Origin of the sequence: Pseudomonas sp. RV120224-01b (genome assembly GCF_003208145.1) — a bacterium.
Classification (GTDB): domain Bacteria; phylum Pseudomonadota; class Gammaproteobacteria; order Pseudomonadales; family Pseudomonadaceae; genus Aquipseudomonas; species Aquipseudomonas monteilii.
The window spans coordinates 57,672-139,797 of sequence record NZ_QKMQ01000020.1 but is presented as its reverse complement, the minus strand read 5'-3'; the positions used below and the strand labels follow the sequence as shown (position 1 = coordinate 139,797).

The 82,126-nt window shown below is 63.2% G+C and carries 80 protein-coding genes (1 of these 80 running past the window's edge); 50 read left to right on the top strand and 30 right to left on the bottom strand.

Annotated elements, in window-relative coordinates:
- Positions 1-429: 429 nt before the first annotated feature.
- From N436_RS24835 to N436_RS24760, 15 genes are all read left to right on the top strand, one after another.
- The gene (locus N436_RS24835) at positions 430-690 is read left to right on the top strand and encodes a DUF3077 domain-containing protein (RefSeq protein ID WP_177410896.1); all 261 of its coding nucleotides are present in this window, start codon (positions 430-432) and stop codon (positions 688-690) included.
- A gap of 201 nt (positions 691-891) precedes the next feature.
- Positions 892-1,980 carry an efflux RND transporter periplasmic adaptor subunit gene (locus N436_RS24825; protein ID WP_110742193.1) on the top strand — a complete coding sequence of 363 codons (1,089 nt, stop codon included), beginning with the start codon at positions 892-894 and terminating at the stop codon, positions 1,978-1,980.
- Positions 1,977-3,044, top strand: coding sequence for an efflux RND transporter periplasmic adaptor subunit (locus N436_RS24820; RefSeq protein WP_105947232.1), 1,068 nt, complete (start codon positions 1,977-1,979; stop codon positions 3,042-3,044). Before N436_RS24825 ends, N436_RS24820 begins: the two co-directional genes overlap by 4 nt.
- Positions 3,041-6,103, top strand: coding sequence for an efflux RND transporter permease subunit (locus N436_RS24815; RefSeq protein WP_110742192.1), 3,063 nt, complete (start codon positions 3,041-3,043; stop codon positions 6,101-6,103). Before N436_RS24820 ends, N436_RS24815 begins: the two co-directional genes overlap by 4 nt.
- Positions 6,104-6,339: 236 nt before the next feature.
- Complete coding sequence (gene oscA, locus N436_RS24810; RefSeq protein WP_016712582.1) at positions 6,340-6,522, top strand: sulfur starvation response protein OscA; 183 nt, start codon at positions 6,340-6,342, stop codon at positions 6,520-6,522.
- Between the two features lie 48 nt (positions 6,523-6,570).
- Positions 6,571-7,578 carry a sulfate ABC transporter substrate-binding protein gene (locus tag N436_RS24805; RefSeq protein ID WP_105947234.1) on the top strand — a complete coding sequence of 336 codons (1,008 nt, stop codon included), beginning with the start codon at positions 6,571-6,573 and terminating at the stop codon, positions 7,576-7,578.
- A gap of 198 nt (positions 7,579-7,776) precedes the next feature.
- On the top strand, positions 7,777-8,595 hold the full coding sequence (cysT, locus tag N436_RS24800) for a sulfate ABC transporter permease subunit CysT (protein WP_012274724.1): 819 nt from the start codon (positions 7,777-7,779) through the stop codon (positions 8,593-8,595).
- Positions 8,596-8,606: 11 nt separating this feature from the next.
- Positions 8,607-9,479: a sulfate ABC transporter permease subunit CysW gene (gene cysW, locus N436_RS24795; RefSeq protein WP_060498120.1), complete on the top strand. Its 873-nt coding sequence runs from the start codon at positions 8,607-8,609 to the stop codon at positions 9,477-9,479.
- Positions 9,480-9,482: 3 nt separating this feature from the next.
- Complete coding sequence (locus N436_RS24790) at positions 9,483-10,472, top strand: sulfate/molybdate ABC transporter ATP-binding protein (protein WP_019098644.1); 990 nt, start codon at positions 9,483-9,485, stop codon at positions 10,470-10,472.
- Between the two features lie 526 nt (positions 10,473-10,998).
- A complete protein-coding gene (locus N436_RS24785; RefSeq protein WP_110742191.1) occupies positions 10,999-11,799 on the top strand; it encodes an energy transducer TonB in 801 nt (266 codons plus the stop codon).
- 30 nt (positions 11,800-11,829) lie between these two features.
- Positions 11,830-12,549, top strand: coding sequence for a MotA/TolQ/ExbB proton channel family protein (locus N436_RS24780; RefSeq protein ID WP_016712577.1), 720 nt, complete (start codon positions 11,830-11,832; stop codon positions 12,547-12,549).
- A gap of 1 nt (position 12,550) precedes the next feature.
- Positions 12,551-12,952: a biopolymer transporter ExbD gene (locus N436_RS24775; protein WP_016712576.1), complete on the top strand. Its 402-nt coding sequence runs from the start codon at positions 12,551-12,553 to the stop codon at positions 12,950-12,952.
- 205 nt (positions 12,953-13,157) lie between these two features.
- Positions 13,158-13,739, top strand: coding sequence for an alpha/beta hydrolase (locus N436_RS24770; protein ID WP_105947236.1), 582 nt, complete (start codon positions 13,158-13,160; stop codon positions 13,737-13,739).
- A 64-nt stretch (positions 13,740-13,803) separates the two neighbouring features.
- Positions 13,804-14,634, top strand: coding sequence for a sigma 54-interacting transcriptional regulator (locus tag N436_RS24765; protein WP_105947237.1), 831 nt, complete (start codon positions 13,804-13,806; stop codon positions 14,632-14,634).
- 174 nt (positions 14,635-14,808) lie between these two features.
- Complete coding sequence (locus N436_RS24760) at positions 14,809-15,594, top strand: MetQ/NlpA family ABC transporter substrate-binding protein (protein WP_003248974.1); 786 nt, start codon at positions 14,809-14,811, stop codon at positions 15,592-15,594.
- Positions 15,595-15,706: 112 nt separating this feature from the next.
- Here N436_RS24760 and N436_RS24750 read toward each other — a convergent pair whose 3' ends face one another.
- Complete coding sequence (locus N436_RS24750; RefSeq protein WP_256589695.1) at positions 15,707-18,133, bottom strand: penicillin acylase family protein; 2,427 nt, start codon at positions 18,131-18,133, stop codon at positions 15,707-15,709.
- An 86-nt stretch (positions 18,134-18,219) separates the two neighbouring features.
- Between N436_RS24750 and N436_RS24745 the strand changes: the two genes are divergently transcribed.
- Entirely contained in the window at positions 18,220-18,771 is a 552-nt protein-coding gene (locus N436_RS24745; protein WP_110742190.1) for a sugar O-acetyltransferase, read from the top strand.
- A 38-nt stretch (positions 18,772-18,809) separates the two neighbouring features.
- On the opposite strand, the gene N436_RS24740 is transcribed toward N436_RS24745, so the two are convergent.
- From N436_RS24740 to N436_RS24730, 3 genes are all read right to left on the bottom strand, one after another.
- Positions 18,810-19,085, bottom strand: a complete 276-nt coding sequence (locus N436_RS24740; protein WP_105947239.1) for a bacteriocin immunity protein — start codon at positions 19,083-19,085, stop codon at positions 18,810-18,812.
- Positions 19,082-21,259 (bottom strand): S-type pyocin domain-containing protein, encoded by a 2,178-nt coding sequence (locus N436_RS24735; RefSeq protein WP_110742189.1) that lies wholly within the window; start codon positions 21,257-21,259, stop codon positions 19,082-19,084. Before N436_RS24735 ends, N436_RS24740 begins: the two co-directional genes overlap by 4 nt.
- Before the next feature lie 85 nt (positions 21,260-21,344).
- Positions 21,345-21,908, bottom strand: a complete 564-nt coding sequence (locus N436_RS24730) for a DUF6436 domain-containing protein (protein WP_105947241.1) — start codon at positions 21,906-21,908, stop codon at positions 21,345-21,347.
- 235 nt (positions 21,909-22,143) lie between these two features.
- Between N436_RS24730 and N436_RS24720 the strand changes: the two genes are divergently transcribed.
- The gene (locus N436_RS24720; RefSeq protein ID WP_110742188.1) at positions 22,144-23,070 is read left to right on the top strand and encodes an alpha/beta hydrolase; all 927 of its coding nucleotides are present in this window, start codon (positions 22,144-22,146) and stop codon (positions 23,068-23,070) included.
- On the opposite strand, the gene N436_RS24715 is transcribed toward N436_RS24720, so the two are convergent.
- On the bottom strand, positions 23,071-23,823 hold the full coding sequence (locus N436_RS24715; RefSeq protein ID WP_110742187.1) for a DUF2059 domain-containing protein: 753 nt from the start codon (positions 23,821-23,823) through the stop codon (positions 23,071-23,073).
- Between the two features lie 113 nt (positions 23,824-23,936).
- Here N436_RS24715 and N436_RS24710 point away from each other — a divergent pair, with 113 nt between their 5' ends.
- Together N436_RS24710 and N436_RS24705 are read left to right on the top strand one after the other, a co-directional pair.
- Positions 23,937-24,569, top strand: a complete 633-nt coding sequence (locus N436_RS24710) for a 2OG-Fe(II) oxygenase (protein ID WP_105947263.1) — start codon at positions 23,937-23,939, stop codon at positions 24,567-24,569.
- A complete protein-coding gene (locus tag N436_RS24705) occupies positions 24,556-25,059 on the top strand; it encodes a DUF523 domain-containing protein (protein ID WP_110742186.1) in 504 nt (167 codons plus the stop codon). Before N436_RS24710 ends, N436_RS24705 begins: the two co-directional genes overlap by 14 nt.
- Positions 25,060-25,182: 123 nt before the next feature.
- Here the strand turns inward: N436_RS24705 and N436_RS24700 are convergent, their stop codons facing one another.
- Positions 25,183-25,671 carry a transporter substrate-binding domain-containing protein gene (locus N436_RS24700; RefSeq protein WP_110742185.1) on the bottom strand — a complete coding sequence of 163 codons (489 nt, stop codon included), beginning with the start codon at positions 25,669-25,671 and terminating at the stop codon, positions 25,183-25,185.
- 223 nt (positions 25,672-25,894) lie between these two features.
- Between N436_RS24700 and N436_RS24695 the strand changes: the two genes are divergently transcribed.
- Positions 25,895-26,371 (top strand): DUF4399 domain-containing protein, encoded by a 477-nt coding sequence (locus N436_RS24695; protein WP_016712565.1) that lies wholly within the window; start codon positions 25,895-25,897, stop codon positions 26,369-26,371.
- A gap of 46 nt (positions 26,372-26,417) precedes the next feature.
- Here N436_RS24695 and serA read toward each other — a convergent pair whose 3' ends face one another.
- Positions 26,418-27,647, bottom strand: coding sequence for a phosphoglycerate dehydrogenase (serA, locus tag N436_RS24690; protein ID WP_016712564.1), 1,230 nt, complete (start codon positions 27,645-27,647; stop codon positions 26,418-26,420).
- Between the two features lie 171 nt (positions 27,648-27,818).
- On the opposite strand from serA, the gene N436_RS24685 reads away from it, so the two are divergent.
- From N436_RS24685 to N436_RS24670, 4 genes are all read left to right on the top strand, one after another.
- Complete coding sequence (locus tag N436_RS24685) at positions 27,819-29,216, top strand: FAD-binding oxidoreductase (protein WP_110742184.1); 1,398 nt, start codon at positions 27,819-27,821, stop codon at positions 29,214-29,216.
- Positions 29,217-29,241: 25 nt separating this feature from the next.
- Positions 29,242-29,907, top strand: a complete 666-nt coding sequence (locus tag N436_RS24680) for a fumarylacetoacetate hydrolase family protein (protein WP_110742183.1) — start codon at positions 29,242-29,244, stop codon at positions 29,905-29,907.
- Positions 29,908-30,027: 120 nt separating this feature from the next.
- Positions 30,028-30,945 carry an SdiA-regulated domain-containing protein gene (locus N436_RS24675; protein WP_110742182.1) on the top strand — a complete coding sequence of 306 codons (918 nt, stop codon included), beginning with the start codon at positions 30,028-30,030 and terminating at the stop codon, positions 30,943-30,945.
- A gap of 89 nt (positions 30,946-31,034) precedes the next feature.
- Complete coding sequence (locus tag N436_RS24670; protein ID WP_110742181.1) at positions 31,035-31,937, top strand: SdiA-regulated domain-containing protein; 903 nt, start codon at positions 31,035-31,037, stop codon at positions 31,935-31,937.
- Between the two features lie 104 nt (positions 31,938-32,041).
- Here the strand turns inward: N436_RS24670 and rpiA are convergent, their stop codons facing one another.
- Complete coding sequence (gene rpiA, locus N436_RS24660) at positions 32,042-32,716, bottom strand: ribose-5-phosphate isomerase RpiA (RefSeq protein ID WP_016502110.1); 675 nt, start codon at positions 32,714-32,716, stop codon at positions 32,042-32,044.
- 135 nt (positions 32,717-32,851) lie between these two features.
- Between rpiA and ilvA the strand changes: the two genes are divergently transcribed.
- Positions 32,852-34,366, top strand: coding sequence for a threonine ammonia-lyase, biosynthetic (gene ilvA, locus N436_RS24655; protein ID WP_105947251.1), 1,515 nt, complete (start codon positions 32,852-32,854; stop codon positions 34,364-34,366).
- Positions 34,367-34,404: 38 nt separating this feature from the next.
- Positions 34,405-34,830 (top strand): DUF2269 domain-containing protein, encoded by a 426-nt coding sequence (locus N436_RS24650; protein WP_110742180.1) that lies wholly within the window; start codon positions 34,405-34,407, stop codon positions 34,828-34,830.
- Between the two features lie 121 nt (positions 34,831-34,951).
- Here N436_RS24650 and N436_RS24645 read toward each other — a convergent pair whose 3' ends face one another.
- On the bottom strand, positions 34,952-35,608 hold the full coding sequence (locus N436_RS24645; protein WP_110742179.1) for an HAD family phosphatase: 657 nt from the start codon (positions 35,606-35,608) through the stop codon (positions 34,952-34,954).
- A 141-nt stretch (positions 35,609-35,749) separates the two neighbouring features.
- Here N436_RS24645 and N436_RS24640 point away from each other — a divergent pair, with 141 nt between their 5' ends.
- Together N436_RS24640 and ptsP are read left to right on the top strand one after the other, a co-directional pair.
- Positions 35,750-36,229: an RNA pyrophosphohydrolase gene (locus N436_RS24640; RefSeq protein WP_003249017.1), complete on the top strand. Its 480-nt coding sequence runs from the start codon at positions 35,750-35,752 to the stop codon at positions 36,227-36,229.
- A 22-nt stretch (positions 36,230-36,251) separates the two neighbouring features.
- On the top strand, positions 36,252-38,531 hold the full coding sequence (gene ptsP / locus N436_RS24635) for a phosphoenolpyruvate--protein phosphotransferase (protein WP_110742178.1): 2,280 nt from the start codon (positions 36,252-36,254) through the stop codon (positions 38,529-38,531).
- 116 nt (positions 38,532-38,647) lie between these two features.
- Here the strand turns inward: ptsP and N436_RS24630 are convergent, their stop codons facing one another.
- Entirely contained in the window at positions 38,648-39,394 is a 747-nt protein-coding gene (locus tag N436_RS24630) for an NRDE family protein (protein ID WP_110742177.1), read from the bottom strand.
- A 129-nt stretch (positions 39,395-39,523) separates the two neighbouring features.
- Between N436_RS24630 and N436_RS24625 the strand changes: the two genes are divergently transcribed.
- Genes N436_RS24625 through N436_RS24615 form a run of 3 tightly spaced genes read left to right on the top strand, consistent with a single transcriptional unit; the run spans position 39,524 to position 42,152 of the window.
- Entirely contained in the window at positions 39,524-40,306 is a 783-nt protein-coding gene (locus N436_RS24625; protein WP_104833779.1) for a sulfite exporter TauE/SafE family protein, read from the top strand.
- A gap of 16 nt (positions 40,307-40,322) precedes the next feature.
- The gene (gene lgt / locus N436_RS24620; RefSeq protein WP_060498094.1) at positions 40,323-41,129 is read left to right on the top strand and encodes a prolipoprotein diacylglyceryl transferase; all 807 of its coding nucleotides are present in this window, start codon (positions 40,323-40,325) and stop codon (positions 41,127-41,129) included.
- Positions 41,130-41,180: 51 nt separating this feature from the next.
- On the top strand, positions 41,181-42,152 hold the full coding sequence (locus N436_RS24615; protein ID WP_110742176.1) for a thymidylate synthase: 972 nt from the start codon (positions 41,181-41,183) through the stop codon (positions 42,150-42,152).
- A gap of 130 nt (positions 42,153-42,282) precedes the next feature.
- Here N436_RS24615 and cadR read toward each other — a convergent pair whose 3' ends face one another.
- Positions 42,283-42,726 carry a cadmium resistance transcriptional regulator CadR gene (gene cadR, locus N436_RS24610; protein WP_016489679.1) on the bottom strand — a complete coding sequence of 148 codons (444 nt, stop codon included), beginning with the start codon at positions 42,724-42,726 and terminating at the stop codon, positions 42,283-42,285.
- 83 nt (positions 42,727-42,809) lie between these two features.
- Between cadR and N436_RS24605 the strand changes: the two genes are divergently transcribed.
- The 5 genes from N436_RS24605 to N436_RS24580 all read left to right on the top strand — a co-directional run bounded on the left by N436_RS24605 (position 42,810) and on the right by N436_RS24580 (position 49,988).
- The gene (locus N436_RS24605) at positions 42,810-45,062 is read left to right on the top strand and encodes a heavy metal translocating P-type ATPase (RefSeq protein WP_110742175.1); all 2,253 of its coding nucleotides are present in this window, start codon (positions 42,810-42,812) and stop codon (positions 45,060-45,062) included.
- Positions 45,063-45,071: 9 nt separating this feature from the next.
- Positions 45,072-45,941 carry a LysR family transcriptional regulator gene (locus N436_RS24600; RefSeq protein ID WP_105946474.1) on the top strand — a complete coding sequence of 290 codons (870 nt, stop codon included), beginning with the start codon at positions 45,072-45,074 and terminating at the stop codon, positions 45,939-45,941.
- Between the two features lie 218 nt (positions 45,942-46,159).
- Entirely contained in the window at positions 46,160-47,218 is a 1,059-nt protein-coding gene (locus tag N436_RS24590; RefSeq protein ID WP_110742174.1) for a putative 2-aminoethylphosphonate ABC transporter ATP-binding protein, read from the top strand.
- Between the two features lies 1 nt (position 47,219).
- Positions 47,220-48,944, top strand: coding sequence for a putative 2-aminoethylphosphonate ABC transporter permease subunit (locus tag N436_RS24585; protein ID WP_110742173.1), 1,725 nt, complete (start codon positions 47,220-47,222; stop codon positions 48,942-48,944).
- A gap of 18 nt (positions 48,945-48,962) precedes the next feature.
- The gene (locus tag N436_RS24580) at positions 48,963-49,988 is read left to right on the top strand and encodes a putative 2-aminoethylphosphonate ABC transporter substrate-binding protein (RefSeq protein WP_105946471.1); all 1,026 of its coding nucleotides are present in this window, start codon (positions 48,963-48,965) and stop codon (positions 49,986-49,988) included.
- Positions 49,989-50,111: 123 nt separating this feature from the next.
- On the opposite strand, the gene N436_RS24575 is transcribed toward N436_RS24580, so the two are convergent.
- Both N436_RS24575 and N436_RS24570 read right to left on the bottom strand, forming a co-directional pair.
- Positions 50,112-51,476, bottom strand: a complete 1,365-nt coding sequence (locus N436_RS24575) for a GTPase/DUF3482 domain-containing protein (RefSeq protein ID WP_110742172.1) — start codon at positions 51,474-51,476, stop codon at positions 50,112-50,114.
- Complete coding sequence (locus tag N436_RS24570) at positions 51,469-52,860, bottom strand: DUF2868 domain-containing protein (RefSeq protein WP_110742171.1); 1,392 nt, start codon at positions 52,858-52,860, stop codon at positions 51,469-51,471. The genes N436_RS24575 and N436_RS24570 overlap by 8 nt, the downstream gene beginning before the upstream one ends.
- A 54-nt stretch (positions 52,861-52,914) precedes the next feature.
- On the opposite strand from N436_RS24570, the gene N436_RS24565 reads away from it, so the two are divergent.
- Positions 52,915-53,430, top strand: a complete 516-nt coding sequence (locus N436_RS24565) for a dihydrofolate reductase (protein WP_105946468.1) — start codon at positions 52,915-52,917, stop codon at positions 53,428-53,430.
- Positions 53,431-53,490: 60 nt separating this feature from the next.
- On the opposite strand, the gene N436_RS24560 is transcribed toward N436_RS24565, so the two are convergent.
- Together N436_RS24560 and N436_RS24555 are read right to left on the bottom strand one after the other, a co-directional pair.
- On the bottom strand, positions 53,491-53,712 hold the full coding sequence (locus N436_RS24560) for a hypothetical protein (protein ID WP_105946467.1): 222 nt from the start codon (positions 53,710-53,712) through the stop codon (positions 53,491-53,493).
- Positions 53,713-53,846: 134 nt separating this feature from the next.
- Positions 53,847-55,238, bottom strand: coding sequence for an L-cystine transporter (locus N436_RS24555; RefSeq protein WP_110742170.1), 1,392 nt, complete (start codon positions 55,236-55,238; stop codon positions 53,847-53,849).
- A 244-nt stretch (positions 55,239-55,482) separates the two neighbouring features.
- On the opposite strand from N436_RS24555, the gene N436_RS24550 reads away from it, so the two are divergent.
- The gene (locus N436_RS24550) at positions 55,483-56,538 is read left to right on the top strand and encodes a haloacid dehalogenase-like hydrolase (protein WP_110742169.1); all 1,056 of its coding nucleotides are present in this window, start codon (positions 55,483-55,485) and stop codon (positions 56,536-56,538) included.
- A gap of 2 nt (positions 56,539-56,540) precedes the next feature.
- Here N436_RS24550 and N436_RS28440 read toward each other — a convergent pair whose 3' ends face one another.
- From N436_RS28440 to N436_RS24540, 3 genes are all read right to left on the bottom strand, one after another.
- Positions 56,541-56,819 (bottom strand): hypothetical protein, encoded by a 279-nt coding sequence (locus N436_RS28440; RefSeq protein WP_146232451.1) that lies wholly within the window; start codon positions 56,817-56,819, stop codon positions 56,541-56,543.
- Positions 56,820-57,003: 184 nt separating this feature from the next.
- Entirely contained in the window at positions 57,004-58,845 is a 1,842-nt protein-coding gene (ilvD, locus tag N436_RS24545) for a dihydroxy-acid dehydratase (protein WP_060544907.1), read from the bottom strand.
- Positions 58,846-59,116: 271 nt separating this feature from the next.
- On the bottom strand, positions 59,117-60,313 hold the full coding sequence (locus N436_RS24540) for a class I SAM-dependent rRNA methyltransferase (RefSeq protein ID WP_060498080.1): 1,197 nt from the start codon (positions 60,311-60,313) through the stop codon (positions 59,117-59,119).
- Positions 60,314-60,491: 178 nt separating this feature from the next.
- Here N436_RS24540 and N436_RS24535 point away from each other — a divergent pair, with 178 nt between their 5' ends.
- Positions 60,492-61,310, top strand: coding sequence for an HDOD domain-containing protein (locus N436_RS24535; RefSeq protein WP_174244685.1), 819 nt, complete (start codon positions 60,492-60,494; stop codon positions 61,308-61,310).
- Between the two features lie 3 nt (positions 61,311-61,313).
- Positions 61,314-62,126, top strand: a complete 813-nt coding sequence (gene mutM / locus N436_RS24530) for a bifunctional DNA-formamidopyrimidine glycosylase/DNA-(apurinic or apyrimidinic site) lyase (protein ID WP_016712536.1) — start codon at positions 61,314-61,316, stop codon at positions 62,124-62,126.
- A 30-nt stretch (positions 62,127-62,156) separates the two neighbouring features.
- Here the strand turns inward: mutM and N436_RS24525 are convergent, their stop codons facing one another.
- The 5 genes from N436_RS24525 to N436_RS24505 all read right to left on the bottom strand — a co-directional run bounded on the left by N436_RS24525 (position 62,157) and on the right by N436_RS24505 (position 66,654).
- Entirely contained in the window at positions 62,157-62,408 is a 252-nt protein-coding gene (locus N436_RS24525; protein ID WP_016489663.1) for a YfhL family 4Fe-4S dicluster ferredoxin, read from the bottom strand.
- Between the two features lie 108 nt (positions 62,409-62,516).
- The gene (gene coaD / locus N436_RS24520; RefSeq protein ID WP_014861498.1) at positions 62,517-62,996 is read right to left on the bottom strand and encodes a pantetheine-phosphate adenylyltransferase; all 480 of its coding nucleotides are present in this window, start codon (positions 62,994-62,996) and stop codon (positions 62,517-62,519) included.
- Positions 62,997-63,108: 112 nt separating this feature from the next.
- Positions 63,109-64,707 carry a GMC family oxidoreductase gene (locus N436_RS24515; RefSeq protein WP_110742168.1) on the bottom strand — a complete coding sequence of 533 codons (1,599 nt, stop codon included), beginning with the start codon at positions 64,705-64,707 and terminating at the stop codon, positions 63,109-63,111.
- 20 nt (positions 64,708-64,727) lie between these two features.
- Positions 64,728-65,213 (bottom strand): twin-arginine translocation pathway signal protein, encoded by a 486-nt coding sequence (locus N436_RS24510; RefSeq protein ID WP_105946463.1) that lies wholly within the window; start codon positions 65,211-65,213, stop codon positions 64,728-64,730.
- Positions 65,214-65,223: 10 nt separating this feature from the next.
- Positions 65,224-66,654, bottom strand: coding sequence for a coniferyl aldehyde dehydrogenase (locus N436_RS24505; protein ID WP_110742167.1), 1,431 nt, complete (start codon positions 66,652-66,654; stop codon positions 65,224-65,226).
- A 151-nt stretch (positions 66,655-66,805) separates the two neighbouring features.
- Between N436_RS24505 and N436_RS24500 the strand changes: the two genes are divergently transcribed.
- Entirely contained in the window at positions 66,806-67,471 is a 666-nt protein-coding gene (locus N436_RS24500; RefSeq protein WP_019097917.1) for a TetR/AcrR family transcriptional regulator, read from the top strand.
- 35 nt (positions 67,472-67,506) lie between these two features.
- On the top strand, positions 67,507-68,361 hold the full coding sequence (locus N436_RS24495; RefSeq protein WP_110742166.1) for a sulfurtransferase: 855 nt from the start codon (positions 67,507-67,509) through the stop codon (positions 68,359-68,361).
- Between the two features lie 12 nt (positions 68,362-68,373).
- Here N436_RS24495 and N436_RS24490 read toward each other — a convergent pair whose 3' ends face one another.
- Genes N436_RS24490 through N436_RS24475 form a run of 4 tightly spaced genes read right to left on the bottom strand, consistent with a single transcriptional unit; the run spans position 68,374 to position 72,879 of the window.
- Positions 68,374-69,366 carry a hydrolase gene (locus tag N436_RS24490; protein WP_110742165.1) on the bottom strand — a complete coding sequence of 331 codons (993 nt, stop codon included), beginning with the start codon at positions 69,364-69,366 and terminating at the stop codon, positions 68,374-68,376.
- Positions 69,367-69,426: 60 nt separating this feature from the next.
- Positions 69,427-70,041 (bottom strand): 16S rRNA (guanine(966)-N(2))-methyltransferase RsmD, encoded by a 615-nt coding sequence (rsmD, locus tag N436_RS24485; RefSeq protein ID WP_060498072.1) that lies wholly within the window; start codon positions 70,039-70,041, stop codon positions 69,427-69,429.
- Positions 70,041-71,531 (bottom strand): pitrilysin family protein, encoded by a 1,491-nt coding sequence (locus N436_RS24480; protein WP_110742164.1) that lies wholly within the window; start codon positions 71,529-71,531, stop codon positions 70,041-70,043. The genes rsmD and N436_RS24480 overlap by 1 nt, the downstream gene beginning before the upstream one ends.
- The gene (locus N436_RS24475; RefSeq protein ID WP_105946458.1) at positions 71,524-72,879 is read right to left on the bottom strand and encodes a pitrilysin family protein; all 1,356 of its coding nucleotides are present in this window, start codon (positions 72,877-72,879) and stop codon (positions 71,524-71,526) included. Before N436_RS24475 ends, N436_RS24480 begins: the two co-directional genes overlap by 8 nt.
- Positions 72,880-73,110: 231 nt before the next feature.
- On the opposite strand from N436_RS24475, the gene ftsY reads away from it, so the two are divergent.
- From ftsY to rpoH, 4 genes are all read left to right on the top strand, one after another.
- A complete protein-coding gene (ftsY, locus tag N436_RS24465) occupies positions 73,111-74,637 on the top strand; it encodes a signal recognition particle-docking protein FtsY (protein WP_110742163.1) in 1,527 nt (508 codons plus the stop codon).
- A gap of 2 nt (positions 74,638-74,639) precedes the next feature.
- On the top strand, positions 74,640-75,311 hold the full coding sequence (gene ftsE / locus N436_RS24460) for a cell division ATP-binding protein FtsE (RefSeq protein ID WP_012274659.1): 672 nt from the start codon (positions 74,640-74,642) through the stop codon (positions 75,309-75,311).
- Positions 75,308-76,333 (top strand): permease-like cell division protein FtsX, encoded by a 1,026-nt coding sequence (gene ftsX, locus N436_RS24455; protein WP_016712522.1) that lies wholly within the window; start codon positions 75,308-75,310, stop codon positions 76,331-76,333. The genes ftsE and ftsX overlap by 4 nt, the downstream gene beginning before the upstream one ends.
- 111 nt (positions 76,334-76,444) lie before the next feature.
- A complete protein-coding gene (gene rpoH, locus N436_RS24450; RefSeq protein WP_015272155.1) occupies positions 76,445-77,299 on the top strand; it encodes an RNA polymerase sigma factor RpoH in 855 nt (284 codons plus the stop codon).
- Between the two features lie 167 nt (positions 77,300-77,466).
- Here the strand turns inward: rpoH and mtgA are convergent, their stop codons facing one another.
- Positions 77,467-78,177 (bottom strand): monofunctional biosynthetic peptidoglycan transglycosylase, encoded by a 711-nt coding sequence (gene mtgA / locus N436_RS24440; protein WP_110742162.1) that lies wholly within the window; start codon positions 78,175-78,177, stop codon positions 77,467-77,469.
- A 64-nt stretch (positions 78,178-78,241) separates the two neighbouring features.
- Between mtgA and N436_RS24435 the strand changes: the two genes are divergently transcribed.
- The 4 genes from N436_RS24435 to trmB all read left to right on the top strand — a co-directional run bounded on the left by N436_RS24435 (position 78,242) and on the right by trmB (position 80,514).
- Positions 78,242-78,613, top strand: a complete 372-nt coding sequence (locus tag N436_RS24435) for a DUF423 domain-containing protein (RefSeq protein WP_060498067.1) — start codon at positions 78,242-78,244, stop codon at positions 78,611-78,613.
- 102 nt (positions 78,614-78,715) lie between these two features.
- Entirely contained in the window at positions 78,716-78,916 is a 201-nt protein-coding gene (gene thiS, locus N436_RS24430) for a sulfur carrier protein ThiS (RefSeq protein ID WP_012274654.1), read from the top strand.
- 53 nt (positions 78,917-78,969) lie between these two features.
- Entirely contained in the window at positions 78,970-79,782 is an 813-nt protein-coding gene (locus tag N436_RS24425; protein WP_105946455.1) for a thiazole synthase, read from the top strand.
- A 9-nt stretch (positions 79,783-79,791) separates the two neighbouring features.
- Entirely contained in the window at positions 79,792-80,514 is a 723-nt protein-coding gene (trmB, locus tag N436_RS24420; protein ID WP_110742161.1) for a tRNA (guanosine(46)-N7)-methyltransferase TrmB, read from the top strand.
- 632 nt (positions 80,515-81,146) lie between these two features.
- On the opposite strand, the gene N436_RS24415 is transcribed toward trmB, so the two are convergent.
- Both N436_RS24415 and hemW read right to left on the bottom strand, forming a co-directional pair.
- A complete protein-coding gene (locus N436_RS24415; RefSeq protein ID WP_105946454.1) occupies positions 81,147-81,473 on the bottom strand; it encodes a DUF3392 domain-containing protein in 327 nt (108 codons plus the stop codon).
- A gap of 9 nt (positions 81,474-81,482) precedes the next feature.
- Positions 81,483-82,126, bottom strand: the 3' portion of a protein-coding gene (gene hemW / locus N436_RS24410; protein WP_110742160.1) for a radical SAM family heme chaperone HemW. Its footprint extends 532 nt past the window's final position; only the last 644 of its 1,176 coding nucleotides appear in the window; the start codon falls outside the window, past its right edge; it ends in the stop codon at positions 81,483-81,485.

Below are 82,126 nucleotides of genomic sequence, written 5' to 3'. Positions count from 1 at the left end.
GAAACTCAATGGCCTGAGCCCTGTGAGCTACAGGACTCAGACCACTGGCTAAAACTGTCCAACTTTTGGGGGGCAGTCCATCCCTGTGGGAGCGGGCAAGCCCGCGAAAGGGCCCTCAAGCCGTACGACTTTTCATCAAATCAAACCCAATGCTTCAGTCAGAGCAGCTTGGGAATTATCCTACGAGCCGTGTGGAAGCTGCTCTGTTGTAGGGGAAATGCCCCAGGGATAACGTCGTTGGGTCGCCACTTCGGTGACTGGGTGTGAGAACCCAACGATATAGTGCTTCGTCATGGCAGCCGTGCGCGGGCAGGCTTACGTCTGGCTGCGTTCCTATATCCGCGGTTTCTCACCTCGCGTACGGCTGCCGCCCTGATCCGTGAGAAAGATGAAGGTGGCAGCTCCTTGACCAGATATAGGAGATCCATCATGACTAACCATCCAACTAGCACCACCACCGTCGGCCAAGAAACCTGCATGGACCTCTTCCGCGTCCAGGCCAATATCCCCTTCAACCATGCCTTCTCCGAACTGTCAGTGATGCTCGGATGCATCAACCACCTTACGACCGAAGCCGAGATGGAAAATGACCGGTTGGCCGGTAGCGCAGCGCGAATCCTGAGTGGCTTTGCCAAAGCACTGATCGATGACATTGAGTTGGGGCTGAACAGGGCTTCAGTTCAGGTCTGACCTGTTCCGGCCTCTTCGCGGGCATGCCCGCTCCCACAAGTACAGCACAGGGCTTTCCCTGTGGGAGCGGGCGAGCCCGCGAAAGGGCCCGCACAGGCGCCGAAAATGCCCGGTTGTTCGCCGCCAGTGATGTTTATCGAACCCTGAACTACGCTGACAGTCGCATCCCACAAATCATTTGTGCGCAAGCAAGGAGCCAGCATGGCGTTGATGCGTCCGCTGTCGGTCGTTTGCCTGGGGCTGCTGTACATGCTCACCGGCTGTAGCAAGGAAGAGGTCCCCGAGACGCTGCCTCGGGTCGGTGTGCAACAGGTTCAACCCACCGATTTCGCTGCCAGGGTCACCCTGACGGGCGATGTGCAAGCGCGGGTGCAGACTGACCTGTCGTTCCGCGTAGGCGGCAAGATCATTTCGCGCAGCGTGGATGTGGGTGATCACGTAAAAGCCAATCAGGTGCTGGCGCGGCTGGACCCGAAAGACCTGCAAAACAACGTCGACTCCGCCAAGGCCGAGGTGTTCGCCGCCCAGGCACGGGTCACCCAGACCAGCGCCGCCTTTGTACGCCAGCAAAAACTGCTGCCCAAGGGCTATACCAGCCAAAGTGAATACGATTCTGCCGAAGCCGCGTTGCGCAGCAACCAGAGCGCGCTCAAGGCCGCCCAGGCGCAACTGGCCAACGCCAACGAACAGCTCAGCTACACCGCACTGGTCTCCGAGGCCGCCGGGGTCATCACCGAGCGCCAGGCCGAAGTCGGCCAGGTGGTGCAGGCCACCATGCCCATCTTCAGCCTGGCCACCGATGGCGACCGTGATGCCGTGTTCAACGTGTACGAATCGCTGCTGGTGGCGCCGCCCAGCGATGCCGGGGTGATTGTCAGCCTGTTGGATAACCCCAAAGTCCAGGCGCATGGCTTCGTGCGTGAAATTACCCCCACGGTATCGGCGCAAAGCGGCACGGTGCAGGTCAAGGTAGGCCTGAAAGATGTGCCCGCGGGCATGCAGTTGGGCGCACCGGTCACCGCCACCACCAATGCCCAGGGCCGGCCCAGCATCGAGCTACCGTGGTCGGCTCTGACAAAAGCCCTGCATGAGCCTGCCGTGTGGGTGGTGGGCGAGGGTGACAAGGTTGAGCTGCGCAAGGTCGAGGTCAGCCGTTACCTCACCGGCAAGATCGTGGTCGCCAGCGGCCTGAAAGGCGGCGAGACCGTGGTGGTCAATGGCGGCCAGTTGCTGCACCCCGGCATGCAGGTGCAGAAGGTCGACGCCAAGGCCCAAGGGGGTGAGCTATGAAGCGCCTGCTGCTGATGCTGTCGGCTGGCGTGCTGCTGGTGGGTTGCAGCAGCGAGGACGAGGCGCCAGAGCCGATTCGGCCTGTGCTGTCGGTGAAGGTAGAACCCCAGGTGCAGTCGCAACTGGGGCGTTTTGCTGGCAGCATTCAGGCGCGCTTTGAAAGCACACTGGGCTTCCGGGTTTCCGGGCGAATCGCCCGCCGCTGGCTGGATGTGGGCGCCCAGGTGAAACCGGGCGACACATTGGCCACGCTCGACCCGACCGACCAGCAGAATCAGCTGCGCGCCGCCGAAGGCGACCTGGCCAAGGTGCAGGCCCAGTGGATCAACGCCCAGGCTGATGCCCGCCGCCAGCAGCAGCTGTACGACCGCGGCGTGGGTGCCCAGGCCCAGCTGGATATCGCCCAGACCAACCTGAAAACCACCAGTGCTGCGCTGGAACAGGCGCGCTCTGCGCTCAGCCAGGCCCGTGACCAGCTCGACTACAGCACCTTGCGCACCGACCACGCTGCCGTGATCACCGCCTGGCAGGCCGAAGCCGGGCAAACCGTCACCGCAGGCCAGGCCGTGGTAACCCTGGCCCGGCCGGATGTGAAAGAGGCGGTGATCGACCTGCCGATCGGCCTGGCCGAGCAGTTGAGCCAGGGCCTGACCTTTACCGTTGCCTCGCAACTGGACCCGACCATCAACACAACGGCCAGCCTGCGCGAGCTGGAACCCCAGGCCGACGCCACCACCCGCACCCGGCGCGCCCGCCTGACCCTGGCCAGCACACCGGCGGCGTTCCACCTGGGCACCGCCATCAGCGTGACCTTGAGCTCGGAAGTGACGCCACGCAGCGAGTTGCCCGCGAGTGCCTTGCTGGAACGTGACGGCAAAACCCAGGTATGGGTGATCGACACGCAGCAGAAGACAGTGGCCACCCGTGACGTGGCGTTGATCGACCGCACCGCCGACAGCATCGTACTGACCTCGGGCGTGCAACCCGGCGAGCGCGTCGTGACCGCAGGTGTGAACAGTCTCAAGCCTGGCCAGAAGGTCACCTTCGACGAGGATGCGCAATGAAAGGAAGCTTCAACCTGTCCGACTGGGCACTCAAGCATCAATCCTTCGTCTGGTACCTGATGTTCGTTGGCCTGCTGATGGGGATTTTTTCCTATTTCAACCTGGGCCGTGAGGAAGACCCGTCGTTCACCATCAAGACCATGGTGATCCAGACCCGTTGGCCAGGCGCAACCCAGGACGAGACGCTGTACCAGGTCACCGACCGCATCGAAAAGAAGCTCGAAGAACTCGATTCCCTCGATTACACCAAAAGCTATACCCGGCCGGGTGAATCCACGGTCTACGTGTACCTGCGCGACACCACCAAGGCCAAGGACATCCCGGACATCTGGTACCAGGTGCGCAAGAAGATCCAGGACATTCGCGGCCAGTTCCCTCAGGGCATCCAGGGGCCTGCGTTCAACGACGAATTCGGTGATGTATTCGGCTCGATCTACGCGTTTACCTCCGATGGACTCACCCTGCGCCAGTTGCGCGATTACGTGGAGCAAGCCAGGGCTGAGGTCCGCGATGTGCCCAACATCGGCAAGATCGAGTTGGTCGGTACCCAGGATGAAGTGCTGTACCTGAACTTCTCCACCCGCAAGCTGGCCGCGCTGGGCATCGACCAGCGTCAGGTCATGCAGGCCTTGCAATCGCAGAACGCCGTAACCCCGGCCGGCGTGATCGAGGCGGGCCCCGAGCGCATTTCGGTGCGCACCACCGGGCAGTTCGCCTCGGAAAAAGACCTGGAAACGGTCAACCTGCGCATCAATGACCGCTTCTTCCGCCTGGCGGATATTGCGGATATCGAACGCGGGTATGTCGACCCGCCGTCACCCATGTTCCGCTACAACGGCCAGACTGCGCTTGGGCTGGCCATCGGCATGAAGGCCGGGGGCAATATCCAGGTGTTCGGTGCGGCGCTGAAAAAGCGCATGGACAAAGTGGTCGAGGACTTGCCGGTAGGCGTTGGGGTACACACCGTGTCGGACCAGGCGGTGGTGGTGAAGCAGGCCGTCGGCGGCTTCACCAGCGCGCTGTTCGAGGCGGTAGTGATCGTACTGGGGGTGAGTTTCATCAGCCTGGGCGTGCGCGCAGGCCTGGTGGTGGCGTGTTCGATCCCGCTGGTGCTGGCCATGGTGTTCGTGTTCATGGAGTACAGCGGCATCACCATGCAGCGGATTTCGCTGGGGGCGCTGATCATTGCGCTTGGCCTGCTGGTGGACGATGCGATGATCACCGTGGAGGTGATGGTCACGCGGCTGGAGATGGGTGAAAGCAAGGAGCAGGCGGCGACGTTTGCCTACACCTCCACAGCGTTCCCTATGCTGACCGGCACCCTGGTAACCGTGGCCGGCTTTGTGCCGATCGGCCTGAACGCCAGTTCGGCCGGTGAATATACCTACACCCTGTTTGCCGTAATTGCCGTGGCGCTGATCGTGTCGTGGGTGGTGGCGGTGTTCTTCGCGCCCGTGCTGGGCGTACACATCCTTAGCAGCAAGGTCAAACCCCATGAAGCCGAGCCTGGCCGCCTGGGCAAGGCTTTCGAACATGGCCTGCTGTGGTGCATGCGCAACCGCTGGTTGACCATCATCGGCACCGTGCTGTTGTTTGTGTTGGCCATTTTCTGCGAGCGCTTTGTGCAGAACCAGTTCTTCCCGTCCTCGGACCGCCCGGAAATCCTGGTCGACCTCAACCTGCCGCAGAACGCTTCGATCGAGGAGACGCGCAAGGTGGTCGACCGCTTCGAGGCGCGGATCAAGGATGACCCGGACCTGGTGCACTGGAGCACCTACATCGGCCAGGGCGCCATTCGTTTCTACCTGCCCCTCGACCAGCAATTGCAGAACCCGTACTACGCGCAGTTGGTGATCGTCAGCAAAGGCTTCGAAGAGCGTCAGGCCATGATGGATCGCTTGCAGAAGATCCTGCACGAAGAGTTCGTCGGCATCGGTACCAACGTGCAGTCGCTGGAAATGGGCCCGCCGGTAGGGCGGCCGATCCAGTATCGGGTCAGTGGCGCCAACATCGACGAGGTGCGCAAGCACGCCATCGAACTGGCCACTTTGCTCGACCAGAACGAGCACATCGGCGAGATGATCTACGACTGGAACGAGCCGGGTAAGGTACTGCGGGTGGAAATCGCCCAGGACAAGGCACGCCAGCTGGGGCTGTCGTCGGAAGACGTGGCCAATGTGATGAACAGCATCGTCAGCGGCGTGCAGATCACGCAGGTCAATGACAACATCTACCTGGTCAACGTGGTGGCCCGTGCCGAAGACAGCGAGCGCGGCTCGCCTGATACCCTGCAGAACCTGCAGATCCTCACGCCCAACGGCACCTCGATCCCGTTGCTGTCGTTCGCCACGGTGCGTTATGAGCTGGAGCAGCCGCTGGTGTGGCGCCGGGACCGCAAACCGACCATCACCATCAAGGCGTCGGTCAATGGCGACATCCAGCCCACCGACCTGGTGGCCCAGCTGAAGCCGAAGATCGACGAATTCGCCGGCAAGTTGCCGGTGGGCTTCGAGGTGGCGACCGGCGGTACGGTGGAGGAGAGCGCCAAGGCGCAAGGGCCGATCCGCAAGGTGATCCCGCTGATGCTGTTCCTCATGGCCACGTTCCTGATGATCCAGCTGCACAGCGTGCAGAAGCTGTTCCTGGTGGTGAGTGTGGCGCCGCTGGGGCTGATTGGCGTGATCATTGCGCTGGTGCCGACGGGCACGCCCATGGGCTTTGTGGCGATTCTCGGCATTCTGGCGCTGGCGGGCATCATCATTCGCAACTCGGTGATCCTGGTGACCCAGATCGACGAGTTCGAGGCCCAGGGCTTCTCGCCGTGGGACGCAGTGGTGGAGGCTACCAACCACCGGCGCCGGCCGATTCTGCTGACGGCGGCGGCGGCGAGCCTGGGCATGATCCCGATTGCCCGCGAAGTGTTCTGGGGGCCGATGGCGTACGCCATGATTGGCGGGATCATCGTAGCCACCTTGCTGACGCTGCTGTTCCTGCCGGCGTTGTATGTGGCCTGGTACAAGATCCGCGAGCCTGAAAACAGCACTAAAACCCGACACTGAACCCTGTGGGAGCGGGCGTGCCCGCGAATGCGATGGTGGATTCACTGCCGCATTCGCGGGCACGCCCGCTCCCACAGAGGTTTTTGTCGCCTGTAAAATCGTGATTTGAATTTGGTTATATAAACATTCTTAAACAGTATTTTTAAGAATAACTCCGCCTCACTACTATTGCCCTCAAGCCAGGCGCAAATCCCCTTCAAACCTCTGCCCGGCACCTCACTCCAAGGAGAACGAGCATGAGTGCATCTCTGCGTAGCATCGACGGTCAGGACGAAGCCACCATTCTGCGTGAAATCCAGAGCGCCTTGCGCGACCTGCGCTTCGGTGCGGTGGAGATCACTGTGCACAACGCTCAGGTCGTACAGATCGAGCGCAAGGAGAAGTTCCGCCTGCAACAGCCCGGCAACAAGGCCGGCTGATCGCGCCTCACATTCAAAACTAGAAAAATGCCAATCGGGAGCTTCACCATGTCCATCCGCCGTTATGCGCTTGCCGCTTTGGCCAGTGCTGTTTTTGCCGGTTCCGCCATCGCCAAGGACTACGAACTGCTGAACGTGTCCTACGACCCGACCCGTGAGCTGTACCAGCAGTACAACGCCGAGTTCATCAAGCACTGGCAGCAGGCCCACCCGGGCGACAAGGTGAAGATCCAGCAGTCTCACGGTGGCTCGGGCAAGCAGGCCCGTGCGGTGATCGACGGCCTGCGCGCCGACGTGGTGACCCTGGCCCTGGCCGGTGACATCGACGAAGTCGCCAAGCTCGGCAAGACCCTGCCGGACAACTGGCAGACCCGCCTGCCGGACGCCAGCACCCCGTACACCTCGACCATCGTGTTCCTGGTGCGCAAGGGCAACCCGAAAGGCATCAAGGACTGGGGCGACCTGATCAAGAAAGACGTGTCGGTCATCACCCCCAACCCGAAAACCTCCGGCGGTGCGCGCTGGAATTTCCTGGCCGCCTGGGCCTACGGCCTGAAGGCCGGCGGTAGCGAAGAGAAGGCCAAGGAATACGTGCAGGAGCTGTTCAAGCACGTACCGGTGCTGGATACCGGCGCCCGTGGCTCGACCATCACCTTCGTGAACAACGGCCAGGGCGACGTGTTGCTGGCCTGGGAAAACGAAGCCTTCCTGGCGCTGAAGGAAGACGGTGGTGCCGACAAATTCGACATCGTCGTGCCGTCGCTGTCGATCCTGGCCGAACCGCCAGTGGCCGTGGTGGACAAGAACGCCGAGAAAAAGGGCAATACCGACATTGCAACCGAATACCTGAAGCACCTGTACAGCCCGGCCGGGCAGAAGATTGCTGCAGAGAACTTCTACCGCCCGCGTGACGAGAAAGTTGCTGCCGAATTCGGCAAGCAATTCCCGAAACTGGACCTGGTAACCATCGACAAGGACTTCGGTGGCTGGAAAACTGCACAACCGAAATTCTTCAATGATGGCGGTGTGTTCGACCAGATCTATCAGGCACAGTAATCGCCAAGGAAAAGCGGGGCCGCTTTGCGGCCCATCGCAGGCAAGCCAGCTCCCACAGGATTATCACAGGCCCCAAGGTCACGCGATTCCTGTGGGAGCTGGCTTGCCTGCGATGGGCTGCGCAGCAACCCCGGGATTCAGAGTCTTGCACCAGCCCGGGATTGATTCCGGGCTTCGTGCGTTCAACCAGGGATATTTATGTCACGCCGCATTTCTCCCGTCATACCCGGCTTCGGGCTGACACTGGGCTACACCTTGGTGTACCTCAGCCTGATCGTGCTGATACCGCTGGCAGCCATGTTCATTCATGCCTCGCAGCTGACCTGGGAGCAGTTCTGGAACATCATCAGTGCGCCGCGGGTAATCGCCGCGCTCAAGCTGAGTTTCGGTACCGCCCTGTTCGCCGCCATCATCAACGGGGTGATCGGCACCCTGCTCGCGTGGGTGCTGGTGCGCTACACCTTCCCCGGGCGCAAGATCATCGACGCGATGATCGACCTGCCGTTCGCCCTGCCTACCGCCGTTGCCGGTATCGCCCTGACCGCCCTGTACGCGCCTGCGGGCTGGGTCGGCCAGTTCGCCACCGACCTTGGTTTCAAGATCGCCTACACCCCGCTGGGCATCACCCTGGCGCTGACCTTCGTCACCTTGCCGTTCGTGGTGCGCACGGTGCAGCCGGTACTGGCCGACATCCCGCGTGAAGTGGAAGAGGCCGCCGCCTGCCTGGGCGCCAAGCCGCTGCAGGTGTTCCGTCATATTCTGGCGCCGGCCCTGCTACCGGCCTGGCTCACCGGTTTTGCCCTGGCCTTCGCCCGTGGCGTGGGTGAGTATGGTTCGGTGATCTTCATTGCCGGCAACATGCCGATGAAGACCGAGATTTTGCCGTTGCTGATCATGGTCAAGCTCGACCAGTACGACTACACCGGCGCGACCGCCATCGGCGTGCTGATGCTGGTGGTTTCCTTCATCCTGCTGCTGCTGATCAACTTGCTGCAGCGCCGCATCGAAACCCCTTGAAGGAGGCCGGCATGTCCAGTTCATCCCTGAGTGCAAGCGCGGCCGCCAACGCCGCCCGCCGTGGCAATGCCACTTCGCGGCGTATCCTGATCGGCCTTGGCTGGCTGGTGTTCGCCCTGTTCCTGCTGCTGCCGCTGGTGATCGTGGTGTCGCAGGCGCTGAAGAACGGTTTTGGCACCTTCTTCGAGGCGATCTTCGAACCTGACGCCTTGTCGGCACTGAAGCTCACCTTGCTCGCCGTGGTCATCTCGGTGCCGCTGAATCTGGTGTTCGGCGTTAGCGCCGCCTGGTGCGTCAGCAAGTACACCTTCCGTGGCAAGAGCATCCTGGTCACCCTGATCGACCTGCCGTTCTCGGTGTCGCCGGTGATCGCCGGCCTGGTCTACGTGCTGATGTTCGGTGCGCAAGGCCTGTTTGGGCCGTGGCTGCAAGACCACGACATCCAGATCGTCTTCGCCCTGCCGGGCATCGTCCTGGCGACCATTTTCGTCACCGTGCCGTTCGTGGCCCGTGAACTGATCCCGCTGATGCAGGAGCAGGGCACGCAAGAAGAGGAGGCCGCGCGCCTGCTCGGCGCCAATGGCTGGCAGATGTTCTGGCACGTGACCTTGCCCAACATCAAGTGGGGCCTGATCTATGGCGTGGTGCTGTGTACCGCGCGGGCCATGGGCGAGTTTGGTGCGGTGTCGGTGGTGTCGGGCCACATTCGTGGCGTGACCAACACCTTGCCGCTGCACGTGGAGATCCTCTACAACGAGTACAACCACGTCGCGGCCTTCAGCGTGGCCAGCCTGTTGCTGATCCTGGCGCTCTTCATCCTGCTGCTCAAGCAGTGGAGCGAGAACCGTATTAACCGCCTGCGCCACAGCGCCGCGGAGGAATGATTCATGTCGATCGAAGTTCGTAACGTCAGCAAGCGCTTCAACAGCTTCCAGGCCCTGGACAACATCAACCTAGACATCAACAGCGGCGAGCTGGTGGCTTTGCTCGGCCCGTCCGGCTGCGGCAAGACCACGCTGCTGCGCATCATCGCCGGCCTGGAAACCCCGGACCAGGGCAATATCGTGTTCCACGGCGAAGATGTGTCCGGCCATGACGTGCGTGACCGCAACGTCGGTTTCGTGTTCCAGCACTACGCGCTGTTCCGCCACATGAGTGTGTTCGACAACGTCGCCTTCGGCCTGCGTATGAAGCCCAAGGGCGAGCGCCCGAGCGAGAGCAAGATCGCCGAGAAGGTGCATGAGCTGCTGAACATGGTGCAGCTGGACTGGTTGTCCGACCGCTACCCCGAGCAGCTGTCTGGCGGCCAGCGCCAGCGTATCGCCCTGGCCCGTGCTCTGGCGGTGGAGCCCAAGGTGCTGCTGCTGGACGAGCCGTTCGGTGCACTGGATGCCAAGGTGCGCAAGGAACTGCGTCGCTGGCTGGCGCGGTTGCACGAGGACATCAACCTGACCTCGGTGTTCGTGACCCACGACCAGGAAGAAGCCATGGAAGTGGCCGACCGTATCGTGGTGATGAACAAGGGTGTGATCGAGCAGATCGGTTCGCCGGGCGAGGTGTACGAGCAGCCGGCCAACGACTTTGTCTACCACTTCCTGGGTGACTCCAACCGCCTGGCCCTGAGCGAAGGGCACCATGTGCTGTTCCGCCCGCATGAAGTGTCGCTGTCGCGGCATGAGACCGAAGGGCACCATGCGGCCGAGGTGCGGGACATTCGGCCGTTGGGGGCTACCACGCGGGTGACCTTGAAAGTCGAGGGGCAGAGCGAGCTGATCGAGGCCGAGGTGGTGAAAGACCATGACAGCCTGACGGGGCTGGCGCGGGGGGAGACGTTGTTCTTCCGGCCGAAGGTTTGGCAGAAGGTGGCGGATATCTGAGCCGCCCTTGATGATGAAAAGCCCGGGCTTGGTCCCGGGTTTTTTATGCCTGACAGATTGTCGGGGCTGCTTCGCAGCCCATCGCCGGCAAGCCAGCTCCCACATTGACCGAGTTGGCACAGTGATTTATTGAGGCTGGCAAGCCTGCCCCTATCGATCAGGTCGACACAGAACCTTGTGGGAGCCAGCTCCCACATTGACCGAGTTGGCACAGCGATTTATTGAGGCTGGTAAGCCAGCCCCTATCGATCAGGCCGACACAGAACCTTGTGGGAGCTGGCTTGCCGGCGATCGAGGGCGTAGCCCTCGCGGCAATCTCATGCCTTGCGCGAATATTTTGCATGCCCGCAGTGCATCGTGTTTGCGCCGACCACCCACAGCCCACGTAATCCGCGGCTTTCACGCTACCCTTCAAAAACAATATGCACTTAAGTTCTAACCATAATTTTAAACATTACTTTAAGAGATAAGCCTCTGGCCCCGATGATTCAGCCATACCTGAATCGAGACCCCAGGAGTTTGATCAATGGGTAATGTCCAGTCGGCCGTCAGGGCCTACGACCAGCCATGGCGCCCGGCCCCGGGCGACCTGGTCGAGTTTGGACGCACGCTTCGCCTCCCGCTGGGCCAGCTGCGCCTGCAACGCACGCCCGTCAGCGGGCTCAAGCGCCGCGACAAGCTGGTGTTGGGCCTGCTGGTGCTGGCCCTGCACGGCGCTGCGGCGTACTGGGTAAGCCAGGCACCCACGCCAGAGCTGCCCGTGGTGCCCCCGCAAGTGCCGCCCATGACCATCGAGTTCGCAGCGCCAGCGCCGCCTGTGGTCGAACCGCCACCGCCAGCCCCCGCGCCGCCCGTGGTCGAGCCTCCGCCACCGCCGCCGGTCGTCGACGAACTGGCCGCCAAGCCCAAACCCAAGCCAAAGCCCGTGCCCAAGCCTGTGGTCAAGCAAGCGCCCAAACCACAGCCAAAACCGGTCGAGGCACCGCCGCCAGCCCCGGTGGCCGCCCCGGCACCGCCTGCACCCGCACCACCCGCGCCGGCCCCGATAACCCCGGCATCTGCCAACGCCGCGTACCTGAAGAACCCGGCGCCGGAATACCCGCAGATGGCCCAGCGGCGGGGTTGGGAAGGCACCGTGCTGTTGCGCGTAGAGGTGCTGCCCAGTGGCAAGCCCGGGCAGATCCAGGTCCAGAAGAGCAGTGGCCGTGATGCCCTCGACGCCGCCGCGCTGGCCGCGGTGAAGCGCTGGAGCTTCGTGCCTGCCAAGCAGGGCGACGTGGCCCAGACCGGCTGGGTCAGCGTGCCGATCGATTTCAAGCTTCGCTAACTTTTTCGCAGAACACAGGAAGACATCATCATGAGCCTGCTGGCATCCCCCCTCGAATCCGTTGAAAGCGCAGTCATCTGGCTGCTGGTTGGTTTCTCTGTCGTCACCTGGGGCCTGGCCCTGGTCAAGGTCGCGCAGTTCGTGCGGCTGAAGAACCAGGACAAGCGCTTCCACCAGCAGTTCTGGGCGGCCTCCAGCCTGGACTCGGCCGCCGAGCTCAGCCACGAGCTGCCCGGCCCGGCTGCCCGCGTCGCTCAGTCTGGCTATGCCGCCATTGCCGTCGGCGACACCCAGGCCAACGACCTGAGCCACGCCATCAACCACCAGGACCGCCTGGAGCGCGCCTTGCGTCAGCAGATCGTGCGTGAGCGCCGCTCGCTGGAAACCGGCCTGGCGGTGGTCGCCAGTATCGGCAGCACCTCGCCCTTCATCGGCCTGTTCGGCACTGTGTGGGGCATCATGGAAGCGCTCAAAGGCATCAGCGCGGCCGGCTCTGCCAGCCTGGAAACCGTGGCGGGCCCAATCGGTGCGGCCTTGGTGGCAACCGGTGTCGGTATTGCCGTCGCCGTACCGGCGGTGCTGGTTTACAACTACTTCCTGCGCCGCCTCAAGCTCACCGCTGCCGACCTCGACGACTTTGCCCACGACTTCTACAGCCTGGCGCAGAAGAGTGCCTTCCGCGTGCTGGTGCACCCCGCCGTGCACAAGCCACAGGCCGGTTTCACCCAGCCCGTGAAGGAGGCGTCCTGACATGGCTTTTTCGACCCAGGACAGCGACGAAGTCCTCAGTGAAATCAACGTCACGCCGCTGGTGGACGTCATGCTGGTGCTGCTGGTGGTGTTCATCGTCACCGCGCCGCTGCTGACCAACGCCATCCCCATCAACCTGCCCAAGACCGAGGCCGTGGCCCCGGTAGAGCAGAAGGACCCGCTGGTGGTCAGCATCGACGGTGAAGGCAAGTTGTTCATCAACAAGGACCAGATCCAGCCCGACCTGCTGGAAACCAGCCTCAAGGCCGCCAAGGACAAGGACGCAGACGTGCGCGTGCAGTTGCAGGCCGATGACGGCGTGAACTACGGCGAAGTGGCGCGGGCCATGGCAGCCATCGAACGTGCGGGGATCAGCAAGCTGGCGGTGATTACTGCGCGCTGACCCTCATCAAACCTCTTCAGGCAAGTGCTTATGGGCCATATCTCTTGGCAGGGGTTGGCCCTTTTTTTTTCCGGGCATTTCTCCTACAGGGATCGCGCATAGCCAAATATTTTTGGTTATTAATAAATAGCTTCTTATTCCTTTACGAATATAACTCCCTCCCTATACTGGTCTCCAAGCACGCAAACTTACTGGAGGCGTCCCCATGCGCAATGAGTCGATTCGTTACCTGATTGTGCCGGGCTGGCAAGGATCGCCAGACAACCATTGGCAAAGTCACTGGCAGCGCACCCTGCCCAACAGTGCACGGGTGGAGCAGCACGACTGGCTGACCCCGCAACGAGAGGACTGGGTACAAGCGCTGGAACAGGCGATCGTCGCCGAAGACTCGCCAGTGATCCTGATTGCCCACAGCCTGGGCTGCATCACCGTCGCCCATTGGGCTGCGCAGGCCAGCCCGGCCTTGCTGCGGCGCGTGCGTGGCGCCCTGTTGGTGGCCCCAGCGGACGTCGAGCGGCCCACCTGCGCGCCAGCCTTGCGCAACTTTGCGCCGATCCCGACCGAAGCGCTGCCGTTCCCCAGCCAGGTGGTCAGTTCGGACAACGATCCGGCCGTGAACGTGCCTCGGGCGCTGTACCTGGCCCAGGCCTGGGGCGCAGAGGCGGGTTTGCTGAGCAACGCCGGGCACATCAACGTCAAGTCCGGCCACGAGCGCTGGGAACAAGGCTTCGCCTACTTGTACCGCTTGCAGAGCCGGGTTGAGCAGCGCGCACTGCGCCGCGCCTGATCGCCTTTACTGTTTACCGCTTACCTGACGCCCGGCCAATGAAGGCCAGGGGCGGGAGTTCGTCATGACGTTTCAAAACCCGTTTGGCCAGCCGCTGCTGACCTTCCCCGAGCTGGACAAGAGCCCGCTGAGCATCCGCGCCAAGGCCCTGGTGTTCATCGACCCGCGTTCGCAGCAACTGCGCGAAGACCTTGAGCGCCTGGCGCCGCAACCCTTGCCCGTGCTGATCCGTGGCGAGACCGGCACCGGCAAGGAGTTGCTGGCCCGGCAAATCCACCGTGCCAGTGACCGTGGCGGGCTGTTCGTGTCGGTCAACTGCGCGGCCATCAGCCCCACCTACGCCGATGCCGAACTGTTCGGCTACAGCGCCGGCAGCCAGGGTGGCACGGCCAGCAGCCGCGCCGGCTGGTTCGGCTCGGCCAATGGCGGCACGTTGTACCTGGACGAGATTGCCGACTTGCCGCTGGCCATCCAGGGCAAGCTGCTGGCTGCCCTGGAAAACCGCGAAGTCACCCGAGTGGGCGCGCAGCAGCCGCAGCCGGTGGATGTGCGGCTGGTGGCCGCGACCAGCATCGACCTGGCGCGGGTGGTACGGGCAGGGCGCTTTAACGAGCGCTTGTACCAGTACCTGCGCGAAGGCGCGCTGGAGCTGCCACCGCTGCGTGAGCGGCCCGGCGATATCCTGCCGCTGGCCGAGTACTTCGTGGGCATCTACAGCGTGCGCTTGCAACGGCCTGTACCGCTGGTGAGCGAGGCGGCGCAGCAGGTGCTGGAAGCCCATCCATGGCCCGGAAATACCCGTGAACTGGAGAATGTCATCCACTTCGCCTTGCTGGTGAATGACGGCGAAGAGCTGCAGCCAGAGGACCTGGACCTGGCCAACCCCGCGCGCTAGACATCGCTCATAAGCAAAGTGACTGATAGCAGTTTGTTTTTGGAATAAGCAGCTAAGTAAAAGATATTGTTACGGAATAAAAATTCTAGGTATTGTCCGCCTACGCCCGCTGGTGAACCGGTTGGGCACCCGATTCGCCATCGCTGATGGCCCAGATTCAGAATAAGGACCACCATGAAGAAGACCCTGCTGACCACTGCCCTGGCCGCTGCCCTGTCGTTCTCCGGCCTGGCCGCCGCTGCCGAGAAACTGGTGGTTGCCGCTACTCCGGTACCGCACGCCGAAATCCTTGAGCTGATCAAGCCGACCCTGGCCAAAGAAGGTGTGGACCTGCAGATCAAGGTCTTCACCGATTATGTGCAGCCAAACGTGCAAGTTGACCAGAAGCGCCTGGACGCCAACTACTTCCAGACCCTGCCGTACCTGAAGAGCTTCAACGAAGGCAAGGGCACCCACCTGGAAACCGTGATTGGCGTGCACGTCGAACCCTTCGGTGGTTACTCGAAGAAGATCAAGAACCTGTCGGAGCTGAAGGAAGGCGCCACCGTTGCCATCCCTAACGAAGGCAGCAACAGCGGTCGCGCCCTGATCCTGCTGCAGAAGGCTGGCCTGATCACCCTGAAAGACCCGAAAAACGCCCTGGCCACACCGAAAGACATCGCCGAGAACCCGAAGAAGCTGAAGTTCCGCGAGCTTGAGTCGGCCATGCTGCCGCGTGTGCTGGACCAGGTCGACCTGGACATGATCAACACCAACTACGCCCTGGAAGCCGGCCTGAATCCGGCCAAGGATGCGCTGGTGATCGAAGGCGCCGACTCGCCGTACGTGAACTTCCTGGTTGCCCGCCCGGACAACAAGGACAGCGAGGCCATCCAGAAACTGGCCAAGGCCCTGACCAGCCCTGAGGTGAAGGCATTCATCGCCAAGAAGTATCAAGGTGCTGTGCTGCCGGCGTTCTGATGCACTCGTAGTGATAGAAAATGCCGACGCACTTGCGTCGGCATTTTTGTTTCTGGGCACGGTTACCTGTGGGAGCGGGCGTGCCCGCGAACACCGGCGTAGCCGGTGCCATCTACCGTGTCGCCTGCTTCGCGGGCACGCCCGCTCCCACATGTGGCTGTGCAGCTGCGCCACTTGAGTCTCCGGGCACTAATCGCAAGGTGCTCTGCGCCGGGATTACCCCCATCTGTGCCTTTTGGTACTGCCCCTCCACATAACCTTTAGCCTGGTCCGCATAGTGTTGGTCAAACGGCACTCCACTCTGCCCGACCGGGTTGCTGGTCAGCGCCTGCCCGGCATCGGCAAAGTCGATCAGCCGCCGCGTCGAAGGCCCGTAGGTCACCGGCCATGGCGCCGGGCCGATTTTCGCAGAAAGGTTGTTCGGTACCTCATGGGTACCCGGCGCGGCGAACGGCCCAACGTTGAACAGCAGGTTCAGCGGCTTTTTCACGCCAAGCGGGTGGCTGTGGGTCAGGGTATGGGCCTTGCCCCATTGCCAGCTGGCTGGGTCGCTACCCAAGGTATCGCGCAGGTGCTTCAGGCTGTGCTGCCAGGCCAGGCGTACGATGGCGGTACGGTCGGTACGCTGGTTGCCACCTCGGGTGTTCCACCAAGGGGAGTCGGCGTCCGCCGCCAGGCGTGGCAAGGCAGCGTCGATGGCGCGGGTGCTGATCAGTACCGGGAACCAGGTGTCGCCCAGTTCGTCGTGCAGGGCCGCGAAGGCCAGTTCGTAGAGGAACTGGTTGAACAGCGTGGCGCTGGTCGAATCCAGCGGGTAGTCGCCACGCCAGGCGGCCAGCTGTTCGACCAGTTCCTTCTCCTCGTCACCTTCGGCCACTGCGCGCAGGGTTGCCAGCAGCGGTGCAAGGGTGCGCGGGCCGTGGTCGCTTGCGGTGTCCAGTTGCAGGGCCTGGCTGTTCTGGGTGTCCCATTTCACCTCAGGGTTGGCCAGGTGGCGGTCGAGCTGGCGGCCCCGGTCGGGCAGGTTGTAGTAACCCGGTATCGGCACCCCTGCTGGCGGCTGGTAGTTGGCCGAGACGATATAGCCGCGCGCCGGGTTCTCTTGCTGCGGGTTGACGCTAAAGGGGTAGAACCCGAGCTTGTCGGCCTGCGCGCTGGCGCCATCGAGGATGAACGCCGGGTCGACGCCATTGGGGCGGATGGGTAGCTGCGCAGCGGCCCACCAGCCGATATCGCCACGGGCATTGGCCCAGATAAAGTTCAGCCCTGGCGCATGAACCTTGGCCGCAGCTTCGCGCATCTTGCCCAGCGTGTCGGCACGGTTGAGCTGGTAGAAACCTTCGAGGATCGGGTTTTCGGTTTCCAGAAACGCCCACCACATGGCGATGGGCGTAGGCCCGGCAGTAGCGCCCAGCACGTCGTTGACGATCGGGCCATGGGGCGAGCGGCGCAGGCTGAGTGTGACCGGAGCTTCGCCTTTGACCGCGATCTGCTGCTCGGTCTTTTCCAGCGCCTGCCATTTGCCATCGACCATCACCTGGTTGGCGTCGGCCGGGTTGGTGCGCTCCGCGATCAGGTCGACGTCATCGTTCTGGAACATGGTCAGGCTCCAGCCGAAGTCGCGGTTGTGGCCAAGCAGGGCAAAGGGGTTGAGCGCCTGGAAGTAGCCATACAGGTTGAAACCGGGTGCCGACAGTTCGGCCTCGTACCACACCGCCGGCACTGCAAAACCGATGTGCGGGTCGCCTGCCAGCAGCGGCTTGCCGCTGCGGGTATGGCTGCCGGCCACCGCCCAGGCGTTGCTGCCTTCAAACTGCGGGATGCCCGCGTCACCCAGCGCCTGGTGGCTGAGGCGGGCGAGGGCTTCCAGGCTTTGCCAGTCCGCCGCGGCCAGTGGCGTGCCCAGCGCCCCCTCGGGTTTCCAGCCGAGGTCGAAGATGTTCAGGTAATCGGGGCCAAGCTGGTCGCGGATGTAGGTCAGTGCGGGCTCGGTGCGAAACGCAGCGGCGAAGCTGTAAGCGAGGTAACCGGCAATGCTCAGGGTATCTTCGGCGGTAAACGGGCGAGGGGTGATACCCAGCAGGTCGAACTCCACGGGCTTGGGATGGCTGGCTTGCCAGCCGTTGACCCCGTCGAGGTAGGCTTGCAGGGCCTGCCAGGCAGGTGACTGGCGGTCCTGACGCTTGGCCATCCGTGCGGCTTGTTCGCGAATGCGCAGGCTGCGGAACAAGGTATCGGTGGGCAGCAGCTTGTCGCCCAGCACCTCGGCCAGTTCGCCTCGGGCCAGGCGACGCAGGATTTCCATCTGGAACAGCCGGTCCTGGGCATGCACGTAGCCCAGGGCGCGGTACAGGTCTGCCTCGTTTTGCGCCTGCAGGTGCGGCACGCCGCGGGCGTCGTAGCGCACGCTGACCGGCGCCTGCAAGCCAGCCAGGGCCAACTCGCCCTCGCGCTGCGGCAGCTTGCCCTGCACGTACCAGTAACCGGTGCCGGCGGCCACGGCAACCACCACGGCCAACAGGGTCAGGCTGCGCTTCATGCAAGCTCCTTGTGCGTCAAAGCAGAAAGTGTGGTCCGATCATCGGCGGATTCGCGAACAGAGCATAGCCCCGGGAAGGAGATTCCATGTCACTCAGCGAAAAACAGAAGATGCTTACAGGCCAGCTCTACCACGCTGGCTGCCCCGAACTGCAGGCCGAGCAGATCGCCAACAAGCACTGGATGCACCGCTACAACAGCAGTGTCGAATTGCTCAATGACGCACGCCACAGCCTGTTGGTCGAGCACTTTGGCCAGGTCGGCGAAGACGCGGTGATCCGCCCGCCGTTCTATTGCGACTACGGCTACAACATCAGCGTTGGCCGCAATACCTTCATGAACTTCAACTGCGTGATCCTCGACGTGATGCCGGTGCGCATCGGTGACGACTGCCAGATCGGCCCCAACGTGCAGATCTACACCGCCGACCACCCGCTCGACCCTGACCTGCGGCGCAGCGGGCTGGAGAGTGGGCGGGCGGTGACCATCGGCAACAACGTGTGGATTGGTGGCGCGGCGATCATCCTGCCGGGGGTGAGCATTGGCGATAACGCCGTGGTGGGTGCCGGCAGTGTGGTGACCCGGGATGTGCCGGCGGGGGCCACGGTGGTGGGTAACCCGGCGCGGGTGCGTGGGTGATATGAAAAGCCCTGCGGTGTTGGCCGCAGGGCTTTGGGTCAGGCGGGTTTGAAACCGGGTTTGCCGTTGGCGGCGCGCCAGGCTTTTACGCGGTTGACGACGCCTTGAGGACTGGCATCCGCTCCTTGAGGAGGGTAATAAATTACGTCGGACCCGTCAGGATGCTCGGTGAGCTTCTCGAAAAGGAGGACGGATTCAATTCGGTGGTTTTCCAGAGCTACGCCACTGAGGCCCGTTCGGTCTTCATACAAATCCGACACCAATTCGAGAAATTCAAGCTCTGTGTAGTCTGACAAACTCTGTTTCAACTTCATTGCTTGTTCCCTCTATGGTGGTTTATGTGGACCTTCGGTGTCATGAGGACCAGGTTATCCAGGTCATAAACGGCACCTCCTTTCGAGATTTCGTGCTTGTGATGAATCTCCAGCTTGACTCGCTTCCCTACGCGCTGGTCACGGTTGGCGAATGGCGCTAGGCCTTTCCTCATATCGTCGAGCATGGCTGGCGCGATCTGTTGGCTAAAGACCTCGTCCGTAGCAATTTCTATCCATATTGCCTCTTTTAGTCTATCGAACCGGCTAAACCTCCGCCCGCTCAGCCTTTCCGCAATGCGTGTAGGAATCGGCGCCCCCACCGCAGTGGTGGCTGCATCCAGCACCCTATCCGGTGTGATAACGCCGTTGCCGCTGGCAACCCCCGGCAAATTCCGTGGGTTGCGCAGCATCACATAGATCGGCGCCAGCCCTGAGTCTGCGGGGAAGATGATGACGTAGTCATCGATATGCAGGTCGGGCAGTTCAGGAAAGGTACGAATATCAGGCTGCGGGGGAACGATGATGTTGCCCGGCAAGTGCTTTTGCAGGTCCTCTACGATGGGAACGCCCGGGGTGAAGCTAGCGTCATCGGGGTTGAAGGTGCTCAGTGTCGATGGCGGCGTTGCCGGATGCCACAGCAGTGTTGCGCCGCCCGGCCCTTCGGCGGTGAAGCGATAGGCCCCCTGAGTCGTATCCCACTGTGCTTGGCGCACCCGTACGTCCCGCAGGATGCCGCTGCCGTCCGTGGCGGCCAGGTACACCTCGGTCTGAGTCCCCTCGGGTACTGCATTCATCCGTAGCGGCAACTCAAGGGTCTGACCAACCTTGCGGTTCGCCTCTTGGGTGAGGTCTGCACCGGGTGTCATCAGGGCAAGCGGAACAGTGACCCCCATGCGTTCGCCATCGCCCAGTCGGGCGGCATAGAGCATCAGCGGCAGGTGTCCGGCCGCACGGGCCAGCAGCCGAGCAGCAGCGCTGTTGATGGCCGTGCCCAGCGCACGCCAGATTGGCTCGAAATGCGCCGTGCCGCCGCGTGAAGTAGCCAAAATCAGCGGGTGTAGGGTGCTGGCGACCCAGGCGTTGAAGGTGACGGGGGTGTTGCTTGGCGTACGGCCTGACAGAGCGCTGAGCAGACACTGCTCATCGAAGGCTGCTTCGACGGCACGGTTTGCCTGTAGATGCAGTTGTTCCCCTGCGGCCTCTTCAAGTGCCGAAGTGCTTGCATGCTCGGCGGCGTGGGCAGATGCCTGAGCTTTCAAGTCAGCGGCTTGCGCCCTGTGAGCTTCAGTGGCTGTGGGGCCATGAAACTTCCGGTCGAAGTCGAGCAAGCCAATCTCCGATGCCAATCGGCGATACTGCACGCGCTTGTTGGAGACTGTGGCGCGCAGATGTTCGCGCATCTTGAGCAGGTCGGATGTTTCTCGCTCAAGCTCGTGGCTATGCTCCAGCGCCGTTTCTTCGGCAATGTCCTCATGCTGGTGCCGTTCGAAGGCCGTGAGCACGCGCTGTATCGTGCTGGTGGCCATTTGTAGCTCGTGATGGGCGGTGAGTGTGCGGACTACCGCTTGCTCTACCTTGTCCAGCGCTCTGGCAATCGCTTCGTTACTCTTTTCCCTGGTTTTGGCACTGGACAACTGGCTGCGCAGAAGATGCTGGCGCTTGATCAGCAGGCTGTGTTGCTGTTCAAGGTACTTGACCTCGAACGCTGCCCGGTAGGACTCAAGCCAGGCCTGGCGGGGATCAGCCTGGGTGCGTGAAGCGTTCAGGAACTCGTGAAAGGAGCGATGCTCCGGGTCTGTGCCAAAGAAACGGTTGGCTTGCTGGCGCACAGCGTCCAGGCGTGGGCCAAGCTGTGCCTGAAGCTGGTTGACCGCTGCAATTGTCAGTTCGAGCGCCTGGACTTCTCCAAGGCCGGCCAGTGAGCCCACCTCACTGGCAATAGCGTGTTCGAGGTCTTGATCAAGTGTGGCCTCGCGCTGAGCATGTGCCTGCTTGACCTGGCGCTTGTCGTTTTCGATTTGCGGTATCAGTTCGATGACCAGGCTGCCTGGCCGAAAGGTCGATGCCAGTTGATACGGTATGCGGTTGTGGCCCCAGAAAACGCCAGGGATAAAGATAGGGCGAGTGCCGTGTACATAGCTGTGGGGAAGCTCGGTGAATCCGTGCTGCGACATACAGTTTCTCCATTGGTCTGTATGTCGTGACGGTAAAAATCTTCCTTTGGGCCGAAGCTGTAGATAAGTATCGGGTGTTCGCTAACTACCAGGGGCAATAGCACCCTACGGCTAACGTATTGCTGGCCTGCACGGGCCGATCAGCAAGCAAGGCCTGGGTGATGGGTTCGATGAAACTGTTGCTGGCATTGCACACCGCGCCTTCGCTGTACGGGCCGAAGTAGGCCAGGTGGCCTTGTCGGTCCCAGATGGCCACGGCCGGGGAGGCGGGCAGGTGTTCGCTGCCGGGCAGGTTGGCGATGGGTTTGAGGGCGGTGAGGTTGGCGGGTAGTTGGCCGTGGCTGCCGGGCTTTTGCAGCACGTGGAAGGTCACGCCCTGGGCTGCGAACTGGCTGACCAGGTCGCCCAGGTGTTGCTGGTTGCCGACGTTGCAGGGGCAGGCCGGGTCCCAGAAGTGCACCACGCGGATCGGGCCAGGGCCGGCCAGCTCGGCAGGTAGTTGCAGTTGGCTGCCGTCGAACAGCGTGGTCTGGTTGTCGAACGGGCGCAGGTAGCGGGCCTGGAAGGTGGTGTAGGCCTGCCAGAGGATGGCGGCGCCAGCTAACAAGGCGACTACCATGCACAGCGGTTTTATGATTTGGCTATTCATGAAGAGTAGGTGGCCCTTTGTGGGAGCGGCCTTGTGTCGCGAAAGGACCGCGCAGCGGTCCCGGCAACTTCTGCCGTAGCGCTGGAAACCGGGGGCCGCTTTGCGGCCCTTTCGCGACACAAGGCCGCTCCCACAATTAGATCGGTGCTGGTTGTTCGAGGTGAGCAAGCTTGCCACGACGCCGGCCAGAGCTGAATATCCCAGATCAATACTTGCTTCGCCGTGGATGTACCCGATGCCTGTTGCTTTTCACCCCGATCACTTGCGCTCCAGCCTTGCGCCGTTGAGCGCTCGCCAGCCGTTGTCCGTGCAGGCCCAGGACTACCAGCGCTTCTATGGCCTGAACTTGTCAGCCCAGAGCTGGCTGGGCGGCTTTCAGGCGGCGGGGTTCGACCTGGTCGGGCAGGTGTGGCTACCCGAACAGCCGACCGCGACACTGTTCCTGCTGCACGGCTATTACGACCACATGGGCCTCTATCGGCATGTGATCGGCTGGGCGCTCAAGCAGGGTTTCGCCGTGGTCAGCTGCGACCTGCCCGGCCACGGCCTGTCCAGTGGCGAGCGGGCCAGCATCAGTGATTTCGCGGTGTATCAACAGGTGCTGGAAGCCTTGTTCGATCAGGCGCGCACGCTGCAACTGCCGCGCCCTTGGCATTTGTGCGGGCAGAGCACGGGCGGCGCTATCGCCGTGGATCATCTGCTGCATCAGGGCGCTAACAGCCCCATCGATGGCCAGGTGATCCTGTTGGCACCGCTGGTGCGGCCTTGTTCCTGGCGCTGGTCGAAGTTGAGCTATCGCGTGCTGCGTCACTTCGTGAACGGCATCGAACGGCGCTTCAGCGAAAACACCAACGACCCGAGCTTCCTGCCATTCCTGGAGGCCGACCCGCTGCAACCGCGGCGCCTGCCTACCGCGTGGGTGGGTGCACTGATCGCCTGGGTGAAACGCATCGAGGCTGCGCCGCACAGTTCGCGGCGGCCGTTGATCGTGCAGGGAGAGGCCGATGGCACGGTGGATTGGCCCTACAACCTCGAAGTGCTCAAGGCCAAGTTTGCCGACCCACAGATATTGATGCTGCCCGAGGCCCGTCACCACCTGGCCAACGAGTTGCCAGGGATTCGCCAGCGCTACTTCGACTTCATCGACCAGCGCCTGGGCTGATCACTTCAGGTTGTTGGTGTTCTGGCCAACTGCCAGGCCGGCGCGCACGGCGGCCAGGGCAGCCTGGTAGTAGGCTTTGCCGTCGGGTGATTCGGCAAAGGTGGCGAACTCTTCCAGCTCGGCGTCGGACAGGTCGCGGTACACATACAGCAGGGTGTTGTTGAGGTCTTCGCCGATCTGGTTCATCAGGCGCTGGCGCTGGCCGTCGAGCAGGCCCTGGGCCTGGCCACCACCAAACAGGCCGGGGATCATCGAGCTGAGGCTGTCGGCCGCCACGCCAGCAATGGCCAGGCTGACTTCGGCACCGGCCTCACGCGCTGGCAGGGCTTGCGCCAAGTGGCCGATGACCAGCAGGCGGTCGTCGCTGGCCTGGATCTTGGGCAGGCCTTTGGCATTCTTGGCCAGTTCGTCCTTGCGGGTGGCCTTCAGCTCGGCGGCCACCACCTTGCGCCCCAGCGGCGACTGGAAGAAGGCCAGGGCCGGTGCCGGATTGGCCAGGGTGGCGCGCAGCTGCGCCTGGGCGCGACGGTCCACCGCCTGGGCCTGGAAGCGCTGGTTGCTGTTGTTGACCAGCGCCTGGTACACGGCGGGGGGCAAACTGTTGCGGTAGCGCGCCTGGGCGGCGGTGAGGGCATCGTTGAAGTGGGCGCGCTGGTCGGGCCAGCCGGCGGCCTTGTACAGTTGATCCAGGTTGTCTGCCCAGACAGGCATGGTGCAGATCATCAGCAGAATCAGGGAAAACAGACGGCGCATTCAGGACTCCTGTCGGCAGGTGGCTATTGTCCTTGGCCCGGCGGCGGTTTGTCGAGATATCCGCGTGTTTCTCGGCCAAGTGGCGCTGTGCGCCGGCATGGCGAATGGATATGATGCGCGCCATGCACAACTCCCCCGAACACCCGATGCTTGCGGCCGTCGTCGACGATCTGGCCACCCATGGCTGGTCCCAGCAGGCGCTGTTTTTGCCTGCCGACCTGGTGCGCGCGCTGGCGGCCGAATGCCGGCGCCGTGATGCCGAAGGCGAGCTTAACCCCGCAGGGGTTGGACGCGGGGTTGCCCAGGAGGTGCGCGAGGCCATCCGTGGCGACCAGATCCAGTGGATCGACCCTGGGCAGGCCGAGGCCTGCGACCAGTACCTGGCGGCCATGGACCAGTTGCGCCTGGTCATCAACCAGGGCCTGTTCCTGGGCCTGGAGGATTTCGAGTGCCATTTTGCCTTGTATCCGCCGGGGGCCTTCTATCGCCGGCACCTGGACCGCTTCCGCGACGATGACCGGCGCATGGTGTCGGCCGTGCTGTACCTGAATGAAGGCTGGCAGCCTGAGGACGGCGGCCAGTTGCGCATGTTCCTGACCGATGGCGTCGAGCACGACGTTGAGCCGGTTGCGGGTTGCCTGGTGGTGTTCCTGTCGGGCGAGGTGCCCCACGAAGTGCTGCCGGCCGGGCGCGAGCGGCTGTCGTTGACCGGTTGGTTCCGGCGCCGTGGCAATGACCCGTTCTGATTTGCCCAAGGTGCTGGTCAGCGCTTGCCTGCTGGGGCAACCGGTGCGCTATGACGGCCGGGCCAGTGGGCATCCCGACGTGTTGCAGCAATGGCAGGCAGAAGGGCGCGTAGTGCCGCTGTGCCCGGAGGTGGCAGGTGGATTGCCGACGCCGCGTCCGCCTGCGGAGATTCCGGGCGGGCAGGGTGGCGACGTGCTCGATGGTGGCGCGCAGGTGCTGACGGTGACGGGCGAGGATGTCAGTGCCGCGTTTCTGGCCGGGGCGCAGTTGGCGCTGGAGTTGGTGCGGCGACATGGCATTCGTGTGGCAGTGCTGAAGGCGGGTAGCCCTTCGTGTGGTAACCGGTTGACCTATGACGGCACGTTCAGTGGTGTGAAGGTGGCGGGGGAAGGGGTGACCACGGCATTGCTGCGGCGGGCGGGGGTGCTGGTGTTCAGTGAGCTGGAGCTGGAACAGGCACAGCAGGCGCTGGCTGGGCTTTCAGTTTAAGCCTGTCCCGGCCCTTTCGCGGGTAAACCCGCTCCCACAGGTACTGCACAGGTCTTGAGTCATGTGGTGATCCTGTGGGAGCGGGCTTGCCCGCGAAGAGGCCGGTACTGGCTGTAAAAAATCTTACTGCCCGGCCGCCGTCTCCTGCACACCCTTGAACCACTTCTGCTCAAGCTCGGCAGTGCGGCCACTGTCCTTCAAGCGTTGCAGTGCATTGTTTACGGCACTTTCGAAAGCCGGGTTGTCCTTCTGGAACGGAATCACCAGCTTCTTTTCGCCAATCGGCAGGCTCACATCGAGTGGGCCGTCGCCCTTTGGCGCATCGGTCGATGGGGTGAGTGCAATGTCATATTTGCCACTCTCGACACCGCTCAGCACTTCGGCGGCCGGAGCCTCGACGAACTCGGCGCGCAAGTCCAGCTCCCGGGCCAGGTCCTGGCCAAATTCGATGTCGAACCCCGTCAGGTGGTCGTCTTGCTTGAAGGCGTACGGTGAGTTGTCGGCCTGTACCGCAATGCGCAGTTCGCCCCGGTCGGCGACTTCGTCTATCAGCTCCGCCTGGGCCAATGGACTGATCAGTACTGCCAGCAGTACCCCTATGGTCGAACGCATGAATGCCCCTTTTCTTTTAGCAGATGAATAACTTTCGCCACGGCTTTCTTCCTCGCCGTGATCGAGCGCAGCCTATGACCTTGAAGCCTCGGCATTGTTTAACCCTGACGGAAATATTTCTGTCAGGCAATGTGAACACCTTGGCGAATATTTCAACTAAGGTGAACTACCGCTGCCGTTGGATCCCAGGCTGCGGTCAATAAGTGAATCACAGGAGAAGTGAATGAACAGCCTATTTTCGCGTGCTGCCGTTGCCGGTCTGCTGATGGGAGCGTCGGTGTTCGCCAGTGCCGCAGACGCCCTGAAGAGCCAGGAGCCGCCCAAGGAGGCCAAGGTCTTCATCGTTTCCCCCGCCGATGGCGCCACGGTCGACAAGACCTTCACCGTCAAGTTCGGCATCGAGGGCATGGCACTCAAGCCAGCGGGTGACCAGACCCCGCACACCGGGCACCACCACTTGCTGGTGGATGTGGATAAAGAACCCGTGGCCGACATGCCGCTGCCAACCAGCCTGATGCCGGAAGCCGGCACCGCGCTGCCGGCGGGCCCGCAGGTGCTGCACTTCGGCAAGGCGCAGACCGAGACCAGCATTACCCTGACGCCGGGCAAGCACACCCTGCAATTGATTCTGGGTGACCAGTATCACGTGCCGTTCAAGCCGAGCGTCGAGTCGAAGAAGATCACGGTTGAAGTGAAATAAAAAAAGGGAGGCCGCCAGGCCTCCCTTTTTCATGCAGCAAGCAAACTTAGAACAGGACGCGGGAGCGGATGGTGCCCTTGACCTGTTGCAGTTTCTCTTGCGCCAGGTCGGAGTACTCGGCGTCAACGTCGATTACCACGTAACCGACTTTCTCGTTGGTCTGCAGGAACTGACCGGAGATGTTGATACCGTTCTCGGCGAACACCTTGTTGATCTCGCTGAGCACGCCCGGGATGTTTTCGTGGATGTGCAGCAGGCGGTGCTTGCCTGGGTGCGCCGGCAGGGCCACTTCCGGGAAGTTGACCGAGGACACCGAGGTACCGTTGTCGCTGTACTTGACCAGCTTCTCGGCCACTTCCAGGCCGATGTTGGCCTGGGCTTCGGCGGTGGAACCGCCGATGTGCGGGGTCAGGATCACGTTGTCCAGGCCGCGCAGCGGGCTTTCGAACTCTTCGTCGTTGGAGCGTGGCTCGACCGGGAACACGTCGATGGCGGCGCCGATCAGGTGCTTGTCCTTGATGGCGGCGGCCAGATGGTCCAGTTCAACCACGGTGCCACGCGCGGCGTTGATCAGGATCGCGCCCTTCTTCATCGAGCGGATTTCCTTCTCGCCGATCATCCACTGGGTGGACGGCAGCTCAGGCACGTGCAGCGAAACGATGTCGGCCAGGCCCAGCAGCTCGTTCAGGCTGGTGACCTGCACGGCGTTGCCCAGTGGCAGCTTGGTCAGCGGGTCGAAGAAGTACACCTGCATGCCCAGGTTCTCGGCCAGGACCGACAGTTGGGTACCGATCGAGCCGTAGCCGACGATGCCCAGCTTCTTGCCACGGATTTCGAACGAGTTGGCTGCGCTCTTGATCCAGCCGCCACGGTGGCAGGAGGCGTTTTTCTCAGGGATGCCGCGCAGCAGCAGGATGGCTTCGGCCAGTACCAGTTCGGCCACCGAACGGGTGTTGGAGTACGGCGCGTTGAACACGGCGATACCGCGCTCGCGGGCCGCTTCCAGGTCTACCTGGTTGGTGCCGATGCAGAAGCAGCCAACAGCGACCAGTTTCTTGGCGCAGTCGAAGATCTCTTCGGTGAGCTGGGTGCGCGAACGGATGCCGATGAAGTGGGCGTCGGCGATCTTTTCCTTCAGCTCGGCTTCCGGCAACGAACCAGTGAGATATTCGATGTTGGTGTAGCCGGCAGCCTTGAGGGTATCGACTGCGTTCTGGTGCACACCTTCAAGAAGAAGGAACCGGATCTTGCTCTTGTCGAGAGAAGTCTTGCTCATCTGCGTAAACCTGTATCCCGGAGAAAAAATGGCGAGGGGTGATGCCAGGCGCGAGGGCAGCCTTAGCATGAACAGCGGGAGGGCTATGCTAGCATACGCGACACAATCTGAGCTTATCCCGACAGGTGAAGAGTGCTCAGGGTGACTATGAATAAGTCGAGAGTTCCAGCGATGACCCACCCCGCTGTAATTGAAGAACTGATGACCCTTGTCGACCCTGGCAAGGTCCTGACCGACGCGGCTTCCCTCGAAGCCTATGGCAAGGACTGGACCAAGCATTACCCGCCGGCGCCCAGCGCCATTGTCTTCCCCAAGACGGTCGAGCAGGTGCAGGCGATTGTACGCTGGGCCAATGCGCACAAGGTGGCCCTGGTGCCCTCTGGCGGGCGTACCGGGCTTTCGGCCGGCGCCGTGGCGGCCAATGGCGAGGTTGTCGTTTCTTTCGACTACATGAACCAGATTCTCGACTTCAATGCCTTCGACCGCACCGTGGTCTGCCAGCCGGGCGTGATCACGCGTCAGTTGCAGGCCTACGCCGAAGAACAGGGCCTTTATTACCCAGTGGACTTCGCTTCCAGCGGATCCAGCCAGGTTGGCGGCAATATCGGTACCAATGCCGGCGGGATCAAGGTGATTCGCTATGGCATGACCCGCAACTGGGTGGCCGGGTTGAAAGTGGTCACCGGCAAGGGCGAGCTGCTGGAGTTGAACAAGGACCTTATCAAGAACGCCACCGGCTACGATCTGCGCCAGTTGTTCATTGGTGCCGAAGGCACGCTGGGCTTCGTGGTCGAGGCCACCATGCGGCTGGACCGGGCACCGCGCAACCTCACGGCGATGGTACTGGGCACGCGGGGCTTCGACTCGATCATGCCGGTGCTGCATGCCTTCCAGGGCAAGCTGGACCTGACCGCCTTCGAGTTCTTCTCTGACAAGGGCCTGGCGAAGATCCTGGCGCGCGGTGACGTACCGGCGCCGTTTGAGACCGATTGCCCGTTCTATGCGTTGCTGGAGTTCGAGGCCAGCACCGAGGAGGTGGCCAACGAGGCCCTGGCCACCTTTGAGCACTGCGTGGAGCAGGGCTGGGTGCTGGACGGGGTGATGAGCCAGAGTGAAACCCAGCTTAAAAACCTGTGGAAGCTGCGTGAGTACCTGTCGGAAACCATCTCGCACTGGACCCCGTACAAAAACGACATTTCCGTCACTGTGTCGAAAGTGCCGGCGTTCCTGCGTGATATCGACGCTATCGTCGCAGAGCATTACCCCGACTACGAAGTGGTGTGGTACGGCCACATCGGCGATGGCAACCTGCACCTGAACATCCTCAAGCCCGAGCACATGAGCAAGGATGACTTCTTTGCCTCCTGCACCAAGGTCAACAAGTGGGTGTTCGACATCGTCAAGCGCTACAACGGCTCGATCTCGGCCGAGCACGGCGTGGGCATGACCAAGCGCGACTACCTGGGCTACAGCCGCTCGCCCGAAGAAATCGCCTGCATGAAGGCAATAAAGGCCGTATTCGACCCTAACGGCATCATGAATCCGGGTAAGATCTTCGCCATTGAATAAAAAGCAGTATCCAGAGGAGTCGGCCATGAGTTACCAGCACCAGTACGTAGACGGCACGCGCATTCACTTCCCGCTGGGCAAGGTGGTGTGCATCGGCCGTAACTATGCCGAGCATGCCAAGGAACTGGACAACCCGATCCCTACCGAGCCGCTGCTGTTCATCAAGCCAGGCAGCTGCGTGGTGCCGGCCGAGGGTGGCTTCAAGATCCCGGCCGAGCGTGGCTCGGTGCACTATGAGGCGGAGATTGCCGTGCTGCTGGGCAAGCCACTGTCGACTCACCCGAGCGAGGAAGAGGTGCTGGACGCCATTTCCGGTTACGCCCCGGCGCTGGACCTGACCCTGCGCGATGTACAGGCCAAGCTGAAAGAGAAAGGCCTACCGTGGGAGCTGGCCAAGTGCTTCGACGGCGCCTGTGTGCTGCCGCCGTTCGTCTCGACTGGCAGCTTCGAGGACGTGACCGACATCCCGGTACGCCTGACCGTCAACGGCGAAGTACGCCAGGACGGCAACAGCGCGATGATGCTGAACCCGATCGTGCCGATGATCCAGTACATGGCGGCGCATTTTTCGTTGCAGGCGGGGGATGTGATTCTCACCGGCACCCCGGCGGGCGTGGGGCCGTTCAATGTGGGTGATGAGCTGGTGCTTGAACTGCCGGGTGTAAGCCGCTTCGAAAGCCGGGTGCTCTGAGCGAGAACCGCGTCGCCTTCTTCGCGGGTTTACCCGCGAAAAGGCCGGTCCTGTTTACTGATTTTTCACACCCTATCCGGATAATGCGTGGATCTACGCCCATTTCCCCAGGACCCGCGCATGCCATCCTCCTCCGCCCCGGCAACCCCCAAGCGTCGCTTCTACCTGCGCTGGCCCTTCGGCCTGGCCGTGGCAGCGGTGATCGGTTATGGCGTAGCCGTGGCCATGCACTGGGATGACCGCGGTGCGTTGTGGGTAAAAGAGAGCTTCGAAAGCACCGCCGAGCGCAGCGAAAGCGTGTGGTTGCCGGACTACCAGGTAGACATCGATGCCAAGCCGCTGCCAGGCATGGACGATGACGAAGCCTCGGACCTGGCCTTCAACCCACATACCCGCACCTTGTTCGCGGTCATGGGCAAGAACCCGATCCTGGTCGAGCTGAGCCTGGAGGGTGATGTACTGCGCAAGATCCCGCTCAATGGCTGGAACAACCCGGAAGGCGTTGCCGTGCTGGAAGACGGCTACCTGGCCATCACCGACGAGCGCCTGCATGACCTGACCGTGGTCAAGGTGGATGCACAGACCACGGCGTTGAACCATGACGACTTCCAGAGCCACGACCTGGGCCCGTCGGTGAAAAGCAACAAGGGCTTCGAGGCCGTGGCCTGGGACCCGATGCGCCAGCGCCTGATCATCGGCGAAGAGCGCCCGCCCAAGCTGTACACCTGGAACACCGATGGCCGCAGCCCGCTCAAGGGTGAGAAGCAGCCTTTGCCCAGCGATGAACTCGACCTGCGCAACCTCTCGGCGCTGGGTGTCGACCCGCGTACCGGCCACCTGCTGGTGCTCTCGGCCGACTCCAACATGCTGCTGGAGCTGGACGAACAGGGCCAGCAGGTCAGTTTCATGACCTTGCTTGGCGGCTTCAACGGGCTTGAAGACACCATCCCGCGTGCTGAAGGCGTGGCCATGGACGACAAGGGCAACCTGTATATGGTCAGTGAGCCAGCGCTGTTCTATCGCTTCAAGAAAAACTGACAGCATCTTCGGACTTGCCTGACGCTGGCATTAAGCTTTGCTTCAGCCGTTAATGGTTAGATTCGCCACCCCTGTGTCGAGTCTGCCCTATGCGCCGTTTTGTTCGCCTGTTTCTGATTCTTGTCGCCCTCGGCCTGCTCCTGCTTGGCTGGGCCGGGCAGGAGTTTCGCCTGTTCGAGCGTGGCTGGTTCAACCTGAAAACCTGGTGGCAGCCCGCCGAGCAGAGCATTGGCCTGGACCGCTACCGGGTGGTGGTGGAGGCCAAGCCGGTCGAAGGCCTGGATGACGACATCTCGGCGCTGACCTACGACCCAGACCGCAAGACCCTGTTCACCGTCACCAATGCCCGTTCGGAGCTGATCGAGCTGTCGCTGGATGGCCGCATCCTGCGCCGCGTGCCATTGACCGGGTTTGGCGACCCGGAAGCCGTGGAGTACGTGGGGCCCAACAGCTATGTAATCACCGACGAGCGCCAGCAGCGGCTGATTCGCGTACGGCTGGAAGACGACACGATGTTCCTCGATGCCGGTGACGCCGAGCAGCTTAGCCTGGGCATTGGCCTGAACGGCAACAAGGGTTTCGAGGGGCTGGCCTACGATTCGGCGGGTAAGCGCCTGTTCGTGGCCAAGGAGCGTGACCCGATGCTGATCTACGAGGTGCACGGCTTCCCGCATGACAACCCGGAAAAGCCTTACGCGGTGCATGTGGTGCAAGACCGCAAACGCGATGCGCGGCTATTTGTGCGGGATTTGTCGAGCTTGCAGTTCGATGAGCGCAGCGGGCATTTGCTGGCGCTTTCGGACGAGTCGCGGCTGGTGCTGGAGCTGGATGTAGAAGGCAGGCCGCTGAGCACCTTGTCGTTGCGCAAGGGCTTCCAGGGGTTGCAGGCGACGGTGCCGCAGGCGGAGGGGATTGCAATGGATGAGGCGGGGACCATTTATCTGGTCAGTGAGCCGAACCTGTTCTATGTGTTCAAGCAGCCGGCTGATTGATCGCCTGTGAGGGCCTATTCGCGGGCTCGCCCGCTCCCACAGGTATGTCGCAGGTTTCAGACCCTGTGCAGTACCTGTGGGAGCGGGCGAGCCCGCGAAGACGATTACTCGGCTTTCAGGCTCTTCACACCTTCAGCTGTACCCAGCAGCAACAAATCCGCCGGCCGCGCCGCGAACAGGCCGTTGGTCACCACGCCAACGATGGCGTTGATCTGCGCTTCAAGCTCCACCGGGTTGGTGATCTGCAGGTTGTGCACGTCGAGGATCACGTTGCCGTTGTCGGTCACCACACCCTCGCGGTACACCGGGTCGCCGCCCAGTTTCACCAGCTGGCGTGCCACGTGGCTGCGGGCCATCGGGATTACTTCGACCGGCAGCGGGAAGGCGCCCAGCACCGGTACCAGCTTGCTGCCGTCGGCGATGCAGATGAAGGTCTTGGCCACGGCCGCGACGATCTTCTCACGGGTCAGGGCCGCGCCACCGCCTTTGATCAGATTCAGGTGTGCGTCGCTTTCGTCGGCGCCGTCCACGTAGAACTCCAGCTCGCTGACGCTGTTCAGCTCGTAGACCGGGATGCCATGGCCTTTCAGGCGCTGCGCGGTGGCTTCGGAGCTGGCGACTGCGCCGTCGAAGGCGGTCTTGTGCTGAGCCAGGGCGTCGATGAAGAAGTTGGCGGTCGAACCGGTACCGACGCCGACAACGCTCTTTTCATCCAGCTTCGGCAGAATGAAGTCGACAGCGGCCTGGGCGACGGCCTGTTTGAGTTGGTCCTGGGTCATGCGGGCTCCGAAAAGGGGCAGGGCGGTTTTCAAAGTTGCCTAGTATAACGGCTTGGGCGGCTTTGCTGTGGTCGCCCGACGTAGCGCTGGGGTAGACTCCCAGCCCTTGTCCCGCGGCCCAGTGATGCTTTCCCGATGCTCGAACAGTACGTCAAGAAGATCCTCACCTCGCGCGTCTATGACGTTGCCGTCGAAACCCCGTTGCAGAGCGCCGGGCAGCTGAGCAAGCGCCTGGGCAACCAGATTCTGCTCAAGCGTGAAGACCTGCAGCCGGTGTTCTCGTTCAAGATCCGTGGGGCGTACAACAAGCTGGCCCAGCTGAGCCAGGAAGAGCTGGCCCGTGGCGTGGTTACCGCCTCGGCGGGCAACCACGCCCAAGGCCTGGCCCTGGCCGCGCGCGAGATGGGCATCAAGGCCACCATCGTGATGCCCAAGACCACGCCCGAGATCAAGGTCGAAGGTGTGCGGTCGCGCGGTGGCAAGGTAGTGCTGCATGGCGACTCGTTCCCCGAGGCGCTGGCCTATTCGCTGAAGCTGGTGGATGAAAAGGGCTTTGTCTACGTCCACCCCTACGATGACCCGCACACCATTGCTGGCCAAGGCACCGTGGCCATGGAAATCCTGCGCCAGCACCCTGGCCAGCTGGACGCGATCTTCGTGCCTGTGGGGGGCGGGGGCTTGATCGCCGGCATTGCTGCCTACGTGAAGTACCTGCGCCCCGAAATCAAGGTGATCGGCGTGGAGCCGGACGACTCCAACTGCCTGCAGGCGGCCATGGCGGCCGGCGAGCGCGTGGTGTTGCCACAGGTCGGGTTGTTCGCTGACGGCGTGGCGGTGGCCCAGATCGGCCAGCACACCTTCGATATCTGCCGTCACCATGTGGATGAGGTGGTGACGGTCAGCACTGATGAAATCTGTGCTGCAATCAAGGATATCTACGACGATACCCGCTCGATCACCGAACCTGCCGGCGCTCTGGGCGTGGCGGGCATCAAGAAGTATGTCGAGCTGTATGGCGTGACCGGGCAGACCCTGGTGGCTATCGATTCCGGCGCCAACGTCAACTTCGACCGCCTGCGCCATGTGGCCGAGCGTGCCGAGCTGGGTGAAAAGCGCGAGGCGATCATCGCCGTGACCATCCCCGAGCGCCCGGGCAGCTTCAAGGCGTTCTGTGAGGCCATCGGCAAGCGCCAGATCACCGAGTTCAACTACCGCAAGCACACCTCTGACGAGGCGCACATCTTCGTCGGTGTGCAGACCCACCCGGAAAACGACCCGCGAGCGGCGCTGGTGCAGCACCTGACCGAGCAGGGCTTCCCGGTTACCGACTTGACCGACAACGAACTGGCCAAGCTGCACATTCGCCACATGGTCGGCGGCCATTCGGCCGGTGCCAGCGATGAAATGGTGCTGCGCTTCGAGTTCCCCGAGCGCCCGGGGGCGCTGTTCAACTTCCTCAACAAGCTGGGCGGGCGCTGGAACATCTCGATGTTCCATTACCGCAACCATGGTGCGGCTGACGGGCGTGTGGTGGCGGGGTTGCAGGTGCCGGAGGACGAGCGCCACCTGGTGCCGGCGGCGTTGGCCAAGATCGGTTATCCCTACTGGGATGAGACCGAGAACCCGGCGTACAAGCTGTTCCTGGGTTGAGCGGCTAAGCTTGGCTTATTGCTCAAGGATGTGAAGACATGGAACACCTGACCACCCTCAAGACCTTGCACATGATTGCCACCGCCCTGCTGCTTCTGGGGGCTCTGGGCCTGGCAATCTGGACCGTGCGTGCCCGCAGGCAAGGCGATGCCGAGGCCTATGCCAAGCTGCTGCGTCGACCGCTGGTGTTCGTGTGGCTGGTCATGGGCCTGTGCCTGGTGAGCATGCCATTTACCGGCTGGTGGCTGGTGCACCTCGTGGGCTGGCCGCTGGGGCAGACCTGGGTGCTGGCGTCCAGCATCATCTATACCGTTGGCGCGTTTGCCGTATGGTGGCTGCTGGTGCGGCTGAACCGGCTGCGCAAGGCTGAGGTGGTGGGGTTGCGGTTTACCTTGGCGCTGGCGGTGTTCAGCGGGGTTTGCTTCCTGTCCATTGCCGGGCTGATGGGTGCCAAGCCGGTCTGATTGAATTTGGGGCTGCTTTGCAGCCCATCGCCGGCAAGCCAGCTCCCACAAAGAGCGGGCTTGCGCTGTTCCTGTGGGAGCTGGCTTGCCGGCGATGGGCCGCAGAGCGGCCCCGGCAATCTCAAGCCCTGAGCGAAACCACCGGCCACCCACGCTTCTCGGCCTCGGCCCGCAGGTTCGGGTCCGGGTCCACCGCAACTGCATGCGTCACCCGCTGCAGTAACGGCAAATCATTCATTGAGTCGCTATAGAAACAGCTGTCCTCAAGATCAAAGCCGTTCTCCAGCATCCAGCGCTCCATCCGCGTCACCTTCCCTTCACGGAAACACGGTATATCGGTACTGCGCCCGGTATAGCGACCGTCACGCATTTCGCATTCAGTCGCCAACAACACCTTCACCCCAAGGCGCCGGGCAATCGGTGCGGTGACGAAGCGGTTGGTAGCGGTAATGATCACCAACTGGTCGCCGGCTTCACGGTGTTGCTGCAGCAAGGCCAGGGCCTTGGGCAGGATGATCGGCTCGATGCAGTCGCGCATGAAGTCGCGGTGCCATTCGTCCAGCTGGGCTTTGGGCGTTGCCGCCAGTATCTCCATGGAGAAGGCCAGGTAGGCCTGCAGGTCCAGGGTGCCGTTGAGGTAGTCCTGGTAGAAGCCATCGTTGCGCTGCTTGTAGGCAACCGGGTCAAGGATGCCGCGCTGGCACAGGTAGTCACCCCAGGCATGGTCGCTGTCGCCACCGAGGAGGGTATTGTCCAGGTCGAATAAAGCCAGGCGCATTGCGGTCACTCGTATCAGCCTCAGGGTAGGCCCGCAGAATACGGAGTTTTCACGCTGCTGCACATAAGCTTGGCGGGCGCGTTGCTGCGCTCGCAAGCTTTGTGGAACAATGCGGTGACATGCGTTTGCGAGGTTGCTGCCGTGATCGACCCGGATGGTTTTCGCCCCAATGTCGGGATCATTCTCACGAATGATGCCGGGCAGGTGCTATGGGCTCGACGGATCAACCAGGATGCCTGGCAGTTCCCCCAGGGTGGTATAAACCCTGACGAGACGCCGGAAGATGCCCTGTACCGCGAGCTGAACGAAGAAGTTGGCCTTGAACGCGATGATGTGGAAATTCTTGCCTGCACCCGCGGCTGGTTGCGTTATCGTTTACCCCAGCGACTGGTCCGTACCCACAGCCAGCCGCTGTGCATCGGCCAGAAGCAGAAGTGGTTCCTGCTGCGTCTGGTCAGCAACGAACAGCGGGTGCGGATGGACCTGACCGGCAAGCCGGAATTCGACGGCTGGCGCTGGGTGAGCTATTGGTACCCGCTGGGCCAGGTTGTGACATTCAAGCGCGAGGTGTACCGGCGCGCCCTGAAAGAGCTAGCACCGCGTCTGCTGACGCGCGACTGACGACGGAGTTCGACCCCGAGCCATGCTCAATACGCTGCGCAAGATCGTCCAGGAAGTAAACTCCGCCAAAGATCTCAAGTCGGCGTTGGGGATCATTGTCTTGCGCGTCAAGGAGGCCATGGGCAGCCAGGTCTGCTCGGTCTACCTGCTCGACCCGGAAACCAACCGTTTCGTGCTGATGGCCACCGAAGGCCTGAACAAGCGCTCTATCGGCAAGGTCAGCATGGCCCCCAACGAAGGCCTGGTCGGCCTGGTCGGTACCCGGGAAGAGCCGCTGAACCTGGAAAACGCCGCCGACCACCCGCGTTACCGCTACTTTGCCGAAACCGGTGAAGAAAAATTCGCCTCCTTCCTTGGTGCGCCGATCATCCACCACCGCCGCGTGGTCGGGGTGTTGGTCATCCAGCAGAAGGAGCGCCGCCAGTTCGACGAGGGCGAAGAAGCCTTCCTGGTCACCATGAGTGCCCAGCTTGCCGGGGTTATCGCCCACGCCGAGGCCACCGGTTCGATCCGTGGCCTGGGCCGCCAGGGTAAAGGCATCCAGGAAGCCCGCTTCGTCGGTGTGCCAGGCTCGCCTGGTGCCGCCGTGGGCCGTGCGGTGGTGATGCTGCCACCTGCCGACCTGGAAGTGGTGCCGGACAAGACCGTCGATGACATCGACGCCGAACTCAAGCTGTTCCAGAACGCCCTTGAAGGCGTGCGCGATGACATGCGCAAGCTGTCGGCCAAGCTGGCCACCCAGCTGCGCCCGGAAGAACGCGCATTGTTCGATGTGTACCTGATGATGCTCGAAGACGCGGCCCTGGGCGGTGAGGTGACCGAAGTCATCAAGACCGGCCAGTGGGCCCAGGGCGCGCTACGCCAGGTGGTCGGCGAGCACGTCAACCGCTTCGAGCTGATGGACGATGACTACCTGCGCGAGCGCGCTTCCGACGTCAAGGACTTGGGCCGGCGCCTGTTGGCCTACCTGCAGGAAGCCCGTTCGCAGTCGCTGGTGTACGCCGACAACACCATCCTGGTCAGTGAAGAGCTGACCCCGGCCATGCTCGGCGAAGTGCCGGAAGGCAAGCTGGCTGGCCTGGTCTCGGTGCTGGGCTCGGGCAACTCCCACGTTGCTATCCTGGCTCGCGCCATGGGCATCCCCACGGTGATGGGCCTGGTCGACCTGCCGTATTCCAAGGTCGACGGCATCGAGCTGATCGTCGATGGCTACAAGGGTGAAGTCTTTACCAACCCGAGCGAAGTGCTGCGTAAGCAGTACAGCGACGTGGTCGAGGAAGAACGCCAGCTGGCCCAGGGCCTGGACGCCCTGCGCGAACTGCCCTGCGTCACCCCGGACGGCCACCGCATGCCGCTGTGGGTCAACACCGGCTTGCTGGCCGACGTGGCCCGTGCCCAGCAGCGTGGCGCCGAAGGGGTTGGTTTGTACCGCACCGAAGTGCCGTTCATGATCAACCAGCGCTTCCCCAGCGAGAAGGAGCAGCTGGCCATCTACCGCGAGCAACTGGCGGCCTTTCACCCGCTGCCGGTGACCATGCGCACCCTGGACATCGGCGGTGACAAGGCGCTCTCGTACTTCCCGATCAAGGAAGAAAACCCCTTCCTCGGCTGGCGCGGCATCCGCGTCACCCTCGACCACCCGGAAATCTTCCTGGTGCAGACCCGCGCCATGCTCAAGGCCAGCGAGGGCCTGAACAACCTGCGCATCCTGCTGCCGATGATTTCCGGCATCCACGAGTTGGAAGAAGCCCTGCACCTGATCCACCGCGCCTGGGGTGAGGTGCGTGACGAAGGCACCGACGTGCCAATGCCTCCAGTGGGCGTGATGGTGGAAATTCCAGCGGCGGTGTACCAGACCAAGGAACTGGCGCGGCAGGTGGACTTCCTGTCGGTGGGGTCCAACGACCTGACCCAGTACCTGCTGGCGGTGGACCGCAACAACCCACGGGTTGCCGACCTTTACGACTACCTGCACCCGGCGGTGCTGCAAGCGTTGAACACGGTAGTGCGCGACGCCCATGGCGAAGGCAAGCCGGTGAGCATCTGCGGTGAGATGGCCGGTGACCCGGCGGCGGCGATCCTGTTGATGGCCATGGGTTTCGACAGCTTGTCGATGAACGCCACCAACCTGCCGAAAGTGAAGTGGATGCTGCGCCAGGTGAACATGGGCAAGGCCAAGGAGCTGTTGGCTGAAGCCTTGAGCCATGACAACCCGCAGGTTATCCACAGCTCGCTGCAGCTGGCGCTGAAGAACCTTGGGTTGGCGCGGATGATTGGGCCTGGGGCCAATAAGACCCTGTGAAATTTTGGGGCCGCTTTGCGGCCCTTTCGCGACACAAGGCCGCTCCTACAGGAGATCGCGTACCCCTGTAGGAGCGGCCTTGTGTCGCGATGGGCTGCACAGCAGCCCCATGGCCCTCAAACTGTAAGGTCAATTTCGCCCAAATGCCCCCCAAACGGCCCGAAACTGCGTTCAATCAGCCGCCTTCTACCCTGATCATCCACAATCAGCACCGTACTGGCCCGAGTCCCATAATTCTGGCTGGCAATAAACACACTCGACAGCAATTTCTCGGTCGCTACCCCAACGCCTGTCTCAGGTAGATCACCATCCGCCGCAGGCTCGTTATCTGCCAGCAACGCCAGCAACCGGTGCGGTTCCGGCATTTCCAGCAATCTTTCCAGCCCACTGCGCGCCTTCACCAACTTCGGCCATGGCGTGTCCAGCCCGGCATTGGAAAGCCCGTAAACCCCCGCCTCCAGCAGGCGCGGCGTGGCATCCCGGGCATGCAGGTAACCCAGCTGCTGCCCATCGCCCACCAACAGGTTGAACCCCGAATACTGCCCACTATGGCTAGCCACCTGGTCCAGGTAAGCCTCGACCCCCAACTCACCTTTCAGATAGGCCGCCACCAGCTCGCCCCGTGAGCGTGGCCCCAACGCCTGACCTGGGTCGCGGATATTGGTCAACGCGGCAAAGCGCCCCTGCGGCCCCACGCCCAGCCAGGTGCCTCCGGCCTCCAGGTCGCGGCCGGCATGCACTCCGGGGGCATCCTCCCAGGCCGCCAGGGCCTGGGTGGAACGGGCATAGAACTCGTCGCGGTTGGCCGCGACGATCAGCGGCAGGGCATGCCCCGGCCGCCAGGCGAATACGATCAGGCACATCGGTTGGGCCTCTGTGTTTTATGCCACTGTACCCACAGCGGCGGGGCGGATCCATCCTGTCACAGAGTTCACTAGAGCCCCGAGCCCGGCTTCCGTTACCATGCCGGATTGTTTTGCTGGGGAAGCCGAATGGAATTCGTGCTCTATCTGCTGTTGGGCGCCTGTGCCGGTGTGCTGGCCGGGCTGTTTGGCGTGGGCGGCGGCATCATCATCGTGCCGGTGCTGGTGTTCAGCTTCACCTTGCAGGGCTTCGATGCCTCGGTGCTGACCCACCTGGCCGTCGGCACGTCGCTGGCCACCATTGTCTTTACCTCGATCAACGCCGTGCTCGAGCACCAGCGCAAAGGTGCCGTGCAATGGCCGATCTTCGCCTGGATGACCCTCGGCATCCTCATTGGTGCCGGCATCGGTGCCAAGACGGCCTCGCTGATCCAGGGCCCGCTGCTGCAGAAGATCATCGGCGTGTTCGCCCTGGTCATCGCCGCGCAGATGGCCCTGGACCTCAAGCCCAAGGCCAGCCGTGGCATCCCCGGCAAACCCGCGTTGATCGGGGCGGGCGGGGTGATTGGCTGGGCCTCGGCCATTTTCGGCATTGGCGGCGGTTCGCTGACCGTGCCGTTCCTGACCTGGCGCAGCCTGCCCATGCAGCAGGCAGTGGCCACGTCCTCGGCCTGTGGCCTGCCGATTGCCGTGGCCAGTGCCCTGAGCTTCATGCTGCTGGGCTGGCACGAAGAACATCTGCCACCCCATAGCCTGGGCTACGTGTACCTGCCGGCGCTGGTCGGCATTGCCGTGACCAGCATGTTTTTCGCCCGCTTTGGCGCGCGCCTGGCGCACAAGCTGTCGCCCCGTTTGTTGAAACGCCTGTTCGCAGCACTGCTGTTCTGTGTCGGCCTCAGCTTTTTGATTTGAATCGAGAGGAAGTTCCATGCTGCCTTACCCGCAGATAGACCCCGTGGCCGTGGCCCTCGGGCCGCTGAAAATCCACTGGTACGGCCTGATGTACCTGATCGGCATCGGCGGCGCCTGGCTGTTGGCCTCGCGCCGGCTGAACCGCTTCGACCCTACCTGGTCGCGGGAGAAACTGTCCGACCTGGTGTTCTGGCTTTCGATGGGGGTGATCGTCGGTGGGCGGTTGGGCTACGTGCTGTTCTATGACCTGCACCAGTACCTGGCCAACCCGACGCTGATTTTCGAGGTTTGGAAGGGCGGCATGTCGTTCCACGGCGGCTTCATTGGCGTGATGCTGGCGGCCTTGTGGTTCGGCAAGCGCAACAACAAGTCGTTCTTCGAACTGATGGATTTCGTCGCCCCACTGGTGCCGATCGGCCTGGGCGCCGGGCGTATCGGCAACTTCATCAACGCCGAACTGTGGGGCAAGCCTACCGACGTGCCATGGGCGATGATCTTCCCGCCGTTCAGCGATCCGGCGCAGTTGCCGCGCCACCCGTCGCAGCTCTACCAGTTCGCCCTTGAGGGCGTGGCGCTGTTCGTCATCCTCTGGCTGTTCTCGCGCAAGCCACGGCCGACCATGGCGGTATCGGGCATGTTCGCGTTGTTCTACGGCATCTTCCGCTTCATCGTCGAATTCGTCCGCGTACCGGATGCCCAGCTGGGTTACATTGCCTGGGGCTGGCTGACCATGGGTCAGATTCTGTGCGTGCCGATGATCCTGGCTGGCCTCGGCCTGATCTGGTGGGCTTATAATCGCAAGCCCACGGCGAAACCCGCCTGATTAATCCCACGGCAGGGGCGATCCCCCTGCCGTTTTTGCTACAGGTAAGCCATGAAACAGTATCTGGACCTGGTCCGCGACGTTATCGACAACGGCACGCTGCAGGAAAACCGCACCGGCATCCGCACCATCAGCCTGCCGGGCGCGATGCTGCGCTTCGACCTGCAGAAGGGCTTTCCGGCCATCACCACGCGCAAGCTGGCGTTCAAGTCGGCGATCGGCGAAATGGTCGGCTTTCTGCGTGGCGTGAAGAACGCCGGTGAATTCCGCGAGCTGGGCTGCAAGGTGTGGGACCAGAACGCCAACGAGAACGCCCAGTGGCTGGCCAACCCGTTCCGCCAGGGCCATGACGACCTGGGCGAGATCTACGGCGTGCAATGGCGACAGTGGCCGGGCTACAAGCGCATCCCGCTGAGCAACCCGGCGGCCATCGAAATGGCCGAAAAGGCAGGCTTCCGTCGCATCGCCCAGGACGAAGAAGACGGCGTCGCATTCGTCATCCTGTACAAGGCCATCGACCAGGTGCGCCAGTGCCTGGACACCATCGCCAACGACCCGGGCAGCCGCCGCATCCTGTTCCACGGCTGGAACTGCGCGCAGCTGGACGAAATGGCCCTGCCGCCGTGCCACCTGCTGTACCAGTTCCACCCGAATGTAGAGACCAAGGAAATCTCCCTGACCCTTTACATCCGCTCCAATGACCTGGGCCTGGGTACACCGTTCAACCTCACCGAAGGCGCGGCGCTGCTGTCGCTGTTCGGCCGCCTGACCGGGTATACCCCGCGCTGGTTCACCTACTTCATCGGCGATGCCCATGTGTATGAAAACCACCTGGACATGCTGAACGAGCAGCTCAAGCGCGAGCCGCTGGAGGCGCCGAAGCTGGTAATCAGTGACCGCGTGCCGGCGTTTGCCGACACCGGCAAGTATGAGCCGGAGTGGCTGGAAAAGATCGAGCCGAGTGACTTCTGGCTGGAAGGGTATGAGCACCATGCGCCGATGACGGCGCCGATGGCGGTGTGACCCTTTAGACTGCCGGGGCTGCTTTGCAGCCCTTTCGCCGGCAAGCCAGCTCCCACAGGATGGCGCTGCCTGTAGGGGCTATGCAAAACCTGTGGGAGCTGGCTTGCCGGCGATTAGGCCCTTGAGTCAATCAATGCCCGTGGCTTCGCCCTACATGCGAATGCTCGGTATCCGGCACCGATACAGCCCCGTTCGTCTCCAGTTGCTGCAAGATCGCGCACTCACTCCCCTGCGCATTGCAGCGCCGCCGCAGCTCCACCAGCTGCTCCTGCAACGCCACCAAGCCATCGATCCGCGCCTGCACATGCTCGATATGCTCGTCGATCAGCGCATTGACGCTGCCGCATGAGTCATCCGGGCTATCGCGCAGCCGCAACAGGCTGCGGATTTCGTCCAGGGTCATGTCCAGCGTGCGGCAGTTGCGGATGAAGGTCAGCCGCTCGACGTGGGCCTGGGTATAGAGCCGGTAGTTGCCTTCGGTGCGCGCAGGCTCGGGCAAAAGGTTTTCACGCTCGTAGTAGCGGATGGTTTCCACCGCGCAGTCGGTGGCTTTGGCCAGTTCTCCGATTTTCATCACGAAATCTCCAGCAAATGGCTTGACCCTATAGTGGCTACAGGGTGTTCACTTGGCAACAGGCTCAATTTAAGGATGACCCCATGAACCAGCCTGTCAGCCACGAACACAAGCACCCGCACGATCACGCCCATGGCGAGGTCGACCATGGCCATGCCGCCCACGGCCACAGTTGCTGCGGCTCCAAAGCCGCGCCGGCGCTGGTGCAGCTGAGCGAGAAGGCCAGCAGCCACGCCCAGTTCAGCCGTTTCCGTATCGAGGCCATGGACTGCCCTACCGAGCAGACCCTGATCCAGGACAAGCTGGGTAAGCTGGCCGGGATCGAGCAGCTGGAATTCAACCTGATCAACCGCGTGCTTGGTGTGCGCCATACCTTGGATGGCACCCGCGACATCGAGCGGGCCATCGACAGCCTGGGCATGAAGGCCGAGCCGCTTGGCGCCGAAGACGACGGCCTAGCAGCCGCACCGCAACCGGCCAAGGCCCGTTGGTGGCCGCTGGCTGTTTCGGGTGTTGCCGCAATCGCCGCCGAAATCGTGCACTTTGCCGCGCTAGCCCCGGAGTGGGTGGTGGCGGCACTGGCGCTGGCGGCCATCCTCGGTTGCGGCCTAGGCACTTACAAGAAGGGCTGGATCGCCCTGAAGAACCGCAACCTCAACATCAACGCGCTGATGAGCATCGCCGTGACCGGCGCAGTGCTGATTGGCCAGTGGCCGGAAGCGGCCATGGTGATGGTGCTGTTCACCGTCGCCGAGTTGATCGAGGCGCGCTCGCTGGACCGTGCACGCAATGCCATCGGCGGGCTGATGCAGCTGACGCCAGACATGGCCACGGTGCAGCAGGCCGATGGCCAATGGCGCGAGGTGGAGGTACGGGAGGTGGCCATTGGTGCCTTGGTGCGTGTGCGCCCCGGCGAACGTATCGGCCTGGACGGTGAAGTGACCAATGGGCAATCCAGCGTCGATCAGGCGCCGATCACCGGCGAAAGCCTGCCTGTAGAGAAGGCAGTGGGTGACAAGCTGTTCGCTGGCACCATCAACCAGGCGGGGGCGCTGGAGTTCCGCGTCACCGCCGCCGCCGGGCAATCGACCCTGGCGCGGATCATCAAGGCCGTGGAGGAGGCGCAAGGCGCACGGGCGCCTACCCAGCGCTTCGTCGACCGTTTTTCGCGCATCTACACCCCAGTGGTGTTCGCCATCGCCCTCGCCGTGGCGGTGATCCCGCCGCTGTTCATGGCCGGTGCCTGGTTCGACTGGATCTACCGTGCCTTGGTGCTGCTGGTGGTCGCCTGCCCGTGCGCATTGGTGATCTCGACCCCGGTGACCATCGTCAGCGGCCTGGCCGCGGCGGCGCGCAAAGGCATCCTGATCAAGGGCGGTGTGTACCTGGAGGGTGGCCGCCACCTGGACTACCTGGCCTTGGACAAGACCGGCACCATCACCCACGGCAAGCCGGTGCAGACCGATGCCAAGGTGCTGGAGCCGCTGTTCGAAGGCCGTGCACAAGCCCTGGCTGCCAGCCTGGGTGAGCGCTCGGACCACCCGGTGTCCCGCGCCATTGCCCAGTTCGGCAAGGCGCAAGGCCTGGCCTTGAGCGAGGTGAATGACTTCGCTGCCCTGGCCGGTCGCGGCGTGCGTGGCACCATTGCCGGTGAGGTTTACCACTTGGGCAATCACCGCCTGGTCGAGGAACTGGGGCTGTGCTCGCCCGCGCTGGAAGCCCAGCTGGATGCACTGGAGCGCCAGGGCAAGACCGTAGTCCTGCTGCTCGCCCGCTCCGGCCCGTTGGCCCTGTTCGCCGTGGCCGACACGGTCAAGGACAGCAGCCGCCAGGCCATCGCCGAACTGCATGAGCTGGGTATCAAGACGGTCATGCTGACCGGCGACAATCCGCATACCGCGCAGGCCATCGCCGCCGTGGTGGGTATCGACCGCGCCGAGGGTAACCTGCTGCCGGCCGACAAGCTGAAAACCATCGAAGCCCTGTACGCCCAAGGCCATCGGGTGGGCATGGTCGGTGATGGCATCAACGACGCCCCGGCCCTGGCCCGTGCCGAAATCGGCTTTGCCATGGCGGCGGCTGGCACCGACACCGCCATCGAGACTGCCGATGTAGCGTTGATGGACGACGACTTGCGCAAAATCCCGGCCTTCGTCAGGCTGTCGCGCCAAAGTGCGGCGATCCTCATGCAGAACATCGTTCTGGCGTTGGGCATCAAGGCAATATTCCTGGCGATCACCTTTGCTGGCATGGCCACCATGTGGATGGCGGTGTTCGCTGACATGGGCGTAAGCCTGCTGGTGGTGTTCAACGGCTTGCGCCTGCTGCGCAAATAGAGGACGTGCATGCTGAGTTCGGAGCTGAAAGCCTTCTACATGGTGGCCCGCCTGGGCAGCATCACCCTGGCGGCGAAGAAGCTCGGGCTCAGCCAGCCCACGGTGACCACGCAGATCCGCAACCTGGAAAGCCAGTACGCGGTCGAGCTGTTCTACCGTGGCGGGCGGCGCCTGGTGTTGAGTGAAGAGGGCGTGCGCCTGCTGCCGATGGTCAAGGCGCTGCTGCAGCAAGAGGCCGATATCGAGTTCGAGCTGCGCAACAGTGGCCAGGCACAGGGCAGCCTGCGTATTGCCGCCACGGCGCCTTACTACATTCTCGACCTGGTGAAGATCTACCGCGAACGCCTGCCGCAAGTGGAGGTGGCGGTGGAGATCGGCAACTCGCAGCAAGTGCTGGAAATGCTTGAAGACTACCGGGTGGATATCGCCGCTTCGTCGCAGCTGGTGGAGGATGCCCGGTTGGTGCGGCGGGTGCTGGGCACGGATCCATTGGTTGTGGCGGTGCATCGCAACCACCCGTTGGCCCACCGCCAGGCGGTGTCCATCGACGTGGTGGCCGGGCATTGCCTGCTGATGCGCGAGAAGGGCTCGACCACGCGCAAGCTGACCGAGCAGATGATGCAGGAGGCCGGGGTGAAGGCCGGGGCTTTGCTGGAGATCGGCAGCCGTGAGTCGATCCGCGAGGCAGTGCTGCGCAATATCGGTATCAGCGTGATTGCCCGGCATGAGGTGCCGCATAACCCTGAATTGCGGGTGCTGGCGCTGGAAGATGCGCCGGTGATGCATGAGTATTTGTATTGCCTGAAGGAGCGGCGCCAGGCCCGCTTGCCGGCTGCATTCCTGGGGGTGGCGCAGGAAGTGGCTGGTTCGCACTTCTAGATTTGTTTGGGCTTCTTCGCGGGCTTGCCCGCTCCCACAGGTACTGCGCAGCCTTCAGATGCGGCGCGATCCCTGTGGGAGCGGGCAAGCCCGCGAAGAGGCCCTCTCAGGCCACTACAAAATCTGCCTATATCACTATCATCGACTTTTGCCCAAACGCCACAGAACCTTCGCACAGCCTTCCTAGCATGGCCCCATCTCTTCGATGAGGCCCTGCCATGAACCACGCCACCCCCGGCGCACAGATGAAAGTGCGCAATATCCACAAGCGCTTTGGTGCCTTTACGGCGCTCAACGATGTCTCGCTGGACATCGCCGCCGGCGAGCTGGTGTGCCTGCTCGGCCCGTCCGGCTGTGGCAAGACCACGCTGCTGCGCTGCATCGCCGGCCTGGAGCGCCAGGACCGCGGCACGCTGTACATCGGCGAGCGCGATATTTCCGAGCTGCCGCCCCAGGCCCGTGATTACGGCATCCTGTTCCAGTCCTATGCGCTGTTCCCCAACCTCACCGTCGAGGCCAACATTGCCTATGGCCTGACTGGCAGTGGCCGCGAGCAGGCCCGTCAGCGGGTGGCTGAAATGCTTGAACTGGTAGGCCTTTCTGGCAGCGAGAAGAAGTACCCCGGCCAGCTCTCCGGTGGCCAGCAGCAACGCGTGGCCCTGGCCCGTGCGCTGGCACCGTCACCCTCGCTGTTGCTGCTCGATGAGCCCATGTCGGCGCTGGACGCACGGGTGCGCGAGCACTTGTGCACCGAACTGCGCCAGCTGCAACGCCAACTGGGCATTACCACCTTGATGGTCACCCACAATCAGGACGAGGCCATGCTGATGGCTGACCGTATTGCGGTGATGAACAACGGCCAGGTTGAGCAGTACGCCACCCCACAGGAAATCTACGACCAGCCGGCCACACCGTTCGTCGCCGAGTTCGTTGGCCAGGGCAACTGGCTGCCGTTCCAGCGCAACGGTGACAGCCATGCCCAGGTCGGCGCCATGAGCATGCGTCTGGCGCCGGGCTCGGCCCAGGCCAGCAGCGGCCGGTTGTTCTGCCGCCCGGAGGCAATCACGGTCAACCCGATGGTGCACGAGGAAAACCTGTTCCCGGCCATGGTCCACGAGATTACGTTCCTGGGTAACCGCTGCCGCATGAGCTTCGAACTCAAAGCCCTGCCTGGCCATGCCCTGCTGGCTGAACTGGCCCCCGAGGCCATGCCGCGCCTGGGCTCGCAGGACATCTGGGTGGCCCTGCCGCCGCAGAGCCTGCAGGTGTTTGCCTGAGATGGCCGCGCCAATGTCCCTGCCGCTGAGCCAGGCCAACGCCGCGCCACGTACTGGCGTCGCCCTGGGTGACCGGTTGTTCGTCGTCGGCGGCAAGAGCCTGCTGCTGATCCTTCTGGTGCTGGCTGTGCTGATGCCACTGCTGGCGATTTTCTGGCGTGGCTTCAGCGCTGACGCGGGCCAGGGTGGCGGCCTGCTGGCAGCCCGCGAACTGTTCGCCAGCGACAACTTCCACTGGTTGCTGGGCAACAGCCTGTCGGTGGCGTTCACCGTGGCGGCCATCGTGGTGCCGCTGGCGTACCTGTTCGCCTATGCGCTGCAACGCACGCGGATCCCGGGCAAGGGCGTATGGCGGGGGATTTCCCTGCTGCCGCTGCTGGCGCCGTCGATGCTGCCGGCCATCGCGCTGGTCTACCTGTTCGGTAACCAGGGGCTGCTGCGCGGGTTGCTCAGCGACAACATTTACGGCTTCTGGGGCATCGTGCTGGGCGAGGCTATCTACACCTTCCCGCATGCGCTGATGATCCTGCTGTCGGCGCTGTCGTTGGCCGATGCCCGGCTGTTCGATGCGGCCTCCAGCATGGGCGCCGGCCCGTGCCGGGCGTTTACCAGCATCACCTGGCCAGCCACGCGGCAAGCGGTATTCGCGGCGTTCTGCCTGGTGTTCACCCTGACCATCACCGACTTTGGTGTACCGGTCGTGGTCGGTGGTGACTATCAGGTACTGGCGCTGGAGGCCTACAAGGCGGTGGTGGGCCAGCAGCAGTTCGGCCGTGGCGCGTTGATCGGCATGGTGCTGCTGCTGCCGGCACTGTTCAGCTTCACGGTCGATGCCTGGCTGCGTCGGCGCCAGGGCGAAGCCATGAGCGGCCGTGCCCAGGTGTTCGAGCCCAAGCCATCGCGCAGCCGAGATGCCTGCTTCCTGGCCATCGTGCTGCTGGTGTGCGCGGCGTTGCTGCTGGTGATCGGCATGGCGGTGTATTCCTCGCTGGTCACCTTCTGGCCGTACAACCTGTCGTTGTCGCTGCGCCATTACATGTTCGAAGACACCGCAGGTGGCGGCTGGCTGGCTTATCGCAACAGCGTGACCATGGCCATTGGCACTGCGCTGATCGGCAGCGTCGTCATCTTCACCGGTGCTTACCTGATGGAGAAAACCCAGGGCCAGCGCCTGCTCAACCAGATGCTGCGCCTGCTCAGTTTCATCCCCATGGCTGTACCTGGCCTGGTGCTGGGCCTGGGCTACGTCTTCTTCTTCAACCTGAACGGCAACCCGCTGCATGTGCTGTATGGCGGCATGGGGCTGCTGGTGGTGTGCACCATTGCGCACTACCTGACCACCGCGCAGATGACCGCAACCACGGCACTGCGCCAGCTCGACGGCGAGTTCGAGGCCGCCGCGCTGTCGCTGAAGGCACCGCTGTACAAGCACTTCGTGCGGGTGACCGTGCCGATTTGCCTGCCGGCACTGCTGGACATCATCCGCTACCTGTTCGTGTCGGCCATGACCACCGTGTCGGCGGCGATCTTCCTGTACAGCCCCGACACCATTCTGGCCGCCGTCGCCGTGCTGAACATGGACGACGCCGGCAACGTGGGGGGTGCTGCTGCCATGTCCACCCTGATTCTGCTGACCAGTGCCGGCGCTTCACTGCTGCTGGCCGCAGCCTCACGCGGCCTGCTGCGCCGCTCCCAAGCCTGGCGCCAACGCGCCGCGACCGTCTGACTTGTAAGGAACCTACCCATGTACAAGCACCTTGCACTTGCCGCTGCCGTTTCTGCCGTGTTCAGCCTGCAGGCTTCGGCCGCCGGTACCCAGCTGACGGTCTACACCGCCCTGGAAGCCGAACAGCTGAAGAGCTACAAGCAGGCCTTCGAAAAGGCCAACCCGGACATCGAGATCAAGTGGGTACGCGACTCCACCGGCATCATCACCGCCAAGCTGCTGGCCGAGAAAGACCGCCCGCAAGCTGACGCCGTGTGGGGCTTGGCGGCGTCCAGCCTGGCCGTTCTCGACCAGAACGGCATGCTTGAAGCCTACGCGCCAAAAGACCTGGGCAAGATCGCCGCCAACTACCGCGATGCCGCCAACCCACCGGCCTGGGTGGGCATGGACGTGTGGGCCGCGACCATCTGCTTCAATACCATTGAGGCCGAGAAGCAGGGCCTGAGCAAACCGGTGAGCTGGCAGGACCTGACCAAGCCGGAATACAAGGGCAAGATCGTCATGCCCAACCCGGCCTCGTCCGGCACCGGTTTCCTCGACGTGAGCGCCTGGCTGCAGACTTTCGGCGAGCCGCAGGGCTGGGCCTACATGGACGCGTTGCACCAGAACATCGGGCAGTACGTTCACTCCGGCTCCAAGCCATGCAAGCTGGCGGCAGCGGGCGAGTTCCCGATCGGTATCTCGTTCGAATACCCGGCCGTGCAGCTCAAGCGCCAGGGCGCGCCGCTGGACATCGTGCTGCCGAAGGAAGGCCTGGGTTGGGAGATCGAGGCGACTGCGGTGATCAAGGGCTCGCCCAAGGCGGATGCGGCCAAGCGTTTGGCTGATTTCTCGGCCAGTCCGGCGGCCATGGAGTTGTACAAGGAGAACTTCGCGGTGTTGGCTGCGCCGGGGATCGCTAAGCCGCAGACCGAGTTGCCAGCGGACTATGAGCAGCGCCTGATCAAGAACGACTTTGCCTGGGCCTCGAAGAATCGCGACCAGATTCTGGCTGAATGGCGCAAGCGTTATGACGGCAAGTCGGAGAAGGTGGCTCAGCAGTAACCAGCACTTTGCAGGGGCGGCCTCTTCGCGGGCAAGCCCGCTCCCACAGGATCACCACAGGGCTGAATGCTGTGCAGTACCTGTGGGAGCGGGCTTGCCCGCGAAGAGGCCAGACCTGCTCACTCAAAATTGTGAAACCAGCGCCTCCAGCTGTTCCTGCCGTTCAGCCTGATTCAGCTTCGCCCCTGGATTGAGGGTGGACCACTGCGGATGTGCCCGCGCCTTGACCAGCGCCTCTGGCAGTTTGCCCTCGCGCCAGGCCTTTTCATCCAGCTCTCCCAGCCTGATGCTGTCCTGCGCCGCATGCCCGCGGTTGTCCAGCGCAACCATCAACTGCTGCTGACGCAAGGCCAGCAAGCGCAATACCGTGTCGTCCACGGTCAGCTCGCGTTTGCCCTTTAGCTTGCTCATCAACCGCGAACCATAGTTGCGTGCCGTCTGCAGCGCGCCACCGGCAATTGCACCTGCCAAGGCCGCTGCACCGAGGGTAAGGCCGCCAACCAGCAAATCAACCCCGGCACCGGCGGCCGCCCCGGCCGCCACACCGCTGCCCAGGCGTACGCCCAGCAGCTTCAGGGTTTCGGGGTTGAACAGGTCGTCACCCCAGCGGCCATCCAGCAAAGGCAGGTCGCTGGCATGGGCGTCTTCGCGGCGGAAGGCATACAGTTTGAGCAGTGCCTCGACGCAGCGCTGCTCCCGCTGACGTATGTCCCGGCGTAGCGCTTCGATGGCCCGGGCTTCGGCCGCCGGCTCAGCCTCGACACTGCGCCGGCAGGCCGCGCAGTCCAGCAGCAGCTCGGCGATCAGGCGCTTGCCACTGTGCTGGCGGGCCAGGCGCTGCGCCTGCTGGTCGTCGATCAGCCGCTGCAGGGCCGGGCGGGCGTCTTCCAGCAACAGGGCCAAACTCTCATACAAACGCCGCTCGCCATCCTCGGGCGGGGCCACGCTGTCGAACCGCACCAACGCGTGAAGCCCAAGCCGGGCCAGGGCTTCACGCCATTGCGGCTCGCGGTGCTGGTGGCTGGCGACGAAGTTGAGCACCGGCAGCAACGGCTTGCCGCAGCTGGCCAGCACTTCCAGCTCGTCGCGGTATTTGGCCAACACCGGCTCACGCGCATCGATCACGTACAGGCCGGCATTGCTGGCCAGCAGCTGGCGCAGCACCTTGGCCTCCTGCTCGAAACGCTGGCGTGCCTCGCTGCCCTGCAGAAACCGCTCCAGGCGGGCCGGGCCGTCCAGGCGCTCGCCCGGGCGCTCCAGGCGTTCGAGGTAGTCGAGCAAGGCGATGGCATCTTCCAGGCCCGGTGTGTCGTACAGCTCCAGCAAGGGTTCGCCGTCCACCGACAGGCGCGCACCTTCCACATGGCGGGTGGTGCTGGGGCGGTGGGAGACTTCGCCAAAGCCGACGTCACGGGTGAGGGTGCGCAGCAGCGAGGTCTTGCCGACGTTGGTGTGGCCGACCACGGCCAGTTTCAGCGGCTCAGTCATGGCCATGCTCCAGCCAGGTCAATGGCGAGGTGTCGGCGTGCGCCAGGCCAAGGCGGTCGAGGGCTTCGTGCCAGTCACCCAGGCGCTGGGCATCGAGCGCCTGACCAGGCGCGGCCTGTAATAGCCAGATTCGAGTCGCACCGGCATTGCGCGCCAGTTCGGCGAGCAGCGCCAGGCTGCCGCGGTCGGGTGAGCGCCGTGGGTCGCAGGCGATGGCCAGGCGAGCAGGCGGGAAGCGGCCAAGTTGTTCAAGCAGGCGGTTGCGCGATTCGCGGCTGTCGAGCACACCGGCATCGATCACGTTTTTGGGCAGGGCGGGCGGCCAGGGGCGCTGGTCGTCCAGTTCCAGGCCGACCAGCAGGGCACCGCTGCTGCCGCTTTCCAGCTGGCCGGCGGCAAACTGTGGCAAGGCCTCGGGGGCCGCGTCCTGCACGCCGATGCGCTCGCTGCGGGGCATGAGCGCATCACGCAGGTGCGCGTAGCCGGGCAGGCTAAGGTCCAGCGTCAGGCGCTCGCGGCCCTGGCGCCAGCGCCACAGGCACAACGCGGCCAGCAGCAAGCGCGGCAGCAGGCCATACACCAGCACTACGCCAAGCAGCCAGCTGGCCCAGGCCTGGCGGGCCAGGTCCAGCGCGGGCAAGGTGTCGCCGCTGGCGCGGATCATGGCCTCGTCGGGTACGGCAAAGCCCAGCAGCGAGGGCAGGGCGCCCAGCGCCTGGGTCAGGTGGATGAACGGGTCGGCGGCAAGCAGCGTGGTTTCCCAGACAAAGCCATAACGCCGGGTAGCCAGCAAGGCCAGCAGCATGCCCAGCGCGGTGAGCATCGCCAGCAGCCACAGGCCGTGTACCAGCAGGCCGAGCAACCAGCGGTTGAGGCGCTGGCGTTGCAGCAGCACCAGCAGTGCAGGTGCCAGGTGCGCGGCCTTGGCATCGCGGGCAAGGCGTTCGCTAAGCCATAGCCACAGGCGGCCCAGCCCCGTGCCGTGGTCTCCACTGATGGCAAAGCCGACGGCCCAGCCCAGCAGCATCAGCAGGTTCAGCCCGAGCAGACTGCCCAAGGCCCAGAATACGTTGACCGGCCGTTGCCCATCGCCCAGGGCGGCCAGCGCCATGCCTGCGCCGCTGAGCACGGCCAGCAGCAACAAGGCCAGCAGCGCCAGGCGCGCACCCTGCTTCCAGTGGTGCAAGGCGACAGTCATGCCGTCGCGTTCGGCCAGGCACAGCGCACGGGTTTCGATACGGGCCGCCAGGTCGCCGCCCAGTTGGCGGGCGCGGCGGTTGGCCTCCTGGTCTTCCAGAGGGCCGGCATGTTCTTCACGCAGGCGTACCGCTTCGGTGAGCCAGCGCTTGTCCAGTGAAGTGGGTGCAGTCACAAGGTCTTCCATTGCACAGGTCAGGGCAGAAGCATAACCCACACGCCCGGTGCTATCCTCGCTGGCATGAATACATCACTCCCCCTCAGCCTGATCGCGGCATACGCTGAAAACCGCGTGATCGGCATCGACAACTCCATGCCCTGGCATTTGCCGGGGGATTTCAAATACTTCAAGGCCACCACCCTGGGCAAGCCGATCGTCATGGGGCGCAAGACCTGGGACTCGCTGGGGCGGCCACTGCCCGGGCGGTTGAACATCGTCGTCAGCCGCCAGCCGGGGCTTGAGCTGGCTGGCGCCGAGGTGTTCGCGTCGCTTGAAGAGGCGCTGGTGCGGGCCGAACAGTGGGCGCGTGAGCAAGGCGTTGATGAGCTGATGCTGATCGGCGGGGCGCAGCTGTATGGGCAGGCGCTGGAGAAAGGGCTGGTCAGCCGCATGTACCTGACGCGGGTGGAAATGGCACCGGAAGGAGATGCTTGGTTTCCTGCGTTTGATGAGGGACAGTGGACGCTGGCGTCGAGCCAGGCCCAGGTGGAAGCGGGTAAGCCGGCTTACCACTTCGAGGTATGGGACAAGGTTTGAGATTGCCGGGGCTGCTGTGCAGCCCATCGCCGGCAAGCAGCGCAAGGTGGGCGGTGGTGCTCAGCTGAGCAGCTTGATGATCAGTGCGGTCACCGTCGCCACCGTGGTGACGAAACCGACGGCGATGGCAACCGGGTACCAGAAGGTCTCGCGGGTCATCTTGACGGCCTCGGCATTCAGCTTGCGTGTCTCGGCCATCAGTTTGTCGACTTCGACGCGAATCTTGGCCACCTCAATGCGAAGCTTTTCGGCTTCGGCCTGGGTCATGTCGTACTGGGGCATGGGTGTTGCCTTTCCCTCGGAGTGTTCGCTAAGGCGAGCTAGCAGTATAGCGATGCTGCCAGCCGCCTGTTGCCCACTTCCCATGCCATTGCGTTACGGGATATTGGGGCTGTATGGCAGCCCCGGGTGATCCGTCAGGTATGGCTCAACTCGGCATGCTCATCGCCCGCCAGCACAGCCTTGTCGGTCTCTTTCAACAACTGACTGGTCACCACGCCCGCCGTCATCGAACCGTTCACGTTCAATGCCGTACGGCCCATGTCGATCAGCGGCTCCACCGAAATCAGCAGCGCCACCAGTTCCACCGGCAAGCCCATGGCCGGCAGCACGATCAATGCAGCAAAGGTGGCCCCGCCGCCCACGCCGGCAACCCCTGCCGAACTCAGGGTGACGATGGCCACCAGGGTGGCGATCCACAGCGGGTCGAAGGTATCGATGCCTACCGCCGGCGCCACCATCACCGCCAACATGGCTGGGTAGAGGCCGGCGCAACCGTTCTGGCCAATGGTGGTGCCGAACGAGGCGCTGAAGCTGGCGATGGATTGCGGCACGCCCAGGCGACGGGTTTGCGCCTCGATGTTCAACGGAATGCTGGCGGCGCTGGAGCGGCTGGTGAAGGCGAAGGTCAGCACCGGCCACACCTTGCGGAAGAAGCGCAGCGGGCTCACGCCAGTGGCGGCGAGGATGATGCCGTGCACCACGAACATCAGCGCCAGGCCCAGGTACGACACCACCACGAAGCTACCCAGCTTGAGGATGTCTTCCATGTTCGAGCTGGCCACGACCTTGGTCATCAACGCCAGCACGCCATATGGGGTCAGTTTCATCACCACCCGCACCAGGCGCATCACCCAGGCTTGCAGGGTGTCGATGGCCGACAGGGCACGTTCGCCTTTCTCGGCATCGTCCTTGATCAGCTGCAAGGCCGCCAGGCCGATAAACACGGCAAAGATCACCACGCTGATGATCGAAGTCGGCTTGGCCCGCGCCAGGTCACCCACCGGGTTGCTGGGGATGAACGACAGCAGCAGTTGCGGGATGTTGAGGTCGGCGACCTTGCCGGCATAGTCGCTGTGGATAACCAGCATGCGTGCGCTTTCCTGGGCGCCGGCCACCAGGCCTTCGGCGCTGAGGCCGAACAGGTTGGTCAGCACGATGCCGATCAGCGCGGCAATGGCGGTGGTCAGCAGCAGGGTGCCGATGCTCAGCACGCTGATGCGGCCCAGCGAAGAGGCATTGTGCAGGCGTGCCACGGCGCTGAGGATCGAGGCGAAGATCAGCGGCATGACGATCATCTGCAACAGGCCGACATAGCCGTTGCCGACCAGGTCGAGCCAGGCGATGGTGGCCTTGAGCACCGGGTGGCCAGCGCCGTAGACCGTGTGCAGGGCAAGGCCGAAGAGCACACCCAGCACCAGGCCCAGCAGCACTTTCTTGGCCAGGCTCCAGTCGGTGCGGCGGGTTTGTGCCAGGCCCAGCAGCAGGGCCAGGAACGCCAGCAGGTTAAGAGACAGCGGCAGGTTCATTGAAGCTCCAGCGAAAAAAAGCAAAGGAAGCATCGCCTCTGTGAGCGATTGCGAACGGAAATGCTAACAGGCTGAAAACAAACGAATTTATATCCAAATGGAATGTGCATAGTCGTTTATGGAATAACGACGTGTCGCAGATTGCAATGAACACGGCGTTTGCAGCTGCATGGAGGTCGTTATCGAGGGCCGTTGGCGGGGAATGTTGCACTAGCGTTTCCGGGTCATTTCAGGAGATTCGTACATGAAGCGCGCCCCTAAAACCGTGGCCCTCGGCCTGTCCCTGCTGTTCAGTATCGAAACCTTCGCCACCGAGCTCAAGCATTGGCCTGCAGAAGCAGCCAAACAGCTCGACAGCATGATTGCCGCGAATGCCAACAAAGGTAATTACGCGGTGTTCGACATGGACAACACCAGCTACCGCTATGACCTGGAAGAGGCCCTGCTGCCATTCATGGAAAACAAGGGGCTGCTGAGCCGCGACAAGCTTGAGCCGTCGTTGAAGCTGATGCCGTTCAAGGACACCGCCGAGCACAAGGAAAGCCTGTTCAGCTACTACTACCGGTTGTGCGAAGTTGACGACATGGTCTGCTATCCGTGGGTGGCTCAGGTGTTCTCGGGCTTTACCCTGAAGGAGCTGAAGGTGCAGGTGGATGAGCTGATGGCTTCTACCAAGCCGATCCCCAGCACTTACTACGAAGGCGACCAAGTCAAGACTATTGAGGTACAGCCACCCAAGGTCTTCAAGGGCCAGGCCGAGCTTTACAACAAGCTGATGGAGAACGGCATCGAGGTGTACGTGATCTCGGCGGCTTCGGAAGAGCTGGTGCGCATGGTCGCGTCAGACCCCAAGTACGGCTACAACGTGAAGCCGCAGAACGTGATTGGCGTGAGCCTGCTGCTCAAGGACCGCGCCAATGGCCAGCTGACCACGGCACGCAAGCAGATCAGCGCCGGGCACTATGACGCCAAGGCCAACGAAGGGCTGGAACTGACCCCGTACCTGTGGACCCCGGCCACCTGGATGGCGGGCAAGCAGGCGGCGATCCTCACCTACATCGATGAATGGAAGAAGCCGGTGCTGGTGGGCGGCGACACGCCAACCAGTGATGGCTACATGCAGTTTCATGGGGTGGATGTGGGCAAGGGCGGCATCCACCTGTGGATAAACCGCAAGGCCAAATACATGGACCAGCTCAATGGCATGATTGCCAGAAATGCCGCCGCTCAGGCCAAGGAAGGGTTGCCGGTGACGGCGGACAAGAACTGGGTGATCGTGACGCCGGAGCAGATTCAGTAGGCTCATGGTACGTGTACCGTGATTCGATAACTGCCGCTGGAAACACGTTTGCCGTAGCGGTCGTGGATGGCAAACGTGTGACCGGCCTGGGTCTCTTGATGAATGACCGTGGCGTACTCGCCAGAGAAAATGTTCTTGGCTTGCAAATGGGCAGGAGGTGCGTTTGATGGGGGGATGGCGCTGGGGCAATCCGTAAAAACCAAACGCCCTTGTTCGGCATCCCAGGCATGGCGACAACCAGGTACATGTACCGAGCCCCTGAAACTGATGGCTCCGGTCATTGCACGCTCCTGACCTTGGGTAGAGGTGGGTACCAGGCATACGTACCCTATGGTCACGCTGTACAGCAGGCTTTTCCAGCTCATGGCTGCCATTGCCCCCTAAGGCTGCTTTTTAGGCAGTATGGGAGCAGAAAAGCAAAAAAAACCGGCGCACGGGGCGCCGGTTGGTGTTTTCAGACGCTTCTTACAGGCCTTCCAACATAGCCTTGTTGCGCACAGCACCCTTGTCGGCACTGGTCGCCAGCAGGGCATAGGCCTTCAGCGCGGTGGTCACCTTGCGTGGGCGTACTTCGGCAGGCTTCCAGCCCTTCTTGTCCTGTTCGACGCGGCGTTCGGCCAGCTCTTCGTCGCTGACCAGCAGGTTGATCGAACGGTTAGGGATGTCGATCAGCACCTTGTCGCCGTCACGCACCAGGCCGATGGCGCCACCCGCAGCAGCTTCTGGCGAGGCGTGGCCGATCGACAGGCCCGAGGTACCACCCGAGAAGCGGCCGTCGGTGAGCAGGGCGCAGGCCTTGCCCAGGCCTTTGGACTTCAGGTACGAGGTCGGGTACAGCATTTCCTGCATGCCCGGGCCGCCTTTCGGGCCTTCGTAGCGGATGATCACGATGTCGCCGGCCTTCACTTCGTCAGCGAGGATGCCGCGTACGGCGCTGTCCTGGCTTTCGAAGATTTTCGCGGTGCCTTCGAACACGTGGATCGACTCGTCGACACCGGCGGTTTTCACCACGCAACCGTCGAGGGCGATGTTGCCGTACAGCACGGCCAGGCCGCCTTCTTGCGAATAAGCGTGCTCGAAGCTGCGGATGCAGCCGTTTTCGCGGTCGTCATCCAGGGTTTCCCAACGGGTCGACTGGCTGAACGCGGTCTGGGTCGGGATGCCGGCAGGGCCTGCCTTGAAGAAGGTGTGCACGGCTTCGTCATCGGTCTGGGTGATGTCCCATTTGGCGATGGCTTCTTCCATGCTGCGGCTGTGCACGGTCGGCAGGTCGGTGTGCAGCAGGCCGCCACGGGCCAGCGAACCGAGGATGCTGAAGATGCCGCCGGCGCGGTGCACGTCTTCCATGTGGTACTTCTGGATGTTCGGCGCCACTTTGCACAGCTGCGGCACTTTGCGCGACAGGCGGTCGATGTCGCGCAGGTCGAACGCCACCTCGCCTTCCTGGGCGGCGGCCAGCAGGTGCAGGATGGTGTTGGTCGAACCGCCCATGGCGATGTCGAGCATCATGGCGTTTTCGAACGCCTTGAAGTTGGCGATGCTGCGCGGCAGCACCGACTCATCGTTTTCGCCGTAGTAGCGCTTGCACAGCTCGACGATGGTGCGGCCGGCGGTGAGGAACAGCTGCTCGCGGTCGGCGTGGGTGGCCAGGGTCGAACCGTTGCCCGGCAGGGCCAGGCCCAGTGCTTCGGTCAGGCAGTTCATCGAGTTGGCGGTGAACATGCCGGAGCACGAACCACAGGTCGGGCAGGCGCTGCGCTCGTATTCGGCGACTTTTTCGTCGGAGGCCGTGGAGTCGGCAGCGATGACCATGGCATCGACAAGGTCCAGGCCGTGGCTGGCCAGTTTGGTCTTGCCGGCTTCCATCGGGCCGCCGGAAACGAAGATCACCGGGATGTTCAGGCGCAGGGCGGCCATCAGCATGCCGGGGGTGATCTTGTCGCAGTTGGAAATGCACACGATGGCGTCGGCGCAGTGGGCGTTGACCATGTATTCCACGGCGTCGGCAATGATCTCGCGGCTTGGCAGCGAGTACAGCATGCCGTCGTGGCCCATGGCGATGCCGTCATCGACCGCGATGGTGTTGAATTCCTTGGCCACGCCACCGGCGCGCTCGATCTCGCGGGCAACCAGCTGGCCCAGGTCCTTCAGGTGCACGTGGCCCGGGACGAACTGGGTGAACGAGTTGGCGATGGCGATGATCGGTTTCTTGAAGTCTTCGTCCTTCATCCCGGTGGCGCGCCACAGGGCACGGGCGCCGGCCATGTTGCGGCCTTGGGTGGAAGTCTTGGAACGATAATCAGGCATGAAACACTCCTGGCGGCTTAATCAGGTCACAAAAAGGGGAGTGAGCTTCTCTTGTCCTTTGCGCCGCAGGCCGGTTGCCACTGGCACGGATGAGGCCGAAGACCGCGCGGGATCGCCGCGTGCTTGGCCAGAGCTCATAAACCCGCCGGGGATGACTGGCGATGAATAGGCCGATTCTACACCGCTGGCGCGGCGAGGGAATGCAGATGTGGATGGTTGGCGGGGAGTTTGCGGCAGGAAAGGGCCGCTGGGCGGCCCTTTTTAGCAGAGATCAGCTGTTTGGCAGCAAGCGGCAGGTGATGCTCTTGATGTAGCGGGTCTCGGCAATGGCCGGGTGCACCGGGTGGTCCGGGCCTTGGCCGCCGCGCTCGAGCAGCTGCATGTTGCGGTCCAGGTGGCGGGCGCTGGTCAGCAGGATGTTGTGCAGGTCGTCCTCGGGCAGGTGCATCGAGCACGAGGCACTGACCAGAATGCCGTCCTTGCTCAGCATGCGCATGGCCTGCTCGTTCAGGCGGCGGTAGGCCGCTTCACCGTTCTTCAGGTCTTTCTTGCGCTTGATGAAGGCGGGTGGGTCGGCAATGATCACGTCGAAGCGCTCTTCGGCGGCCTTCAGTTCGCGCAGGGCCTCGAACACGTCGCCTTCGATGCAGGTCAGTTTCTCGCTGATGCCGTTGAGTGCCGCGTTGCGCTCCACGCCATCCAGGGCGAAGCCCGAAGCATCGACACAGAACACTTCGCTGGCGCCGAATGCACCCGCTTGCACGCCCCAGCCACCGATGTAGCTGAACAGGTCGAGTACACGCTTGCCTTTTACATAGGGGGCCAGGCGTGCACGGTTCATGCGGTGGTCGTAGAACCAGCCGGTCTTCTGGCCTTCACGCACCGGGGCTTCGAACTTGACGCCGTTCTCTTCCAGCGGCACCCAGTCCGGTACTTCGCCGTAGACGGTTTCGACATAGCGCTGCAAGCCTTCGGCATCACGCGCGGCGGAGTCGTTCTTGAACAGGATGCCGCTTGGCTTGAGCACTTGAACCAGGGCGGCGATTACGTCGTCCTTGTGCGCTTCCATGGTGGCCGAGGCCAGCTGCACCACGAGGATGTCGAAGAAGCGGTCGACCACCAGGCCCGGCAGCAGGTCGGAGTCGCCATAGACCAGGCGGTAGCACGGCTGGTCGAACAGGCGCTCGCGCAGCGACAGGGCGACGTTCAGGCGGTGAACCAGCAGCGACTTGTCCAGCGGCAGCTTGATGTCGCGCGACAGCAAGCGGGCGCAGATCAGGTTGTTCGGGCTGAGTGCAACGATGCCCAGAGGCTTGCCGTTGGCTGCCTCGAGAACAGCCTGCTGACCGGCCTGGAAGCCTTGCAGCGGGGTCGCGCTGACGTCGACTTCGTTGCTGTAGACCCACAGGTGGCCGGCGCGCAGACGGCGGTCGGCATTGGCTTTGAGGCGAAGGCTGGGCAGGGACATGACGTCGCTCCGGGAAAAAAGAGCGGGAGTATAACCTGTTGGCCCGCACTTCTGTTCGAGGCGCGACAAAGCGCTTGCGCACTCAACTGGGTTAGAATCCCCCGTCCTAAACGAGTGTGCACGTATGTCCCAAGAACTCAGCGCCGAACAGATCCAGCAAGCCTTGCAAGGCATCACCATCCCGCCGCAACCGCAGATCATGGTTGACCTGCAGTTCGAGCAGTACATGCCTGACCCGGACCTGGAAACCATCGCCAAGCTGATTTCCCAGGACCCGGGCCTCTCCGGCGCCTTGCTCAAACTGGTTAACTCGCCGCACTTCGGCCTGTCCAACAAGATCGGCTCGATCCAGCGCGCGGTGAACCTGCTGGGCAGCCGTTCGATCATCAACCTGATCAACGCCCAGTCGATCAAGGGCGAGATGAGCGACGAGACCATCGTTACCCTCAACCGCTTCTGGGATACCGCCCAGGACGTGGCGAACACCTGCCTGACCCTGGCCAAGCGCACCGGTATCCAGGCTGCGGACGAGGCGTACACTCTGGGCTTGTTTCATGACTGCGGCGTGCCTTTGATGCTCAAGCGCTTCCCCAATTACATGGAGGTGCTGGAGGAGGCCTACGCCAAGGCCGGCGAAGAAACGCGCGTGGTCGATACTGAAAACCATACGTTCAACACCAACCATTCGGTGGTCGGCTATTTCACCGCCAAGTCCTGGCGCCTGCCCGAGCACCTTAGCGCGGCCATCGCCAACCACCATAACGCCTTGGCGGTGTTTCGCGACGAGAGTTCGCGCAATACCCAGAGCCAGCTGAAAAACCTGCTGGCGGTGTTGAAGATGGCCGAGCACATTTGCGCGTCCTACCGGGTGCTGGGCAACCAGGCGGTGGACCATGAATGGAATGTGGTGGGCCCGCTGGTGCTCGATTACATTGGGTTGTCGGAATACGATTTCGAAAACCTCAAGCAGAACATTCGCGAGCTGGGCGGGCACTGACACATGCCGGAATTGCCAGAAGTAGAAACCACCCGGCGCGGTATTGCGCCGCACCTGGAAGGCCAACGCGTCAGCCGTGTGGTGGTGCGCGACCGGCGCCTGCGCTGGCCCGTTCCGGAAGACCTGGATGTACGCCTGTCGGGGCAGCGCATTGTCAGCGTTGAGCGCCGTGCCAAGTACCTGTTGATCAACGCCGAAGTCGGCACGTTGATAAGCCACCTTGGCATGTCGGGCAACCTGCGGCTGGTCGAGCTGGGCTTGCCGGCGGCCAAGCATGAACATGTCGATATCGAGCTGGAGTCGGGGCTGATGCTGCGCTACACCGACCCGCGCCGCTTTGGGGCCATGCTGTGGAGCCTGGACCCGCTGAACCACGAACTGCTGCTACGCCTTGGGCCAGAGCCGTTGACCGACCTGTTCGATGGCGAACGCCTGTTCCAGTTGTCGCGCGGGCGGTCGATGGCGGTCAAGCCCTTCATCATGGACAACGCAGTGGTGGTGGGGGTGGGCAACATCTACGCCACCGAGGCACTGTTTGCCGCAGGGATTGATCCACGCCGCGAGGCGGGCGGGATTTCCCGGGCGCGCTACCTGAAGCTGGCGATCGAGATCAAGCGGGTGCTGGCGGCGGCAATCGAGCAAGGGGGCACCACCCTGCGCGACTTTATCGGGGGCGATGGGCAGCCGGGGTACTTCCAGCAGGAATTGTTCGTCTATGGTCGCGGCGGGCAGCCGTGCAAGGTGTGTGGCACGGAGTTGCGCGAGGTGAAGCTGGGGCAGCGGGCGAGCGTGTACTGCCCGCGTTGCCAGCGCTGAGGCAAGGGCGAGGCCTTTGCCTGGTGATGGTCAGTCCTTGCCGGTAATGCGGCGGTACTTGGCCATCAGCTGTTCTTCGGTTTCCGGGTGGGCTTCATCCAGCGGGATGCAGTCGACCGGGCAGACCTGCTGGCACTGCGGCTCGTCGTAGTGGCCCACGCACTGGGTGCACAGGTTAGGGTCGATCACGTAGATCTCTTCGCCTTGGGAGATGGCCTCGTTCGGGCACTCGGGTTCGCAGACGTCGCAGTTGATGCAATCGTCGGTGATGATCAGGGACATGGGGACTCCGGCCGGGGCTCACCGCCCGGGCATGTTCAACGCAATGGGCACAATTGTGCCGCATTCGCGCCCGCAGTGCACGCGGGCGCGACAATCAGGCGATCAGGCTTACTTCTTGAAGCGTTCGGTCAGCGCCTCGGCCACCACCGGATGGACGAATTTGCTGATATCCCCACCCAGTGCGGCAATTTCCCGGACCAACGTCGAGGAAATGAACGAATAACGTTCCGAAGGCGTGAGGAACAGGCTCTCGACATCGGGGGCCAGTTGCCGGTTCATGTTGGCCAGCTGGAACTCGTACTCGAAGTCGGACACGGCACGCAGGCCACGCAGGAAGACGTTGGCGCCCTGTTCCTTGGCGAAATGCGCCAACAGGGAAGAGAAGCCGATGACTTCGACATTGGGCAGGTGCTTGGTGACCTCACGGGCGAGCTCCACCCGTTGTTCCAGCGGGAACAGGGGGTTTTTCTTCGGGCTGGCCGCCACTGCGATGATCACATGGTCGAACAGCCGCGAAGCGCGCTCGACCAGGTCGCCATGGCCTTTGGTAATGGGGTCGAAAGTACCCGGGTACAACACTCGGTTCATCGCGTCATCCTGGCTGGAGTGCGTTGGGGAGTCGGATGGTAGCGCAGCGACGGCGCCCCGGCCAAGTCATGCGGCCGGCTGATGGCACTATAGACAGGGGGCGTATTCGTTGTCATGCGTTGCGTGCCAGGCGGGCGACCAGTGCTTCGGTGAGCCTGGCGCTGATGGCATACACCGAGAGTTGCGGGTTGGCGCCGATGCTGGTGGGGAACAGCGAACCGTCGTGGACGGACAGGTTTTCCAGCTGGTGGTGACGGCCCAGGCTGTCACACACCGCTTGGCGCGGGTCTTCGCCCAGCGCACAGCCCCCCATCACATGGGCACTGCCCAGGCGTGTGCGGAAGGGTTCCAGGCGCAACGTGTCGATCATGGCCAAGGCCTGTTCCAGGCTGGACGTGGCGCTGGCATCGCTGTGCACGGGGGTGACCTGGGTAGCGCCGGCGGCAAACTGGATCTGCGCCATGCTGCGATAGGCGCGGCGCAAGCCGTCGCGCAGGTAGTCGGTGACCGGGTAATCGAGCACCGGTGAGACATCGCCACGCAGCTCCACGGCACCGCCCTGGCTCTCGGGGTGGAAGCCATCGCGCAGCAGCGCCAACATCACATGGGTGTGCGGCAACTCGGCCATACGCTGGGCGTTTTCCTGTCCGTGCCCACCCAGCAGGGTGCTGGCCAGGGCCGGGTGCAACGGCGGCACTTCCAGTTTGTAGCCGACCGGGCCATCCGTGCCGCCTTGCCACTGGAAGTGGTCGCTGTAGATGGACTGCGGGGCGCCATAGTAGGGGTCGATCCGGTCCTTGAAGCGCGCAGCGCTGAAGTTCACCAGGTGCAGGAAGGTGCGCTTGCCCAGGCGACCATGGGGGTCCGGTGCGTCGGAACGCAGCAGCAGGGCCGGGCTGTTGATGCCGCCGCCAGCGAGCAGGTAATGGCGCGCGCGGACGCTGACCTGCCTGCCGGTGGGGTGTATGCCTCGGGCATCCAGGGCCTGGCATGTGAGGCTCTGGATGCGCTCGCCGTTGTGGGTGAAGCGCTCGGCCCGGGCCAGGTACAGCAGTTCGCCGCCATGGTCGAGGGTGGCGGGAATACGGGTTACCAACATCGATTGCTTGGCATTCACCGGGCAGCCCATGCCGCAGTAGCCCAGGTTCCAGCAGCCGCGTACGTTGCGCGGGATAATCGCCCAGCGATAACCCAACTGTTCGCAGCCTTGGCGCAGTACGTCGTTGTTGGCATTGGGTGGCATGGCCCATGGCGTAATGCCCAGTTCCTGCTCCGTGCGTTCGAACCAGGGGCGTAGGTCATCTTCGCCCAGGCCGCTCACGCCGTGTGCCGAGGCCCAGTGGGCCAGCGTCTGCGGCGGGGTACGAAAGCTCGACGTCCAGTTCACCAGCGTGGTGCCGCCAACGGCGCGGCCTTGCAGGATGGTGATGGCGCCATCCTTGCTCATGCGCCCCAGGCCCTCCTGGTACAGGCTGGCGTAGGCTTCGCTCTCCAGCAGGTGGAAGTCGCTGCTGGTCTTGAGCGGGCCTTCTTCGATCAGCAGCACCTTGAAACCGGCGGCGCTGAGCATTTGTGCGCTGGTGGCACCGCCGGCACCGCTGCCAATCACGGCAATATCGGCCTCCAGCAAAAGGTCGTGCTCCAGGCGTGACGCGTCATGGGTGATCCAGCCGCGTTCGAGGCCTTGGCGAAACGGGTCGGCTACAGGCATTGGCGATGCTCTTGTTGTTTTCAGATTTTCGGTGGGCCCGGGTAACCGCAGGCGGCCCAGGACTCGGGGCGTTCGTACCAGGCCATTTGCAGCAGCTGCAGCAATGAAGCGTGGCCCATGCGCAGCAGGTTCAGTGAGTTGTCCTGCCAACGTTGCAGGAAGGCTGTGACTTGGGTGGGGCTGGCCTGTTCCCAGGCGCCCCAGACGCCGGTCAACGGGCCACGGGTAAGCGGCAGGCTGAGCACGTCGAACAGTTGCCGGGTGAGCTTGAGCATTTCCGGCGACAAGGCCGCCAGCTTGTGGTCGAGGCTGTGCAGCACCGATTTATCGGTGGCCAGCGTGCCGGCCAGCACCACCGGGATCAGCGCACGCAGCAGTGGCAGGTCGTCGTCGCGCAGTAGTTGGTAACCCTGTGCGCTGGTTTGCGCGGCGCAGCCGACCAGGCCGGCTGCACTCAGAAAGATGCTGGCACCAAGGCTGAAACGCAGCAGGTCACGACGGTGCATAGGCTGCCCCTCAGCGGATGAACAGCTTGTAGACCAGGCGCTGCAAGGCTTTGCCATAAGGCGGGTAGATCAGCCGCGCGGCGTTGAAACGTTGCTTGGCCAGCACGGCCTTGGCCTTGCTGAAGGTCAGGAAACCGTCGTGGCCATGGTAGTGGCCCATGCCCGAGGGGCCGATGCCGCCGAAGGGCAGGTCGTCCTGGGCCACATGCAGCAGGGTGTCGTTCAGGCACACGCCGCCGGAGTGGGTGTGGCGCAGCACGCGTTCCTGCCCGGCCCGGTCATACCCGAAGTAGTAAAGCGCCAGCGGGCGCGGGCGTTGGTTGATGTAGGCCAGCGCCTGGTCGAGGCTGTCGTAGGGCACCAGCGGCAGCAGCGGGCCGAAGATTTCGTCCTGCATCACCTGCATGTCGTCACTCACCTCCAGCAGCAGGTGTGGTGGCAGGCGTCGGCCTTGGCGGGGCTCGCCAGGGTACAGGTCGAGCACTTGCGCACCTTTTGCGCGGGCATCCTCCAGCAGGTGCTGCAAGCGCTGCAGCTGGCGCGGGTTGATGATGGCGGTGTAGTCAGGGTTGTCGGCGACGCGCGGGTACAGGCGCTGAACGGCGCGCTGGTAGGCGTCGCTGAAGGCCGCCAGCCGATCACGTGGCACCAGCACATAGTCGGGGGCGACGCAGGTCTGGCCGGCGTTGAGGGTTTTGCCGAAGGCGATGCGCTCGGCGGCGGTGTCCAGGGGCACGTCGTCCGACACGATGGCGGGCGACTTGCCGCCCAGTTCCAGGGTGACCGGCGTCAGGTTCTGCGCCGCAGCCAGCATCACCTGGCGGCCCACGCTGGTGGCGCCGGTGAACAGCAGGTGGTCGAAGGGCAGGCGGGCGAAGGCCTGGCCCACCTCGACCTCGCCGAGTACCACGCTGACCAGGTCGCAGGGGAATACCCGTTCCAGTATTTGCTTCAAAGCCTGGCCACTGGCGGGTGTGGCTTCGCTGAGTTTGAGCATGACCCGGTTACCGGCAGCCAGCGCGCACGTCAGCGGGCCGATGGCGAGGAATAGCGGGTAGTTCCACGGCACGATGATGCCGACCACCCCCAGCGGTTGGTATCGCACCTGCGCGCTGGCTGGCTGGAAGGCCAGGCCAACGCGTCGCCGGCTGGCGCGCATCCAGCGCTGCAGGTGTTTTTCGGCGTGGCGCAGGCCCTGTATCGAGGGCAGCAACTCGGCCAGCAAGGTCTCGTCGGCGCTGCGTCCGGTAAAGTCCTCGCTGATGGCCTCGATCAGCTCATCCTGGCTGGCCAACAGGGCTTCACGCAGGCTTTTCAGCCATTGCCGGCGCTGGGCGGCCGGTGGCAGGGGGTTACCTGCAAAGGCCTGGCGCTGGGCTGCGAAAAACGCTGCAAGGTCGAGGTCGGATTGCACAGGGGGCAAGGCACTGGGCGAGTTCATGGCGGTGTCGAGTCCGGGCAGGGAATCTCTAGAGCCTATACTCTAATTTGCACGATGGTGCGAATTTTTCCACACGTTCGAACGGTGCATTCCACCTGCAATACGCCGTAAGATGGCCCTTTGAAGTAGGCCCGCAGACTGGGAGCTGAGCATGGCCCCGCGCATGAAGACCCGAGAGCGCATCGTGCAGAACAGCCTGGAGCTGTTCAACCAGCAGGGCGAACGCAGCGTCAGTACCAACCACATTGCCGCGCACATGGAAATCTCGCCCGGCAACCTGTATTACCACTTCCCCAACAAGCAGGCGATCATCGCCCTGTTGTTCAGCCAGTATGAAGAGTTGGTGGACAGCTTCCTGCGCCCGCCACAAGGCCGCGCGGCCACCGTGGAGGACAAGCGCTTCTACCTCAAGGCCTTGCTGGCCGCCATGTGGAACTACCGCTTCCTGCACCGCGACCTGGAGCACCTGCTGGACAGCGATGCCGAACTGGCCGCCCGTTACCGGCGTTTTTCCGAGCGTTGCCTGCGCCAGGGCCAGGCGATCTACCGAGGCTTTGTCGAGGCGGGCATTCTGGCCATGGCGCCGGCACAGATCGAGTCGCTGACCATCAATGCCTGGATCGTGCTGACATCGTGGGTGCGTTTTCTCAGCACCACGCGTGAACATTCCGCGCATTTGGGTGAAGAAGCTTTCAAACGCGGCGTCTATCAGGTGCTGGTGCTGGAGCTCGGCTACGTGACCGACAACGCCCGCGCTGCCGTGGACGCCCTGTGCCAGGAATTCCATGTACCGTTCAACCAGGCCCTGGAGCTCTAGCCCAGGGCCCAAGTGCCATCGATCAGGAGATTGTCATGCCCCTTGCGCAATTGATCACCCCGCAGCAGTTGGCCGAGCGCCTGGACGCGCCCAAGCTGGTGATTCTCGACTGCCGCTTTGCCCTTGAGGATGTGGACTATGGCCAGCGCAGCTATGCCCAAGGGCATATCGCCGGGGCGCATTTTGCCGACCTTGACCGCGACCTCAGCGGGCCGGTGAGCAAGGGGCGCACCGGGCGCCACCCATTGCCCGATGCGCAGCGGCTGGTCGCGCGCCTGCGTGAGTGGGGCCTGGACAACGACAGTGAGGTGGTGCTGTACGACGACGGCCCCGGTGCCTTTGCCGCCCGTGCCTGGTGGCTGTTGGTCTGGCTGGGCAAGCGCAGCGGTGTGGCGATTCTCGACGGTGGCCTGAAGGCCTGGCATGCCGCGCACCTGCCGCTGAGCCTGGACCCACCGCCGAAGCGCGAAGGCACCTTCAAGGGTGAACCGGATGCCAAATTGTTGATTGATGCCGACCACTTGGGCAAGCGTCTGGGGGCTGCGGACCTGACCTTGCTCGATGCACGCGCGTTGCCACGTTTTCGCGGTGAAGTGGAGCCGATCGATCCGGTGGCGGGGCATATTCCCGGGGCCCAGTGCGCAGCGTTTACCGACAACCTGGGGGCTGATGGGCGCTTTTTGCCGGCGGACCAGCTCAAGCAGCGCTTTGCCGAAAAGCTGGCCGGGCGCGCGCCGGAGCAGCTCGTGTCTTATTGTGGGTCTGGGGTGACGGCTTGCCACAACCTGTTTGCGCTGGCGCTGGCGGGGTACCCGTTGGGCAAGCTGTATGCCGGGTCCTGGAGCGAGTGGATCAATGATCCGGAGCATGGCGTAGCCACTGGCGAGTAATCGGTAAGCGCCCTATTGGCCGTTCACCAGCCACTGCGGAATCCGCCGCTCCAGGTAGTACCCCGGATTTCGCAGGCTGCCATCGACAAAGCCCACATGACCACCGCGGCTGTGCAGTTCGAAGCAGGTGTGTGGCGCCAGCTCACGGGCCGTTGGCAGGCTATGGCCGGACACGAACGGGTCATCGCTGGAATGGATGATCAGCGTTGGCGTGCGGTTCTGGCCGAGGAAGAAGTGGCTCGATGAGCGGCGATAGTAGTCGTGCGCATCGCGAAAGCCGTTAAGCGGTGCGGTGACTTTGCCGTCGAAGTCCCAGAAGGTGCGCAAGTTGGTCAGTTGCCCCAGGCGCTCCAGCGCCGCCAGCCGATCATGCTGACCATGCTCGTGGAAGTGCCGCTGTTTGAGCTGCACATACGCCAGCATTTCGCGCATGAAGTGCGCCTGATACACCTTGGAGAACCCTTGGCCGATACGGTCGGCACAGTGGTCCAGACGAAAGGGCACCGACACGGCAACCGCTGCTTCCAGTTGGCTGGCAACCCCGCTTTCGCCCAGATATTTCAACAGTACATTGCCACCCAGCGAGTAGCCCACTGCATACAGTGGCGCCAAGGGGCGTTGGGCGCGCAGGTGGCTGACAATTTCCGCCAGGTCTTCACTGGCGCCGGAGTGGTAGCTGCGTGGTAACAGGTTGGGTTCGCCCGAGCAACCGCGCCAGTTCGCTGCCACGCTGGCCCAACCGCGCCCTTGCAGCGCTTGCTGCAAGCCTTTCACATAGGGTGAATGCGACGAGCCGGTCAGCCCATGCAGCACAAGCACCAGTGGCGCATGGGGTTCATGGGGGCCATGCCAGTCGAGGTCGATGAAGTCGCCGTCGGCCAGCCACAGCCGCTCGCGGTTGCGCTGCAGTTCAGGCAGCTTGCGCCACAGGGGCCCCCACAGGGTTTGCAGGTGGGGGTTGGAAAGGCCGGTGGCCGGGCGAAATGTGGCGCTTTGGCTGGGCATACTGGGCGACTCGTGATGTGCCTGCCTAGAGTGCCATGAAAAAGCGCCACAGTACCTGCGCTATTGGTCGGTTGTGGCCCTTTGCCAGAGCGCGTAGTGCACCTGACCGGTTTTCTTCTCGCGGTGCAGGCGCCAGTTGCCCGGCAGTTGCAAGGTTGAAGGCGCGGCTTCGCTTTCGGTGTAGACCCACGCCTGTTCGCGCAGCCACTGGTTCTGCTCCAGCAGGTTGCAGGTGTTGGCCAGCAGGTCCTGGTGGAACGGCGGGTCGAGGAACACCACATCGAACTGCTGCTTGGCCGGGCCTTGCAGGTAGCGCAGGGCATCGGTTTGCAGGATCTGCCCACGCGGGCAGCGCAGGATTTCGAGGTTGTTCTTCAGGTTGGCGATGGCTGCCGGGTTGCTGTCCAGCGCCACGGCGTCTTCGGCCCCGCGCGACAGGGCTTCGAGCACCAGGGCGCCGCTACCGGTGAAGGCGTCCAGCACGCGGGCGCCCTCGATGTAAGGTGCCAGCCAGTTGAACACGGTTTCCCGCACGCGGTCGGGCGTTGGCCGCAGGCCTTCGCCTTCCGGCACCGCCAGGCGGCGGCTGCGCCACTCGCCGGCGATGATGCGCAGGTGGCCCTGGCCCTTGCTTTGGCCCGATTGCGGGCGGGCGGGAGGGGTGGATCTTGGCATTAGTGCTCCGGTACCCCGAGCGGCTGCTCGGAGGGCTTGTCAGTGGGGGCTGGCAGCGGTTTTTGTGGCACTTTCGGGCCAACGGTGACGATCACCAGTTTATCGGCTGACAGGTGTTTGTTCATGGCCGCCTTGACCTGTTCGACGGTGAGGGCCTGGGACTGCTGCATGAAGTCCTCCAGCCAGGTCAGCGGCAGGTTGTAGAAGCCGATTGCACCCAGTTGCCCGACGATGCTGGCGTTGCTGGCATTGGACAGCGGGAAGCTGCCGGCCAGTTCACGCTTGGCATCGTCCAGCTCTTGCTGGGTAGGGCCCTGTTTGAGGTAGTCGGAAAGAATGTCCTGCACCAGCTTCAGCGTGCCTTCGCTCAGCTCGGCGCGGGTTTGCAGGTTGATCATGAAGGGGCCGCGCACCTGCATCGGGCTGAACACCGAGTACACGCCGTAGGTCAGGCCGCGCTTTTCACGTACCTCGCTCATCAGGCGGGTGCCGAACGCACCGCCGCCGAGGATCTGGTTGCCCAGCGACAGGGCTGGCCAGTCCGGGTCCTGGCGGTCGATACCCAGTTCGGCCAGCATCAGGTGGGTTTGCTTGGACGGGAAGTCGATGTGAGTCAGGCCAGCCTTGGCGTCAGTGGGCTGGGCTGGTGCGGCCAGTGCCGGGCCCTTCGGCAGGCCGGCAGATACCTGGGCCGCAATGGCTTCGGCTTCCGCGCGGCTCAGGTCGCCGACCAGCGCAATGACCGCGTTGCCGCCGGTATAGGCTTTGGCATGGAAGGCGCGCAGCTGTGCCAGGGTGATGCCCTCGATGCTTTCGGCGGTACCGTCGCTGGGGTGGGCGTAAGGGTGGTCGCCGTAAAGCTTGCCGAACAGCGCCTTGCCCGCGATCTTGCCGGGGTTCTGCTTTTCGTATTCGAAGCCGGCCAACATCTGGTTCTTGATGCGCTTGAGGGCGTCTTCGGGGAAGGTCGGCTTGCCCGCCACCTCGGTAAACAGCTTGAGGGCCGGTTCGCGCTTGTCCTTGGCGCTGAGGCTGCGCAGCGAGGCCACCGCCATGTCGCGGTAGGAACCGTTGCCAAAGTCCGCCCCCAGGCCCTCGAAACCTTCGGCGATGGCGGTCACGTCTTTACCGGCCACGCCCTCGTTGAGCATGGCGTTGGTCAGTGCGGCCACACCTGGCGTAACGCCGTCCTGGCTGCTGCCGGCGGCGAAGGTGACGCGCAGGTCGAACATGGGCAGTTCGCGGGCTTCTACGAACAGCACACGGGCGCCTTCGGCGGTGTTCCAGTGCTGAATGTTCAACTGGCGCCGGCTGGGTGCCTTGCCATCCAGTTCGGCCAAGGATTGCAAGGTGTTGGCTGGGCGAGCGGCGCTGCTGTCGGCCTTGGCGGCGTTGTCGGCCATGGCCGGGGCGGCCAGCACGGTCGCCAGCGCCAGGGCGCGGATGCCCGTGGCCAGCAGTGTTGGGCGTGGTGCGCGGCGATCACTCATGAGCGGACTCCTCGGGCAGTACATGGGCAACGCTCAGGCGTTCGCGGGTGAAATAGGTGCGCGCGGCGTTCTGGATGTCCTGCGGGGTGACACGCTTGAGCTCGTCCAGCTCGCTGTCGATCAGCTTCCAGGACAGGCCGACGGTTTCCAGCTGGCCGATGGTGGTGGCCTGGCTGCTGATGGAGTCGCGGTCGTAGACCAGGCCTGCGATGACCTGAGCGCGTACGCGTTCGAGCTCTTCGGCGCTGGGCGGGGTGGTCTTGAGTTCTTCAAGCAACTGCCAGATGCCTTTTTCGACATCGGCGAGGGTTTTCTGCTTCTGCACGTTCGGCGTAGCCGAAATCAGGAACAGGCTGTCGCCGCGGGTGAAGGCGTTGTAGCTGGAAGAAGCGCCGGCCACCAGCTCCTGACCACGCTCCAGGCGTGCCGGCATGCGGGCGCTGTAGCCGCCGTCGAGCAGGGCCGAGATCAGGCGCAGGGCGTGCACGGTGCGTGGGTCCTTGGCGGTGGGCAGGCCGGGCACGTTGAAGCCGTAGATCAGGCTGGGCAGTTGGGTGCGTACATGCAGGGTCAACTGGCGCTGGCCAGGTTCGGCCAGTTCCAGGGGCAGTTTGGCCGGTGGCACGGCGCGCTTCGGAATGCTGCCGAAATACTTCTGCGCCAGGCCCTTGACCTCGTCGGCGGTCACATCGCCGACCACCACCAGCGTCGCGTTGTTGGGCGCGTACCAGGACTCGTACCAGTGGCGCAGCTCCTCGACCTTCATACGTTCAAGGTCGGCCATCCAGCCGATGGTCGGGGTGTGGTAGCCGCTGGCCGGGTAGGCCATGGCGCGGAACAGCTCAAACGCTTTTTGATTGGGCTGGTCGTCCGTACGCAGGCGGCGCTCTTCCTTGATCACCTCGATTTCGCGGCTGAACTCGTCGGCGGGCAGGCGCAGGCTGGCCAGGCGGTCAGCCTCCAGCTCCAGGGCTACCGGCAGGCGGTCGCGGGCCAGCACCTGGTAGTAAGCGGTGTAGTCGTCGCTGGTGAAGGCGTTTTCGTCGGCGCCCAGGTCACGCAGGATGCGCGAAGCTTCGCCGGGGCCGACCTTGGCGCTGCCCTTGAACATCATGTGCTCCAGCGCGTGGGACAAGCCGGTCTGGCCCGGGGTTTCGTAGCTGGAACCCACCTTGTACCAGATCTGCGAGACCACCACCGGGGCGCGGTGGTCTTCGCGCACGACCACTTTCAGGCCATTGTCGAGAATGAATTCGTGGGTGGGTTGCACATCGGCGGCGAGGGCCGCGAGCGGCAGGCAGAGCGTGCCGAACAACAGGCCAGCGGCGCGGCGGGCTAGAGCATTCATACGGTGTTTAACCTGTTCGGCGGCCCGCTGGGTTTAGCGTCGACGGGCCAGGAGGTGCTAGGATACTGATCCGGTTGCCTGGCGACCATGCCTGTCGCCGTTCTGGCCCACAGGACACTAAGACAAAACGTTGCGCATGAACCAGCAGGCTTCAAGATAGTCTGTTCTGCGTAGAGAGAATTCCCGATGTGCCATTGCTGGCTCATCGCTACCCTGAGATAGCCGTCCTCCATGTTTGGTTCCAACGACGACAAAAAAGCGCCGGCCGAGGCTGGCGAAAAGAAAGGCCTGTTCAGCTGGTTTCGAAAGAAGCCGCAGCAACCTGTCGCCGAACAGCCACAAGCCCCCGAACCCCAGGCTGCAGAACCCGTAGCGCCGCAGCCCGCCGTCGAGCGCCCTGAAGCCGCTCCGGTCGAGCCGGTGGTTGCAGCAGCCCCCGCAGCTGTAGCTGAGGCCCCTCGGGCTGCCGAGCCAGCCTTGGCCTCTGAGCCTGCAACGGCGCCAGTGGCGACTCCGGTATTCGAGCCGGCACCTGCCCCTGTGGTTACCCAGGCCCCTGAGCCAACCCCGGCCCCTGTGGGAGCGGGCGTGCCCGCGAATGCAGAGCCTGCCGCCCCGCAGGTCGAAACCCCTGCACCTGTAGCAGCCCCAGTCATTCATGCCGTCGAGCCCCCTGTCAGCAACCTGGTCCTGCCCGTTGCCGAAGAGCCCGTTGCTCTGGTTCCCGACCTGGAGCCAAAGGCCCCGCCAGCAATCCCCGATCGCCCGGTAGCAGCGCCTGTCGAGCCAGAGCCGGCCCCTGTCGCTGCCCCAGCCGTTGTCGAACAAGCCAAACCCGGCTTCTTCGCCCGCCTGAAGCAGGGCCTGTCGAAGACCAGCGCCAGCATCGGCGAGGGCATGGCCAGCCTGTTCCTGGGCAAGAAAGTCATCGACGACGACCTGCTCGACGAGATCGAGACCCGTTTGCTGACTGCGGACGTCGGCGTGGAAGCCACCTCGGCCATCGTCCAGAACCTGACCCAGAAGGTCGCGCGCAAGCAGTTGGCCGACGCCGATGCCCTGTACAAGTCGCTGCAGGAAGAGCTGGCCGCACTGCTGCGCCCGGTCGAGCAGCCGCTTAAAGTACAGGCGCAAAACAAGCCTTACGTCATCCTCGTGGTTGGCGTGAACGGCGCCGGCAAGACCACCACCATCGGCAAGCTGGCCAAGAAGCTGCAGATGGAAGGCAAAAAAGTGATGCTGGCCGCTGGCGATACTTTCCGTGCCGCAGCGGTCGAGCAGTTGCAAGTGTGGGGCGAGCGTAACCAGATTCCGGTAATCGCCCAGCATACCGGTGCCGACTCCGCGTCGGTGATCTTCGACGCCGTTCAAGCCGCCAAGGCCCGTGGCGCCGACGTGCTGATCGCTGACACCGCCGGCCGCCTGCACACCAAAGACAACTTGATGGAAGAGCTGAAGAAGGTCCGCCGGGTTATCGGCAAGCTCGACGCCGATGCGCCGCACGAGGTGCTGCTGGTGCTCGACGCCGGTACTGGCCAGAACGCCATCAGCCAGGCCAAGTACTTCAACCAGAGCGTCGAACTGACTGGCCTGGCCCTGACCAAGCTGGACGGCACTGCCAAGGGCGGGGTGATCTTTGCCCTGGCCAAGCAGTTCAACATTCCGATCCGCTTCATCGGTGTGGGTGAAGGCATCGACGACCTGCGTACCTTCGAAGCCGAGCCGTTCGTCAAGGCTCTGTTCGCCGAGCGAGACTGACCATGATCCGATTCGAACAGGTTGCCAAGCGCTATCCCAATGGTCATGTGGGTTTGCATGAGCTGAGTTTCCGGGCGCGCCGGGGCGAGTTCCTGTTCGTCACCGGGCACTCGGGCGCTGGCAAGAGCACCTTGCTGCGCCTGTTGCTGGCCATGGAGCGCCCGACCAGCGGCAAGCTCATGCTGGCCGGGCAGGACCTGGGCCAGATCAGCAATGCGCAGATCCCGTTCCTGCGCCGGCAGATCGGCGTGGTGTTTCAGAACCACCAGCTGTTGTTCGACCGCACGGTGTTCAACAACATCGCCTTGCCCCTGCAGATTCTCGGCCTGTCCAAGGCCGAGATCGCCAAGCGCGTGGATTCGGCCCTGGAGCGTGTATCGCTGTCCGACAAGGGCGAACTGTTCCCGGCCGACCTGTCCACCGGGCAGCAGCAGCGGGTAGGCATTGCCCGCGCCATCGTCCACCAGCCGGCCCTGCTGCTGGCCGACGAACCCACCGGTAACCTCGACCCGCGCCTGGCTGCAGAGATCATGGGCGTGTTCGAGGACATCAACCGCCTGGGTACCACGGTATTGATCGCCAGCCACGACCTGGCACTGATTGCGCGCATGCGCCACCGCATGCTGACCTTGCAGCGCGGCCGCTTGATCGGCGATGGGGAGGCCGGGCAATGAGCACTACACGTACGCCGAAGGTTTCCGAGCGGGTTGCACCAAAGCCCGCTGACCCGCAACCGGCGAAGAAAAAGCGCGGCGAAGACGATGATGGCCCGGATTTCCGTACGCTGCTGCATGCCTGGCTGGAAAGCCACCGTGCCAGCATGGCCGACAGCCTGCGCCGCTTGGGCAAGCAGCCGATCGGCAGCTTTTTCACCTGCCTGGTGATGGCGGTGGCGCTGAGCATGCCCATGGGCCTGTCGTTGCTGCTGAAGAACATCGAGCAGCTTGGCGGCTCGTGGCAGCGCGCCGCGCAAATTTCGCTGTTCCTCAAGCTGGATGCCGGCAGCCGTGATGGTGAGGCGCTGCGGGATGAGATCAAGGGCATGCCCGGTGTGGCGGACGCGCAATATGTCAGCCGTGAGCAGGCGCTGGAGGAATTTCAGCAGCAGTCCGGCCTGGGCGAGGCCCTGCGTGAACTGCCCGACAACCCGTTGCCTGGCGTGGTGGTCGTGACCCCGACCGAGGTCGACAAACCGGCCCTGGAAGCTTTGCGTCAGCGTCTGTCGGAGCTGCCACGGGTTGAAGTGGCGCAACTGGACCTGGTGTGGGTCGAGCGCCTGGCAGCCATCCTCAAGCTGGGTGACCGCTTCGTCTTCGGCCTGGCCGTGATGCTGATTTCTGCCCTGCTGTTAGTAATCGGTAACACAATTCGTCTACACATTGAAAACCGCCGGATCGAGATCGAAGTGATCAAGCTGGTCGGCGGCACCGACGCCTACGTACGCCGGCCTTTCCTGTATATGGGGGCCCTGTATGGCCTGGGTGCGGGCCTGTTGGCGTGGGGCATCCTGGCGTTTGGCCTGAACTGGCTGAACGAGGCGGTTGTAGGGCTTTCCGGGCTGTATGGCAGTGATTTCGCCCTGGGGGGGGTGCCGGCGTCCGATGGTCTGTCGCTCTTGATCGGAGCAGTGTTGTTGGGGTATATCGGTGCATGGATCGCAGTCGCTCGTCACCTGAACGAGCTGGCACCGCGATAGTTTTTACATGCCAGCATTGACATTTTGTTCACTATGGAACTTGTACCGTCGTTCCAGGTCAATGTTGGCAGCGCCCACAAGGCGCGAGTTTAGTAAGTCGGAGGTTCTTGAATGACCACATCGTTGCAACCTGCCTATGCCCTGGTGCCCGGTGCAAACCTGGAAGCCTATGTGCACACGGTCAACAGCATCCCGCTGCTGACGGTCGAGCAGGAGCGTGATCTGGGCGAGCGTCTCTATTATGAGCAGGATGTCGAGGCCGCTCGTCAAATGGTGATGGCCCACCTGCGTTTCGTCGTACACATCGCCCGTAGCTATGCGGGTTACGGGCTGGCACAGGCCGACCTGATCCAGGAAGGCAACGTCGGCCTGATGAAAGCCGTCAAGCGCTTCAACCCGGAAATGGGCGTGCGCCTGGTGTCGTTCGCCGTGCACTGGATCAAGGCAGAAATCCACGAATTCATCCTGCGCAACTGGCGTATCGTCAAGGTGGCGACCACCAAGGCCCAGCGCAAACTGTTCTTCAACCTGCGTAGCCAGAAGAAGCGTCTGGCCTGGCTGAACAACGACGAAGTGCATCGCGTGGCAGAAAGCCTTGGCGTAGAGCCGCGCGAAGTGCGTGAGATGGAAAGCCGCTTGAGTGGCCAGGACATGGCGTTCGACCCGGCAGCCGAGGCGGATGACGACAGCGCCTTCCAGTCGCCAGCGCACTACCTGGAAGACCACCGGTACGACCCGGCGGTGCAACTGGAGGATGCCGACTGGAGCGATAACTCCACCAGCAACCTGCACGAAGCGCTGCAAGGGCTGGATGAACGTAGCCGCGATATTCTCTACCAGCGCTGGTTGGCGGAAGAGAAGGCCACGCTGCATGAACTGGCAGACAAGTACAGCGTTTCGGCTGAGCGGATTCGCCAGCTGGAGAAGAATGCGATGAACAAGGTCAAGGCGTTGATCGCGGTCTGATCAAGCTTGGCTGATTGAAAAGCCGCTGGCCCGGGTAGGGTTGGCGGCTTTTTTATTTGTGTTGGCTTTGCCGGCCCCTTCGCGGGCTTGCCCGCTCCCACAGGTACTGTGCACGTCTCAACGACAGCGCTGAACTTGTGGGAGCGGGCGAGCCCGCGAAGAGGCCTTCAAAGTTTGCGTGAAGTATCGAGTTGCATCAGATAGCTAGGCCCACCCAACTGGCTCATCTGCCGGCGAATCCACCCGGCCCGGCTCGCCACATAGGCACTTGGCCGACTGGCACTCCACTTGATCGGGCTCGGCAGCACCGCCGCCAGTTGCGCCGCTTGCTGGCGGCTGAGCCTGCTGGCATCCACGCCAAAGTGATAGCGCGCCGCCGCTTGGGCGCCGAACACGCCCTTGCCCCATTCGGCACTGTTCAGATAAACCTCAAGAATGCGTTCCTTCGACCAGAACAGCTCGATCAAGGCCGTGAACCACGCCTCCAGCCCTTTGCGGAACCAGCTGCGCCCGGACCACAAAAACAGGTTCTTGGCCACTTGCTGGGTCAGGGTGCTGGCACCGCGAACACTGCCGCCGCGCTCGTTATAAGCCAGCGCCGCCTGGATGGCCGGGATGTCGAACCCCCAATGGCTGGCGAACTTCTGGTCCTCGCCCGCAATGACGGCAACCTTCAGTTCATCGGAGATGTTCTCCCACGGCTCCCAGTCGCGTTGCAGGTCGATCGGCTCGCCGCTGACCCACGATTGCACCTTGCGCTCGACCATCAGTGCCGTACCGGGCGGTGGCACCCAGCGGAACACCAGCACCAGCACGATGCTGCCGGCTGCGAACCAGAGCAGGGCACGGGAAAGGCGGCGCAGAAGAGTTGGAAGCATGGCGATGGCTTGGCCGTACGGGTGGAAGGGGCCATTATACAGACCCGATCCAAGGAGTCGTCCCATGCTTCGCAGCTTCCTGATGCTTGCCGCCTTTTTCGGCTTTACCGGGGTCGCCCTGGGTGCCTTCGCCGCCCACGGCCTGAAAAACCGTCTGACGGCTGACTACCTGGCCATTTTCCACACCGGCGTGACCTACCAGCTGGTGCATGCCCTGGCGATCTTCGGCGTTGCCGTGCTCTCGGCACACCTGCCCGGGCGCCTGGTGGGCTGGGCTGGCGGCCTGTTTGCCCTGGGGATCGTGCTGTTCTCCGGCAGCCTGTACCTGCTGACTCTCAGCGGCCTGGGCAAGCTGGGCATCATCACCCCGATTGGCGGCCTGTGCTTCCTGGCCGGCTGGTTGTGCCTGGGCCTGGCAGCCTGGCGGCTGGGCTGACCGAGTGGTCCACAATCGCGACTAATGGCGCGCACCGCCCTTGGGTTGCAGGGCGGTTCGGCGCTAGAATGCGGGCCCCAAAGAACAATGGTGGCCGTGCGCATGCGCATTCAACTGAACGGTGAACCTTACGAACTGCCTGCTGGCGAAAGCGTTGCAGCCCTGCTGACGCGCCTGGAGCTTGCCGGGCGCCGTGTCGCAGTGGAACTGAACCTGGACATCGTGCCGCGCAGCCAGCACGACAGCACGCTGCTTAACGACGGCGACCAGGTCGAAGTGGTCCACGCCATTGGTGGCGGCTGACAGCAGCCCTGCGGTTCACAAGCTAGCCCTGCAACCTTTCCCGAGGAACAACGATGAGCAACGTTCGTAGCGACAAGCCCTTCACCCTGGCCGGGCGTACTTTCCAGTCGCGCCTGCTGGTGGGCACCGGCAAGTACCGTGACATGGAAGAAACCCGCCTGGCCACAGAGGCATCGGGCTCCGAAATCGTCACCGTCGCCGTGCGCCGCACCAACCTTGGCCAGAATGCGGGCGAGCCGAACCTGCTCGACGTACTGTCGCCCGACAAGTACACCATCCTGCCAAACACTGCCGGCTGCTTTGACGCGGTGGAAGCGGTACGCACTTGCCGTCTGGCCCGCGAGCTGCTCGATGGCCGCAAATCGCACGAATCTCGCACGCTGGTAAAGCTGGAAGTGCTGGCCGACCAGAAAACCCTGTTCCCCAACGTGATCGAAACCCTCAAGGCCGCCGAAGTGCTGGTCAAGGAAGGTTTCGACGTGATGGTGTACACCAGCGATGACCCGATCATTGCTCGCCAACTGGCCGAAGCCGGCTGCATCGCGGTGATGCCACTGGCTGGCCTGATTGGTACCGGCCTGGGTATCTGCAACCCCTACAACCTGCAGATCATCCTGGAAGAATCCAAAGTCCCGGTGCTGGTCGATGCCGGCGTGGGCACCGCATCCGATGCCACCATCGCCATGGAAATGGGTTGCGAGGCCGTGCTGATGAACTCGGCCATTGCCCACGCCCAGCAGCCGGTGATGATGGCTGAAGCCATGAAGCACGCCATCGTCGCCGGTCGCCTGGCCTACCTGGCCGGCCGCATGCCGAAGAAACTCTATGCCAGCGCCTCTTCGCCGCTGGATGGTCTGATCAAGTAAGAGCCCCTGATGACTGAATCGCACGATACGCCGATCACCCCCGACGGCGACGCCCGCCCACACCGCCGCATCAAGAGCTTCGTGATGCGCGCCGGGCGCATGACCGAAGGCCAGCAACGCGGCCTGGACCAGGGCGGCCCGCTGTACATCCTGCCGCTGGCTGAAAGCCCGGTGGACTACGACCAGGTGTTCGGCCGCTCAGCGCCGCGCACCCTGGAGATCGGCTTTGGCATGGGCCATTCCCTGCTGGAAATGGCCGCTGCCGCGCCTGAGCAGGACTTTATCGGCGTGGAAGTGCACCGCCCGGGTGTGGGCGCGCTGCTCAACGGCGTGCTGACCCAGGGCCTGAAGAACCTGCGGGTATACGACTGCGATGCCATTGAAGTGCTGAACCGCTGCGTGGCGGACAACAGCCTCGACCGCTTGATGCTGTTCTTCCCCGACCCATGGCACAAGGCGCGTCATCACAAGCGCCGCATCGTGCAGCTGGAGTTTGCCGAGCTGGTACGTCGCAAGCTCAAGCCTGGTGGTGTGTTCCACATGGCCACCGACTGGGAGCCGTATGCCGAGTACATGCTGGAAGTGATGAGCGCTGCCCCGGGCTATCGCAACCGTGCAGCCGACGGCACTTACGTGCCACGCCCGGAAGAGCGCCCGATCACCAAGTTCGAACGCCGCGGCGAACGACTGGGGCATGGGGTCTGGGATTTGAAGTTCGAGAAGGTGGATTGATCGGCTGAACTAGCCATTCGATGCGCTGGAGCTTGCAGAAATGCAGGCGAAAAAAAACCGCTCTGAGAAGAGCGGTTTTTTTGTGTGAGCGACAGGACTGAGTATCCTTCGCTCTTGGGTATCACCGAAAACACCCCCACGGTCAAAAGATCATAGGCAGGCTGAGATTGCTCGTCAATAATGAGAAACATCCAGCATTAAGTGTGTCGAAGCGTCTAACAGCTTTGGCAGTGCACACCAAGTATCATCAAGCTGCTCCTGTGGGGATGAGTTCGGTGATGGGCCGGGTAGGAGAAGAATTCTGCTTTCTGGCCCCTTCGACACGGCCTGAGAACCGTGCCGGTAACTGAAATCGAAGGGCCATCAACCTGGCCACTTCACCGAAAACACTCCCCCGGTTTTCGAAGGCATCGAAGTGCCGGTTAGATGCTGGAAGATTGGCCCGCCAACACGGAGGCCAAGGCATATGAAGCGTTTGCTTGATGCGCTGAGCCGCGCCTGGAAGCTTGTCCGGATCTTGATTGTGTTCAAGACTGTTCGGGACTTCATGCGCGACCACTTTGATGATGCCCGTTAAAGGCTAGTCAGGTGGTAGGGCTGCCCTGGTATCCCGGGGCAGCTTTTAGCAATGCTTACCCGCGGCGATCCGCCACCACACCAATCAACACCAGCACCACCACCAGCACCGGCGCCAGCGCGTAGTTGTTGAACTGGCTCAACCCCTTCACCACCCACGGCGTGGCGTAGATCAGCGCCGCACCGCTGCCGATCATCACCATCAGCGCCATGAACGGCACGCGCAGGGCGCCTGCCAAGCCACCTAGCCGCTGCTCGGCCCAGGCTTTGACATCGCTACCAAACAGCACCAGCAGGCAGCCTACCAAGGCCAGTGAAATCTCCGACAGGTTACCGCGGCTCCAGCGGGAAACCGTCGCGAGCAGATCAAGTACCAGATCCATGGGTCATCCTTAGGTCAAGAAATACTGCAGCAGGTCATTGAGGAACAACTGGCCCCTCGGCGTGGCCATCAGTCGATCCGGTTCGACCTGCAAAAGGCCCTTTTGTTCGGCGGCGCGGCGTGCCTCGCGCAGTTGCTCCAGTGGCAAACCGGTGCCCTGGGTGAACAGCTCGGCTTCCACTCCGTCGGTCAGGCGCAGGGCGTTCATCAGGAACTCGAATGGCAGCTCGTCCACCGGCAGCAGCTTCTCGCCGGCCTTGAATGGCTTGGCCAGGTTCAGGTAATCCTTGGGCAGGCGGGTCTTCCAGGTACGCAGGATGCGCCCGTCGGCGAAAGTCAGCTTGCCGTGGGCACCAGCGCCGATGCCGATGAAGTCGCCGAAGCGCCAGTAGTTCAGGTTGTGCCGGGCAGCGCGGCCCGCCTGGGCGTAGGCCGATACCTCGTACTGGCGGAAGCCATGCTCGGCCATCAGTGCCTGGCCGGCTTCCTGAATATCCCAAAGGATGTCGTCCTCGGGCAGCTCAGGCGGCTGGTTCCAGAACACCGTGTTTGGCTCCACGGTCAGCTGGTACCACGACAGGTGCGTCGGCCCCAGGTCGATGGCCTGGCGCAGGTCGCCCAGCGCATCCTCCAGCGACTGGTCGGGCAGGCCGT

Bases quoted from the DNA above. Each gene is read 5' to 3' on its own strand.
- N436_RS24720 (WP_110742188.1), top strand. From the start codon at position 22,144: ATGCCTGTTGCTTTTCACCCCGATCACTTGCGCTCCAGCCTTGCGCCG.
- N436_RS24625 (WP_104833779.1), top strand. From the start codon at position 39,524: ATGGAATTCGTGCTCTATCTGCTGTTGGGCGCCTGTGCCGGTGTGCTG.
- serA (WP_016712564.1), bottom strand. From the start codon at position 27,647: ATGAGCAAGACTTCTCTCGACAAGAGCAAGATCCGGTTCCTTCTTCTT.
- N436_RS24555 (WP_110742170.1), bottom strand. From the start codon at position 55,238: ATGAACCTGCCGCTGTCTCTTAACCTGCTGGCGTTCCTGGCCCTGCTG.
- N436_RS24650 (WP_110742180.1), top strand. From the start codon at position 34,405: ATGGAACACCTGACCACCCTCAAGACCTTGCACATGATTGCCACCGCC.
- N436_RS24730 (WP_105947241.1), bottom strand. From the start codon at position 21,908: ATGAATAGCCAAATCATAAAACCGCTGTGCATGGTAGTCGCCTTGTTA.
- N436_RS24745 (WP_110742190.1), top strand. From the start codon at position 18,220: ATGTCACTCAGCGAAAAACAGAAGATGCTTACAGGCCAGCTCTACCAC.
- N436_RS24500 (WP_019097917.1), top strand. From the start codon at position 66,806: ATGGCCCCGCGCATGAAGACCCGAGAGCGCATCGTGCAGAACAGCCTG.
- cadR (WP_016489679.1), bottom strand. From the start codon at position 42,726: ATGAAAATCGGAGAACTGGCCAAAGCCACCGACTGCGCGGTGGAAACC.
- N436_RS28440 (WP_146232451.1), bottom strand. From the start codon at position 56,819: ATGACCGGAGCCATCAGTTTCAGGGGCTCGGTACATGTACCTGGTTGT.
- N436_RS24735 (WP_110742189.1), bottom strand. From the start codon at position 21,259: ATGTCGCAGCACGGATTCACCGAGCTTCCCCACAGCTATGTACACGGC.
- N436_RS24835 (WP_177410896.1), top strand. From the start codon at position 430: ATGACTAACCATCCAACTAGCACCACCACCGTCGGCCAAGAAACCTGC.
- cysW (WP_060498120.1), top strand. From the start codon at position 8,607: ATGTCCAGTTCATCCCTGAGTGCAAGCGCGGCCGCCAACGCCGCCCGC.
- N436_RS24790 (WP_019098644.1), top strand. From the start codon at position 9,483: ATGTCGATCGAAGTTCGTAACGTCAGCAAGCGCTTCAACAGCTTCCAG.
- mtgA (WP_110742162.1), bottom strand. From the start codon at position 78,177: ATGCTTCCAACTCTTCTGCGCCGCCTTTCCCGTGCCCTGCTCTGGTTC.
- N436_RS24775 (WP_016712576.1), top strand. From the start codon at position 12,551: ATGGCTTTTTCGACCCAGGACAGCGACGAAGTCCTCAGTGAAATCAAC.
- N436_RS24575 (WP_110742172.1), bottom strand. From the start codon at position 51,476: ATGACTGAGCCGCTGAAACTGGCCGTGGTCGGCCACACCAACGTCGGC.
- N436_RS24740 (WP_105947239.1), bottom strand. From the start codon at position 19,085: ATGAAGTTGAAACAGAGTTTGTCAGACTACACAGAGCTTGAATTTCTC.
- ftsY (WP_110742163.1), top strand. From the start codon at position 73,111: ATGTTTGGTTCCAACGACGACAAAAAAGCGCCGGCCGAGGCTGGCGAA.
- N436_RS24685 (WP_110742184.1), top strand. From the start codon at position 27,819: ATGACCCACCCCGCTGTAATTGAAGAACTGATGACCCTTGTCGACCCT.
- ilvD (WP_060544907.1), bottom strand. From the start codon at position 58,845: ATGCCTGATTATCGTTCCAAGACTTCCACCCAAGGCCGCAACATGGCC.
- N436_RS24580 (WP_105946471.1), top strand. From the start codon at position 48,963: ATGTACAAGCACCTTGCACTTGCCGCTGCCGTTTCTGCCGTGTTCAGC.
- N436_RS24615 (WP_110742176.1), top strand. From the start codon at position 41,181: ATGAAACAGTATCTGGACCTGGTCCGCGACGTTATCGACAACGGCACG.
- N436_RS24495 (WP_110742166.1), top strand. From the start codon at position 67,507: ATGCCCCTTGCGCAATTGATCACCCCGCAGCAGTTGGCCGAGCGCCTG.
- N436_RS24710 (WP_105947263.1), top strand. From the start codon at position 23,937: ATGCGCGCCATGCACAACTCCCCCGAACACCCGATGCTTGCGGCCGTC.
- N436_RS24515 (WP_110742168.1), bottom strand. From the start codon at position 64,707: ATGCCTGTAGCCGACCCGTTTCGCCAAGGCCTCGAACGCGGCTGGATC.
- N436_RS24525 (WP_016489663.1), bottom strand. From the start codon at position 62,408: ATGTCCCTGATCATCACCGACGATTGCATCAACTGCGACGTCTGCGAA.
- rpiA (WP_016502110.1), bottom strand. From the start codon at position 32,716: ATGACCCAGGACCAACTCAAACAGGCCGTCGCCCAGGCCGCTGTCGAC.
- N436_RS24585 (WP_110742173.1), top strand. From the start codon at position 47,220: ATGGCCGCGCCAATGTCCCTGCCGCTGAGCCAGGCCAACGCCGCGCCA.
- N436_RS24510 (WP_105946463.1), bottom strand. From the start codon at position 65,213: ATGCACCGTCGTGACCTGCTGCGTTTCAGCCTTGGTGCCAGCATCTTT.
- mutM (WP_016712536.1), top strand. From the start codon at position 61,314: ATGCCGGAATTGCCAGAAGTAGAAACCACCCGGCGCGGTATTGCGCCG.
- N436_RS24605 (WP_110742175.1), top strand. From the start codon at position 42,810: ATGAACCAGCCTGTCAGCCACGAACACAAGCACCCGCACGATCACGCC.
- thiS (WP_012274654.1), top strand. From the start codon at position 78,716: ATGCGCATTCAACTGAACGGTGAACCTTACGAACTGCCTGCTGGCGAA.
- N436_RS24715 (WP_110742187.1), bottom strand. From the start codon at position 23,823: ATGCGCCGTCTGTTTTCCCTGATTCTGCTGATGATCTGCACCATGCCT.
- cysT (WP_012274724.1), top strand. From the start codon at position 7,777: ATGTCACGCCGCATTTCTCCCGTCATACCCGGCTTCGGGCTGACACTG.
- N436_RS24785 (WP_110742191.1), top strand. From the start codon at position 10,999: ATGGGTAATGTCCAGTCGGCCGTCAGGGCCTACGACCAGCCATGGCGC.
- N436_RS24695 (WP_016712565.1), top strand. From the start codon at position 25,895: ATGAACAGCCTATTTTCGCGTGCTGCCGTTGCCGGTCTGCTGATGGGA.
- N436_RS24705 (WP_110742186.1), top strand. From the start codon at position 24,556: ATGACCCGTTCTGATTTGCCCAAGGTGCTGGTCAGCGCTTGCCTGCTG.
- ftsX (WP_016712522.1), top strand. From the start codon at position 75,308: ATGAGCACTACACGTACGCCGAAGGTTTCCGAGCGGGTTGCACCAAAG.
- N436_RS24490 (WP_110742165.1), bottom strand. From the start codon at position 69,366: ATGCCCAGCCAAAGCGCCACATTTCGCCCGGCCACCGGCCTTTCCAAC.
- N436_RS24700 (WP_110742185.1), bottom strand. From the start codon at position 25,671: ATGCGTTCGACCATAGGGGTACTGCTGGCAGTACTGATCAGTCCATTG.
- N436_RS24815 (WP_110742192.1), top strand. From the start codon at position 3,041: ATGAAAGGAAGCTTCAACCTGTCCGACTGGGCACTCAAGCATCAATCC.
- ptsP (WP_110742178.1), top strand. From the start codon at position 36,252: ATGCTCAATACGCTGCGCAAGATCGTCCAGGAAGTAAACTCCGCCAAA.
- N436_RS24435 (WP_060498067.1), top strand. From the start codon at position 78,242: ATGCTTCGCAGCTTCCTGATGCTTGCCGCCTTTTTCGGCTTTACCGGG.
- N436_RS24560 (WP_105946467.1), bottom strand. From the start codon at position 53,712: ATGCCCCAGTACGACATGACCCAGGCCGAAGCCGAAAAGCTTCGCATT.
- N436_RS24780 (WP_016712577.1), top strand. From the start codon at position 11,830: ATGAGCCTGCTGGCATCCCCCCTCGAATCCGTTGAAAGCGCAGTCATC.
- ilvA (WP_105947251.1), top strand. From the start codon at position 32,852: ATGCTCGAACAGTACGTCAAGAAGATCCTCACCTCGCGCGTCTATGAC.
- N436_RS24475 (WP_105946458.1), bottom strand. From the start codon at position 72,879: ATGAATGCTCTAGCCCGCCGCGCCGCTGGCCTGTTGTTCGGCACGCTC.
- ftsE (WP_012274659.1), top strand. From the start codon at position 74,640: ATGATCCGATTCGAACAGGTTGCCAAGCGCTATCCCAATGGTCATGTG.
- N436_RS24600 (WP_105946474.1), top strand. From the start codon at position 45,072: ATGCTGAGTTCGGAGCTGAAAGCCTTCTACATGGTGGCCCGCCTGGGC.
- N436_RS24765 (WP_105947237.1), top strand. From the start codon at position 13,804: ATGACGTTTCAAAACCCGTTTGGCCAGCCGCTGCTGACCTTCCCCGAG.
- N436_RS24670 (WP_110742181.1), top strand. From the start codon at position 31,035: ATGCGCCGTTTTGTTCGCCTGTTTCTGATTCTTGTCGCCCTCGGCCTG.
- N436_RS24680 (WP_110742183.1), top strand. From the start codon at position 29,242: ATGAGTTACCAGCACCAGTACGTAGACGGCACGCGCATTCACTTCCCG.
- N436_RS24630 (WP_110742177.1), bottom strand. From the start codon at position 39,394: ATGTGCCTGATCGTATTCGCCTGGCGGCCGGGGCATGCCCTGCCGCTG.
- N436_RS24505 (WP_110742167.1), bottom strand. From the start codon at position 66,654: ATGAACTCGCCCAGTGCCTTGCCCCCTGTGCAATCCGACCTCGACCTT.
- N436_RS24570 (WP_110742171.1), bottom strand. From the start codon at position 52,860: ATGGAAGACCTTGTGACTGCACCCACTTCACTGGACAAGCGCTGGCTC.
- N436_RS24750 (WP_256589695.1), bottom strand. From the start codon at position 18,133: ATGAAGCGCAGCCTGACCCTGTTGGCCGTGGTGGTTGCCGTGGCCGCC.
- trmB (WP_110742161.1), top strand. From the start codon at position 79,792: ATGACTGAATCGCACGATACGCCGATCACCCCCGACGGCGACGCCCGC.
- N436_RS24425 (WP_105946455.1), top strand. From the start codon at position 78,970: ATGAGCAACGTTCGTAGCGACAAGCCCTTCACCCTGGCCGGGCGTACT.
- lgt (WP_060498094.1), top strand. From the start codon at position 40,323: ATGCTGCCTTACCCGCAGATAGACCCCGTGGCCGTGGCCCTCGGGCCG.
- N436_RS24760 (WP_003248974.1), top strand. From the start codon at position 14,809: ATGAAGAAGACCCTGCTGACCACTGCCCTGGCCGCTGCCCTGTCGTTC.
- N436_RS24825 (WP_110742193.1), top strand. From the start codon at position 892: ATGGCGTTGATGCGTCCGCTGTCGGTCGTTTGCCTGGGGCTGCTGTAC.
- N436_RS24550 (WP_110742169.1), top strand. From the start codon at position 55,483: ATGAAGCGCGCCCCTAAAACCGTGGCCCTCGGCCTGTCCCTGCTGTTC.
- N436_RS24415 (WP_105946454.1), bottom strand. From the start codon at position 81,473: ATGGATCTGGTACTTGATCTGCTCGCGACGGTTTCCCGCTGGAGCCGC.
- N436_RS24770 (WP_105947236.1), top strand. From the start codon at position 13,158: ATGCGCAATGAGTCGATTCGTTACCTGATTGTGCCGGGCTGGCAAGGA.
- N436_RS24820 (WP_105947232.1), top strand. From the start codon at position 1,977: ATGAAGCGCCTGCTGCTGATGCTGTCGGCTGGCGTGCTGCTGGTGGGT.
- N436_RS24805 (WP_105947234.1), top strand. From the start codon at position 6,571: ATGTCCATCCGCCGTTATGCGCTTGCCGCTTTGGCCAGTGCTGTTTTT.
- N436_RS24565 (WP_105946468.1), top strand. From the start codon at position 52,915: ATGAATACATCACTCCCCCTCAGCCTGATCGCGGCATACGCTGAAAAC.
- coaD (WP_014861498.1), bottom strand. From the start codon at position 62,996: ATGAACCGAGTGTTGTACCCGGGTACTTTCGACCCCATTACCAAAGGC.
- rsmD (WP_060498072.1), bottom strand. From the start codon at position 70,041: ATGCCAAGATCCACCCCTCCCGCCCGCCCGCAATCGGGCCAAAGCAAG.
- oscA (WP_016712582.1), top strand. From the start codon at position 6,340: ATGAGTGCATCTCTGCGTAGCATCGACGGTCAGGACGAAGCCACCATT.
- N436_RS24675 (WP_110742182.1), top strand. From the start codon at position 30,028: ATGCCATCCTCCTCCGCCCCGGCAACCCCCAAGCGTCGCTTCTACCTG.
- rpoH (WP_015272155.1), top strand. From the start codon at position 76,445: ATGACCACATCGTTGCAACCTGCCTATGCCCTGGTGCCCGGTGCAAAC.
- N436_RS24540 (WP_060498080.1), bottom strand. From the start codon at position 60,313: ATGTCCCTGCCCAGCCTTCGCCTCAAAGCCAATGCCGACCGCCGTCTG.
- N436_RS24480 (WP_110742164.1), bottom strand. From the start codon at position 71,531: ATGAGTGATCGCCGCGCACCACGCCCAACACTGCTGGCCACGGGCATC.
- N436_RS24590 (WP_110742174.1), top strand. From the start codon at position 46,160: ATGAACCACGCCACCCCCGGCGCACAGATGAAAGTGCGCAATATCCAC.
- N436_RS24645 (WP_110742179.1), bottom strand. From the start codon at position 35,608: ATGCGCCTGGCTTTATTCGACCTGGACAATACCCTCCTCGGTGGCGAC.